Annotated in this window: 96 protein-coding genes, 1 tRNA gene and 1 riboswitch (1 of these 98 running past the window's edge); of the genes, 49 read left to right on the top strand and 48 right to left on the bottom strand. The window is 70.0% G+C overall.

The features are described from left to right. The 12 genes from ACH3VR_RS09610 to ACH3VR_RS09555 form a co-directional block, all read left to right on the top strand. On the top strand, positions 1–2397 hold the 3' portion of the coding sequence (locus ACH3VR_RS09610; protein ID WP_396640565.1) for a S8 family serine peptidase. 1422 nt of this gene lie to the left of the window's left edge; only the last 2397 of its 3819 coding nucleotides appear in the window; its start codon lies beyond the left edge, outside the window; it ends in the stop codon at positions 2395–2397. A 139-nt stretch (positions 2398–2536) separates the two neighbouring features. Continuing rightward, positions 2537–3331 (top strand): transglutaminase-like domain-containing protein, encoded by a 795-nt coding sequence (locus ACH3VR_RS09605; protein ID WP_396640564.1) that lies wholly within the window; start codon positions 2537–2539, stop codon positions 3329–3331. Positions 3332–3386: 55 nt separating this feature from the next. Further along, positions 3387–3833, top strand: coding sequence for a MarR family winged helix-turn-helix transcriptional regulator (locus ACH3VR_RS09600; RefSeq protein WP_396640563.1), 447 nt, complete (start codon positions 3387–3389; stop codon positions 3831–3833). Then, a complete protein-coding gene (locus ACH3VR_RS09595) occupies positions 3830–4471 on the top strand; it encodes an NAD(P)H-dependent oxidoreductase (RefSeq protein WP_396640562.1) in 642 nt (213 codons plus the stop codon). The genes ACH3VR_RS09600 and ACH3VR_RS09595 overlap by 4 nt, the downstream gene beginning before the upstream one ends. 60 nt (positions 4472–4531) lie before the next feature. Then, positions 4532–5077 (top strand): hypothetical protein, encoded by a 546-nt coding sequence (locus ACH3VR_RS09590; RefSeq protein WP_396640561.1) that lies wholly within the window; start codon positions 4532–4534, stop codon positions 5075–5077. Between the two features lie 64 nt (positions 5078–5141). Beyond that, positions 5142–5519 carry a YciI family protein gene (locus tag ACH3VR_RS09585; protein WP_396640560.1) on the top strand — a complete coding sequence of 126 codons (378 nt, stop codon included), beginning with the start codon at positions 5142–5144 and terminating at the stop codon, positions 5517–5519. Continuing rightward, a complete protein-coding gene (locus ACH3VR_RS09580) occupies positions 5501–6556 on the top strand; it encodes an RNA polymerase sigma factor (RefSeq protein WP_396640559.1) in 1056 nt (351 codons plus the stop codon). Before ACH3VR_RS09585 ends, ACH3VR_RS09580 begins: the two co-directional genes overlap by 19 nt. A gap of 321 nt (positions 6557–6877) precedes the next feature. Beyond that, positions 6878–7729, top strand: a complete 852-nt coding sequence (locus ACH3VR_RS09575) for an ABC transporter substrate-binding protein (protein WP_396640558.1) — start codon at positions 6878–6880, stop codon at positions 7727–7729. Positions 7730–7787: 58 nt separating this feature from the next. After that, positions 7788–8663: an amino acid ABC transporter permease gene (locus ACH3VR_RS09570; protein WP_396640557.1), complete on the top strand. Its 876-nt coding sequence runs from the start codon at positions 7788–7790 to the stop codon at positions 8661–8663. Continuing rightward, a complete protein-coding gene (locus ACH3VR_RS09565; RefSeq protein ID WP_396640556.1) occupies positions 8660–9394 on the top strand; it encodes an amino acid ABC transporter ATP-binding protein in 735 nt (244 codons plus the stop codon). Before ACH3VR_RS09570 ends, ACH3VR_RS09565 begins: the two co-directional genes overlap by 4 nt. Before the next feature lie 196 nt (positions 9395–9590). Further along, the gene (locus ACH3VR_RS09560; RefSeq protein WP_396640555.1) at positions 9591–10955 is read left to right on the top strand and encodes a hypothetical protein; all 1365 of its coding nucleotides are present in this window, start codon (positions 9591–9593) and stop codon (positions 10953–10955) included. A 50-nt stretch (positions 10956–11005) separates the two neighbouring features. Continuing rightward, the gene (locus tag ACH3VR_RS09555; protein WP_396640554.1) at positions 11006–13825 is read left to right on the top strand and encodes a hypothetical protein; all 2820 of its coding nucleotides are present in this window, start codon (positions 11006–11008) and stop codon (positions 13823–13825) included. On the opposite strand, the gene ACH3VR_RS09550 is transcribed toward ACH3VR_RS09555, so the two are convergent. Next, the gene (locus ACH3VR_RS09550; protein ID WP_396640553.1) at positions 13815–14141 is read right to left on the bottom strand and encodes an SdpI family protein; all 327 of its coding nucleotides are present in this window, start codon (positions 14139–14141) and stop codon (positions 13815–13817) included. The genes ACH3VR_RS09555 and ACH3VR_RS09550 overlap by 11 nt on opposite strands. 58 nt (positions 14142–14199) lie before the next feature. Between ACH3VR_RS09550 and ACH3VR_RS09545 the strand changes: the two genes are divergently transcribed. Beyond that, positions 14200–14385, top strand: coding sequence for a hypothetical protein (locus ACH3VR_RS09545; RefSeq protein WP_396640552.1), 186 nt, complete (start codon positions 14200–14202; stop codon positions 14383–14385). Between the two features lie 22 nt (positions 14386–14407). On the opposite strand, the gene dinB is transcribed toward ACH3VR_RS09545, so the two are convergent. After that, positions 14408–15604, bottom strand: coding sequence for a DNA polymerase IV (gene dinB / locus ACH3VR_RS09540; protein ID WP_397556496.1), 1197 nt, complete (start codon positions 15602–15604; stop codon positions 14408–14410). Positions 15605–15778: 174 nt separating this feature from the next. Between dinB and ACH3VR_RS09535 the strand changes: the two genes are divergently transcribed. Then, entirely contained in the window at positions 15779–16315 is a 537-nt protein-coding gene (locus tag ACH3VR_RS09535; RefSeq protein ID WP_396640551.1) for an LURP-one-related/scramblase family protein, read from the top strand. Between the two features lie 7 nt (positions 16316–16322). Here ACH3VR_RS09535 and ACH3VR_RS09530 read toward each other — a convergent pair whose 3' ends face one another. Further along, entirely contained in the window at positions 16323–17396 is a 1074-nt protein-coding gene (locus tag ACH3VR_RS09530) for a winged helix DNA-binding domain-containing protein (protein WP_396640550.1), read from the bottom strand. Positions 17397–17491: 95 nt separating this feature from the next. Between ACH3VR_RS09530 and ACH3VR_RS09525 the strand changes: the two genes are divergently transcribed. Further along, a complete protein-coding gene (locus tag ACH3VR_RS09525; RefSeq protein WP_396640549.1) occupies positions 17492–18142 on the top strand; it encodes a dihydrofolate reductase family protein in 651 nt (216 codons plus the stop codon). 65 nt (positions 18143–18207) lie between these two features. Then, the gene (locus ACH3VR_RS09520; RefSeq protein WP_396640548.1) at positions 18208–18507 is read left to right on the top strand and encodes a hypothetical protein; all 300 of its coding nucleotides are present in this window, start codon (positions 18208–18210) and stop codon (positions 18505–18507) included. Between the two features lie 28 nt (positions 18508–18535). Here the strand turns inward: ACH3VR_RS09520 and ACH3VR_RS09515 are convergent, their stop codons facing one another. Both ACH3VR_RS09515 and glyA read right to left on the bottom strand, forming a co-directional pair. Beyond that, positions 18536–19420 carry a bifunctional methylenetetrahydrofolate dehydrogenase/methenyltetrahydrofolate cyclohydrolase gene (locus tag ACH3VR_RS09515; protein ID WP_396640547.1) on the bottom strand — a complete coding sequence of 295 codons (885 nt, stop codon included), beginning with the start codon at positions 19418–19420 and terminating at the stop codon, positions 18536–18538. Positions 19421–19613: 193 nt separating this feature from the next. After that, positions 19614–20888 carry a serine hydroxymethyltransferase gene (gene glyA, locus ACH3VR_RS09510; RefSeq protein WP_396640546.1) on the bottom strand — a complete coding sequence of 425 codons (1275 nt, stop codon included), beginning with the start codon at positions 20886–20888 and terminating at the stop codon, positions 19614–19616. A gap of 36 nt (positions 20889–20924) precedes the next feature. Continuing rightward, a riboswitch (ZMP/ZTP riboswitch) is annotated at positions 20925–21009 on the bottom strand. A gap of 78 nt (positions 21010–21087) precedes the next feature. On the opposite strand from glyA, the gene ACH3VR_RS09505 reads away from it, so the two are divergent. The 5 genes from ACH3VR_RS09505 to ACH3VR_RS09485 all read left to right on the top strand — a co-directional run bounded on the left by ACH3VR_RS09505 (position 21088) and on the right by ACH3VR_RS09485 (position 28526). Continuing rightward, positions 21088–22809, top strand: coding sequence for a family 20 glycosylhydrolase (locus ACH3VR_RS09505; RefSeq protein ID WP_396640545.1), 1722 nt, complete (start codon positions 21088–21090; stop codon positions 22807–22809). Beyond that, complete coding sequence (gene nagA, locus ACH3VR_RS09500; protein WP_396640544.1) at positions 22806–23954, top strand: N-acetylglucosamine-6-phosphate deacetylase; 1149 nt, start codon at positions 22806–22808, stop codon at positions 23952–23954. Before ACH3VR_RS09505 ends, nagA begins: the two co-directional genes overlap by 4 nt. 399 nt (positions 23955–24353) lie before the next feature. Continuing rightward, positions 24354–26726 carry a sigma-70 family RNA polymerase sigma factor gene (locus ACH3VR_RS09495; protein WP_396640543.1) on the top strand — a complete coding sequence of 791 codons (2373 nt, stop codon included), beginning with the start codon at positions 24354–24356 and terminating at the stop codon, positions 26724–26726. Between the two features lie 10 nt (positions 26727–26736). Then, positions 26737–27129, top strand: coding sequence for a YrdB family protein (locus ACH3VR_RS09490; RefSeq protein ID WP_396640542.1), 393 nt, complete (start codon positions 26737–26739; stop codon positions 27127–27129). Beyond that, complete coding sequence (locus tag ACH3VR_RS09485) at positions 27126–28526, top strand: FAD-binding oxidoreductase (protein WP_396640541.1); 1401 nt, start codon at positions 27126–27128, stop codon at positions 28524–28526. Before ACH3VR_RS09490 ends, ACH3VR_RS09485 begins: the two co-directional genes overlap by 4 nt. Positions 28527–28535: 9 nt before the next feature. On the opposite strand, the gene ACH3VR_RS09480 is transcribed toward ACH3VR_RS09485, so the two are convergent. From ACH3VR_RS09480 to ACH3VR_RS09450, 7 genes are all read right to left on the bottom strand, one after another. Then, positions 28536–29240, bottom strand: a complete 705-nt coding sequence (locus ACH3VR_RS09480; protein ID WP_396640540.1) for a hypothetical protein — start codon at positions 29238–29240, stop codon at positions 28536–28538. Between the two features lie 436 nt (positions 29241–29676). After that, complete coding sequence (locus ACH3VR_RS09475) at positions 29677–30456, bottom strand: glucosamine-6-phosphate deaminase (protein WP_396640539.1); 780 nt, start codon at positions 30454–30456, stop codon at positions 29677–29679. Continuing rightward, the gene (locus ACH3VR_RS09470; RefSeq protein WP_396640538.1) at positions 30449–31402 is read right to left on the bottom strand and encodes an ROK family protein; all 954 of its coding nucleotides are present in this window, start codon (positions 31400–31402) and stop codon (positions 30449–30451) included. The genes ACH3VR_RS09475 and ACH3VR_RS09470 overlap by 8 nt, the downstream gene beginning before the upstream one ends. 43 nt (positions 31403–31445) lie before the next feature. Next, a complete protein-coding gene (locus ACH3VR_RS09465) occupies positions 31446–32285 on the bottom strand; it encodes a carbohydrate ABC transporter permease (RefSeq protein WP_396640537.1) in 840 nt (279 codons plus the stop codon). After that, entirely contained in the window at positions 32282–33250 is a 969-nt protein-coding gene (locus ACH3VR_RS09460; protein ID WP_396640536.1) for a carbohydrate ABC transporter permease, read from the bottom strand. Before ACH3VR_RS09460 ends, ACH3VR_RS09465 begins: the two co-directional genes overlap by 4 nt. 95 nt (positions 33251–33345) lie before the next feature. After that, entirely contained in the window at positions 33346–34617 is a 1272-nt protein-coding gene (locus ACH3VR_RS09455; RefSeq protein WP_396640535.1) for an extracellular solute-binding protein, read from the bottom strand. Positions 34618–34696: 79 nt separating this feature from the next. After that, the gene (locus ACH3VR_RS09450; protein WP_396640534.1) at positions 34697–35899 is read right to left on the bottom strand and encodes an ROK family transcriptional regulator; all 1203 of its coding nucleotides are present in this window, start codon (positions 35897–35899) and stop codon (positions 34697–34699) included. Positions 35900–36015: 116 nt separating this feature from the next. Here ACH3VR_RS09450 and ACH3VR_RS09445 point away from each other — a divergent pair, with 116 nt between their 5' ends. From ACH3VR_RS09445 to ACH3VR_RS09435, 3 genes are all read left to right on the top strand, one after another. Further along, positions 36016–36477 carry a hypothetical protein gene (locus ACH3VR_RS09445; RefSeq protein WP_396640533.1) on the top strand — a complete coding sequence of 154 codons (462 nt, stop codon included), beginning with the start codon at positions 36016–36018 and terminating at the stop codon, positions 36475–36477. A gap of 94 nt (positions 36478–36571) precedes the next feature. Then, positions 36572–38056, top strand: a complete 1485-nt coding sequence (locus ACH3VR_RS09440; RefSeq protein WP_396640532.1) for a L,D-transpeptidase family protein — start codon at positions 36572–36574, stop codon at positions 38054–38056. A 50-nt stretch (positions 38057–38106) separates the two neighbouring features. Then, positions 38107–39075 carry an acetylxylan esterase gene (locus tag ACH3VR_RS09435; protein WP_396640531.1) on the top strand — a complete coding sequence of 323 codons (969 nt, stop codon included), beginning with the start codon at positions 38107–38109 and terminating at the stop codon, positions 39073–39075. A gap of 81 nt (positions 39076–39156) precedes the next feature. Here ACH3VR_RS09435 and ACH3VR_RS09430 read toward each other — a convergent pair whose 3' ends face one another. After that, entirely contained in the window at positions 39157–41295 is a 2139-nt protein-coding gene (locus ACH3VR_RS09430) for an alpha-galactosidase (protein WP_396640530.1), read from the bottom strand. Beyond that, positions 41292–42314: a LacI family DNA-binding transcriptional regulator gene (locus ACH3VR_RS09425; protein WP_396640529.1), complete on the bottom strand. Its 1023-nt coding sequence runs from the start codon at positions 42312–42314 to the stop codon at positions 41292–41294. Before ACH3VR_RS09425 ends, ACH3VR_RS09430 begins: the two co-directional genes overlap by 4 nt. Before the next feature lie 294 nt (positions 42315–42608). Here ACH3VR_RS09425 and ACH3VR_RS09420 point away from each other — a divergent pair, with 294 nt between their 5' ends. The 7 genes from ACH3VR_RS09420 to ACH3VR_RS09390 all read left to right on the top strand — a co-directional run bounded on the left by ACH3VR_RS09420 (position 42609) and on the right by ACH3VR_RS09390 (position 52264). After that, on the top strand, positions 42609–43922 hold the full coding sequence (locus ACH3VR_RS09420; protein ID WP_396640528.1) for an ABC transporter substrate-binding protein: 1314 nt from the start codon (positions 42609–42611) through the stop codon (positions 43920–43922). 19 nt (positions 43923–43941) lie between these two features. After that, complete coding sequence (locus ACH3VR_RS09415; protein ID WP_396640527.1) at positions 43942–44937, top strand: carbohydrate ABC transporter permease; 996 nt, start codon at positions 43942–43944, stop codon at positions 44935–44937. Positions 44938–45008: 71 nt separating this feature from the next. Further along, complete coding sequence (locus ACH3VR_RS09410; protein WP_397556495.1) at positions 45009–45833, top strand: carbohydrate ABC transporter permease; 825 nt, start codon at positions 45009–45011, stop codon at positions 45831–45833. Further along, entirely contained in the window at positions 45830–48328 is a 2499-nt protein-coding gene (locus tag ACH3VR_RS09405) for a glycoside hydrolase family 2 protein (RefSeq protein ID WP_396640526.1), read from the top strand. Before ACH3VR_RS09410 ends, ACH3VR_RS09405 begins: the two co-directional genes overlap by 4 nt. Next, positions 48325–49281 (top strand): glycoside hydrolase family 113, encoded by a 957-nt coding sequence (locus ACH3VR_RS09400; RefSeq protein ID WP_396640525.1) that lies wholly within the window; start codon positions 48325–48327, stop codon positions 49279–49281. Before ACH3VR_RS09405 ends, ACH3VR_RS09400 begins: the two co-directional genes overlap by 4 nt. Further along, complete coding sequence (locus ACH3VR_RS09395; RefSeq protein WP_396640524.1) at positions 49278–50192, top strand: N-acetylglucosamine kinase; 915 nt, start codon at positions 49278–49280, stop codon at positions 50190–50192. The genes ACH3VR_RS09400 and ACH3VR_RS09395 overlap by 4 nt, the downstream gene beginning before the upstream one ends. Further along, positions 50189–52264, top strand: coding sequence for a beta-galactosidase (locus ACH3VR_RS09390; protein ID WP_396640523.1), 2076 nt, complete (start codon positions 50189–50191; stop codon positions 52262–52264). The genes ACH3VR_RS09395 and ACH3VR_RS09390 overlap by 4 nt, the downstream gene beginning before the upstream one ends. Positions 52265–52318: 54 nt before the next feature. Here ACH3VR_RS09390 and ACH3VR_RS09385 read toward each other — a convergent pair whose 3' ends face one another. Continuing rightward, entirely contained in the window at positions 52319–54538 is a 2220-nt protein-coding gene (locus ACH3VR_RS09385; protein WP_396640522.1) for an NADP-dependent isocitrate dehydrogenase, read from the bottom strand. A gap of 131 nt (positions 54539–54669) precedes the next feature. Between ACH3VR_RS09385 and ACH3VR_RS09380 the strand changes: the two genes are divergently transcribed. Then, positions 54670–55122, top strand: a complete 453-nt coding sequence (locus ACH3VR_RS09380; protein ID WP_396640521.1) for a GNAT family N-acetyltransferase — start codon at positions 54670–54672, stop codon at positions 55120–55122. A gap of 183 nt (positions 55123–55305) precedes the next feature. Then, entirely contained in the window at positions 55306–56154 is an 849-nt protein-coding gene (locus ACH3VR_RS09375; RefSeq protein WP_396640520.1) for an endonuclease domain-containing protein, read from the top strand. A gap of 140 nt (positions 56155–56294) precedes the next feature. Here the strand turns inward: ACH3VR_RS09375 and ACH3VR_RS09370 are convergent, their stop codons facing one another. The 7 genes from ACH3VR_RS09370 to ACH3VR_RS09340 all read right to left on the bottom strand — a co-directional run bounded on the left by ACH3VR_RS09370 (position 56295) and on the right by ACH3VR_RS09340 (position 66531). Further along, on the bottom strand, positions 56295–58112 hold the full coding sequence (locus tag ACH3VR_RS09370; protein WP_396640519.1) for an ABC transporter ATP-binding protein: 1818 nt from the start codon (positions 58110–58112) through the stop codon (positions 56295–56297). Continuing rightward, the gene (locus tag ACH3VR_RS09365; protein WP_396640518.1) at positions 58109–60013 is read right to left on the bottom strand and encodes an ABC transporter ATP-binding protein; all 1905 of its coding nucleotides are present in this window, start codon (positions 60011–60013) and stop codon (positions 58109–58111) included. Before ACH3VR_RS09365 ends, ACH3VR_RS09370 begins: the two co-directional genes overlap by 4 nt. A 338-nt stretch (positions 60014–60351) precedes the next feature. Beyond that, a complete protein-coding gene (locus tag ACH3VR_RS09360; protein WP_396640517.1) occupies positions 60352–60846 on the bottom strand; it encodes a methylated-DNA--[protein]-cysteine S-methyltransferase in 495 nt (164 codons plus the stop codon). Then, positions 60843–62387, bottom strand: a complete 1545-nt coding sequence (locus ACH3VR_RS09355) for an AlkA N-terminal domain-containing protein (RefSeq protein WP_396640516.1) — start codon at positions 62385–62387, stop codon at positions 60843–60845. Before ACH3VR_RS09355 ends, ACH3VR_RS09360 begins: the two co-directional genes overlap by 4 nt. A gap of 81 nt (positions 62388–62468) precedes the next feature. Then, on the bottom strand, positions 62469–64076 hold the full coding sequence (gene purH, locus ACH3VR_RS09350) for a bifunctional phosphoribosylaminoimidazolecarboxamide formyltransferase/IMP cyclohydrolase (RefSeq protein WP_396640515.1): 1608 nt from the start codon (positions 64074–64076) through the stop codon (positions 62469–62471). A 66-nt stretch (positions 64077–64142) separates the two neighbouring features. Further along, the gene (gene purN / locus ACH3VR_RS09345; protein ID WP_396640514.1) at positions 64143–64751 is read right to left on the bottom strand and encodes a phosphoribosylglycinamide formyltransferase; all 609 of its coding nucleotides are present in this window, start codon (positions 64749–64751) and stop codon (positions 64143–64145) included. A gap of 4 nt (positions 64752–64755) precedes the next feature. Continuing rightward, on the bottom strand, positions 64756–66531 hold the full coding sequence (locus ACH3VR_RS09340) for a cell division protein PerM (RefSeq protein ID WP_396640513.1): 1776 nt from the start codon (positions 66529–66531) through the stop codon (positions 64756–64758). 114 nt (positions 66532–66645) lie between these two features. Between ACH3VR_RS09340 and ACH3VR_RS09335 the strand changes: the two genes are divergently transcribed. After that, the gene (locus ACH3VR_RS09335) at positions 66646–68112 is read left to right on the top strand and encodes an NCS2 family permease (protein WP_396640512.1); all 1467 of its coding nucleotides are present in this window, start codon (positions 66646–66648) and stop codon (positions 68110–68112) included. Between the two features lie 94 nt (positions 68113–68206). Continuing rightward, a complete protein-coding gene (locus ACH3VR_RS09330; RefSeq protein ID WP_396640511.1) occupies positions 68207–70786 on the top strand; it encodes a hypothetical protein in 2580 nt (859 codons plus the stop codon). Between the two features lie 45 nt (positions 70787–70831). Here the strand turns inward: ACH3VR_RS09330 and sucD are convergent, their stop codons facing one another. Together sucD and sucC are read right to left on the bottom strand one after the other, a co-directional pair. Continuing rightward, positions 70832–71734 carry a succinate--CoA ligase subunit alpha gene (sucD, locus tag ACH3VR_RS09325; RefSeq protein ID WP_396640510.1) on the bottom strand — a complete coding sequence of 301 codons (903 nt, stop codon included), beginning with the start codon at positions 71732–71734 and terminating at the stop codon, positions 70832–70834. Between the two features lie 42 nt (positions 71735–71776). Then, positions 71777–72940 carry an ADP-forming succinate--CoA ligase subunit beta gene (gene sucC, locus ACH3VR_RS09320; protein ID WP_396640509.1) on the bottom strand — a complete coding sequence of 388 codons (1164 nt, stop codon included), beginning with the start codon at positions 72938–72940 and terminating at the stop codon, positions 71777–71779. Between the two features lie 183 nt (positions 72941–73123). On the opposite strand from sucC, the gene ACH3VR_RS09315 reads away from it, so the two are divergent. The 5 genes from ACH3VR_RS09315 to ACH3VR_RS09295 all read left to right on the top strand — a co-directional run bounded on the left by ACH3VR_RS09315 (position 73124) and on the right by ACH3VR_RS09295 (position 81696). Beyond that, positions 73124–73795, top strand: coding sequence for a TetR/AcrR family transcriptional regulator (locus ACH3VR_RS09315; protein WP_396640508.1), 672 nt, complete (start codon positions 73124–73126; stop codon positions 73793–73795). Positions 73796–73861: 66 nt separating this feature from the next. Continuing rightward, the gene (locus ACH3VR_RS09310) at positions 73862–76594 is read left to right on the top strand and encodes a cation-translocating P-type ATPase (protein WP_396640507.1); all 2733 of its coding nucleotides are present in this window, start codon (positions 73862–73864) and stop codon (positions 76592–76594) included. 236 nt (positions 76595–76830) lie between these two features. Then, positions 76831–78087, top strand: a complete 1257-nt coding sequence (locus ACH3VR_RS09305; protein WP_396640506.1) for an acyl-CoA dehydrogenase family protein — start codon at positions 76831–76833, stop codon at positions 78085–78087. Positions 78088–78210: 123 nt separating this feature from the next. Then, positions 78211–80121 (top strand): hypothetical protein, encoded by a 1911-nt coding sequence (locus tag ACH3VR_RS09300; protein WP_396640505.1) that lies wholly within the window; start codon positions 78211–78213, stop codon positions 80119–80121. Positions 80122–80238: 117 nt separating this feature from the next. Next, complete coding sequence (locus ACH3VR_RS09295; protein WP_396640504.1) at positions 80239–81696, top strand: hypothetical protein; 1458 nt, start codon at positions 80239–80241, stop codon at positions 81694–81696. Between the two features lie 67 nt (positions 81697–81763). Here ACH3VR_RS09295 and ACH3VR_RS09290 read toward each other — a convergent pair whose 3' ends face one another. The 3 genes from ACH3VR_RS09290 to ACH3VR_RS09280 all read right to left on the bottom strand — a co-directional run bounded on the left by ACH3VR_RS09290 (position 81764) and on the right by ACH3VR_RS09280 (position 84193). Next, positions 81764–81916 carry a hypothetical protein gene (locus ACH3VR_RS09290; protein ID WP_396640503.1) on the bottom strand — a complete coding sequence of 51 codons (153 nt, stop codon included), beginning with the start codon at positions 81914–81916 and terminating at the stop codon, positions 81764–81766. 1 nt (position 81917) lies between these two features. After that, positions 81918–82433, bottom strand: a complete 516-nt coding sequence (locus ACH3VR_RS09285; RefSeq protein WP_396640502.1) for a DUF6325 family protein — start codon at positions 82431–82433, stop codon at positions 81918–81920. A gap of 179 nt (positions 82434–82612) precedes the next feature. Further along, entirely contained in the window at positions 82613–84193 is a 1581-nt protein-coding gene (locus ACH3VR_RS09280) for an aspartate:alanine exchanger family transporter (protein ID WP_396640501.1), read from the bottom strand. A 112-nt stretch (positions 84194–84305) separates the two neighbouring features. On the opposite strand from ACH3VR_RS09280, the gene ACH3VR_RS09275 reads away from it, so the two are divergent. Further along, positions 84306–85352, top strand: a complete 1047-nt coding sequence (locus ACH3VR_RS09275; RefSeq protein ID WP_396640500.1) for an ATP-dependent DNA ligase — start codon at positions 84306–84308, stop codon at positions 85350–85352. Positions 85353–85428: 76 nt separating this feature from the next. Beyond that, positions 85429–86535, top strand: a complete 1107-nt coding sequence (locus ACH3VR_RS09270) for a serine hydrolase domain-containing protein (protein WP_396640499.1) — start codon at positions 85429–85431, stop codon at positions 86533–86535. Between the two features lie 9 nt (positions 86536–86544). Here ACH3VR_RS09270 and ligD read toward each other — a convergent pair whose 3' ends face one another. The 6 genes from ligD to ACH3VR_RS09240 form a co-directional block, all read right to left on the bottom strand. Beyond that, on the bottom strand, positions 86545–87588 hold the full coding sequence (gene ligD, locus ACH3VR_RS09265) for a non-homologous end-joining DNA ligase (RefSeq protein ID WP_396640498.1): 1044 nt from the start codon (positions 87586–87588) through the stop codon (positions 86545–86547). A gap of 146 nt (positions 87589–87734) precedes the next feature. After that, positions 87735–88211: an SRPBCC family protein gene (locus tag ACH3VR_RS09260; protein WP_396640497.1), complete on the bottom strand. Its 477-nt coding sequence runs from the start codon at positions 88209–88211 to the stop codon at positions 87735–87737. Then, positions 88208–88609 carry an ArsR/SmtB family transcription factor gene (locus ACH3VR_RS09255; protein ID WP_396640496.1) on the bottom strand — a complete coding sequence of 134 codons (402 nt, stop codon included), beginning with the start codon at positions 88607–88609 and terminating at the stop codon, positions 88208–88210. The genes ACH3VR_RS09260 and ACH3VR_RS09255 overlap by 4 nt, the downstream gene beginning before the upstream one ends. A 79-nt stretch (positions 88610–88688) precedes the next feature. Further along, positions 88689–89717, bottom strand: a complete 1029-nt coding sequence (locus ACH3VR_RS09250) for an SseB family protein (protein WP_396640495.1) — start codon at positions 89715–89717, stop codon at positions 88689–88691. A gap of 62 nt (positions 89718–89779) precedes the next feature. Next, entirely contained in the window at positions 89780–92233 is a 2454-nt protein-coding gene (locus ACH3VR_RS09245) for an ATP-dependent helicase (protein WP_396640494.1), read from the bottom strand. A gap of 192 nt (positions 92234–92425) precedes the next feature. After that, the gene (locus tag ACH3VR_RS09240; protein WP_396640493.1) at positions 92426–93307 is read right to left on the bottom strand and encodes a CHAD domain-containing protein; all 882 of its coding nucleotides are present in this window, start codon (positions 93305–93307) and stop codon (positions 92426–92428) included. A gap of 55 nt (positions 93308–93362) precedes the next feature. Here ACH3VR_RS09240 and ACH3VR_RS09235 point away from each other — a divergent pair, with 55 nt between their 5' ends. Beyond that, positions 93363–93776 carry a YccF domain-containing protein gene (locus ACH3VR_RS09235; protein WP_396640492.1) on the top strand — a complete coding sequence of 138 codons (414 nt, stop codon included), beginning with the start codon at positions 93363–93365 and terminating at the stop codon, positions 93774–93776. 96 nt (positions 93777–93872) lie between these two features. Here the strand turns inward: ACH3VR_RS09235 and ACH3VR_RS09230 are convergent, their stop codons facing one another. The 5 genes from ACH3VR_RS09230 to ACH3VR_RS09210 form a co-directional block, all read right to left on the bottom strand. Continuing rightward, positions 93873–95024 (bottom strand): NAD(P)/FAD-dependent oxidoreductase, encoded by a 1152-nt coding sequence (locus ACH3VR_RS09230; RefSeq protein ID WP_396640491.1) that lies wholly within the window; start codon positions 95022–95024, stop codon positions 93873–93875. Between the two features lie 11 nt (positions 95025–95035). Then, positions 95036–95833, bottom strand: a complete 798-nt coding sequence (gene ppk2, locus ACH3VR_RS09225) for a polyphosphate kinase 2 (RefSeq protein ID WP_396640490.1) — start codon at positions 95831–95833, stop codon at positions 95036–95038. Between the two features lie 95 nt (positions 95834–95928). After that, positions 95929–98976, bottom strand: a complete 3048-nt coding sequence (locus ACH3VR_RS09220; RefSeq protein ID WP_396640489.1) for a hypothetical protein — start codon at positions 98974–98976, stop codon at positions 95929–95931. Between the two features lie 292 nt (positions 98977–99268). Continuing rightward, positions 99269–100057, bottom strand: coding sequence for an ABC transporter permease (locus tag ACH3VR_RS09215; protein ID WP_396640488.1), 789 nt, complete (start codon positions 100055–100057; stop codon positions 99269–99271). After that, on the bottom strand, positions 100054–101103 hold the full coding sequence (locus ACH3VR_RS09210) for an ATP-binding cassette domain-containing protein (RefSeq protein ID WP_396640487.1): 1050 nt from the start codon (positions 101101–101103) through the stop codon (positions 100054–100056). The genes ACH3VR_RS09215 and ACH3VR_RS09210 overlap by 4 nt, the downstream gene beginning before the upstream one ends. Positions 101104–101164: 61 nt before the next feature. Between ACH3VR_RS09210 and ACH3VR_RS09205 the strand changes: the two genes are divergently transcribed. Together ACH3VR_RS09205 and ACH3VR_RS09200 are read left to right on the top strand one after the other, a co-directional pair. After that, on the top strand, positions 101165–102244 hold the full coding sequence (locus tag ACH3VR_RS09205) for a helix-turn-helix transcriptional regulator (protein ID WP_396640486.1): 1080 nt from the start codon (positions 101165–101167) through the stop codon (positions 102242–102244). A gap of 26 nt (positions 102245–102270) precedes the next feature. After that, complete coding sequence (locus tag ACH3VR_RS09200; RefSeq protein WP_396640485.1) at positions 102271–102753, top strand: heme-degrading domain-containing protein; 483 nt, start codon at positions 102271–102273, stop codon at positions 102751–102753. Between the two features lie 104 nt (positions 102754–102857). On the opposite strand, the gene ACH3VR_RS09195 is transcribed toward ACH3VR_RS09200, so the two are convergent. Beyond that, complete coding sequence (locus tag ACH3VR_RS09195) at positions 102858–103502, bottom strand: DUF2461 domain-containing protein (protein ID WP_396640484.1); 645 nt, start codon at positions 103500–103502, stop codon at positions 102858–102860. Positions 103503–103647: 145 nt separating this feature from the next. Between ACH3VR_RS09195 and ACH3VR_RS09190 the strand changes: the two genes are divergently transcribed. From ACH3VR_RS09190 to ACH3VR_RS09180, 3 genes are all read left to right on the top strand, one after another. Further along, a tRNA-Met gene (locus ACH3VR_RS09190) sits at positions 103648–103720 on the top strand. A gap of 732 nt (positions 103721–104452) precedes the next feature. After that, positions 104453–105004, top strand: a complete 552-nt coding sequence (locus ACH3VR_RS09185) for a HipA domain-containing protein (protein WP_396640483.1) — start codon at positions 104453–104455, stop codon at positions 105002–105004. Further along, a complete protein-coding gene (locus ACH3VR_RS09180; RefSeq protein WP_396640482.1) occupies positions 104982–105788 on the top strand; it encodes a hypothetical protein in 807 nt (268 codons plus the stop codon). The genes ACH3VR_RS09185 and ACH3VR_RS09180 overlap by 23 nt, the downstream gene beginning before the upstream one ends. Here the strand turns inward: ACH3VR_RS09180 and ACH3VR_RS09175 are convergent. The 3 genes from ACH3VR_RS09175 to ACH3VR_RS09165 form a co-directional block, all read right to left on the bottom strand. Next, entirely contained in the window at positions 105785–106408 is a 624-nt protein-coding gene (locus tag ACH3VR_RS09175; RefSeq protein WP_396640481.1) for a 3'-5' exonuclease family protein, read from the bottom strand. The genes ACH3VR_RS09180 and ACH3VR_RS09175 overlap by 4 nt on opposite strands. A gap of 333 nt (positions 106409–106741) precedes the next feature. Further along, complete coding sequence (locus ACH3VR_RS09170; RefSeq protein ID WP_396640480.1) at positions 106742–107890, bottom strand: tyrosine-type recombinase/integrase; 1149 nt, start codon at positions 107888–107890, stop codon at positions 106742–106744. Next, positions 107877–108617 (bottom strand): hypothetical protein, encoded by a 741-nt coding sequence (locus ACH3VR_RS09165; protein WP_396640479.1) that lies wholly within the window; start codon positions 108615–108617, stop codon positions 107877–107879. The genes ACH3VR_RS09170 and ACH3VR_RS09165 overlap by 14 nt, the downstream gene beginning before the upstream one ends. A gap of 68 nt (positions 108618–108685) precedes the next feature. Between ACH3VR_RS09165 and ACH3VR_RS09160 the strand changes: the two genes are divergently transcribed. Next, positions 108686–108943 carry a helix-turn-helix transcriptional regulator gene (locus ACH3VR_RS09160; RefSeq protein WP_396640478.1) on the top strand — a complete coding sequence of 86 codons (258 nt, stop codon included), beginning with the start codon at positions 108686–108688 and terminating at the stop codon, positions 108941–108943. A gap of 70 nt (positions 108944–109013) precedes the next feature. Here the strand turns inward: ACH3VR_RS09160 and ACH3VR_RS09155 are convergent, their stop codons facing one another. From ACH3VR_RS09155 to ACH3VR_RS09130, 6 genes are all read right to left on the bottom strand, one after another. After that, positions 109014–109808 (bottom strand): nucleotidyl transferase AbiEii/AbiGii toxin family protein, encoded by a 795-nt coding sequence (locus ACH3VR_RS09155; RefSeq protein WP_396640477.1) that lies wholly within the window; start codon positions 109806–109808, stop codon positions 109014–109016. Beyond that, a complete protein-coding gene (locus ACH3VR_RS09150) occupies positions 109792–110448 on the bottom strand; it encodes a hypothetical protein (RefSeq protein WP_396640476.1) in 657 nt (218 codons plus the stop codon). Before ACH3VR_RS09150 ends, ACH3VR_RS09155 begins: the two co-directional genes overlap by 17 nt. Positions 110449–110551: 103 nt before the next feature. Continuing rightward, positions 110552–113290 carry an AAA family ATPase gene (locus ACH3VR_RS09145; RefSeq protein WP_396640475.1) on the bottom strand — a complete coding sequence of 913 codons (2739 nt, stop codon included), beginning with the start codon at positions 113288–113290 and terminating at the stop codon, positions 110552–110554. A gap of 384 nt (positions 113291–113674) precedes the next feature. Continuing rightward, positions 113675–114151, bottom strand: a complete 477-nt coding sequence (locus tag ACH3VR_RS09140) for an MFS transporter (protein WP_396640474.1) — start codon at positions 114149–114151, stop codon at positions 113675–113677. Between the two features lie 53 nt (positions 114152–114204). Next, on the bottom strand, positions 114205–114576 hold the full coding sequence (locus ACH3VR_RS09135; protein WP_396640473.1) for an MFS transporter: 372 nt from the start codon (positions 114574–114576) through the stop codon (positions 114205–114207). Between the two features lie 314 nt (positions 114577–114890). Continuing rightward, positions 114891–115343: ROK family protein (locus ACH3VR_RS09130; protein ID WP_396640472.1), on the bottom strand; the 453-nt coding region annotated here is incomplete at its 5' end.

Below are 115343 nucleotides of genomic sequence, written 5' to 3'. Positions count from 1 at the left end.
GTCAGCTCCGCGACCGACCTCGGGCTCACGCCGTACCAGGCGGGCACCGGCGCGGTGAACGTCGCGGCCGCCGTCGACGCGCAGGTCGTGGCATCCGGCTCCGGCGACTTCGGCCTCGTGTCGTGGGGGGCGGACCTCGCATCCATCGCGCGCACCGTCTCCTACACGAACCGGGGCGACGCCGAGGTCACGGTCGACCTCGCGACGACGCTCCACGACACGACGTTCCAGGGCTCCGGCGACGATCAGGCGAGCGCGCTGTCGCTCGACACGCCGTCGCTGACGATCCCGGCGGGCGAGTCGCGCTCCGTGACCGTGACGGCCGACCCGAGCGCCGTCGCCGCGGGCACGCAGAACACCGGCGCCCTGGTCGCGTCGGTGGGCGGCTCGCCCGTCGCCCGCACGGCGCTGGGCCTCATCCGCGAGTCCGAGCGCTACGACCTCACCCTCACGGCGACGGGGTTCCAGGGCGAGCCGATCGACGCGCAGGTCGCGATCTTCAACACCGATGACGGCGGGTTCGACCTGGTCGCGGTCTCCGGCGAGCGCACCCTCCGCCTCCCGAAGGGGCACTGGTCGGTCTCGACGTTCGCGGAGATCCCGCGAACGGCCGATGCCCTCGCCGCCGTCTTCCTCGGCGACCCCGAGGTCGTGCTCGACAAGGCCAGGACGGTCGCCCTCGACGCGCGCACCGCGAAGCAGGTGTCGGTCGATGTCGGCACGAAGAACCTCGAGCAGCTCGTGCGCCGCATGGACATGTCGGTCGCCGGCTTCGAGAACGGGATGCTGGTGCCCACCGTCGTCGACGAGCTGTGGGCGCATCCGCAGAAGGCGTCGAACGCAGCGGAGTTCGACTTCTCAACCCGGTGGCGGCTCGTGCACGAACGACTCTCCGTCGCGGTCGGCACCTCGAAGCTCGACACGATCCCTCAGGCCGGCTCCGCACCGCTCGACGGAAAGCTCAAGGCGCCCGTCGTCGCCGTCGGCGCCGGAAGCGCCCAGGACTTCGCGAACGCGAAGGTGACGGGCAAGATCGCGTTCGCGACGGCGTCGGCCGAGCTCACGCCCATGCAGCTCGCGGCGAACGCCGCGGATGCGGGCGCGGCCATGCTCATCGTCGCGAACAGCGCCGACGGGGAGTTCAGCTCGTGGGTCGGCCGCGACGATTACCTCACGAACGTCCCGATCCCGGTCGCCGGCATCAGCGGCGTCGAGGGTCGGGCGCTCGCGAAGCTTCTTGCGAAGCACCCGGAGAATGCGCAGGCCCACGGTGAGCCCTACTCCAGCGAAGTGTGGGACCTCTCCCGCTATGCGAAGGACTCCATGCCGAGCGACCTCGCCTACCGTCCGGGCAAGCTCGCGCGCGTCGACACGACGTTCTACGGCGACAAGGGCGATGTCGTCGGAGAGCTGCGCTGGGACCTCAAGCCGACCGGAAAGTACGGGTTCGGACTCGCGGTGGGCACGCAGCGCGGCATGCAGCGCACCGACTGGGTCGATCCCTCGGTCGGGTGGTACCAGGAGGCCTTCACCGTCGACGGAAACTGGGAGATCCGCGACATCCCGCGCACCTACACGGCCGGGCAGCGCTCGACGGCGGAGTTCTTCCGGCCGATCGTCCGGCCCTTCGTCGCCGAGGGCTACTACGCCCCCGCGCGCTACAGCTCGAGCCTCGCGATCAACCTCCCGAGCTGGGCGGACGGCGGCGACGTGCACCACACCGGCTCGATGCTCGAGATCTATGAGCCCGAACCGCGCGCGACGGTCACGACCGGCCTGTACCTCGACGGCGTCCTCGTGAAGTCCGTGCCGTTCTCCGACGTCAACTACTGGGAGACGCCGGACGGATCGAGCGACGTGCGGGTCGTGCAGACCGCGACCCACGACGGGACGATCCTGCCGTCGTCGACGAAGACGGTCAGCGAGTGGGCCTTCACGACGACGGGCACGGCCGACGACTGGTCGAACCGGTTCCTGCCGATGCTCCAGGCCTCCTACGACATCGACCTCGACGCATCGGGCCGGGCCGGAGTCGACCGGAAGAAGGGCGCGTCCGTGCCGCTCTCCCTCGAGGTCGGTCACGTCGCAGGCGCCGTGGGCAGCGCGGCCGTCAAGAAGACGACGCTCGAGCTCCGCACGACGGGCGGGCAGTGGGTCGGCGTGCCGCTCACGCTCGAGTCGCGCGACACCTCCGGCCCGGGCGATACCCCCGAGGGCATCTTCGCCCAGGGCCGCGCGTACGTCGCGACCTACTCGGCGCAGCTGAAAGCCCCCGACGCCGGCGCGTGGATCGACCTGCGGGTCACGAGCGCCGACGAAGCCGGCAACACCTTCACGCAGGAGATCGACCGCGCCGTCGAGATCGCACCGGCGCGGGGCGTCAAGCCAGGCCACTGACTCCGGTCGGCCCCGCGCGGCACAGATTCACCCCCCGGAATCGCCGCGCCCCCGCCTCGCGGGGCCGACCGGCTCTCTGTCCGCAGCCGCCCTGTCAAGCACCCCCGTCCGATCGGCGGGCCGTGACATCGTGGACGGCATGAAGAGGGATGTCTCCGCGCGCATCGTCCTGAACGTCACCGAACCCGCCGACCTCGTCTTCGCGATCTCGGCCGCCGCCGAGTACGACGCCGAGCAACGCTTCACCGCCACGCTCGACGGCGCCGCCATAGAGCCGCGCGAGCTCGCCGACGCGCACGGCACCGGGCTCCACCGGATCGAGGCGGGCACAGGGCAGCTCGTCGTCGAGTACGCGGCGTCGATCGCGGGGCAGACGGCTCCGGCCGGTGCGAGCGAGACCGACCTCCTCGTCTACGGCCGGCCGAGCCGCTACGCGGAGTCCGACGCCCTCATGCCCACCGCCGTCGCCGAGTTCGCGGGAATCACACAGCCCGCCGAGCTCCTCGCCGCCGTGTCGTCGTGGGTCGGCACCCGCCTGGCCTACGTCTCAGGCTCGTCACTCCCGACCGACGGCGCCGTGCGTACGCTGCTCGCCCGGCAGGGAGTGTGCCGCGACTACTCGCACCTGTCGGTCGCCCTGCTGCGCGCGCTCGGCATCCCGGCGCGGCTCGTCGCCGTCTATGCCCCCGGCCTCTCGCCGATGGACTTCCACGCCGTCGCCGAGGCGTGGGTCGGCGACGGCTGGCACGCTGTCGACGCGACGACGCTCGCTCCGCGGCAGACCCTCGTGCGCATCGCGACGGGACGGGATGCCGCCGACACGGCGTTCCTCAACGTGCTGTCCGGCCGCACCGATCTCGTCGAGGTCACCGTGACGGCCATCGTCGACGAGCTCCCGGCCGACGACGTCACGCAGCTCGTGTCGATCACCTGAGTGCAATGTTGTAAACCTGTTGACATCATAGGTTGTCAACAGGTTTACTACTCGTGTGGCCGACCGCATCACCGTCACCCTGCACCACCTCGTCTCCCTCATGGACTCCTACGCCGACGAGATGCTGCGGGGCGCCCACGGAGTCAGCTTCAGCCAGTTCCAGTTCCTGTCCGCCGTCGCCGAGCTGCAGCCCGTCGACATCACGACACTCGCCCGCTGCCTCTTCGTCACGAAGGCCGCCGTCAGCAAGCGGGTGCCGTCGCTCGTCGCCGACGGCTGGATCGTCGCAGCCGACGATCCCCACCACGGCCGCCGCGTGCTGCTCACCCTCACGCCCCGCGCGCTGCAGCTCGTCATCACGGCCGGCGGCGGGCTCGACGACCAGTTCACCGAGCTGTTCGCCGATCCGCGACTGGGCGCCGAGGGCATCGACGTCGCACGCCTCAACCACCAGCTCGAAACCCTCATCGAACTCGTCACAGAAAAGGGAATCCCGCAATGACCCCTCGCATCCTCGTCATCGTCGGCACGCCGATCGCCGGCAGCCTCAACCACGCCCTCGCCGCGTCGTACATCGACGCCGCGCGCGACAGAGGCGCCGATGTGCGCGTCGTCGATCTCGCGAACGACCCGATCCCGGGGCATCCCACGAACCGCGATGAGCTGCGCATGCCGCGCACGGACGCCGACGTGCAGCTCGACCCCGACATCGCCGCCTACATCGAGGATGTGCGGTGGGCCGACCACCTCGTCTTCTTCCACCCGCAGTGGTGGGGCACCTACCCCGCGGCGCTCAAGGCGTTCATCGACCGCGTCTTCCTCCTGGGCTTCTCCTACGACCGGCGCCCCAGGACGGCTCTCGCCGAGAAGCTCCTCGCAGGCCGCACGGCGCGCCTGGTCATGACGATGGACACTCCGAACTTCTGGAACCGCCTCGTCTACCGCAACGCGGCCGGGACGAGCCTCAAGCAGGCGATCCTCGCTTACTGCGGCGTGAAGACGACCGGAATGACACGGTTCACCTCGGTGCGCTTCAGCGAGGACGAGCAGCGCGCGGGCTGGATCGCCGACACGGCGAAGCTCGGACGACGGGATGCCGCAGCATCCGTGTCCCGCGACCGCGAAGCCGTCACAGCCTGACGGCACCGCTCTCCGGCCGCGCGTATGGCCGCGCGGCCGGGGACATGCGACGCTGGACGCATGAAGACCTGGATCGTCCGATTCGCGACGCTTTACGTGTTCAACCTCGTCGTGCTGCTCGTGATCGACCTGCTGGTCGCGGGCGTCTCGGTGGGCTGGGGCGTGCTGTGGGCCGGCGTCATCCTGACAGCGGCGACCATCTGGCTCAAACCCCTCATCCAGAAGTGGTTCGCGGGCATGGCGGCGAAGTCGTCGTCGCAGCGCACGAAGGCCGGTGAGACCCTCGTCAAGGTCGGGCTCGTCTTCCTCGTCGAACTCGTCGTCTGGGTGCTCGTCGTCATGCTCTCCGGCGTGCACGTGTACAACTGGTTCCTCGGATACCTGCTGCCGCCTCTGTTCCTCCTCGCCGCCTGGTGGATCTACTCCACGATCGACGACCGGCTCGAGGCGCGGGCCGGGCAGCTGTACGACAGGGCGACAGGCGCGCGAAGCGTGGCAGGTCCTGCCCCGACGTCGACGCCGGAGGCCCGCGCTGCGAAGGAGGAGCTGCAGGACGGTCTCACCCCCGAGCAGCGGCGCATGCTCGACGAGCTCGGCAACGGCTGAGTGTCGATCGGGGCGGGGCTCGATCGTCATCACGGTGTCGCAACCGAATCGGAAGGATGACACCATGCGCTACACGCTCCTGCTCCACTATCCCGAGATGAACTCCGACGAGCTGAGCCCCGAGGCGATCGCCGACGCGATGCGCGAGTTCGACGTCTACGCGAAGGCGCTGCAGGCGGCGGGCGTGCTCGACACCGCCGAAGTGCTCCAGCCGTCGCAGGTGACGACGACCCTCACGGCGCCCGACGGCACACTGCGCGTGCAGGACGGGCCGTTCGCCGACACGAAGGAGCAGCTGGGAGGCACCTTCGTCATCGAGGTCGCCGACCTCGACGAGGCCATCTCATGGGCCGGCAAGGCGCCCTCCCTCGCGTGGGGTGCGATCGAGATCCGGCCGACCGCCGTCCGCTTCGTCGACGGCGAATGGACCGCGTCGGAGTGAGGGATGCCGCGAGCCCGCGGGCGGTCGCCGAGCGCGCCGCCCGCGACTCGTACAGCCGCCTCCTCGCCCTCGTCGCCGCATCGACGCACGACATCGCGCTCGCCGAAGACGCCCTGTCCGACGCGTTCGAGCGTGCCCTGGCGACGTGGCCGGGCGGCGGCATCCCGAGCAATCCCGACGCCTGGCTGCTGACCGTGGCCCGCAATCGACTCCGCGACGAGCTGCGCTCCGCGGCGCACCGCACCCGTGTCCCGCTCGACGACGCGCTCGCGGACCGGCTCTCCGACGAGACGGATGCCGCGACCGCCATGCTGCGGCGCGACGAGATCCCCGACAAGCGCCTCGAGCTGCTGTTCGCCTGCGCTCATCCGGCGATCGATCCCGGCATCCGTCCTCCCCTCATGCTTCAGACCGTTCTCGGCTTCGACGCGGCGCAGGTCGCCCGCGTGTTCGGGGTCGAGCCCGCCACGATGGCGCAGCGGCTCGTGCGGGCCAAGCGCCGCATCCGGGATGCCGGAATCCCCTTCGCGGTGCCCTCGCGGGCCGACCTGCCCGAGCGGCTGCCCGCCGTGCTCGAGGCGATCTACGGCGCGTACGCGATCGACTGGCTCGACCAGGGCGATGCCGTGCGCGAGTCGATCGCCGACGAGGCGCGCTGGCTCGCCGTGCTCGTCGCAAGCCTCCTGCCCGACGAGCCCGAGGCGTGGGGACTCGCCGCCCTGCTGACCTTCGCCCAGTCCCGGGCCGCCGTCCGCGCGACGTCTCCCTGGCCGCCGCTGGACGAGCAGGATCCGCGGGAATGGGATGCCGGTCTCATCGCCGAGGGCCGCGCTCTGCTCGCGCGCGCCTCGGCGCTCGGGCGGCCCCTCGGCCGGTTCCAGATCGAGGCGGCGATCCAGGCCGTGCACTGCGAGCGGGCCCGGACGGGTGCGCTCGACGTCGACGCGCTCGTGACGCTGTACCGCGGGCTCGTCGCGATCGCCCCCACCGACGGCGCCCGCGCCGCCCTCGCCGCCGCCGAGGCCCGCCTCCACTGACGGTCCGGCGTGCAACGCCAGGATGACCTCTGCGGCCATAGCCCGTGCTGTCACCGAGAGCCCGTGTTGCACCCGGGTTGCAACGGGGGCGCTCGGCGAGAGCACGGGATACGAACGCCAGGCGCATGCGCCCGGTCCTCCGACTGCACCTCGGGTCCCCGAGCTTGTCGAGGGGTCGAGCCCGAACCACCTGAGGAACCGAGTGCCGCGGCATCCGGCACCGCGTAACAAACCGACGCGCGGCGGCGAGCCACGGGCCCGTTCGAGAAGATGGGGGCACGCCGCACAGCACGGCGTCGCACCCGACCCCTGGAGGCCCTCATGTCGCGCTCCGTCCTGCGAACCGCCCTCGTCGCCTCGAGCATCGCCGTCGCACTCGTCCTCGCGGGCTGCGCCTCGGGCTCCGGCGACTCGCCGTCCGCATCGTCCGACGACGCGGGTTGGGTCACGCCCGGCAAGATCACGATCGCGACCGGCGAGCCGGCGTACTACCCGTGGGTCATCGACGACAAACCCGAGGGCGGGGAGGGCTTCGAGGCGGCCGTCGCCTACGCCGTCGCCGACCAGCTCGGCTTCGCGAAGGACGACGTCGTGTGGGTGCGTACGACCTTCGACGAGGCGATCGCACCCGGGCCGAAGGACTTCGACTTCAACCTGCAGCAGTTCTCGATCACCGATGAGCGCAAGCAATCGGTCGACTTCAGCTCGCCGTACTACGAGACGACGCAGGTCGTCGTGACGACGGGTTCGTCGCCCGCGGCCGACGCGACATCGATCGCCGATCTCAAGGACCTCCTCATCGGCGCCCAGACCGGCACGACGAGCTTCACCGCGATCGAGGACTCGATCAAGCCGACCCAGGGCGCGCAGGCGTTCAACAGCAACGACGACGCGAAGCTCGCACTCGAGAACGGGCAGATCGATGCACTCGTCGTCGACCTGCCGACGGCGTTCTACATCGCGGGAGCTGAGCTCACCGACGGCAAGCTCGTCGGACAGCTCCCGAACCCCGCGGGTACGACGGGCGACCAGCTCGGCCTCGTGCTCGCGAAGGGCTCGCCTCTCACCGCCAAGGTCACCGCCGCCGTCGACGCCCTGCGCGACGACGGCACGCTCGACGAGCTCGCCACGACCTGGCTCGGCGGCGACGACACCGCCCCGCTCCTCAAGTGAGATCGGCGCCTCTCGACGCAGAAGAGAGGCGCCGATCGCCCTCGGCTAGCCTGGCCCGATGACACTCGCCCCGCCCACGGACCCGGCGGTGCGCCCGGTCAGCGCGATCGAGCTCGAGCGGCGCGCGTTCCGCAAGCGCCAGGGTGCGAAGTCGGTCGTCATCAGCGTCGTCTCGACCCTCGTGCTGGCCGCCGTCGTGTGGCTCACGATCGTCAACACCCCCGGGTGGGCGGCCGTCAAGGAGATGTTCTTCGACTGGGACGTCGCCGTCGCGTCGTTCCCGCGCATCTGGCAGGGGTTCCTGCTCAACCTCCAGGTGCTCGCGATCTCGGCCGTGTTCGTCCTGATCTTCGGCCTCCTGATCGCGACGCTCCGCACGCTCCGCGGCCCGGTCTGGCTTCCGCTGCGCGCTCTCGCGGCGGGCTACACCGACCTGTTCCGCGGGCTGCCGCTCATCATCGTGCTCTACCTCGTTGGATTCGGCATCCCCGGACTCGGCCTCATCCCCGTGCGGCTTCCGTACGCGTTCTGGGGCGTCGTGGCGCTCACCCTGACGTACTCGGCCTACGTCGCCGAGGTCTTCCGCGCGGGGATCGAGGCGGTGCATCCGTCTCAGCGGCAGGCGGCGCGGTCGCTCGGACTCAGCCACGCCAAGACGATGCGCCTCGTCGTCGTGCCGCAGGCGATCCGCAAGGTGACGCCGGCCCTCATGAACGACTTCGTCTCGCTGCAGAAGGACGTCGGGCTGATCTCGATCCTGGGAGCGGTGGATGCCGTGCGTGCGGCGCAGATCGAGACGGCGAAGTTCTTCGACTTCACGCCGTACGTCGTGGCGGGACTGCTGTTCGTGCTGCTGGCGATCCCGACGATCCGGCTCACCGATTGGTATACGGCACGCGTGCGCGCCCGCGAGCAGATCGGCGGCATCGTATGAGCGCCGTGCTGCGCCTCGAAGAGGTGTGGAAGTCGTTCGACGACCACGAGGTGCTGCGCGGCATCGACCTCGGGGTCGACGAGGGCCAGGTCGTGGCGCTCATCGGCGCGAGCGGATCGGGCAAGTCGACGCTCCTGCGCACGGTCAACCTGCTCGAGCCGATCGACGACGGCCGCATCCTGCTGCGCGACGAGGACATCAGCGATCCCCGCGTCGACCCCGACGCCGTCCGCGCCCGCATCGGCGTCGTGTTCCAGCAGTACAACCTCTTCCCGCACCTGACGGTGCTCGGCAACATCACTCTCGCGCTGCGCCACGTGCACCGGATGTCGAAGAGGGAATCGGATGCCGCGGCCGTCGCCCTGCTCGAACGCGTGGCGCTCGCCGACAAGGCGAAGGCGCATCCCGACCGCCTGTCGGGCGGTCAGCAGCAGCGCGTCGCGATCGCCCGCGCCATCGCGACCTCGCCCGATCTGCTGCTCCTCGACGAGATCACCTCGGCTCTCGACCCCGAGCTCGTCGGCGAGGTGCTCGACCTCGTGCGCTCGCTCGCCGACGACGGGATGACGATCGTCATGGCGACGCACGAGATGGCCTTCGCACGCGACGTCGCCGATCGTGTGGTGTTCCTCGACGCGGGACGCATCCTCGAGCAGGGTGCGCCAGCCGAGGTCTTCGGCGCCCCGCGCGAGGAGCGCACGCGTGCGTTCCTGGCGCGCTTCACGGCGTGACCTCGCACGCGGGCGCGGGCGCTGTTCGACCGAAATCCTGAGTGTTTGTCGTGGATAGCATCCGCGGCACTTCCGACGTCTTGCGTGCGGTGCAGGCGAGGTTCACAGTTGGCGCTGGGGGTTCTGGGCCCCGTCAGCCGTGCGGTGGTCCATGTTCCGGGGGATACATCTATCCGCGCTCTGAAAAGGACATGCCATGGTCCACTCGCCTGATGACCTGAACCCGGAATCGGCAGACGAACGAGCCGCCGACGCGAATGAAGAGCCTGAGATCGGGCCGGAAATCGGGCCCGAGATAGGCCCAGAAGTCGGCCCGGAAATCGGCCCCGAAGTGGGCCCGGAGATCGGACCAGAAATCGGACCCGAAGTGGGACCCGAGATCGGACCGGAAGTCGGACCCGAGATAGGCCCCGAAGTCGGACCCGAGATCGGACCGGAAATCGGCCCCGAAGTGGGACCCGAGATCGGACCCGAGGTCGGCCCCGAAATCGGACCCGAGATCGGACCAGAAATCGGACCCGAAATCGGACCCGAGGTCGGCCCCGAAGTGGGCCCGGAGATCGGACCGGAAATCGGCCCCGAGGTCGGCCCGGAAGTCGGACCCGAGATCGGACCAGAGGTCGGCCCAGAAATCGGACCCGAGGTCGGCCCCGAAGTAGGCCCGGAGGTCGGACCCGAGATCGGACCAGAGGTCGGCCCAGAAATCGGACCCGAGGTCGGCCCCGAAGTAGGCCCGGAGGTCGGACCCGAGATCGGACCAGAGGTCGGCCCAGAAATCGGACCCGAGGTCGGCCCCGAAGTAGGCCCGGAGGTCGGACCCGAGATCGGACCAGAGGTCGGCCCAGAGATCGGACCCGAGGTCGGCCCCGAGGTCGGCCCCGAAGTCGGACCAGAGGTCGGCCCCGAAGTGGGCCCGGAAATCGGCCCCGAGATTGGTCCGGAGGTCGGACCCGAGATCGGACCGGAAATCGGACCCGAGATCGGCCCCGAAGTGGGCCCGGAGATCGGACCGGAAATCGGACCCGAGATCGGACCCGAAGTGGGCCCGGAGATCGGACCGGAAATCGGACCCGAGGTCGGACCCGAAGTGGGCCCGGAGATCGGACCGGAAATCGGACCCGAGATCGGACCCGAAGTGGGCCCGGAGATCGGACCGGAAATCGGACCCGAGATCGGACCGGAAACCGGACCCGAGACCGGCCCCGAGACCGGACCGGAAACGGGCCCAGAAACCGGACCCGAGACCGGCCCCGAGACCGGCCCAGAAACCGGACCGGAAACGGGCCCAGAAACCGGACCAGAAACCGGCCCCGAGACCGGCCCGGAAACGGGACCAGAGACCGGCCCCGAGACAGGATTCGAGATCAGCGGCGAGATCCAGTTCGAGATCCTCCACGAGATCCAGGAGGAGGTCGAGGTCGAGATCCTCCACGAGATCCAGACCGAGATCCAAGAGGAGATCTTCCGTGAAGGCGGACCTGGTGGACTCCGTGTCGATAATCCCGAACTGCCCGGCCGCATCGCCGAGCCGCGGGAACCGGAAGAACCCGGCGGACTCTAGGCCGGGAGCATGGACCTCCGGAACATCGCCGACGGCGTCGGGCGGTGACAGTGAGCGACGCCGCCGGCAGGCGCGCCGACCTGCTGTCAGCCCTTCGTCGTGACGGCATCCTGTACGCGGACGAGAGCACTCGGATCGTCGGCCGTGCTGGTGAGCGGGCATCGTGGATGCTCTACTGCTGGCCGCTCACCACGACGGCCGACGGGGCCGCGCTCATCGGCGACGTGCTCGTCGACGCCCTCGCGGGGTTCGAGGCGACCCAGATCGCCGCCTACGGCTTCGGTGCGATGCCGCTCATGTCGGCGTGCGTGCTGCGAGGCGGCGGTCGCTACACGGGCCTCGCCGTGCGCCCCGAGGCCAAGAAGCACGGCACCGGGCGGCGCATCGACGGCGCCGGCGACAAGGGCCGCAAGGTCGTGCTCGTCGACGACTCGATCAGCTCGGGGATCTCGTTCACGAAGGGGGCCGCGGCCCTCGAGAGCCAGGGGTACGAGGTCGAAGGGGCGGTGTGCCTCGTCGACTTCTCGCGGCGGGGCGGTGCCGAGCGCGCGAGGGCCCGCGGCTATCGTCTGAAGACGGTGTTCGACATCTGGGATGACCTCGAGATGCCGCGCACGGATCGCCCGCCGTTGTACCTCCGCTGCCTCCCCGACCGATGGTCCGACCAAGCGGTCCCGGACGGCCTGCATCCCGCTGACGTCGCGCGGCTCGTCGCCGAGCACCTCGTCGACACGGGCGAGGTGCTCCGACCACCTCGCGACTTCGCCGAGCCGGAGCAGGGGCCCGGCGGGGTCTGGGTCAGCTTTCGCAGGATCGCCGACGACAAGCGCCTCGGGCGCGAAGGGTTCTGGCATTTCGATGCGCGGGATGCCGACCCGCAGCGCGACGTCGTCATCGCCACCGCTCGCACCGTGAAGGTGCTCGGGCCGACGCTCACGCGCGAGGGTCTCGCGCAGCTCAAGCTGTGCGTCACATTCTTCTCCGAGCTCGAGCAGATCGAACCCCGCGACCTGGACTTCTCGCGCTACGGCATCGTCGCGCGCAGCGCGCTCATTCCGGCGAAGATGGGCGGCGCGCTGCCGAACACGCAGCTCTACACGAGCTCCGTGGAACAGTACCGGCACGCGCGGGTGCGCAACGCGAAGATCGGCAGCTACGAGCCGCACACACTGTTCCGCCACGAAGTCTTCAAGCGCCCCGAGCCCGGGCAGACATGGCCGGCCTACGGCGAGGACCAGCGGCTGACGGATGCCTGGACCCACGTTCCAGGTCTCGGCGAGCAGCTCACCCGCCGTGTTCGGGACGTGATCGCCGCCCACGAAGCGGGGTCCGAGCCGGCCGGCACCGCGCTCCCCGACGACCTGGTGGACCCGTCGGTGACCAGCGTCGCGGTGTCGCTCTACTCACGCGGACTCATCGGCTGCTCCGTGAGCGGCCGAGGCACTCTCGACGAGCTCGTCGTCGGCGCAGCGCGCTGGGCCCTGGCAGACCGGCGGTTCGCCGACCGGCGGGCGCAGTCTCACGGAGTCGACACCGTCGTCGTCACATTGCTGCACGACCGCGAGTTGCACGGTCACGTGAGCATCGACCACATCGCGTGGAAGATGCGCGCGGGCAGGGACGCCCTCATGGTGCGCGAGGGCCCGCGATGGGCCGTGTTCCTCGAGTCCGTACTGAGCCACTTCGACATCGGCAAGACGCAGGTGGCCACCGATCTTCTCGCCAAGGCAGGGATCACCGGCGGGAGCCCGGCGTGGTCGACGTACAAGGCGACGTCGTGGGCGACGACAGCTGAACGGACGTATCCCCTGGAGTTCGGTGGCCGCCGCCGAGACGGCTCGGGTCGGGTGAGCGGCGACGACCTCGAGGCGATCGTGACCCACCTGCTCGGGCGGCTCGACGGCGCGGGGTGGCCCGCGTACGAGATCTCCGCCAAGAACGCGACGTTCCTGCGCACGGGCACGGCCGCCCGATGCCTGCACGCCTTGGCGGCGCTCGCCACGGCGGGCACGTACGCGGGCCGCGAGGAGTGGAGCGACGCCGCCCGTCCCGGGGTGCGCTTCGCCCTCGACCACCTGGACGACGATCACGTGCTGATGCTTCCGGGCCACGCGGGTGGTCCGACCGCCGACGCGATGCTGCTCTCCGCGGCCGCCGCTGCGCTCCCCCTCGATGAAGTCGTCGAGCGAGCGGCGCCGATCGCCGATCGGCTCGCAAGCTGGATCGAACCGGACGGAATGCTCCTCGGCCCCGGCACAGTCCGGGCCACGGCCGAGCAGGACTATCTGCCCGGCATCGCGCTGCTGGCTCTGGCCGAGTACGCCCTGGCGACGAGACGGGACGTGCCCGTCGACTGGGGCGCCGCGCTGAGGTTCTACCGGCGCCGCTTCGCGGAGGTGCACCCGTGGGGTCTCGCGGGCTGGCACGGCCAGCTCTGGCCCGTCGTCGCGACGCTGACCGGCGACGACACGTATGCCGCGTTCGCCGCGACGCTCGGTGACTGGATGTGCGAGCGCCAGCTGCGCGTCGACGGCAGCTTCCTCACCGACGTCGAGCCGGCGGGACCAGGGCTCTACACCGGGTTCCTCGCCGAAGGCCTCGCGGGAGCCTGGCGGTCCGCCGCGGAGGGCGGCGACGCGCTGCGGTTCGCCGAGGGATGGCGCGCCGCGATGGGGTTCCTCGACCGCTTGATCGTGCGGCCGGATGACGCCTACTGGGCGCCACGTCCCGACTTCATCGTCGGTGGTATCCGGAATCAGCCGGCTCGTTATGGGATGCGGGTCGACGCGACCAGCCATGCCCTGAAGGCCCTGGTCGGCGGGCTCGTCGCAGAGCAGGCGACGCAACCCGCCGATGCTGTCACGGCGTGACGCGGTCGGCGGCTCGGGTGGCGCGGACGAAGACCCAGATCACGCCGCCCACCGCGGCGACGATCGTCACCCAGTAGATCGCAGGGGCGAACAGGCCGAGGATGCTGGCGATGAGGGCGACGACGAAAGCCACCGCCGCGGGCACGACCGACACGGCGTGACCGGCGCGCCACGCGGCATCGCTGCGCTCCAGCGCCGGGAGCTTGACGCCGAACCAGCGGTTGCGGCGAAGGCTCCCACGCGCGGCCGCGACGCATGTCAGCAGGAGCACGAGCAGGAGTCCGGTGAAGACCCACGCGAGGATCGGGAGGACCATTCGATTGCACCTCCTGCGCCGCCGAGACGTGACGCTACTGTGGCCGACAGGAGGCATCATGCCCAAAGACGAGCAGGAAATCGAGACCGGGTCGGAACTCGACCTCGCCATCGAGCGCGCACTCGCGGCGGCGAACTTTCGGGCCGGCGCCGCGACGGACGCGGCGACATCGTTCGTGGTCGAAGTGTCGGAGCCATCCGCCGCCGAGGCCGGCGACATCGACGGGCCGGACGGCGACCTCTGAGCCCTCGGCACTGACCTCCGGGTCATTCGTGCTCGGGCAGGACCGGCGTCGACCACCCCGGATCGCGACCGAGCTGCGCGGCCCGGGCGACCGAGGTCGCGCCGAAGCGATCGCGCAGCGCGTCCAGCACGGTGTCGAGGCGCGCCCCGTCGTCCCAGTCGATCGGCAGCTCCGGCTGCACGTCGGCCGCACTCCCCAGCTGTGACAGCGAGATGCCGATGAGGGTGATGCCGCGCTCCTCGATCTCGGGCATCGCGGAGGCGAGCAGACCCTGCGCGACATCGAGCAGCACCGCCGTGCGCTCGGTCGGAGAGCGCAGAGTGCGCGACCTCGTGGCTTTCGCGAAGTCGCCGAAGCGCAGACGCAGCACGACCGTGCGGCACACGCGATCGCGGTCGCGCAGCCGGCGGGCGAGGCGATCGACGATCTGGGTGAGGAAGAGCTCCAGCTCCTCGGGTGAGCGCGGCCGGGTGCCGAGGGCGCGCTGCGAGCCGATCGAGCCCCGCCGGTGCGTCGTGTCGACGGGTCGCGGGTCGCGCAGCCGGGCGAGTGCGTGCAGATGCGCGCCGGCAGCCCTGCCCAGCAGCCGCTCGGCGGTCGCGGCTTCCAGCTCGGCCAGTTCGCCGACGGTGTGGATGCCGAGCCCGTGCAGCTTCTCGGCGGTCACGCGTCCGACACCCCAGAGTCGTTCGACGGGAAGCGGAAGCAGGAACGCCTCCTCGCGCTCGGGCTCGACGAGCAGCAGTCCGTCGGGCTTGCTGACGGCGCTGGCGACCTTGGCGAGGAACTTGGTGCGGGCGATCCCCACCGAGATGGGAAGACCGACCTCGGCGCGAACCCGCTCCCGGAGGCGCACCGCGATCTGCTCGGGCGTGCCGGCGATGCGGCGCAGCCCGCCGACCTCGAGGAACGCCTCGTCGATCGACAGGCCCTCCACGAGCGGCGTCGTGTCGCGGAAGATCGCGAAGACATCCTTGCTCGCAGCGGAATACACCTCCATCCGCGGTGGGACGACGATCGCATGCGGGCACAGATCGCGCGCCTGCCGTCCGCCCATCGCGGTGCGCACCCCGAAGGCCTTCGCCTCGTAGCTCGCGGCGAGCACGACACCGCCGCCGACGATGACGGGCCGGCCGCGCAACTCCGGTGCGTCACGCTGCTCGACCGACGCGTAGAACGAGTCGAGGTCGGCGTGCAGCACGGTCGCCTCGCCCCGCATCCCGCCCTCCCGTCGATCGCTCGTTCCGCGAATCGTCGCACGCACCACCGACATGGCCGGCTTCTCGTCGGGGGCCGCCCTCCGACACGACCGCCGTCACTCGGAGGACGTGAGTCGGGCGTATCATCGCGGCCAAGGTCTGCACGTCTCGCTCGCTCGAGGAAAGGTGAACCCATGGCACTGCTGGGTCGAAGAGATGATCGTCAGGAGCGGCGCGAGGAGCGTCGCGGCGGGGGCGACAAAGAGGTCTTCCAGATGCGGGAGAAGCTCGTATCGATCGGGGACGACTTCTGGATCGAGACGACGGGAGGGCGGCGCGCCTTCAAGGTGGACGGGAAGGCCCTTCGCATCCGCGACACGCTCGTGATCCGCGACCTCTCGGGCAACGAGGTCGCCAGGATCCAGGAGCGCAAGATCGCGATCAGGGACACGATGTCGATCGAGCGCCCTGGACGGCCCGACGCGACGATCAAGAAGGCCCTCATCAACCCGCTGCGCGAGCGCTTCACGCTGACCGCCGACGACATCGGCGAGATCAGCATCCAGGGCAACATCGTCGACCACGAGTACGAGTTCGAGAGCGGCGGCTCGAAGATCGCCGAGGTCTCCAAGCGGTGGCTGCGGGTTCGCGACACGTACGGTGTCGAGATCTCGCCCGGTCAGGACATCGCGCTGATCCTCGCCGCCACCGTGGCGCTCGATCAGCTCTGACGGCGGCTCAGCTCGAAGGCTCGTGCCACGTGAGGCGTGGCTCGAGTCCGAGGTAGCGGCCGTAACGGGCTGCGGCATCCTGGATCGCGTCTTCTTCGACGGCTTCGAGCTGCCGCAGCCTGCGGATCTCGAACGTCACGGCCCGCGCGGTGACCGCGCGCTTCATGCCCGCGACCACCTGGGCGTCGACGAGGGCCATGCCGATCGCGGTCTCACGGCCCCGTGACAGCAGGGCGTCGGCATCCAGTGCCCAGCGCGAGTCCTGGTAGCCGCGGTACATCTCGTCCAGCACCTGCAGCAGATGACCGGGGGGCGAGGCGGATGCCGGGGGGCGGCCCGGTGCGTGCCAGTAAGTGCGTTCGTCGTGCTCGAAGGATTCGAGGCGATCCGCCGCGCCGGCCAGGCCCCGGCGCACGTCCGTGAGGGTGAGCGTCGCCCAGTAGGCGAGGTCGCGCGCGGTGGCCGGCCCGTGCGCGGTGAAGTAGCGCAGAGCGAGCTCGACGAGCGCCTCCTCCCGCTCCCGCCGACGAGGGGCGGGCACGCGTTCGGAGAAGAGCGCATACGTGTGCTCGCCGTCCCGCGGCGCTCCGCTGCAGATCAGTCCGTGCAGTTCGAGGTGAGCTGCCAGGAGCATGAGCTGCATCCCGGTCAGCTCGTGACCGCGTTGCGCGAGCGCGTCCCCGAGCTCGGAGCGGGTGCGGTCCGGCGACTCCGCGAGCAGCTCCATCACCGTGTCGGCCAGGGCGGGCAGGATGTCGCCCAGCGGAGCGAGCTGCTGGTCCACGGTCGGCAGCACGCGGGCCCGTGTGAGCTCGATCAGCCACAGCGCGTCGTCGGCATGCACATAGTGCCAGGTCGGACGCAGGACGTGCGTCCTGAGCACCCGTCCGCTCGAGAGGAGTCCGGCCAGGTCGTCCTGGCTCGGATCCCTTGTGCGGGTGGCCACCGCCCAGGCCGACTGCGACGGGTTCTCAGCCTGGACGGCCAGGAGAGAACGCACGACCTCCTCTGCCGAGTCGGCGGGGGCCGCGAGCTGTTGCGCATGCAGTCGCCAGCGGGCGATCTCGCGATCGGTGAGCACACGACGAGCGTAGGGCGCGACGCCGGTTGACGCGCGCGGCGGACCGCGCGATAGTCGCGCTTGACGTCTTCATTCGCGACCTGAGGAGATCTGGCATGACCCGCGTTCGCATCGACCTGTTCTCGTCGCTCGACGGATACACCACCTCCCCCGAGGACGCCTCGCCCGAGAATCCGATGGGCGAGGATTGGGGCCCCTTGACGGCGGCGTACGCCGCGACCCGCACCTTCCGGAAGATGGTGTTCGGCGATACAAGCGGTGAGGGGACGACGGAGGTCGATGAGTCGTACGCTGCCGCGTTCTTCACGGGTGTGGGCGCCGAGATCATGGGCGCCGCCATGTTCGGCCTGCACACGTACCCCGACGACCCTGACTGGAAGGGCTGGTGGGGCGACCGCCCGCCGTTCGGCTACCCGGTCTACGTCCTCACGTCCTCGGCGCCGCGGCCGTCGATCCCGATGGACGGGGGGACCGTCTTCGAGTTCCGCAGCGGCTCGATCGATGACGTGCTCGCGGAGGCGACCGAGGCCGCCGGCGGCCTGGACGTGCGCATCGGGGGCGGCGTGCGCACGGCGCAGGAGTTCCTCCGCGCCGGTCTCGTCGACGACCTTCACGTCGCCATCGCACCGATGGTGCTCGACCGGGGCAGTCGCGTGTGGCAGGACCTGCGGGGCCTCGAACGCACGCACACGATGACGACGGAGGTCGCGGAGAGCGGCACGATCCATGTGACGTTCCGCCGCTAGCCCGAGCGGCGCCGATCACGACGATCGCACGTATCACGCGAGGCGACCCGGGACTCCTTCACATCATGAACAGCAAGCTCAAAGTCGCCCTGTCGGTCGCCGGCTACGTGCTGGGCACTGCGGCAGGCATCACCGCGATCGTCGTGGGCGCGATCCAGTCGCAGCCGGGATTCATCGTGATCGGCGTGGCCTTCCTGGGCGCGGTCGTCGTCGCGTTCATCGCGGGTGCGGTGGCATCTCCTCGCGGATCGATCTCCGGACCCAAGTACGGCGCCAAGTTCACTCCACCCGACTGGGCGTGGTGGGTGGCCGCGGGCATCCTCGTCGTCGGCTTCGTGATCGGCGGCATCCTGCTCGCCGCCTGATCGAGCGGTCGAACGCGTGCCGCCGGAATCAGATCCCCGTGGCGCGTTCCGCGGCCTCGACGACGTTCGTCATGAGGAGCGCGACCGTCATCGGGCCGACTCCCCCGGGGTTGGGCGAGAGCCAGCCGGCGACCTCGGCGACGTCGGGGGCGACGTCCCCGAACACGATGTGCTTGCCGGACGACGGGTCGGTCTCGCGCGTCACGCCGACATCGAGCACGGCAGCGCCGGGCTTCACGTCGGCGGCCTGGACGATGTGCTTGACGCCGGCCGCGGCGACGATCACGTCGGCCTCGCGCAGGTGCGCGCCGAGGTCGACGGTGCCCGTGTGGGTCAGCGTCACCGTCGCGTTGTACTCGCGGCGCGTCAGGAGCAGTCCGATCGAGCGGCCGATCGTGACGCCGCGGCCCACGACCACGACATGCTTGCCCTTGAGGTCGTAGTCGTTGCGCACGAGCAGCTCGATGACGCCGCGCGGAGTGCAGGGCAGCGGCGTCGAGATGGGCGAGTTGACGTTGAGCACGAGCCGGCCGAGGTTCGTCGGGTGCAGGCCGTCGGCATCCTTCGCGGGGTCGATGCGCTCGAGGATCGCATCGGTGTCGAGGTGCTTCGGCAGAGGCAGCTGCACGATGTAGCCGTGGCACGACGGGTCGGCGTTCAGCTCGTCGATGAGCGCCTCGACGTCTTCCTGTGTCGCGTCGGCGGGTAGCTCGCGCTGGATCGAGTTCATGCCGATCGCCTCGGACTCGCGGTGCTTCATCCCGACGTACAGCTGCGAGGCCGGATCGGCGCCGACGAGCACCGTCGCGATGCCCGGGGTGATGCCGCGCTCCTTGAGCGCCGCGACGCGCTCCTTCAGCTCCGCCTTGATCTCGGCTGCCGCCGCACGCCCGTCGAGCCTCTGTGCCGTCATGTTCGTCTCCCTAGATGTCCGCCCGGACGGCGAGACCGCTGCGGGTGGACGAGAGTGCGGTTGGTTCCCGCAGTCTCGTCCACCAGGTGCAGTTTCGCGGGCCGTCGTGTCGGATGCCTCAGCCGAGGCATCCCGAATCCCTATGTCCATAGTGATATCAGAAAGGACCACCGCAGCGCGAGGGTCCTTCCGTTCAGTGGCGGAGGTCGGGGTACAGCGGGAACGCCGCCGTGAGAGCCGCGACGCGGGTGCGGAGGGCGGGCACGTCGGCGCCGGGCTGGAGCGCGAGCGCGATGATGTCGGCGACCTCGGTGAACTCGGCGTCGCCGAAGCCGCGCGTCGCGAGCGCCGGCGTGCCGATGCGCAGACCCGACGTGACCATCGGCGGACGCGGGTCGTTCGGCACGGCGTTGCGGTTGACCGTGATGTGGATCTCGTGGAGGAGGTCTTCGGCCTGCTTGCCGTCGATCTCGGCGTTGCGCAGGTCGACGAGCACGAGGTGCACGTCGGTGCCGCCCGAGCGCACCGTGATGCCCGCGCCCGCGACGTCGGCCTGCGAGAGCCGCTCGGCGATGATGTGGGCGCCGCGCAGCACTCGCTCCTGGCGCTCCTTGAACTCCGGGGTGGCGGCGAGCTTGAACGCCGTCGCCTTGGCCGCGATCACGTGCATGAGCGGGCCGCCCTGCTGACCGGGGAACACCGCCGTGTTGATCTTCTTGGCGAGGTCCTCGTCGTTGGTGAGGATGAAGCCCGAGCGGGGGCCGCCGATCGTCTTGTGCACCGTCGACGACACGACGTGCGCGTGGGGCACGGGCGAGGGGTGCACACCCGCGGCGACGAGGCCGGCGAAGTGCGCCATGTCGACCCACAGCAGCGCGCCGACCTCGTCGGCGATCGCGCGGAAGCGCGCGAAGTCGAGCTGGCGCGGGTAGGCGGACCAGCCCGCGATGATGACCTTCGGCTTGTGCTCGACGGCGAGGCGGTGCACCTCGTCCATGTCGATGACCGAGGTCTCGGGGTCGACGCCGTACGCGACGATGTTGTACAGGCGGCCGGAGAAGTTGATCTTCATGCCGTGGGTCAGGTGGCCGCCCTGGTCGAGCGAGAGACCGAGGAGCGTGTCGCCGGGGCGTGCGATCGCGTGCAGCACGGCGGCGTTGGCGGTCGCACCGGAGTGCGGCTGCACGTTCGCGAACTTCGCGCCGAACAGCGCCTTGGCGCGCTCGATTGCGAGCTCCTCGGCGACGTCGACCTCCTCGCACCCGCCGTAGTAGCGGCGGCCCGGGTAACCCTCGGCGTACTTGTTCGTGAGCACCGAGCCCTGCGACTGCAGGACCGAGACGGGCACGAAGTTCTCGGACGCGATCATCTCGAGGAAGCCGCGCTGGCGGTCGAGCTCACGGTCGAGCACCTGCGCGATCTCGGGGTCGATCTCGGCGAGAGGGGCGTTGAAGAACTGATCGGTCATGACGATCTCCTGACGAACGGCTTTCGGGTGAGTGTCCACATCGGCCCAGGCGTGCGGTCGAATGCCGTTGTCGGTCGCTCCCCGGTGGTTCCCCACCTCAACGCCAGTCGCGACCCTCCGAGCATAACGGATGCCTTCCCCACGACGTGTCCGCGTTTCCGATAGGCTGAGTCCGATCTGTTTTGTTAGGGATCCTTACATGCTCGGTCGACGACGACTCGCGGTCACCTCCGCGGCGACGCTGCTGCTCGTCGTCGCCCTGGCCGGCTGCGCACCCGCCGACAAGAATGGAGAGACCGTGTCGCTTCCCGCCGTCGTCCCCGCCCCCGCTTCGCTCGAGGCGACCGACTCCGCGCCGTTCGCGCTGCGCGAAGGGCTTCGCATCGCGGGAGACCGGGATGCCGCGACTGCCCTCGCAGCGCTCATCGGCGCCCGTTCGGGGCTCACCGCGACGCCCGGCGAGGACGGCGCCATCGAGCTGCGCATCGACCCCTCGGCAGGCTCGGGGGCCGGAGGCGAAGGCTCGGGGGCCGGAGGCGAAGGCTCGGGGGCCGGAAGCGAAGGCTCGGGGGCCGGAAGCGCAGGCTCGGGCGCCGAAGGGGGAGGCGCAGCGCCCGAGTCGTACCGGCTGACGGTGGATGAGGCATCCGTCGTCGTCACGGGGGCCGATGCCGCGGGCCTCTTCTACGGGGTGCAGACGCTGGGTCAGCTGATCGCGCGGGAAGGCGACGGCTGGGTCGTCCCCGCGGTGAAGATCGCCGACGCGCCGCGCTTCGCCTACCGCGGCGTCATGCTCGACGTCGCCCGCCACTTCCAGCCGGTCGAGACGGTCAAGGCCTACATCGACCGCGCCGCGGGCCTCAAGTTCAACGCGCTGCACCTGCATCTGTCCGACGACCAGGGCTGGCGCATCGAGCTGACGTCACGGCCGAAGCTCACCGAGCTCGCGTCGGGCTCGTCGGTGGGCGGCGACCCCGGCGGGTACTACACAAAGGCCGACTATCGCGAGATCGTGGAGTATGCGGCATCCCGTCACCTCATCGTCGTTCCGGAGCTCGACATGCCGGGGCACACGCAGGCCGTGAGCGCCGCGTATCCCGAGCTCGTCGAGGATCCCGTCATCGCGCCGGGCATGCTCGAAGCCGTCGCCGAGTACGGCGGCGGAACACCGACCCCCGGCGAGGTGTACCAGGGCGTCGCCGTGGGGTTCTCGTCGCTGAAGATCCACGACGAGGCGACCTACGACTTCGTCGCCGACGTGTTCGGCGAGCTCGCCGCGATGACGCCGGGACCGTACTTGCACCTCGGCGGCGACGAGTCGCTCGGCACCGATCCCGACGACTTCGCGGAATTCATCGACCGCGCGACCGACATCGTCGCCGACCTCGGCAAGACCCCGATCGCCTGGCACGAGGCGGGCGCGGCCGAGGGTCTCAACCCCGACACGATCGGGCAGTACTGGGGCTACACGACGCCGACGGACGGGATGGACGACAAAGCCCGCGCCTTCGTCGCGAAGGGCTCGCGGCTCATCCTGTCGCCGGCCGACGCGATCTACCTCGACATGAAGTACGACGCCGGGGCACGCATCGGGCTGACGTGGGCGAACGGCCCGACGAGCGTCGAGCGCGCGTACTCGTGGGAGCCCGCCGACATCATCTCGGGCATCTCCGAGTCCGACATCCTGGGCGTCGAAGCGCCGCTGTGGACCGAGACGGTGCGCGACCTGTCCGACATCGACGAACTGGCATTCCCGCGCATCGCCGCCGCCGCCGAGGCGGCCTGGTCGCCCGCGACCGGGACCATCCCGCACCGCACATGGGAGTCCTTCCGCGAACGGGTCGGCGCCCTCGGCCCCCTCTGGACGAGCCTCGGCATCGGCTTCCACGCCTCCGACGAGATCCCCTGGGTGACGCGATGACGACGCTCGTGCATTCGGTGCGGCTCGTCGACGACGGCCGCATCGTCGATGACGCGTGGGTGCTCTTCGACGACGGACGCGTGTCCGCCCTCGGCGCGGGAGCCGAGCGACCCGATGCCGCGACCGTCGTCGACGGCCACGCGGCGGCGGGGGCCGGAGCGCTGCTGACGCCGGGATTCATCGACCTGCACGGGCACGGCGGCGGCGGATTCGCGTACGACGACGGCCCCGAGGCCGTTCGCGGCGCCCGCGCGCTGCACCGCGCCCACGGCACGACGCGCGCCGTCGTCTCGCTCGTGACCGCTCCTCTCGAGACGCTCGAACGCCGTGCGGCGATGGTCGCGGACCTCACGGAATCGGATGCAGACATCCTCGGCTCGCACCTCGAGGGGCCGTTCCTCGACCCGGGCCACAAGGGCGCGCATGATCCGTCGCTGCTGCGGGCGCCGGACCCCGCCGCCGTCGAGCGTCTCCTCGCGGCCGGTCGCGGCACGGTGCGCCAGGTGACGATCGCCCCCGAGCTCGAGGGCGGGCTCCCCGCGGTCCGGGCCATCGTCGCCTCCGGCGGCGCGGCGGCCGTCGGACACACCGACGCCGACGCCGACATGGCGAGGGCGGCATTCGACGCGGGCGCCACGATCCTGACCCACGCCTTCAACGCGATGCCGGGTCTGCACCACCGGAATCCCGGACCGGTCGGTGCCGCGGCATCCGATCCCCGTGTGACGCTCGAGGTGATCGCCGACGGCGTGCATCTCGCACCGGAGATCGTGCGCCTCGCCTTCGCGGCGGCACCCGGCCGCATCGCACTCGTCACCGACGCGATGGCCGCGGCGGGCGCCGCCGATGGGGATTACGACCTCGGATCGCTCTCGGTCGAGGTCCGAGGCGGCATCGCGCGGCTCGCCGGCGGCGGGGCGATCGCGGGGTCGACGCTGACGCAGGATGCTGCTCTCCGTGTCGCGGTGTCGGCCGGCGTTCCGCTTCCCGAAGCCGTCGCGGCGCTCACGCGCGTTCCCGCGCGCGCCCTCGGGCGGGCGGATGACCTCGGAGGCCTCGCCCCCGGAATGATCGCCGATGCCGTGCTGCTGTCGAGCGATCTCGACGTGCGGGGCGTGTGGGTCGACGGCGCCGCCGTCGCATAGTCGCGTCCCCGGCTCCGGCGGCGCCGCTGAGGGGGGCTCGCGGCGCCCACCGGAGACGGGTGCGGCCGCTGCATCCCCAAGGTGCAGCGGCCGCCGTTCCCGGAAGAGCTCGGGATCAGGAGAAGTCCTCCCCCGAGTGCTCTTCTGGTCCCGCGGCGGCTCGAGGCGTTCCGTTCCTCGAACCGTCGTGCCCGCGGGCTGTTCCCGGGAAGGGAGCGGGCAAATATCTCCTAATCATGAGATGCAGGATGCCGCGAACTATGACGCGGTTTCCGAAAAATGCCTCTGCGATTCCCGATCGCGTAGCGCCGGGAGGAGGAACGTCGGAGAATGGGGGCGGCGCGGGGGGATCGTCGGCAGTGACGCGGACAGCTCCGGACGCCGACGACCGGAGAACTCGTGACCAGCATCGACAGCCACGGCGACGCCGCCGTAAGGCTCGGGGACTCGGCAGACGCCGACCTCGTCCTGCGCACGCGATCGGGCGACAGCAGCGCGTTCGGCGAGCTGTGGTTCCGGCACTACCGCTCCGGCATCACTGTCGCCCGCGCCGTGACCTCGACGCATGACGCCGACGACCTCGTGCAGGAGGCGTACGCCCGCATCTACCAGTCGATCCTCAGGGGCGGCGGACCGACCGGCTCGTTCCGCGCGTACCTGTTCACGAGCATCCGCAACACCGCCGCGGCCTGGGGACGTGCGGGCCGCGAGACGCCGATCGACATCCTCGACACCGTCGAGGACCCCACGACGACCGAGGCGGCGACCGAGGCGGCCCTCGACCACAGCCTGACGCATCGCGCGTTCCGCAGTCTCCCCAGCCGCTGGCAAGAGGTGCTCTGGTACACCGAGATCGAGCAGATGAAGCCTGCCGAGGTCGCACCCCTCCTCGGGATGAAGCCGACCGCCGTCGCGCAGCTGGCCTTCCGCGCCCGCGAGGGCCTGCGCGAAGCCTGGATCCAGGCGCACCTCCAGTCCGTCGCCGACGGCTCGGACTGCCAGTGGACGATCGAGCGTCTGGGCGCGCACGCGCGCGAGAACCTCTCGCGCCGCGACCAGCGCAAGGTCGACGCCCACCTCGAGGAATGCACGCGCTGCACGATCGTGGCCGCTGAGGCCAAGGAGGTCTCGAGCCGGCTCGCTCTCGTCCTGCTTCCCCTCACCCTCGGCATCACTGGATCGGCCGCGTATCTCGCGACGCTGCAGACCGGCGGCGCTCCGACCGTCGCCCTCGCGGCCGGCCAGGGCGCCGTCGTACCGTCGAGCGTGCCTGCGCTTTCCACCGTGGGCTCGGCGCCGACGGTCACCGGAGGCGCAACCGTCGGCGGCTCAGCCGCTGTCGGCACGACAGCTGCCGGCGGCGCGACGGTCGCGGGCGGCGCGGCCGTCGGAGGCACCTCGGTGGTCGGAACCTCGGCCGCATTCGTCGGAGTCGCGGGCTCGGCGACGCTCGGCGCGGCGGCCGTCGGCACGGCGGCCGTCGGCACGGCGGCTGCCGCAGGTGCAGGCGGCCTGCTCTCGAGCGTCGGGGCGATCATCGGCGTGACGACGGCGGCGGCCGTGCTCGTCGGCTCAGCCATCGCTGCCTCGATCGCGGGACCCGCTCTCATGGCCTCCGCCTTCCCGGTCGTCACGGCAGCCGCCGGCGTGCTCGCCGACGACCCGGCGGCGACTGCGGGAGACGACCCGTTGGCCGCTGCGGACGATGAGACGGCGTCGGCGGCGGACGGCGATTCCCCCGCCACCGCCGAAGACGCCACGACGGCAGCCGGTGACGGCGACTCGAACTCCGGTGACAGCACGACGACGTCGGGCGCGGCATCCCGTGGATCCTCCGCGCGCGACGACGAGGACGTCGCCGGCGCCGCAGGCGGCCGGACGGCGCCCGGACTGCCCGCGGGAGTCCCCGCCTTCGGTGCTGCGAGCGTCTCGTATGCGGGCACGCAGCCCGTCTTCACGATCGTCGCGACCGGCGAGCCCGGCGCGACCGTGGAGCTCCTCCTGAACGGCTCGGTCGCCTCGAGCGGCCAGGTGGATGCCGGAGGCACGGTGGCGCTCTCGTTCGAGCCCACCTTCGGCCAGGTCAACAGCAACGCCCGCGTGCAGCTCCGCTACCGCGCCGGCGAAGCGACGGGCACGCCCGTCGTGATGCGATTGAGCGACTTCGCCGATCTCGCCCCGATCCTCGCGACGATGTCGGGCCAGCCCGGACAGGGTGGCGGAGCGAGCCAGGGCAACGGCGCGACGGACGGCAGCAACGCGTCTGATGGCAGCACCGGCAACACCGGCGGGGCGAACGGGCACGGCAAGGGCGGCTCGGGCAACGGCGCCGCGCAGGGGAATGCCAACGGCGCGGGCACCGGCACCACGACCGGCGACGGGACGGCTGCGACCGACGGCGGATCCCAGAACGGCAAGTCGGGCGAGAAGGGCAACGGCGGCAACGGCTCGGCAGGAACGCCGAGCGGCAACGGCACCCCCGGCACACCGAACGGCAACGGCCCAGCGACGAACAACGGCGGCACCGGCAACGGCGGGACGAACGGCAACGGCGGCACCACGGGCAATGGCGGCACCCCGGCTGGCGGCGCCGGCACCAACAACGGCGGTACCAACAACGGCGGCACGAACAACGGCAACGGCAACGGACCGACCGGCAACAACGGCAAGGGCAAGGGTGCGAATGCCGAGGCACCGTCGGCCCTGATCCTGACCGGTCTCCCCGTCGCCCTCCGGGCGACCGCGGCAGGGGCGGAGATGCCCGCGGCTTAGACTTGAAGGCATGTCAGACACCCCCAACGTCCGCCCCGCGAAGCCGGCCGAGCCCGAGCCCGGAACGCGTGCGCCGCTGTCGGGGCTCGACATCCTCGCCTTCATCTGCGAGCTCTTCGCCTTCGTCTCGCTCGCGATCTGGGGCTTCCTGTTCTGGTCGTTCCCGTGGAACATCGTCGTCGGCATCGCCGCACCCGTCTTCGCGATCCTCGTGTGGGCGCTCTTCGTCTCTCCGCGTGCCGTCTTCGCCGTGCACCCGTTCGTCCGCGCGATCGTCGAGCTGCTCGTGTACGCGTCGGCGACGATGGCGTGGTGGAGCATGGGCCAGCCGTGGATCGGCCTCGGCTTCGGCGTGATCGCCGTGACGGTCGGCGTGCTCGCGGGTCGGCGCCGGTTCGCGTGACCGACGCCGCCGACGCCGCCGACGTCGTCGCGCGTCTGCGCGCGGAACTCGGCGACCGCGTCGACACGTCGGAGTCGGCGCGGCTCGAAGCGCGCGCCGACAAGTCGGGGCACGCGGCATCCGGTCTCCCCTTGGCGGTCGTGCACGCGACGTCGGTCGCGGACGTGCAGGCGACGCTGCGCATCGCGACTGCGACGCGCACGCCCGTCGTGACCCGCGGCGCGGGTACGGGCCTCGCGGGGGGCGCGAACGCGGGCGAGGGTGAGATCGCCCTCTCGATGCGGCGCATGGACCGCATCGTCGAGGTGCGGCCGGACGACCTCCTCGCCGTCGTCGAGCCCGGCATCCTCAACGCCGATCTCAACGCCGCTCTCGCCGAGCACGGCGTCTGGTGGGCGCCCGATCCCGCGAGCCGCGCGATCTCGACGGTCGGCGGCAACATCGCGACGGGGGCGGGCGGCCTCCTGTGCGCCAAATACGGAGTCGTGCGCGACGCCGTCCTGGGCCTCGACCTCGTGCTCGCCGACGGGCGCCTGCTCCGACTCGGCCATCGCACCGTCAAGGGTGTGACCGGCCTCGATCTGACCTCGCTCGTCATCGGGTCGGAAGGCACGCTCGGCGTCGTGGTCGGCGCGACCCTCAAGCTCCGCCGGCTCGTGCCCGGCACGGTCTGCACCATCGCCGCGACGTTCGCCGACGTGCGCAGCGCCGCCGAGGCATCCGCCGCCGTCACCGCCTCGGGCGCGCAGCCGGCGATCATGGAGCTGATGGATGCCGCGTCCCTCCGCGCCGTCCACGCCCTGCTGCACCTCGACCCGCCGACGCCCGGTGCGGCGCAGCTGACGATCCAGACCGACGGCGCCGCCGCCGACGCCGAGGCCGACGCGATCGCCGCCGTGCTGCGCGCCACGGGCGGCACCGTCGCGCTCACGCACGACCCCGACGAGGGCGAGCGGCTGCTCACGATCCGCCGCTCGATGCACCCCGCGATGGAGACGCTCGGCACGACCCTCATCGAGGACGTCTCGGTGCCGCGCAGCGCGCTGCCCGCGATGTTCGACGAGATCGCGCGGGTCGAGCGGGAGCACGGGATGCCGATCCCGACCGTCGCTCACGCCGGCGACGGCAACCTGCACCCGAACTTCGTGTTCGACGGCGAGGTCGGCGCCGACGGGACCATCGAGGTGCCCGATGCCGTGTGGGCCGCCGCCGACGACCTCTTCCGCTCCGCGCTCCGGCTCGGCGGCACGCTCACGGGCGAGCACGGCGTCGGCGTGCTCAAGCGCCGCTGGCTCGCCGACGAGCTCGGCGACGATCAGTGGGTGCTGCAGCGCCAGATCACGCGCGTCTTCGACCCGCTCGGCATCCTCAACCCCGGCAAGGTCTTCGCCGCGTAGCGCGCGACCCTAGACGACCGGCTCCGACGGCTGGGGCGGCACGAGGTACGTCTGCGCGGTGGGCTCCTCGGGTCCCCGGCCCGCCGCGAGGCCGAGTCCGATGGCCAGGATTCCGAGAATCGCGGGCGTTGCGGCATCCGCCCAGGCGAGGATGCCGAAGGGGAGGTCGGGGAAGGCGAAGACGCCGAACAGCCCCGTGCTGTTGAGAAGCCCCGATGCGACGCCGAGCAGAATCGCGGCGAGGGGCACCCAGCGCCAGCCGCGCGGCACGACCCGCGCACGCACGATCACGACTCCCGCGACGACTGCGAGCACCGCGACGACCAGCTGAGCGAGGAACCAGGCGAAGAGCAGCAGGTAGGCCGCTGCCGTCTCCCCGCCCGCCCCGGCGAAGAGCGGAGGGAACAGGAGCATTCCGACCACGCCCCACAGACCGAGCACCATGAGGGAGACGACGCCGGCGGCTCGGCGCGCGACGACGCTGCCTTCCCGACGGATGCCCCAGGCGAAGATGATGAGGGCAGCTGCGAACAGGCCGGCGGAGACCAGCGCAAGGGGGTAGTAGGTGGCACCGAGGGCTCGGACGTTCGGGATCGCTGCGAACGGGATCAGCGCCTGCACGATGTCGATGACCCCCGACGCCGCGAGGAGGCTTCCTCCCAGGACGAAGGCGAGCCGTGCGTCGCGCGTTGCCTGCGCCGAACCCGTTGACATGCGCGGAGCATACTGCGCGGCGAGCCGTGGATCCCGCTCCGTCAGGGAGAAACGCCGCGACACGCGCACTGGATCACGGCAGGGGATGCGGCATCCCTCCCGCTCGCTCCCCTGAGCCGCGACCTGCTCCTCCCGCTCGTCTGGTGCGGCTGAGGGCGGGCGGACTCCGCGTCTCGTCGAGTTCGTACGTACTCGCCGACCCCATACGACATTCGCGCCGGCGACATGTGTGCTCGACGAGTGCATACGATCCCGGCACGAACCCAGCCGCCGGGTCGCGAAGTCCTCTCCGTCCATAGCCCGTGCTCTCGCCGAAAGCCCGTGCTGTGCACCGTTCGTTGCGGGGGCGCTCGGTGACAGCACGGGCTATGGGCGTGAAGGGAACCGGCCGAGGGCACGACGCTGGGCACCTCGGCGCGGTGGCGCAGGCGCGGTATCAGATGCCCTGCCAGGCGGGCTTGTTGGCGAAGGCGTAGCGGTAGTAGTCGGCGTGGCGCAGGCGGGAGGCGGCGGCCTCGTCGACGACGACGGTCGCGTGCGGATGAAGCTGGATCGCCGAGCCCGGAAGGGATGCCGTCACCGGGCCTTCGACCGCTCCCGCGACCGCGTCGGCCTTGCGCTCGCCGAAGGCGAGGAGCACGAGGTGCCCCGCGCGCAGGATCGTCCCGAGTCCCTGCGTGATGCAGTGCATCGGCACCTCGTCGACCGCGTCGAAGAAGCGTGCGTTGTCGATGCGGGTCTGCTGCGTGAGCGTCTTGACACGCGTGAGCGACGCGAACGACGAGCCGGGCTCGTTGAACCCGATGTGCCCGTCGGTGCCGATGCCGAGGATCTGCAGGTCGATGCCGCCCGCCGCGAGGATGGCGGCCTCGTAGTCATCGCCCGCGTGCTGGATGCCGAGGGCCGCGCCGTTCGGCACGTTCACGCGAGACGGGTCGAGTCCGAGCGGCTCCACGACCTCGCGGTGGATCACCGAGCGGTACGACTCGGGGTGCGAGACGTCGAGCCCGACGTACTCGTCGAGCGCGAAGCCCCGCACCTGGGAGACGTCCACGCCGACAAGACGCGGCGGCAGCGCCTCGTACACGGGCAGCGGGGTCGATCCCGTCGCGAGCCCGAGCACAGTCGCGGGGTTCGCGCGGATGAGACGCACGATCTCGTCGGCGACGACGGCGCCGCCGGCGGCGGCATCGGGGACGATGACGACTTCAGCCATGAGCGAGGGCCTCCTCCGATTCGGGGTCGCGCGCCGCGCCGATGAGTGCGGCGCCGAGGGCGGCGGCCGGCGAGCCGGCCGGGAGCACCTCGACGCGGTCTTCCAGCTGCAGCGAGCGCATGAACGGGGATGCCTCGGCGCTGGCCGCGAGCTCGGCGGCGACGTCGGCGGTCAACGCCGAGCCGAGGCCCGTGAGACCGCCGCCCAGCACGACGAGTTCGACGTCCGCCGTGAGCACCAGCACGCGGACGGCCGCTGCGACGCCGCGGGCGATGCCGGACCGCAGCTCCCGGGCGTAGGCGTCGCCGGCGTCGGCCGCCGCGAAGACGTCGGCGACGGGAAGCGGAACGGGACGACCCCAGCGCTGGGCGATGGCACCGCCGCCCGCGAACGCCTCGATGCAGCCGCGCTGGCCGCATCTGCAGTCCGGACCGTTCGGGTCGACCGAGATGTGCCCGACCTCCCCGGCGGTGCCACGGGCTCCGCGCCACAGCTCGCCGTCGACGACGATGCCGGCTGCGATGCCCGTGCCGAGGTTGAGGTACGCCATCGAGCCGTGACGCGGATCGAGCCCGTGGGCGCTGCCGCGCAAGGCGTACGCGCCGAGCGCGGCCGCCTTCACGTCGTTCTCGACGCGCACGGGCGTCGCGATCATGGGCGCAACCGCCGCGGCGAGGTCGAGCTCGTCGACCCCGAGGTTGACGGCGTGCGTGACGCGTCCGGTACCCGGCTCGACCTGGCCCGGGATGCCGATCCCGACCGAGACGATGTCGGCGAGGCCGATGCCGGCATCCGTTGCGACGGCGTGTACGGCGGCGACCGCGGTGCGGATGATCTCGTCGCCGCCCCAGCCCGTCGCGAGGCGCGTGCGTCCGACGATCGCACCGGCGGAGTCGACGACGACCGCGTCGGTCTTCGTGCCGCCCATGTCGAGTCCGACTCTCATCGGCCGTCCTCCACACGGGAGGCGGCTGCATCCAGCGCGCGCATCAGCCCTTGACCGCCCCGGCGACGAGACCGCTCGACATGCGGTGCTGGACGAAGAGGAAGAAGACGATCACCGGCACCGCCATGATCGTCGACGCGGCCATGACGAGAGCCCAGTCGGTCGCCTTCGTGGCCTGCACGAACGCGCGCAGCCAGATCGGCAGCGTCATCGACTCGGGCCGGGTCATGATGACGAGGGCGAAGACGAACTCGTTCCAGGCCTGGATGAAGGCGAAGACACCCGTCGCGATGAGCCCCGGTGCGAGCAGCGGGAACGTGATGCGCCAGAAGGCGCCCGCGCGGCTGCATCCATCGATCATCGCGGCCTCTTCGAGGTCGGCGGGGACTCCGGCGACGAATCCGCGCAGCGTCCAGATCGTGAACGGCAGCACCATCGCGATGTACACGAAGCTCAGACCGATGATCGTGTTGATCAGGTACCAACCGTCGAGCACGCGGAAAACCGACACGATCATGGCCTCGGCCGGGATCATCTGGATCACGAGGATCACGATGATGAAGAGCGACCGGCTGCGGAAGCGGTAGCGCGAGACGGCGATCGCCGCGAGGAACGCGAAGATGAGCGCCGCGACGACCGTGATGCTCGTCACCGCCATCGAGTTCAGGAGCGCCGTGATGAGGCCCTGATCGGTGAGCGCCTCCTGGTAGTTCTTCAGCGTGAACAGGTCGGGCCACCAGTGCGGCGGGGTCGAGCGGACGGCGGATGCCGGCAGCAGCGACGTGTTCACCATCCAGTAGACGGGGAAGAGCGAGCAGACGATGACGACGATCGCCGCGATGTTGAGGAAGATGCGGGAGACGAGACGCCGAGGACGGTTCATGACTCCTCCTTGTCCTGCTTGAGCATCGTGCGGATCCAGTAGCCCGAGATGGCGAGCAGGATGACGACGAGGATGACCGAGATCGCGCCGCCGGCGCCGAGATCACCCGAGGCCATCGAGACGCTGTAGATGTAGACGCCGATCGTGTTGGTCTTCTCGCGGACGCCGCCGATCGACTGCAGGGCGTAGATCTGCGCGAAGACCCGGAGGTCCCAGATCACCTGCAGGACGAGCAGCACCATCAGGATCGAGCGGATGTAGGGGAAGACGATGAGACGGAAGCGGGCGAACCCGCCGGCGCCGTCGAGCTCCGATGCCTCGAGCACCTCGCCGGGAACCTGCGTGAGGCCGGCGTACGTGCTGAACACGACGAAGGGGATCGCGCCCCACGTGATGATGATGGCCGCGACGGCGTAGAAGCTCGTGGGGTCGATGAGCCAGCTGTGGCCCATCCAGTTCTCGCCGGTGACCTGCGTGAGCACCCAGTTGACGAGGCCGTACTGCGTGTCGAAGATCCAGCCCCACACGATCGTGGCGGTGAGGGCGGGCATCGCCCACGCGAGCAGCAGGGACACCGAGACGGCGGTGCGCATGACGACCCCGAGCTTGGACACCATGACCGCGATCAGGATGCCGAGCACCATCGTGGCGACGACGCTCACGATGCACAGGGCGATGCTGCGGCCGAGGACGGCCCAGAACTCGGGGTCGGTGAGGACCTTGGTGTAGTTGTCGAGGCCCACGAACTCGGGAGGCGCGCCGAAGATCTGCGCGCGGCCGAACTTCTGGAACGACATGATCACGAGCTGGACGAGCGGCCAGCCGATGAACACGACGAGCATGGCGAGGGCGGGGGTCAGCAGGGCGAGCGGCCCCCAGGGGAACCGGCGCGGCTTCTTCGCGGGGCCGGGATCGGATGGCGCCGCCGCACTCGAGGTGCGTTCCGGCACTGAGATGGTCGACATGACTCGCCTCCTCTCAAGGAAGATTGTGTCGGACTTGTCGTCCGGCGGACATGGGACGGGGCGCCCCGCACGCAGGGCGCCCCGTCATAACGGCATCAGCCGTTGAGGATGGACTCGATCTGCTTGTCGGCGTCCGCGGCGAGCGACTTGACGTCGCCGCCGTTCGCGATGTTGACGAACAGGTCCTGCATGATGCCCTTCGCCTCGACATCGGCCCAGTTCGGCGATGCGGGGGTGAGCTTGGCGTTGGCGGCGGCCGCGGCGATGACCTTGGCGAGCTCGGGCGTCGCGGCGGCGACCTGGTCGCCGAGCGAGGTGAGGGCGGGCACGAGGCCGGCCTTCGCGAGGATCGTCTGGTAGTCGTCGCTCAGCATGATCTCAAGGGCCTTCTTGGCGAGGTCCTGGTTCTTCGACTTCGCCGAGATGCCGACGTTCGAGCCGCCGGCGAACACCTGCGCGGTGCTGCCTTCCTTCATGCCGGGGAGGGCGAAGTACCCCGTCGTGTCGGCGACGGCGGTGGGCTGCTTGTCCTCGTCGGCCACGATCGACCAGTACGCCCAGCTCGGTGCCGAGTAGGTCGCGGCCTGCTCGGTGCGGAAGGGCACCCAGCCGTTGGCCTCGTCGCCGTCCTTCGGCGCGAGCGACGCCTTCGTCATGAGCGTCTGAACCTGCTCGAGGCCCTTGACCGACTTGTCGCTGGACAGCTGCGCGTCCCACTTGTCGCCGTCCTTGACGGCGATCTCGCCGCCGTTCTCCCAGATGAAGGGAAGGGCGTTGTACCAGTCCTTGCCCGGGAAGTAGACACCCGAGACACCCGGCAGCGCGGTTGCGAGCGTGGTGCCGTTCGAGACGTACTGGTCGAGCGTCGTGGGAACCGTGACGCCGGCCTGGTCGTACATCTTCGTGTTGTAGAACACGACGCGCGCGCCCGAGTAGTAGGGGGCCGCGTACATCTTGCCGTCCCACGAGCCCGCCTCGACGAAGCCCGGGAGCAGGTCGCTGCCGCCGAGCTCCTTCTTGATGTCCTCGAGGCTGATCAGGGCGCCGCTCGACGTGAACGCGGGAGCCTGCGTGTTGCCCATCTCGACGATGTCGGGGCTGTCGTTCGACGACAGGCTCGTCGTGAGCTTGTCGACGAGGCCCGTCCACTGCTGCTCTTCGATGACCAGCGTGGAGCCCGGGTTCTCGTCCTCGAACGTCTTCTTGAGGTAGTCACGAGCGTCCTGAGGCGTGTCGGTGCCGACGAGCCAGACTCGGATCTCCGCGCCCGCGCTGTCCGTGGAGCCTGCGTTGCCTCCGGTCGAGCAGCCGGCGAGGACGAACGCCGTGGCGCTGAGGAGCGCCACCGCTCCGAGCGTCTTCTTCATGGTGTCTTCCTTTTTCGTTTTCTCTTGGTGTGGAGGGGTCGGGTGACCCATCCGGGGGTGTGGGATGCCGGGGCCGGTGCTACGAGACCCCGAGCTGTCCCGACAGGACCATGACGGCCGCGCCGCGCAGGACGATGTCCTGGCCTTGCTCCGTCATCCGCACGCGGACGCCGTCGTGGAACTCGGCGAGCGTCCGTGCGCGGAGGGTCTCGACGGTCGCTTCCGCGAGAGGTCCGTCGAGAAGTTCCGTGGGGCCGGAGAGCACGATCTCCGACACGTCCAGCACGCCCACGACGGGCGCGAGCGCGATGCCCAGGCGAGTGCCGGCATCGCGGAGGATCCCTTCGCGGGAGGATCCGGATGCCGCGGCCAGCCGCGACGAGAGTGCGGGCACGGCGAGCCAGGCCTCGAGGCATCCGACCTTGCCGCACACGCAGACGGGCCCACCGTCGGTGCCGACGGTCACGTGGCCGATCTCGCCCGCGGCGAAGTGGGCGCCGCGCATCGGCTGACCCGAGGCGAGGAGGCCCGAGCCGACTCCTCGGCCGACCTTGACGAGCAGCACGTCGTCGCCGGCCCCGCCGAAGGTGTACTCGGCGAGCACCGCCGCGTTCGCGTCGTTCGCGACGAGGACGGGAAGGTTCAGTGCGTCGCGCAGCGCGCTCTCGAGGTCGAAGCCGGCCCAGCCGAAGTTGGGGGCCGTGAGGATGACGCCGTGGTCGTCGACGACACCCGGGGTTCCGACGCCGATGCCGAGGACCGGGGCGTGCGAGTCTGCGACGAGTTCGGCGGCGAGCGCGACGACCGCGGGCACGACGTCGTCGGCACCGGCGGGGACGGGCACGTTGCGGCGCGCGACGATGTCGCCGTCGAGCGTCAGGACCGCGCCCATGAACTCGTCGCTCTCCGACAGGTCGATGCCGATGATGCGGTGGCCCGCGCGGTCGAGGTCGACGAGCATGGCGGGCTTGCCGGGGCCGGACGCCTCGCGCACACCCATCTCCGCGACGAAGCCGTCGGAGATCAGCTCGCCGACGAGGTCAGAGATCGTGACGCGGGTCAGGCCCGTCTCGCGGGAGAGGTCGGCACGGCTCATGGCCCCCTGGTGGAACAGGGTCTGCAGCACGAGCGAGCGGTTGTGTCCTCGCGCGTGCTCGGGCAGCACCTTGCCGCCGTGGCGCAGCGCGCGGCCGGGGGCGAAGGCGCGGCCGTTCGCGACCGCTGAGGGGGCGTGCGACGACTCGACGGTGCTGGAGCCGCGCTGCGCTTCCGATGAGGACATGTTTGTTAGTAGACCTTACGAACTAACCTCTCCGCAAGCCCTCGCCGCAATTTGGATGGATCATTTACAAACTTGTTACAAACGGCGCGTCGCCTAGGCTGGTGCGCGGAGGAGACATGAACCGCCGCATCGCCGCTCTCACGCTCGCCGCCGTCGCCCTACTGGGCCTCACCGCGTGCACCGCCACGCCCGACTCGTCCGCGAGCAGCTCCCCGACGTCGTCCGACGCGCCCGGCGACGAGGGGCAGTCGGTCGCCGACGCCTGCTCGCTCATCCAGGACACGATCACGCAGGCGACGCGGGAATTCTCGGATGCCGCCACTGAAGACCCGGCTGCCGTCGTGGCCGCCATGCGCTCTGCCGCCGACAAGATCTCCGCCGCAGCGTCGCAGATCACCAACGACGACGTCGCCGCCATCCTCCCCGATCTCCAGGCCATGTTCGCCAAGACGGCCGAGGTCATGCAGGGCATCGTCCAGGGAGACGTCTCGAAGCTCGACGAGCTCACGGCGCTCGGCGACTCCTTCAAGGAGACGAGTCAGCGGTTCGAGGACCTCTGCAGCCAGCAGCCCGGCTGAGAAGCCCCTGATCGGACCTGATCAGTCCGTTACCCCGTCGATATATGCCATCCCTTACCATGGAATGGCATGTTCGGAAGCCGGGGGGTTTGGCATGACCGATCTGGCCACGAGGCCTGACGCGGGGGGATCGTCTGACGACGACGGGATCGGCGCGCCCGCCGACGACTCCGTCGACGCTCCGCCGCCCTCTTACGAGTGGGCGCCGACCGAGCCCGCACCCAAGAAGCGCCGCCTGTGGCTGTGGATCGGCATCCCGGTCGCAGCCGTCGCCGTCGGCCTGGCCGCGGCATCCGCGGTGCTGATCGCGCCGGGGACCGCCGTCGCCGGCGTGTCCGTCGGCGGCCTCACGCCGGGCGCCGCCGCCGACGCGATCGACCAGCGCCTCGCCGAGACGACGATCGTCCTGACCGGAGAGGGTGGGGACGTCGCTGTGACCGGCGCCGACCTCGGTGCCACCGTCGACGCACGCGCGCTCGCCGATGCGGCATTCGCGTCGCATCCCGCGTGGAACCCCACCTCCTGGTTCGCCTCCCCCGCCGACGTCGACATCACGCTCGACACGGCCACCGCCGTCGCGGCGCTGCGCGCCGCCGTGCCGTCGCTGTACGTCGACCCGACGAACGCGTCGATCTCGTTCGACCCGGCGAGCGCCAGCTACGTCGTGACGCCCGCGGTCGAGGGCAAGGGCGTCGACGTGCAGGCCGTGCAGACGGCGCTCACCGACGCGTTCGCGAAGGGCGACACCAAGGTCGACCTGGCGGCCACGACGGCGCCGGTCGAACCCGAAGGGCCGACCCACGTCGCCGAAGGCACTGCGGCGATCCTCAACAACATGCTCGACAGCGCCGGCTTCTACGTGGGCGACGAGCGCACCGTCCCGATCGACCGCACGACCGTCGCCTCGTGGCTGACGGTCACTCCTGCCGAGCGCGGCACCTTCACCATCAGCGCGAACGCCGGCGCCATCCAGCCGGCCGTCGACGGACTCCCCGCGGCGATCGACCGCGCACCGGTCAACTCCACGACGATCGTCAACGCCTCGGGCACCGTCCTGAGCACGCCCACCGCCGGCGTCGTCGGGCGCGCGCTCGGCTCGACGGACGGCATCGCGAACGCCTACGCCGCCCAGCTCGCCGACGGCAACGCCGTCTACAAGCTGGCGGTCACCGAGGTGCCGTTCGCCACGACGAGCCTCGCTCGCATGCTCGAGGTCGACCTCAGCGAGCAGCGGCTGTACGTCAAGGAGAACGGCAACGTCGTCGACTCGTGGCTCATCTCGAGCGGCGCGGGCAACACGCCGACCTACACGGGCCACTACACGATCGGCTACAAGACGAACGTGCAGACGATGAACGGCTTCAACCGCGATGCGGCCGGCAACATCACCGGCACGTACTCGACGCCCAACGTCAAGTGGCCGATGTACTTCAACGGCGGCCAGGCCTTCCATGGCGTCTATTGGCACAACAACTTCGGCCACACGATGAGCCACGGATGCGTCGGCATGCCCGAGTGGCGTGCCCAGTGGATCTACAACTGGGCCCCGAAGGGCACCGACGTCTGGATCCACAGCTGACCTCGAGAGCCGGTTTGCGCGGATAGTCGCGCAATCCCTATCGTGGCGCCGTGCCCCGCTTCGATCTGCCGCTCGCCGAGCTCGAGACCTACAGCCCCACGATCGCCGCACCCGACGACTTCGACGACTTCTGGGCGGCGACCCTCGCCGAGTCGCGCGCCGCCGGCGGAGCGCCCGTCGTGGTGCCCGTCGAGACGCCGCTCACGACGATCGAGGCGTACGACGTGACGTTCCCGGGATTCGGCGGGGACCCGGTCAAGGCCTGGCTGCTGGTTCCGGCCGGGGCGCGGCATCCCCTCCCCGCCGTCGTCGAGTTCAACGGCTACGGCGGCGGCCGCGGACTGCCGTTCGAGCGGCTCGGCTGGGCCTCGGCGGGGTACGCGCACCTGTTCATGGACACGCGCGGCCAGGGATCGATGTGGGGCGCGGGCGGCGAGACCCCCGACCCGCACGGCACCGGACCGTCGTCGAGCGGATTCATGACCCGCGGCATCGAAGACCCCGCCGACTACTACTACCGCCGCGTCTTCACGGACGCCGTGCGCGCTGTCGACGCCGTGCGCACGCTCCCCCAGGTCGACCCCGCGCGCGTCGCCGTCGCCGGCGGCAGCCAGGGCGGCGGCATCGCGCTCGCGGCCGCGGGCCTGTGCGACGACCTCGTCGCGGTGCTGCCCGACGTGCCTTTCCTCTGCCACTTCGAGCGTGCCGTCGGCCTCACCGACCGCGACCCGTACCAGGAGGTCGTGCGCTACCTGTCGGTGCACCGCGGCGCCGACGAGCGCGTGTTCCGCACGCTCTCGTACTTCGACGGCGCGAACCTCGCGACGCGCGCCACGGCCCCCGCGCTGTTCTCCGTCGCGCTCATGGACTTCACCTGCCCGCCCTCGACGGTGTTCGCGGCGTTCAACCGCTACGGCGCGACGGACAAGGCCATCGAGGTCTACACGCACAACGACCACGAGGGCGGCCAGGCCTACCAGTGGCAGGCTCAGGCGCGCTTCCTCCGCGACCGGGTGTGACGCCCGTCGGACGATTCCACCGTTGTCGGAGAATCCTGGCCGATCCGTCCGAAAACGGTCGAATCCTCCGACCGAGCGCCGTCAGTCGAGCGCCGTGACGTGCAGCACGAAGGCCTGCACGGGCCACAGCGTCGGCAGCTGGAGGCCCACCTCGGCGAGCACGCGGCCCGGCAGCTCGACGCCGCCCGACGTGAACCACTCCGGGGCGATCCACCCGTACTCCGCGGCCCCGATCTCGGTGCGGACCCGCGCGGAGTAGCGGCGCTCGGGGTCGAGCCATGACAGGCGCAGCCGCTCGGCCCGCGCGTCTTCGAGGCTCGCCACCGTCGCGACGACCACGACCGAGGCATCCGGTGTCGCGTATCCGGTGACCCGCCAGGCGGGGTCGCGGAGGTCGGCGTGCACGACGCGCCCGGTGTGCACCACGGGGCGCAGCTCCTTGTAGAGGTCACCGAATCGCCGGAGGGCCGCAGTCTCGCTCTCGTCGCACTCGAGGATGTCCCATTCGAACCCCGCCGATCCCATGAGGCTCGTCGCCATGCGGTACGACAGGGCCGTCGTGCGCCCCGAGCTGTGCGAGGTCGTCGGCCCGACGTGCGCGCCGACGAGCTCGGGCGGCAGCAGCAGGCCGGTCCAGCGCTGGATGTCCTGCCGCTCGACGGGGTCGTTGGAGTCGCTCGCCCATACTCGGTCGCACACGTCGAGGATGCCGAGGTCGGTGCGCGCGCCGCCGCTCGAGCACGACTCGATCTCGAGGGCGGGATGCCGCTCCTTGAGCGCCGCGATGAGATGGTAGACCGCGCGCATCTGAAGATGCCCGCCGGGGCGCCCCTCGTGCGTGGATTCGACGAGGTCGCGGTTGTGGTCCCACTTGATGAAGTCGACGCCGACCTCGCGGACGACGGCGTCGATCTGCCCCAGCACATGGGCGTAGGCATCGGGGTTCGCCAGGTCGAGCACGTATTGCGTGCGCCACGACAGCTCGCGCTCGTGGTCGAGGTGACCGGGATCGTGGAGGAGCCACTCGGGGTGGGCGCGCGCGACGTCCGAGTCGAGCGACACCATCTCGGGCTCGAACCACAGCCCGAACTGCATGCCGAGGTCGTGCACGCGGTCGGCGAGCGGCACGAGACCGTCGGGCCACACGTCGGCGTCGACGACCCAGTCGCCGAGGCTCGTCGTGTCGTCTCGGCGCCCCCGGAACCACCCGTCGTCGAGCACGAACCGCTCGATGCCCACCTCGGCCGCGCGCTCGGCGAGCGCGAGCAGCCGCTCCTGGTCGTGATCGAAGTACACCGCTTCCCACGTGTTGAGCACGAGGGGGCGAGGGGACGACGGATGCTGCGCCCGCGCCCGCAGCCACGTGTGGGTGCGCGCGGCGAGGCCGTCGAGGCCGGCAGAGGTCCACGAGAACGCGACGCGCGGCGCGACGTACTCGTCGCCCGGCGCGAGCACGACCTCGCCGGGACGAAGCAGCTCGCCGGCGCCGAGAAGCGTCACGGCGTCGGTCACCCGGTCGACGCGGTACGTGACGTCTGACGACCACGCCGCGTGCGCGGCCCACGCCCGGCCCGCCTGCCACAGCGGGGCGTGCTCCGACGCGATCAGCATCGTCGGGGCGTCGTGGCCCGGGCGGCCGCGGCGCGACTGCCGCACCGTCGACCCCGCCGGCATGGCCGTCGTCACGGGACGCTTCTCCCGAGTCCAGCGACCGTCGAACGTCGTCAGGGTGTCGGTCGTCGTCGGCACGGGGAGGCACGCTTCGAGCCACTCGACCTCGACGGGCTCGGCATCCCGCTCACCCTCATGGCGCAGCGCGTGCTCGACCCAGACGACTCCCCCGGCCTCGATCGACAGCCGGATCGAGAGCACGAGACCGGATGCCGCATCCCTCGCCGTGACGGTCAGGTCGGCGTCGGTCGCGGTGCGGCCCGTCTCGGTCCACCTCGCGTGGTGCAGGACGCCGGCTCGGCGCAGCTGCGCACCGGGTCGCCCGGTCCAGCCGTCGCCCTCGGCGGGCGAGACGGTCACCTGCCACGCGGCGTCGAGAGTGCCCGGAGGCGACTGGCGGCTCACGCCCCGCGCGAGCGCGGCGGCGTCGTCGCCTCGCAGCGCGCCGAGCGCCGCACCCCAGTGCAGCACGCGGGGCAGCCCGCGCGGCCGGTGCTCGACGAGCACCGAGACGTCGTGCGACTGGAGGTGGGTGAAGCAGGCGGTCATGCACTCTCCTCCGGCGGCGGGCGCTCGCCCGTGCCGCGTTCGACGATCCAGGTGGGCAGCTCGATCTGGCGGGTGAAGCCCGACGGGTCGCCGATGCGCTCCAGGGCGAGCATCGCGGCCCGCCGGCCGAGCTCGATCGGGTCGTACGAGACGACCGTGACGCCGAGCACGTCGGCGGTGTCGAAGTCGTCGAAGCCGACGAGCGCCGTGGTGCCGTCGTCGTGGCGGTCGCGGAGCACGCGGAGTGCCCCCACGGTGACGCGGTTGTTGCCCGTGATGAGCGCCGTCGGCGCGTTCTGGCCCGAAAGAAGCTCGTCGACGATGCCGTCGGGCTGGATGCTCATGTCGTCGACGAGCCGCTCCCATTGCGCGCCGTCGGTGATGCCGTGGGCGGCGAGCGCGTCGCGATAGCCCCGGAGGCGCTCGGACTGCGTGTAGACCGACGCCGGGTTGCAGATGTAGCCGATGCGGCGATGACCGCGGGCGAGCAGGCGCATCGTCGCGTCGTACACACCGCGCCTGTTCTCGAGCACGATCGAGTCGGCGACGAGATTGCGCGCGGGACGGTCGATCGCGATGACGGGCGTGCCGAGCTGCCGTTCGCCCTCGAGATACGACTGATCGTCGGCGACGGGGATGAGCAGGAGCGCGGCGATGCGCTGCGCGAGGAGGGCGTCCGCGACCCGCTCTTCGCCCTCGGCGGTGTCGTCGGTCGTGGCGACCACGAGCGCGAAGCCGTTCGCCGCGAGCTCCTTCTCGATGCCGGCGGCGACCTTGTAGTAGAAGGGGTTGTTCAGCTCGCCCATGATGAAGCCGAAGGTGTTCGTCGCGCCTCCCCTGCGCAGGCTGCGGGCGAGGGTGTTGGGGCGGAATCGCAGGCGCTTGGCGGCCGCGAGCACCCGCTCGACCGTCTCGGGAGCGACGAGTTCGCGGCTCGAGAAGACCCGCGACACCGTCTTCGAGCTGACGCCCGCGAGACGCGCGACGTCGTCGAGTGTGGCCCTGTTCTGCACCGTCATCGGTCGCCCTCCTTCCTCGGAGTGCGCTCAGCCTAGCATCGAAACGCTTGGATGACGACGTAGGACATTATGCAGACATCTGGCGCAGCATCCTGGAACAGTCTCACATCAAATCCCTGATGAACACCATTTTTCATAGAGCAAAATGCGATCGGACAAGACAAGACAGCGCTGTCATTTCCTGCTTGCAAACCGCGCCGAGGCGTGCGTAGCCTGCTCCTGCGACAACCCGCGCGACGATGCGGCGGTCCCCCGCGCATCCGGAGTTCAAGGGTGAACCTGACAGGAGACAACATGGCAAGGAAGGCAATCGCCGCCCTCGCGCTCACGGCCGTGGCGGGCCTCGCGCTCAGTGGCTGCGCCGGTGGGAGCGCCGGCTCCGCCGACGACACGATCGACGGCGACGTGAAGGGCGACATCAAGGTCGTCACGTGGCGCACCGACCTGATCCAGGACGGCACGTTCGACGAATACAAGAAGGAGTTCCAGAAGAAGTACCCCGACGTCGACGTGACGTTCGAGGGCATCACGGACTACTCCAACGAGATGCTCACGCGCATGAGCACGAACAACTTCGGCGACGTCGTCGGCATCCCCGCGATCCAGCCGGACCAGTTCTCGCAGTTCCTCGAGCCGCTCGGCAAGACCGCAGACTTCGAGGACACGTACCGGTTCCTCCCGGCCGCGAGCTACGACGGCACGCAGTACGGCATCGCCTGGGGCGGCAACGCCAACGGCATCGTCTACAACAAGAAGGTCTGGGAGAAGGCAGGCCTTTCGACCCTCCCGACGACCGAGGCCGAGTGGCTCGACGACCTCCAGCAGATCAAGTCGAAGACCGACGCCATCCCGATGTACACGAACTACAAGGATGGCTGGCCGCTCACGCAGAGCTTCGGCAACCTCGGCGCCATCACGAACGACGACGACGCCAACATGACCCTCGCGCACGACAAGGCGCCGTGGACCGAGGGAACCGACATCTACGCGATCGACTCGCTCACCTACGACACGGTCGCTGCCGGCCTCACCGAGGAGGACCCGCTGACGACCAACTGGGAGCAGTCGAAGGTCGACCTCGGCACGGGCAAGATCGCGACGATGCCGCTCGGCTCGTGGGCCATCTCGCAGATGCAGGCCGCGGCCACCGACAACGGCGGCTCGGCCGACGACATCGGCTACATGGCGTTCCCCGCAAACGTCGAGGGCACGCAGTCCGCCGTCATCGGCGGCGACTACAACCTCGCCGTGAGCAAGTTCTCCAAGGCGAAGGCCGCCGCGTGGGCGTGGATCCAGTGGGTGGTCAACGAGTCGGGCTACACCGACACGCAGGGCATGATCTCGTCGGTCAAGGATGCTCCGCTGCCCAAGAACCTCCAGGACTTCTCCGACGCCGGAGTACAGCTCCTCGAGATCAAGGCCGCACCCGCCGGCTCGGAGAGCCTCCTGGCCGACACGGCGAACGAGTCGAAGGTCGACCTCTACGGCCCGCTGTACCGCCAGAAGCTCATCGACATCGCCCGCGGCGCCGCCGATGGCGACAAGGACAGCTACTTCGCCGAGCTCAACGACCAGTGGGGCGCGGCCGTGCAGAAGCTCGCAGGCTGACGGAAAGGACGGCAGGACTATGTCGATCACCTCACCCGGCGGGGCTCCGGCCGGAGCGCCTGCCGTCCTCTCACCGGCTGTCGAGTCCCGCCGGTTCCGCGGAGCGATCCAAGGAACCGGCGGGGCCCGCCCGCTCGTCTCGGGCCGGCGCGCCTTCGTCAAGGGGCTGACGCCGTGGCTGTTCCTCGCGGCGGCGCTCGGACTGCTGCTGCTGTTCACCTACTGGCCGGCGGTCAACCTCTTCTACTACAGCGTCACCGACTGGGACGGCATCGACCGCACGAAGAACTTCGTCGGGCTCGACAACTACATCGAGGTCTTCACCGATCCGAAGATCTTCAGCGTCTTCTTCGTGAGCCTGTACTACTTCTTCGCGTCGTTCGCGCAGATGGCGATCGCGCTGTACTTCGCGACGATCCTCAGCTTCTCGACGCGATTCTCGAGCCTCTTCCGCGGCATCCTGTTCTTCCCGTACCTCATCAACGGGGTCGCGATCGGATTCGTCTTCCTCTACCTGTTCCAGCCGGGTGGGACGCTCGACACGGTGCTGTCGTGGTTCGGCGTGGCCGACCCGCCGCACTGGCTGGGCGACCCGGACATCGTCAACTGGTCGCTCGCAGGCACCTCGGTCTGGCGGTACACGGGCATGAACTTCGTGCTGTTCCTCGGCGCGATCCAGTCGATCCCGCACGACCTCTACGAGGCTGCGGAACTCGACGGCGCGAGCCGCTGGCAGCAGTTCTGGGCGATCATCTTCCCCGGCATCCGCCGCGTCATCGGGCTGTCGTTCATCCTCGCGATCGCCGGCAGCCTGTCGGTCTTCGAGATCCCGTTCATCATGACGGGCGGCGCCAACGGGTCGTCGACCTTCGTCATCCAGACCCTGCAGACGGCGTTCAGCTTCAGGCAGGTGGGGCTCGCCTCGGCGATGGCGGTCGTGCTGCTGGCAATCGTGCTGGTCGTCACCTTCGTCCAGCGAAAACTGTTCCCCGACGAGAAGGTGGACCTGACATGACCCTCACGGAGACCATCACGACGGGTAAGCCGCCCGCTCCTCGCGGCCCGGTCGGCGGTCTGACGCTCGGCATGCGCGTGCGCTCGATGAGCGCCCAGACCGCGAAGTACACGAGCCTCGTCGTCGCGGCGATCGTCACGCTTCTCCCGCTCACGGTGCTGCTGTTCGCGAGCTTCAAGACCAAGCAGGAGTACGGCACCACCGGACCGTTCGCCCCGCCGTCGAGCTGGCTCAACTTCGACAACTTCGTCACGGCGTTCACGAGCGGCAAGATGCTCGAGGGCTTCGTCAACACGACGATCGTGCTCGTCGTCTCGCTCGCCGGCACGGTGTTCATCGGCACGATGGCGGCCTACGCCCTCGACCGGTTCGCCTTCCGCGGCAAGAAGCTCGTCATGGGCCTCTTCCTCGTCGCGACGCTCATCCCGAGCGTCACGAGCCAGGTCGCGACCTTCCAGCTCGTCAACGGACTCGGGCTCTACGACACGAAGGCCGCCCTGATCCTGCTGTTCATGGGCACCGACGTCATCGCGCTCTACCTGTTCATCCAGTTCATGCAGTCGATCCCGATCTCGCTCGACGAGGCCGCCATGATCGACGGCGCCAACCGGTGGACGATCTACTGGCGCATCGTGCTTCCGCTCCTGCGACCCGCGATCGCGACCGTCGTGATCATCAAGGGCATCGCGGTGTACAACGAGTTCTACGCGCCGTTCCTCTACCTGCCCAGCGAGGGCCTCATCTCGACGTCGCTGTTCCGGTTCAAGGGACCGTTCGGCGCGCAGTGGGAGGTCATCGCCGCCGGCACGATCCTCGTCATCATCCCGACGCTCATCGCGTTCCTCCTCCTGCAGCGGTGGATCTACCGCGGCCTGACCTCCGGAGCAGTCAAGTGACCCTCACCCGCCGCCCGCTTCACGACGGCTGGACCCTGCACGCGGCCTCGGGGCCCGTGCGCGACGACCTCGTCGGCGTCACGCTCGACGCTGCCGTGCCCGGATGCGTGCACACCGATCTTCTCGCCACAGGCCGCATCCCCGACCCGTTCCTCGACGACAACGAGTCGGCGCTCGCGTGGATCGGGCTCGTCGACTGGACCTACGCGACGAGGTTCGACTGGGCGCCCGACGACGCCGACCGCACCGACCTCGTGTTCGAAGGCCTCGACACCGTCACGGCGATCAGCCTCAACGGCCGCGGGATCGGATCGACGGCGAACCAGCACCGGTCGTACCGGTTCGACGTGCGCGACGCGCTCGTCGAGGGCCCCAACGACCTCGTCGTGCGGTTCCGGTCGCCGATCCGCTACGCCAACGAGCAGAGCGTCGCGCTCGGCGTGCGCCAGCGCCCCTATCCCCTCCCCTACGACGCCCTCCGCAAGTCGGCGTGCAGCTTCGGGTGGGACTGGGGCATCGCGACCTACACGAGCGGCATCGTGAAGCCGGTCGGGCTCGAGTCGTGGTCTCTGGCGCGCCTCGCGCAGACGCGCGTCGTCGCGACACCGGCCGGTGAGGGCGGCACGATCGAGGTCGACGTGACGATCGAACGGGCGGGGGATGCCGCATCCGCTCCCCTCTTCGTCAGCGTCGCCGTGAACGGCCCCGGGCTGGGCGACGGCATCCTGCCTTCCGCCACGGCCGAACTGGACGGCGACCGGGCGCGGGTGCGGCTCCAGCTGTCCGCCGCCGAGCGCTGGTGGCCCGCGGGCTACGGCGAGCAGCCGCTGTACGTGGTCGACGTGCGGCTGCACGGCGACGGCCCGGAGCCGCTGGATGCGACGCACCGAGTGGTGGGCTTCCGCGACGTGCGGTGGGACACGACGCCCGACGAGTCGGGCACGCCGTTCACGCTCGTCGTGAACGACCAGCCGGTGTTCGTGAAGGGCGCCAACTGGATCCCCGACGACGCCCTCACGGTGCGGATCACGCGCGACCGCCTGCGGCGTCGCTTCGACCAGGCGCTCGACGCGAACCTCAACCTCATCCGGGTCTGGGGCGGCGGGCTGTACGAGTCCGACGACTTCTACGAGCTCGCCGACGAGCTGGGTCTGCTCGTCTGGCAGGACTTCCTGTTCGCGTGCGCCGCATACGCCGAGGAGGAGCCGCTCCGCTCCGAGGTCGAGGCGGAGGCCCGCGAGAACATCGTGCGGCTGGGGCACCACGCCGCTCTGGTGCTACTCACGGGCAACAACGAGAACCTCTGGGGCTACGAGGACTGGGGCTGGAAGCTCCGCCTCGACGGCAAGACGTGGGGCGCCCACTACTACTACGAGCTCTTCCCGGCCCTCGTCGGCGAGCTCGCCCCGCACGTGCCCTACGCGCCGGGCAGCCCCTTCAGCCCCGGCATGGGCTGGGACGGTGCGGCGCAGACCGGGCCTCACCCCAACGACGAGCTGCACGGCTCGATGCACCTGTGGGAGCAGTGGAACCGCCGGGACTGGCACACCTACCGCGACCACCGGCCGCGGTTCGTGGCCGAGTTCGGCTGGCAGGGACCGCCGGCGTGGACCACGCTCGTCCGCTCCGTCTCGGACGCGCCGCTGACCCCCGAGTCGCCGGGCATGATCGTGCACCAGAAGGCCATGGAGGGGAACACCAAGCTCACGAACGGGCTGCTCCCGCACTTCCGCCTGCCGGAGGACATGGAGACCTGGCACTGGGCGATGCAGCTCAACCAGGCGATCGCCGTGCGCACGGCGCTCGAGCACTTCCGCTCGTGGGCACCGCACACGCAGGGCGCCATCGTGTGGCAGCTCAACGACTGCTGGCCCGTCACGTCGTGGGCCGCGATCGACGGCGACGAGCGGCCGAAGCCCCTCTTCTACGGCCTGAGGAAGGCCTTTGCGCCGCGGCTCGTCACGATCCAGCCGCGCGACGGCGGCCTCGCCGCGATCGTCTCCAACGACACCGGCGAGGCCTGGACGGGCACGCTCCGGGTGCGCCGTCTCGCGTTCGACGGCGCGGTGATCGCGGGGATGGATGCCTCGCTCGAGGTCGCCGCGCGCGGCACGACCGCCGTCGTGCTCGACGCCACCTCGGCCACGGCCGGCGAGGCCGCGGCCGAGCTCGTCGTCGCCGAGATCGACGGCGTGCGCGGCGAGTGGTTCTTCGCCGAGCCGCGCGACTCGGCACTCGGCGCCGCCGACCTCGCGGTCGCGACGTCGGCCGTCGACGGCGGCACGCTCGTCACGGTGACGGCCCGCGGCCTCGTGCGCGACCTGACGATCCTCGCCGACAAGCTCGACCCGGCCGCCGTCGCGTCCGACGGGCTCGTCACGCTGCTGCCCGGTGAGAGCACCGGCATCCTGATCCGACACTCGGGAGATCTGGACCTGGACCGCGTCTCGGCGCCCGAGGTGCTGCGCAGTGCGAACCAGCTGGTGGTGCGATGAGCCTTCCGGGGGGACCCGTCTGCGGCATGACATGGGGGTGGGTCGGCACACGCGGCACCTGGGCGACGCCCGAGGCGGAGGCATCCCTCGCCGCGATGACCGAGCACGGCGTCACCTGGACAGCACTCGCCTACGCGGCGGTGCAGGCGACGCCGTTCAGCACCGCGATCCCGTTCGACGAGCCGCCGACCGTGACCGACGACGAGATCGTGTGGGCGATCCGCGAGGCCAAGCGCCTCGGGCTCAAAGTGTGCCTCAAGCCCGTCGTCAACTGCGGGGACGGCACGTGGCGGGCGCACATCGGCTTCTTCGACCAGGACGTGCCGGGCGAGCCGACGTGGGGCGAATGGTTCGCGTCGTACCGCCTGTTCCTCCTGCACGCCGCCGAGCTCGCCGAAGCCGAGGGCTGCGAGATGCTCTGCATCGGCTGCGAGATGGTGCGCGCCGACGCCCGCGAGGCGGAGTGGCGTGCCCTCATCGCCGAGCTGCGCGGCGTGTACTCGGGCCTCGTCACCTACAACTGCGACAAGTACCAGGAGGACCGCCTCACCTGGTGGGACGCCGTCGACGTCGTCTCGTCGAGCGGCTACTACCCCTCAGACGCGTGGGAGCGCGAGCTCGATCGCATCGAGGCCGTCGTCGAGGCATCCGGGAAGCCCTTCATCTTCATGGAGGCGGGCTGCCCCAGTCGCGTCGGCTCGGCGCAGCGCCCCAACGACTGGACCCTCGCGGGCGAGCCCTCCGGCGACGAGCAGCTGCGCTGGTATCGGGCCATGTTCGAGGCGTGTGCGCGTCGGCCGTGGGTCGAAGGATTCATGCTGTGGGACTGGCCCGCGGCGCTCCACCCCCTGGGCGAAGCGGCGTCGAACGACGACTATTGCCCTTACGGGAAACCCGCGGGGGCCTACCTCCGCGAGGTCTATTCAGTCATGAGCGGTGGGGAGCTGCGATGACCGGCATGCAGGTGCTCGCGATCGACGCGGGCCAGACGGGCATGAAGGTGCGGGTGGAGGGCGCCGACGTCGTCTTCCGGGGAATCGACACGCATGAGCCGCTGCTGCCGCAGCTCGCCGACGTCGTACACGGTGCGATCGCGCGCACGGGGTCGACGCCCGACATCGTCACGGCGGGCATCTCGGGCCTCACGGATCGCGACGCCGACGCCGCACTGCTGCTCTCGCTCGTGCGCGACACGGGCGTGCGCGCCGCGTCGCTCGCGCACGACTCGACGACGTCGTTCCTCGGCGCGCTCGGCGACGCGCGCGGCGCGGTCGTGGCCGCCGGGACGGGTGTCGTGACTCTCGCTGTGGGACAGGATGCCGTCTCCCGCGTCGACGGGTGGGGCTACATCATGGGCGACGCCGGCAGCGGATACTGGATCGGGCGCGAGGCGCTCGACGCCGTTATGCGCGCCTACGACGGACGGGGTCCGCGGACGGCCCTCACCGATCCCGTGCGCGCCCTGTGGCCCGACCTGCCGTTCGCCTACATCGACCTCCAGGCCGCGGAGGACCGCGTGCGCATCGTCGCGTCGTTCGCCGCCGAGGTGGCGCGGCTCGCGGCGGAGGGTGACCCCGTGGCGCAGTCGATCAGCGATCGTGCGGCGCGCGAGCTCGCGCACAGCGTGTCGGCTTCGCTGAACAACGTGCGCCGCCACGACGACGAGCGCTTCACCGTCTGCGCGATCGGAGGCGTCTTCCGCTCGCCGCGCCTGCACGACGCGTTCGCCGCCGAGCTGACGCGCGACCGGTACGACGTCACCCTCGTCGCGCCGCTCGGCGAGGGCATCGACGGCGCCCTCGCGCTGGCCGACCTGTCGCCGCAGCATCCGCTCTCCTCGGCGGTGCACCGGGCCGTCGCGTGACCGGGCTTCTGGCCGGCGGCGGGAAGCCGCTCTTCGGTGACGACCGGCTGCTGTTCGACGGCGGGCTTCCGCTCGGCGGCGGGAAGCCGCTGTTCGGCGGCCGGCTGCTGTTCGGCGGCGACTACAACCCCGAGCAGTGGGACCCGCCCGTCTGGCGGGAGGATGTCGCGCTCATGCGCGAAGCGCGCGTCAACACCGTGACGCTCGGCGTCTTCGCGTGGGCGTTCCTCGAGGTCGACGACGACGTGTGGGAGTGGGACTGGTTCGACGAGGTGATCGGCCTCCTCCACGAGGGCGGCATCGGCATCGACCTCGCGACTCCGACCGCGGCTCCCCCGACGTGGCTGCACCGCGCGCACCCCGAGATCATCCCGGTGGATCGCCACGGCATCCGGTATCACCCGGGCGGCCGGCTGGGCTGGTGCGCGAGCAACCCGACCTGGCACGAGTATTCGACGCGCATCGCGCGCCGCCTCGGCGAGCGCTACGGCGCGCATCCCGCCGTGCGCATGTGGCACGTGAGCAACGAGCTGGGCGGCGGAAACCGGCTCTGCTACTGCGACGCATCGTCCGACGCGTTCCGCGTCTGGACGCGCGAGCGCTACGGCACGATCGACGCCCTCAACCGTGCGTGGGGCACCGCCGTGTGGGGCCTGCGGTATCGCACGTTCGACGACGTCGTCGCACCGCTCGCGAGCGAGTCGGGCCACAACCCGTCGATGCTGCTCGCGTTCGATCGGTTCGCCTCCGACGCGCATCTCGGCCAGTTCCGCCGCGAGCGCGACGCCCTGCGGGCCGCGGGTGTCGAGACGCCGATCACGACGAACCTCATGCTCGACGTCGGAGGCAGCGTCGCCGACTACGCCCAGTGGACCGACGACCTCGACGTCGTGGCGATCGACCACTACACGAAGGCGGCCGATCCTCACCGTGAACGCGAGCTGGCGTTCGTCGCGTCGCGCGCCCGCGGGCTCGACCGCACGAAGCCATGGCTCGTGATGGAGCAGTCGATCAGCGCGGTCAACTGGCAGCGCCGGAACGCGCCGAAGGTTCCGGGCGAGGCGATCCGCGATGCCGTGCAGCACCTCGCGCACGGCTCGGACAGTGCCCTGTTCTTCCAGTGGCGCGCCTCGGCGTCGGGCGTCGAGCAATACCACTCCGCGCTCGTGCCGCACGCGGGCACCGACACGGCGCAGTGGCGCGAGGTCGTGCGGCTCGGCGGCATCCTGGATCGCCTCGGCGAAGTCGCGGGCAGCCTCGTCGAGCCGTCACGTGTCGCGATCCTCGCCGACATCCCCGCGAAGTGGGCGTGGGAAGAGGGCGAGAAGCCGCACAACGGCTACCCCATCGAGCTGTCCGGCCGGCGCTGGCACGAAGCGTTCTCGGCCCGCGGGCTCGTGCCCGACGTCGTCGCGCCGTCTGCTTCCGTGACGGCTTACGACCTCCTCGTCGTGCCCGGCCTGTACGCCGTCGACGACGCCCTCGCGGAGCGGATCGGGGATGCCGCCGCTGCCGGCACCACGGTGGTGATCGGGCACCTGTCGGGCATCGTCGACGAGGAGAACCGCGTGCGCACGGGCGGCTACCCGGGCGCGTTCCGCGAACTCGTCGGCGTGTTCGGCGAGGAACTCGCGCCGCTGCTCGAGGGAGAAGAGGTCGTGCTCGCCTCCGGCGCGGTCGCGGTCGACTGGACCGAGCGCCTGCGCGCCGTCGACGCCGAGATCGTCGACGCCTACGCCACGGGTCCGCTCGCGGGGCTTCCCGCCGTCACGCGGCGGCGGGTCGGCGCGGGCGAGGCCTGGTACGTCTCGGCCGACCTCCGCGACGGCTTCGAGGACCTCGTCGAGGGCGTCGTTGCGGCATCCGGAGTCCGCGCGAACGTGCCCGTCGTGGCGGGCGTCGAGGCCCTGCGACGGGTCGGCCGCGAGGCATCCTGGCTGTTCCTCATCAACCACGGCGACACGGATGCCGTCCTCCCGGCGAGCGGGTACGAACTCGTGGGATCGACCCCCGTGACCGGCAGCCTGGCCCTGCCCGCCGGAGCCGTCGCGGTCGTGCGGGAGGCGGAATGAGAAGAGCGGATGCCCCGGGTCGGGGCATCCGCTCTTCTCTCCCGTCTCGGAGACTCAGCGCAGCGCGTCGATGACCCCGTTGAACGTCGCCGACGGGCGCATGACGGTGCTCACGAGCTCCGTGTCGGGGTGGTAATAGCCGCCGATCTCGACGGGCGAGCCCTGCACCGCGAGGAGCTCGTCGACGATCGTCTGCTCCTGCGCCGCGAGGGCCTCGGCGACGGGCGCGAACACGGCGGCGAGCTCGGGATCGGCATCCTGCTTCGCGAGCTCCTGCACCCAGTACAGCGCGAGGTAGAAGTGGCTGCCGCGGTTGTCGATCGTGCCGAGGGCGCGGCCCGGCGACTTGTCGTTCTCGAGGAACGTGCCCGTCGCGGCGTCCAGCGTGTCGGCGAGGACCTGCGCCTTGGCGTTGCCGGTGAAGCCCGCGAGGTGCTCGAGCGACGCTGCGAGCGCGAAGAACTCGCCCAGCGAGTCCCAGCGCAGGTAGTCCTCCTCGAGGAGCTGCTGCACGTGCTTCGGTGCCGAGCCCCCCGCGCCGGTCTCGAAGAGGCCGCCGCCGGCGAGGAGCGGCACGATGCTGAGCATCTTGGCCGACGTGCCGACCTCGAGGATCGGGAAGAGGTCGGTGAGGTAGTCGCGCAGCACGTTGCCGGTGACCGAGATCGTGTCGAGACCGTGGCGGAGGCGCGCGAGCGTGTAGCGCGCCGCCTCTGCCGGCGCGAGGATCGTGATCTGCACGCCGTGGGTGTCGAGCGTCGCGAGCGCCTGGTAGACCTTCGCGATGATCTGCGCGTCGTGGGACCGGTTGACGTCGAGCCAGAACACCGCCGGCGCACCCGTGGCGCGCGCGCGGCTGACGGCGAGGCGCACCCAGTCGACGACGGGCAGGTACTTCGTCTGGGTCGCGCGCCAGATGTCGCCCTGCTGCACCTCGTGCTCGATGACGACCTCGCCCTCGGAGTCCACGATCTGCACCGTGCCGGCCGCGGCGATCTCGAACGTCTTGTCGTGGCTGCCGTACTCCTCGGCCGCCTGCGCCATGAGACCCACGTTGGGGACCGTGCCGATCGTCGTCGGGTCGAGGGGGCCGTTGGCGATCACGTCGTCGATGACGGCCTGGTAGACGCCGGCGTACGACGAGTCCGGGATGACGGCGAGCGTGTCGTCCTCGCCGCCGTCGACGCCCCACAGCTTGCCGCCGTTGCGGATCAGCGCAGGCATCGAGGCATCCACGATGACATCCGAAGGGACGTGCAGGTTCGTGATGCCCTTGTCGGAGTTGACGTACGACAGGCGCGGGCCGCGCTTCAGGTCGGCCTCGATCGCGGACGCGATCTGGTCGCCGCCCTCGACACCGCCGAGGCCGGCGAGGATCGAGCCCAGCCCGTTGTTGGGGGTGAGGCCGGCCTCGGCGATCTGCTCGCCGTAGCGGTCGAAGACGTCGCCGAAGAACGCCTTGACGACGTGGCCGAAGATGATCGGGTCGCTGACCTTCATCATCGTGGCCTTGAGGTGCACGGAGTAGAGGAGGTTCTCGGCCTTGGCCGTCTCGAGCGTCTCGGCGAGGAACGCGTCGAGTGCCGAGGCCGACAGGAATGTCGCGTCGATGATCTCGCGCGGCAGCACCTTGAGGCCGTCCTTGAGCACCGTCACGGTGCCGTCGGCGGCGACGTGGCGGATGGTCAGGACGTCGTCGTGCGCAGCGACCCACGACTTCTCGTTGCTCTTGAAGTCGTCGTGGCCCATCGTCGCGACGCGCGTCTTCGACCCCTCGGGGAACGCCTTGTTGCGGTGGGGATGCTTGCGGGCGTAGTTCTTCACCGACAGCGGTGCGCGGCGATCGCTGTTGCCCTCGCGGAGGACGGGGTTGACCGCCGAGCCCTTGATCCGGTCGTAGCGGGCGCGGACGTCCTTCTGCTCGATCGAGTCCGCCTCGTCCGGGTAGTCCGGGATGTCGTAGCCCTGGCTCTGCAGCTCGGCGATCGCGGCCTTGAGCTGCGGGATCGAGGCCGAGATGTTGGGGAGCTTGATGATGTTGGCCTCGGGCAGGGTCGCGAGGCCGCCGAGCTCGGCGAGCGCGTCGCCCACCTGCTGCTCGGGGGTGAGGTTCTGCGGGAAGGCCGCGAGGATGCGCCCCGCGAGCGAGATGTCACGCGTCTCGACGGTGACGTCGGCCGGGCGCGTGACCGCCTGGATGATCGGCAGGAACGACGCAGTCGCGAGAGCGGGCGCCTCGTCGGTGTGCGTGTAGATGATGGTCGATTCGGTCACCAGGAAGTCTCCGTTCGGGTCGCCGGCCCAGCCTATCGCAAGCGCCAAATTGTCTTGACATCGAGATACTTCTCCGTAGCACCAGGACTCGAGCGTGCCGGATGCCGCTGATCCCCGCTAACCTGTGCGCTATGGGTGACCTGCGACTTGTGGAACTGTCGGCGAGCACGATCGTGGCCGTCAACAACCTCTCTCTCAAGCCGGGCCAGGAACAGTTCCTCGCGCCCATCTCCTACGCCGTCGCCGGCGCCGTCGCGAACCCCGCGACCGCCTGGCAGCGTGTCGTGCTCGACGGAGACGAGGTCGTCGGCTTCGTCAGCGCGAACTTCGACGACGACGCTCCGGAGGAGCACTTCCGCTCCGTGCTGTGGCGCATCAACGTCGACGCCGACGACCAGGGCCGCGGCGTCGGCCGGTTCGCCGTGGAGAAGCTCCTCGAAGAGGCGCGCAAGCGCGGCAAGGACCACGTCGACGTCATCTACGAGGCCGGCGAGGGCGGCCCCGAGGCGTTCTTCCAGCGCGTCGGGTTCACGCCCGTCGGCGAGACGGAGTACGGCGAGGTCATCGCCGAGATCCGGCTCTAGCCCGGCCCGGGCCGGGGCCCAGTCGGAGAATTCGGCCATCGTCGGAGGAATCCGATCGATCGCTCCGACGTCGGCTGATTCCTCCGACGTGCCTTCTCCTCCCGAAGGCACGGGACCGCCCGCGCATCCACAACCTCCAGGGTTCTGCCACGCGCGCCTCGATAGCCGTCGCACCGTGGGCGGATGGACATCTCCGAATGGCTCGGCACCCGGGACGGCATCGCCCACCGCGAAACGGCGACATCCGCCGGATTCGGCGCCTCTGCGCAGCGCCAGGCGATCGCAGCGGGCGCGGTCAGCGTCGTCCGTCGTCAGTGGCTCGCGACCGACAGCGCGGACTCCCTGCTCGTCAAGGCCGCGAGCACGGGCGCGCGTGTCAGTTGCATCTCACTCGCCCGCCGAAACGGATGGTGGATTCCGGAGGAGGTGGACGAGAAGCCCCATCTCTGGGTCAATCCCCACGCACGCGCACCGCAGCTCGCCGAAGACGACGACACAGTGGTGCACTGGCGCCGCTCGATCGCACCGGCTCCCGCGCGACAGCTGGTCGACTCTCCCGAGAACGCACTCGCCCACATCTCCGGATGCGTGACGCGGGAGTCCGCCCTTGTGATCTGGGAGTCGGCCGTTCGCCGAGAGCGTCTCTCCGTCGACGCCCTCCGGCGCGTCAGATGGACGTCGGTCGCAGCAAGGGAGTGCGCGCAGAGCATCAACGGATTGTCGGATTCAGGCCTCGAGACGCTCGTCCTGGTTCGACTGACACCGTGGGGCATCCCGATCCGTCAGCAGATCGTGCTCGCCGGACACCGGGTCGATCTGCTCATCGGGGAGCGGCTCGTGGTCCAGATCGACGGCTTCGCGAACCACTCCACGTCGGCGCAGCGGACCCAGGATGTCGCGAACGACGCCGAGCTCATCCTGCGCGGCTATACCGTCCTGCGCTTCACCTACGCGCAAGTCATCCACGATTGGCCGAGTGTGGAGCGCACGATCGCTCGGGCGATCGCCGCCGGCGCGCACCGAGCGGCGTGACGTCGGAGGAATGGTCGCTCGTCGGAGCATTCCGCCTCAATCCTCCGACGAAGGCCTGATTCTCCGACCGAGGTCACGCAGAGGGATGCCGCGGCCCGGCGCCGAAGCGCGGGCCGCGACATCCATCCGCGAGAACCGGGTCAGACCAACGACTCGCGCCAGGCGGCGTGCAGCCGGGCGAACTTGCCCGTGCCGCCGATGAGGTGCGCGGGGCTGTCGTCCTCGACGATGCGGCCGTACTCCATGACGAGCACGCGATCGGCGATCGCGACCGTCGAGAGGCGGTGCGCGATGATGATCGCCGTGCGGTCGGCCAGGAGCGTCTGCAGCGCGTCCTGGATGAGGCGCTCGCTCGGGATATCGAGCGACGCCGTCGCCTCGTCGAGGATGAGCACCGCGGGGTCGGCCAGGAACGCGCGCGCGAACGAGATCAGCTGGCGCTGACCCGCCGACACGCGACCGCCGCGCTTGTTGACGTCGGTGCCGTAGCCGTCCGGGAGCTGCTCGATGAAGGAGTCCGCGCCGACGGCGCGCGCCGCCGCCTTGATCTCCTCAAGCGTCGCATCCGGCTTGCCGAGCGCGATGTTGTCGGCGACCGACCCGCTGAACAGGTAGGCCTCCTGCGTCACCATGACGATGGCGCGGCGAAGGTCCTTCGGGTGCAGCGACCGCAGGTCGACGCCGTCGAGCGTCACCCGGCCGACGGTCGGATCGTAGAACCGCGACACGAGCTTGGCGAGTGTCGACTTGCCGGCTCCCGTCGTGCCGACGAGGGCGATGGTCTGGCCTGCCGGGATGTCGAGGGTGAAGTCGGGCAGCACTGTGCGCTCGCCGTTGTACCCGAACGTCACGCCGTCGAAGTGCACGTGGCCGCGCGCGGTCCACAGGTCGACCGGGTTCACGGGGTCGGGAACCGTCGGCTCCTCCTCGAGCACCCCCGACACCTTCTCGAGCGCCGCCGTCGCGGACTGGTACGAGTTCAGGAAGAACGCGACCTCCCCGATCGGCGAGAAGAAGTTGCGGACGTACAGGACCGCGGCCAACAGCACGCCGACCTCGAGCGCCCCCGTCGCGACCCGGAATCCGCCCCACAGCAGCACGAGCGCGAGCGAGAACGCCGACACCGCCATGAGGCCGGGCTCGAAGGTGCCGAACAGGCGGATCGAGCGCAGGTTGACGTCGCGGTACTGGCCCGACAGCTCGCCGAACTCGTCGTCGTTGCGGGGCTCCTTGCGGAACGCCTTCACGGCGCGGATGCCCGTCATCGTCTCGACGAAGTGCACGATGACCTTCGCGCTGACGACGCGCGACTGGCGGTACGCCAGCTGCGATCGCAGGTAGAACCACCGCATGAGCAGCAGCAGCGGGATGCCCATGACGACGAGGATGACACCCGACTGCCAGTCGAGGAGCAGCAGCGCGACGAGCGTGAACCCGCCGTACAGCAGACCCGACACGAGCTCGTTGAGCCCGCCGTCCAGGAGCTCGCGGATCGAGTCGAGGTCGCTCGTCTGCCGCGAGATGATGCGGCCCGACGTGTACGACTCGTGGAACTCGAGGCTCAGCCGCTGCGTGTGCAGGAAGATCCGCTTGCGCAGAGCCAGCATGACCGCCTGCGTGAGGCGCGCCGCGACCAGGACGTACCACCCGATGAGGGCGGCGCCGCCGAACGCGGAGACCAGGTAGACCGCGACGACCATGATCGTCGGCATCCAGTCGGCCTCTTCGACGACGGCCGGGAGCGCCGTGTCGATGCCGTACGCGATGAGCGCGGGGCCGATGACGCGGAGGATCGTCGAGACGACGAGCACGGCCGCCGCGAGGACGAGCTGCCAGCGCAGCGGGCTCACGAGCGAGCCGAGCAGACGCAGCGAGCGGCGCCGGATCTGCCGGCTCTCCTCGCGTGTGTAGTCGGAGCGGTCCTCGCCGCTCGTGCCGGTGACGGTCGCGGTGGTCACAGTGCCACCTCCTTCGCTTCGTCCTGTCTCAGTTCGTCGATGTCGAGCGGTTCGCGCTCCTGCCGGTCCGCCTGTTCGCGCATCTCGCGGTCCGCCGCGGGTGCCTTCGCCTGTCGGTCGGCGTCCTCGAGGCTCGAGATCACGTGCCGGTAGTGCTCGCTCGTGCGCAGCAGTTCGGAATGCTCGCCGACGGCCGTCACGCGACCGCCTTCGAGCAGCGCGACGCGGTCGGCGAGTGCGACGGTCGAGGGCCGGTGAGCCACGATGAGCGCGGTCGTGTCGGCCAGCACCTGGCGCAGCGCCTCCTCGACGAGCGCCTCGGTCTCGACGTCGAGCGCCGACAGCGGGTCGTCGAGCACGAGCACGGCAGGCTTGGCCGCGACGGCACGCGCGAGCGCGAGCCGCTGGCGCTGCCCACCCGAGAGCGAGAGCCCCTCCTCGCCGATGACGGTGTCGACGCCGTCGGGGAGCTCGTACACGAAGCCCGCCTGCGCGACGGCGAGCGCCTCGCGGAGCGCCTCGTCGGCCTCGGGCGTGCCCGGCTGCAGGTCGTCGCGACCGAGCAGCACGTTCTCGCGCACCGACGACGAGAAGAGGGTCGCGTCCTCGAACGCCATCGAGATGTGCGTGCGCAGCTCGACGAGCGTCAGGTCCCGCACGTCGACGCCGTCGAGCGTCACGCGCCCGGCCGTCACGTCGTACAGGCGCGTCGGCAGTGTCGTGAGCGTCGTCTTGCCCGAGCCCGTGAGCCCGACGAGCGCCATGGTCTCCCCCGGGTGCAGGACGAGGTCGACTCCGTCGAGCAGATCGCGCTGCGAGGCGGGAGCATCCTGATACCGGAAGTGGGCGCCCTCGAACGCGAGCTCTCCGCGCGGCGCGCGGATCGACACGGGCTCGGCCGGATCGGTGATCGTGTTCTGCTCGTCGAGCACCTCGAACACCCGGTCGGTCGCGGTGCGCGCGTCGAGGAGGAACGAGAACAGGAAGCCGATGGACTCCATCGGCCAGCGCAGCACTGTCGCCATCGCGAAGAACGCGAACAGCTCGGCGACGGTGAGCTGACCGAGCGCGCTCAGCGCGATGCCCGCCGCGAGGCACAGCGCGAACGCGATATCGGGGAGCAGCACGAGCCAGAACCAGATGAGGCCGACCGCGCGGGCCTTGTCGAGCTCGGTCTCGCGGAGGGTCTCGGCCTGACGCGCGAACTTCGTGAGCGCGTGCTTGCCGCGCCCGAAGGCCTTGAGCACGCGGATGCCGTGAACGCTCTCCTCGACGGCCGTGGCGAGGTCGCCCGCCTGATCCTGGCTCTGCCGTGTGAGGGCGCCGTACCGCTTCTCGAACCGATAGCCGGCGTACCACAGCGGCAGCGAGCAGAGGAGGAAGATCGTGCCGAGCGCCCAGTGCCAGCGGAACAGGATGAGCGATCCGACGAAGATCGTGATGACGTTGACGACGAGCAGGATGACGCCGAACGCGAGCCAGCGCCGGATGAGGCTGATGTCCTGCATCATCCGGCTGAGGAGCTGCCCCGACTGCCAGCGGTCGTGGAAGGCGACGGGCAGGCGCTGCAGGCGCTCGTACAGGCCCGTGCGCAGCTCGTACTCGATGCGCGTCGAGGGCGTCAGCACGAACCAGCGGCGCACCCACACGAACGCCGCCTCGGCGAGACCGAGCGCGAGCACGGCGGCGACGCCCCAGAGGATCTGAGTCATGTCGCCGGAGGCGATGGGGCCGCCGACGACCGCCTCGAGCACGAGCGGGATGGTGAGCGCGACGAGGCTCGCCGCGAGCGCGCTGAGGGCACCGAGGATGAGCCTCGGCAGCACGGGCCGCGCGAACGGCAGAAGCCTCGCCAATGCGCGAGGAGTGGAAAGGTGGGAGGGCGAAGCGGTGGTGGTCATGATCCTTGCGGGGTGACGGATGTCGCGGCGTCGCGACGGAACAGCGAGGAGCGCCGAGGCGCAGAGGAGGGCCGGAGAACCGGTCTGTCGAGAAGAACGCTGGCGGGTCGGGCGCTATGCCGGACCCGCGGCACTGATCAGTGCTGCGTGCCTTCGACGCCGATGCGGCGCGTGCCGGCCGGAACGCGCGCCGCGAGGAAGGAAGCGACCGGCTTGATGGCGATGGCGGCCTGGTACATGACTTCCTCCTCGGATCGTGGGATGCCGCGCGAACGCGCGACAGCCCTCCAGCCTAAGCCTGGGAGTCCGCTGAGTGCAAGGTCGGATTCAGCGCGAGCTCACGCGGCCTCGCGGGAGAGGAGCGAGCGCTTGACGTCGAGGCCCCATGCGAAGCCGCCGAGCGTGCCGTCGCTGCGCAGCACGCGGTGGCAGGGCACGAACAGCGCGGGGGCGTTGCGCGCGCAGATGGATGCCGCGGCGCGCACGGCGCTCGGCTGGCCGAGAGCCGCCGCGAACTCGGTGTAGGTCAGCGGCGCACCGGGCGTGATCGACCGGAGTGCGCTCCAGCCGGCGAGCTGGAGTCCGGTGCCGGTCTGGGCGACCTCGACGGAGTCGATGGCCTCGAGGTCGCCCTCGTAGTAGGCGCGGGCCGCGGCCGCGGCATCCGTCTCGCCCTCGACGACGTCTGCCGGACGCAGCCTCGGGCTGATGCGCGCAAGCGCCGAGTCGGGGTCGGCCGTCCAGCCCGAGGCGAGCACGCGTCCGCGGTCGTCGGCCACGATCGTGAAGGCTCCGTCGGGGGTGTCGATCGTCTGGATCGTCGCAGTGGTCATGGCTTCTCCTTGCCGAGGATCGGGGTGCGCACGTTCGGGGCGCGTCGGGTGCGGGTGGTGGGGGCGGCGCGCCAGAGGTGCGCCGTGAGGTAGCTGCGCCACGGGGCGGTGCGCGCGGCCCATGCCACCAGTCCCGTCGGATCGGACGGGATTCCGGATGCCGCTGCACCGGCTCTCGCGGCGACGTCTCCCGGCAAGAGCACATCGGGGTCGCCGAGCACGCGCATGCGCACGTAATCGGCGGTCCACGGGCCGATGCCGGGCATCGCCAGGAGCGCGGCGCGCTGCTCGGCGCCGTCGTCGCCCGCCGTCAGGGTGAGGCTGCCGTCCGCGAGCGCCGCGGCCGCCCCGACGAGCGCGTTCGTGCGGGCGGCCGGGCCGCGGAGGACCTCGCGCCCACGCTCGGCAATCGCGGCCATCGTGGGGAAGAGCAGATGCGTACCCTCGAACCCGTCGATCCGCTCGCCGAGCGCCTCGGTCAGGGCCGTCAGGGCCGTGCGGGCGGCCGACACCGTGATCTGCTGACCGACCATCGCGCGGACGAGCATCTCGTGCGGGTCGGCGGCTCCGGGCACCCGGATGCCCGGCACGCCCGCGACGAGCGGCGCGAGCTCGGGCTGCCGAGCCAGTGCGTCGTCGACGGCGATCGGGTCGGCGTCGAGGTCGAACAGCCGGCGCACGCGGGCGACCAGCACGGGGAGGTCGCGCAGCGCCGAGAGCCGCGTGCGCAGCCGCAGATGCGCCTGGTCATCGAGGCGCAGCTCGAACCAGGCCGGCCCTCCGCCGAGCATGAGCGTGCGGGCGTACGACGTGGGCGTCGCGACCTCGACCCCGGGTACGGCGCGCGCGATCATCCACGCGAACAGGCCGTCAGCGTCGAAGGGGCCGCGGTGCGGCAGCACGAGGTCGATCGACCCGGGAGCGACGCTCTCGACCGCCGATCGCGGGCCGGGGTGCCGACGGCGAGCGCGGAGCTCGAGCGGAGCCATGCCGAACACCTCGCGGACGGTGTCGTTGAACTGCCGCACGCTCGCGAACCCCGCCGAGAACGCGACGTCGGATGCGGGCAGGTCGGTGCCGACCAGCAGCATGCGCGCCGTGTGGGCGCGATGCGCGCGACTGAGCGCGAGCGGCCCCGCGCCGAGCTCGGCGGTGAGGAGGCGCGTCAGGTGACGCGGCGAATAGCCGAGGCGGTGCGCGAGCCCGGGCACGCCCTCTCGCTCGACGACGCCGTCGGCGATGAGCCGCATGGCGCGGGCCGTCGTGTCGCCGCGGAGGTTCCATGCCGGCGACCCGGGTGCCGCTTCGGGCAGACAGCGCTTGCAGGCGCGGTAGCCGGCCTCGTGCGCGGCCGCGCTCGTCGCGTAGAACGTGACGTTCGATTCCTTGGGCGTGCGCGCGGGACAGCTCGGACGGCAGTAGATGCCGGTCGAGCGCACGGCCGTCACGAACTGCCCGTCGAAGCGGGGATCGCGCGACTGGATGACGCGATACCGCTCGTCGAACGACATCGACGCGATGGTCGGCGCGGAGCTGCTCATGCCCCTAGCCTGACACGCCCCACCGACACCGGCTGGCGGAAAACGGACACGGTGGTTTCCGCAACCGTCGCCCGTTCAGGCTCAGTGGAAGAAGTGGCGCTCCCCGGTGAAGAACATCGTCACCCCGGCATCCTGTGCCGCCTCGACGACCTCGGCGTCGCGCACCGAGCCGCCCGGCTGGATGATCGCGCGGATGCCCGCCTCGAGGAGGATCTGCGGGCCGTCGGCGAAGGGGAAGAAGGCATCGGATGCCGCGACCGAGCCGGCGGCGCGGTCTCCGGCCCGCTCGACCGCGAGCCGGCACGAGTCGACGCGGTTGACCTGGCCCATTCCGATGCCGACGGTCGCCGAGTTCTTGGCGAGCACGATGGCGTTCGACTTGACGGCGCGGCAGGCCTTCCACGCGAAGATGAGGTCGGTCATCTCCTCCTCGGCGGGGCGCTCGCCCGACACGAGCTGCCAGTCCTTCGCGACCGAGTCGATGTCGTCGGGGAACCGATCGGCGTCCTGAAGCAGGAGTCCGCCCGACACGAGCCGGACGTCCATCCGCTCCTCGCGCCAGTCGGCGGGGAGCTGAAGCACGCGGAGGTTCTTCTTGAGCTTGAACACCTCGAGCGCCTCGCGCTCGAAGTCCGGCGCGATGATGACCTCGGTGAAGATGTCGCGCAGGTTCTCGGCCATCTTCAGCGTGATGGTGCGGTTCGCCGCGATGACGCCGCCGAACGCCGAGACGGGGTCGCACTCGTGCGCGCGCAGGTGGGCGCTGGCGATGGGGTCGAGGGCGTTGGGGGCCGCGACCGCGATGCCGCAGGGATTGGCGTGCTTGATGATCGCGACGGCGGGCTTGACCATGTCGAAGGCCGCCCGCAGCGCGGCGTCGGCATCGACGTAGTTGTTGTACGACATCTCTTTGCCCTGCAGCTGGGTGGCCTGGGCGATGCCGTGTCCGCCGGCGCGCGTGTAGATCGCGGCGCGCTGGTGGGAGTTCTCGCCGTAGCGCAGCGTCGCGAGGCGCTCGGCCTTGATCGTGAGGTGCTGCGGGAGGTCGTCGCTCTCGGTCAGCGTGCCCTCGGCGAACCACGTCGCGACGGCGCGGTCGTACTGCGCCGTGTGCGTGAACGCCCGCGCCGCGAGCTCGCGGCGCTGCGAGAGCGTCGTGCCGCCCGTGCCGAGCGCGTCGATGACGGCGGGGTAGGACTCCGGCGAGACCACGATCGCGACGTTCGCGAAGTTCTTCGCCGACGCGCGCACCATGGCGGGCCCGCCGATGTCGATCTGCTCGACGACGTCGTTGCCCTGGGCGCCCGAGGCGACGGTCTCGACGAACGGATACAGGTTGACCACGACGAGCTCGAAGGGCTCGATGCCGAGCTCGGCGAGCTGCTGCACGTGGTCCTCGAGCCGGAGGTCGGCGAGCAGGCCCGCGTGCACGCCCGGGTGCAGCGTCTTCACGCGCCCGTCGAGCGACTCGGGGAAGCCCGTGACGCTCGCGACGTCGACGACGGGGAGGCCGGCATCGCGCAGGAGCGCGGCCGAGCCGCCGGTCGACACGATCTCGACGCCCGCGGCGTGCAGCGCCTGGCCGAGCGTCAGCAGGTCGGTCTTGTCGCTCACCGACACGAGTGCGCGGCGGATCGCGACGACATCGCGGTCGCGATAGAGGGACGGGTCGTGGCTGGGGCCGGCCATGCGAAGGCTCCTCGGTTCGGGGTGGTGCGGGAGGTTTTCTTCAGCAGGCGCGAGGTGCCTGCCGCGTCAGGAGGGGGTGGAGGCGGATGCCGCGGCGGCGGCCAGGTCGAGTTCGCCGGTCGCGATGCGCCGGACGACGTCGATGAGCAGCCGTCGCTCGACGGGCTTGATGCGGTCGTGGAGGGTGTGCTCGTCGTCGCCGGGGAGCACGGGCACGCGCTCCTGCGCCACGACGGGACCCGTGTCGACGCCGTCGTCGACGACGATGACGCTCGCGCCGGTCTGCACGACGCCCGCCGCCAACGCGTCGCGCACGGCGTGGGCGCCGGGGAATTCGGGGAGGTAGGCCGGGTGCGTGTTGATGATCTGCGGCGCCCGCGCCTCCACGACCGCGGGCGGCAGCAGCCGCATGAGGCCGCTCAGCACGACGAGGTCGGGTCGCCAGACGTCGAGCTGCGTCGCGAGCTCGGCACCCCACTCGTCGCGCGTGTCGAAGTCGCGCCAGGGCACGAGGAAGGTGGGGATGCCGAAGTCCTCGGCGTGCCGAAAGCCCTCGGCCTCGCGGTCGGCTCCGACGACCACGATCCGTGCGGGGTAGTCGGGCTCGGCCGCCGCGTCGAGCAGAGCACGCAGATTGGACCCCGTTCCCGAGATGAGGACGGCGACCGTGAGCACGGGCCTAGTCTACCGGCGGGCGTCGCGCCGACGTGTCCGGTCGATCGAGGGGCGCGATCGGCAGCGTCGGCAGCTCGATCGGCGCCGTGTCGGCGTCCGGGTCGTGGGGCGGCTCGGAGACAGCCGGGGCCGGGACGGCGCTCGGCGCTTCGGGGTCGGGCGCTGCGGCGGGTTCGGATGCGTCGGGCGCTGCGGCGGGTTCGGGGGTGAGCAGCTCCGCCGGGGTGACGATCGGCGGCGAGACCTCGGCATCCACCGGCGCCACGGCGGGAACGCCGACCAGCGTCGCGGCCGCGGCTGGGGTGTCGACCACGCCCGCGTCCTGGGCGCGCGCGCCGTGGTCGCCGTCGCGGCGGCCGGCGAGGAGCAGGATGCTCGCCCCGACCAGCACCTCGAGACCGACGGCGAGGGCGACGGGGCCGGGCTCGGGCCCGACCTGCGCGAGGCGTCCGGGGCCGAGCGAGCCGGACGCGAACTGCGCGAGCAGCGCAGCCGCCGCGGCGCTGACCACCGCGATCGCCGCGGTCACGACGAGGCGCGGCAGGAAGGGCTCGACGATGTGCGGCACCACGTCGCGCGAAGGCTCGTCCCTCGGCTCGGCGAGAGCGGTTCCCGTCGTCCCGTTCGCCGGCGCGGGGGCGGCCTCCGAGCCCGATCCCGTCGAGAGGAGCGCCTCCAGTGCGGCCCGTCGCGACTCGTCGGCGACGTCGTCGAGCGACACGCTCGGCGTCGTGGGTGCGGCATCCCCGCCAGCGGGAGCAGTGAACCGGCCGCGAGGGCGCGGCGCGAAGCCGGCGGCGGCGAGCAGGTGCGAGCGGGCGACCCACCCGGCGAAGGCGCCGACGGCGATCGGCAGCAGGACGATGACAAGGAGCCACGTCGAGGTCGACTCGGGGATCATCCCGAGCGCGGGCACGCCCGGCACGACACCGAGCTGCGTGCCCGACGGCGACACCGCGGTGCCCGCGCCGAGGCTGAATCCGGGACCTGCGACGAAGGAGATCCCCCACACGACCAGGGTCGGCAGGTAGGCCAGCTGCGCGAGCGTCATGACGATGACGCCGAGCAGGTCGAGGTTGCCCGCCTGGTACAGGGCGACGATCTGTCCGGCGCGCAGCGTCACTGCGACCGCGACTGCGAGCGCTCCGACGCCGACGAGCCCCACGACCGCGGCGGCCGACGACCGCACCGCGATGCCCGGCACGGCACCCCAGCCGCCGCGCGCGGCCTCGGCGCGGTCGCGCGCGCGTGCCACGAGGCCCTCCGACGCCTCGCGCCACTCCGTCGCGACGGCTCCCCCGAACGCCGGCACGACGAAGATCAGCGTCGGGAAGAGGACCGCCTGCCAGAGGTGGGTCAGCGAGACGGGGTTCTGCGACGTCAGCGCGATGAGCGCCGCGAGCGCCGCCACGACGACGGCGCCCGTGAGCACGCCGGTGATCCAGGCATCCGCCCGCGACGCCCGCGCCCCGGACCGGGCGGCGAAGACGGCCGTGAAGGTCGCGAACGCGAGCGGCGCCAGCGAGAGGGTGAAGGATGCGGCGGACTCGGCCATGCCGGTCGCGGCGAGGTACTCGCCGGGCAGCGTCAGATCGACGGGCACGAGATGGCCGAACTGCCAGACGACGGCGCTCGCGGGCCAGAGCGCTCCCCAGTCGGCACCGTCGCCCAGCCCGAAGACCCACACGAGCGTCAGCGGCGCGAGGGTCGCCGCGACTCCCGCGGCTACCGCGATGGCGGCGTCGAAGGCTGCGAGGAAGGCGACGATGAGGCGATGCATCCGGCTATCGACCCTACCCAGCGCCTCCCACGCGGCCCGACGGGCACGCCCGCGTGCGGTCCTTCGACCCTGCGCGGGCGCGCGGCCGCTAACGTCGAGGCCGGAGGTCACCCCGTGAGCACAGCACCATCGCCCGAAACCCAGGTCGCCGAGGAGCGCGGAGCGTCAGGCCGCTTCTTCGAGATCACGAGGCGCGGATCGACACCCTTGACGGAGGTGCGCGGCGGTGTCGTCACGTTCGTGACGATGGCCTACATCGTCATCCTGAATCCGATCATCCTGTCGAGCGCGACGGACGTCGCGGGAGACAGCCTCGGCTTCGGACAGGTTGCGGCGGTCACGGCGCTCACCGCCGGTGTCATGACCATCCTCTTCGGTCTCATCTCGCGGCTGCCGTTCGCCTTCGCGGCGGGGCTCGGCATCAACTCGTTCCTCGCCGTCAGCGTCGTGGGGCAGGTCACGTGGCCCGAGGCGATGGGCCTCGTGATGATCAACGGCATCATCATCGTTATCCTCGCGGCGACGGGACTGCGGCGGCTCATCTTCGACGCCGTGCCGGTCGCCCTCAAGACGGCGATCACCGTCGGCATCGGCCTGTTCATCGCTTTCATCGGCTTCGTCGACGCGGGCTTCGTGAGCTCGACCGGCGCATCCTCGCCGCCCGTCGGCCTCGGTGTGGACGGCTCGATCGCGACGATCCCGACGCTCCTGTTCGTCCTGACCCTGCTGCTGTGCGCCGTGCTCATGGTGCTGCGGGTCAAGGGCGCGCTGCTCATCGGCCTCGTCGTCGGCACGATCGCCGCCGTCGTGATCGAGTCGATCTGGCACCTCGGCCCGAAGGTCGGCACGGACGGCGAAATCAACGTCGGCGGCTGGTCGCTCACGGTGCCCGCGCTGCCGTCGAGCTGGGTGAGCGTTCCCGACCTGAGCCTCGTCGGTCAGGTCGATCTGTTCGGCGCCTTCGGGCGCATCGGCGGCGTCGCGGCCACGATGCTCGTCTTCACGCTCGTCTTCACGAACTTCTTCGACGCCATGGGCACGATGACGGGCCTTTCCCGCGAAGCCGGTCTCGCGAACGAGAAGGGCGACTTCCCGCGGCTGCGCTCGGCGCTCATCGTGGAGGGCGTCGGCGCGATCGCCGGCGGATTCACCTCGTCGTCGTCGAACACGGTGTTCGTCGAGTCGGCGTCGGGCATCGGGGAAGGCGCCCGCACGGGCCTGTCGAACCTCGTGACGGGCCTGCTCTTCCTGGTTGCGATGTTCCTCACACCCCTCACGACGATCGTGCCGTCGGAGGTGGCATCCGCTGCCCTCGTCATCGTGGGGGCGCTGATGATGTCGCAGATCCGCCACGTCGATCTGAGCGACCTGTCGGTGCTCATCCCCGTCTTCCTCACGGTGACGGTCATGCCGTTCACGTACTCGATCGCGAACGGCATCGGCGCCGGCTTCATCTCGTGGGTCGTCGTCCGATCCCTCTCCGGCAAGGCGAAGGAGATCAGCCCGCTGCTGTGGGTCGTCGCGGCAGGGTTCGTCGTCTACTTCGCGCGCGGTCCGATCGAGGCCGCGTTCGCCGGCTGACGCGACGACCGGGGCGCCCGCGCGCCGACCGCCACCCGCTGCATGGCGTCATTAGCATGTGGCCATCTGCAACGGCGCGGACTGGGGGCCGGCAATGGCACGCATCAGAATCTCGGCAGACTTCGATCTGCGCGCGCGGAAGGACAAGGCGACGTCGTCCGAGCCCAAGGTCCTCGAACTGCGCGTGCACGGTGTCAACAACACCACGGCTGCTGCGCTCCTCGACGTGAAGCCCGAGGAGGTCGAGGAGGTCATCGGCGACAAACTCGGCAGCTTCTGGCGGCCGACGGAGGAGGCCGTCAAGGCACGCACGCCCGGGGAACGCGGCTACGTTCCTCCGTACGTCGTTCGCGAGGCGTATTCCTGGGGCGGCATGGTGCGCACGACCCCCGATCTGGGCAGCGGCGGCGCAGCGGGGACGATTCCCGCGGCCATCGCGCGCGTGCTGTACGCCCTGCTCCTGCCGTTCAGCATCGCGAACGCCGCGCAGTGGACGCGGATGCTCGACGTCGGACAGGCACCCGTGCCGAAGCGCATCTGGATCGCCCTGACGGCGGGGGCCGCGCGACTGTTCAGTCTCGTGCTGACGCTCATGTACACCGTCACAGCGGCGACGCTCGCCTTCGACCTGGGTGCGGCGCAATGCGCCGTGGCCCCGGATCGCTGCGGCCCGATCCAAGGCGTCATGACGGCGTTCGTCGGATGGACCGCCGGCCAGCGCATCGCGCTCTTCGCGCTCGCGCCGGTGCTCGCCGTCTTCGTGCTGTGGGTCGTCTCCGGGATCTCGAGGCTGCGCTACGACGTGCTGTCGGGGGTGAAGGGCACGGCGCAGACGATGGGTCCGCGCCCGACGCCCGCGCTCGCGCAGGCGGGCTTCTGGTCCAACCGGATCACGGGAGCCCTCGCGCGCTCGCACGTCGCCGCAGCAATGGCGCTCACCGTCCTGCTCGCCCTGCACGCCGCGGACGGCCTGTGGACCGCTGGCAGCGGTGCCGCGGCCTGGGCGGACGGAGTGAGGATCGCAGCCCTCATCCTGTTCGTCTGCGACGTCGCCCTCACCGCTGTGCTTCCCACGGGATCTCTGACGGCCGAAGAGGACTGGCGCCAGAAGCTGACCCGGTTCCTCTCCGGGCTGCTCCTCGTGCTCACGGCGATCGCGACGGCGGCGGGGCTGGTGCTGGTCGCTTTCGCACCGGCGGGTGATGTTCCCGAAGACACCGGCACAGGGGCGGTGTTCTTCCAGCTCGTCGCCTGGGGCGGGCTCCTCGCCCTGACCGGCATCGTCTGGCGGCTGTTCGGCGGGATGCTGCGCACGGCCTGGCTTTCAGCGGGTCCCTTCGTCATCATGACGCTCGCGCTGGGGCTCGCCGCCGCGATCAGCTCGATCGTCGTCGTCGGGGTGAGCCAGGTCGTCCAGACCAAGCCGGAGACGCCCGCCGCCGGGGAACCGCCCGCGGCTCCCGTGACGCCCCTGGTCATCCCCGACGTCTACTCGGCCATCGGCGCCACGATCCTCCTCGCCGCCCTCGTGACCGCCGTCATCGTCGGCGTCCTCCTCATCTGGCCGCGGAATCTCACCAAGCGCGCCTCGGCATGGGGCCAGGCCGCGAAACCCGACGATCTCCAGATCCCGGACGGGGGCGTGCTGCCGCCGTCGGCAGCCGCGATGTTCGCGCGCATCCGCGCCAAGCGCACGAGCGCGGCGCGACGGCATCTCGCGGAGCCGATCGTGGGCATCCTCTCGGTCCTGCTCGCACTCGCACTCGCCGCCGGGCTCCAGTGGACGCGGATGACCGACGGCAACGAGCTGTGGGAGGTCACGAAGGTGCCGTGGCTCGACACGGACGCCTCGAGCCAGGCGATCCAGACGTTCGTGGGCATCGCCGCCCCCGTTCTCGGGTGGATCGGCGTCGGCCTCGTCGCGCTCCTCGTGAGCGGCGCCGCGACGGGTGGGCAGCGACCGCTCGGCACCGTGTGGGACATCGCCTGCTACCTGCCGCGCACGGGGCACCCGTTCGGCCCGCCCTGCTATGCCGAGCGGGCCGTGCCCGAGATCGCGGGGCGCCTCTTCGACTGGCTGGAGGGAGACACCACCCGGCGTGCCGTGCTGTCCGCGCACAGCATGGGAGCCGTGCTCGCCGTCTCTTCGCTGGGTCTGCTCGCGAGCCAGTCCACCACCGACGGTTTGCTGTCTCGCATCTCGCTGCTCACGTTCGGCGTCCAGCTGCGGGCGTACTTCGGACGCATGCTGCCCGATCTGCTCGGACCCGAAGTGCTCGGCACGACGCCTTCGCGTCCACCGGGCTTCGGGTCCGACCCGTGGAAGGGCGACTTCACGGCGCAGGACCGCCCCGCGCCCAGCCCCGCCCGCGTGATCGACTCGTTGCAGGGAGCCATCCTCATCGGCACGGGCGTCCGATGGATCAACCTGTGGCGGCTCACGGACTTCCTAGGCTTCCCGGCGATGAGCACGGCGCGCACGGCCGTCTTCCGAGGCGCGAAGGGGGCCGAGAGCGTATGGGTGAACAAGGTCGACCGGTTCGCGGAGGAGCTGGATCTGAGCGGCTACATGGTCGAGGTGGGCACGCACGGCGAGTACTACCGCGTGCCCGCGTATGCGAAAGCCCTCGAGGAGCTCGTGCTCTCGAGCTCGGCGGTCGGCGCCAAGAAATGACGAGGGGGTGGATGCCGCGGCATCCACCCCCTCGTCGTCGAGTGCTTAGAGCGACTCCACGATCTCGCGCATGAGAGCGGCGGTCTCGGACGGCGTCTTGCCGACCTTGACGCCGGCGGCCTCGAGGGCCTCCTTCTTCGCCTGAGCCGTACCCGCAGAGCCGGAGACGATCGCGCCGGCGTGGCCCATCGTCTTGCCCTCCGGGGCGGTGAAGCCCGCCACGTAGCCCACGACGGGCTTGGTGACGTTGGCCTTGATGAAGTCGGCCGCGCGCTCCTCGGCGTCGCCGCCGATCTCGCCGATCATGACGATCGCCTTCGTCTCGGGGTCGGCCTCGAACGCGGCGAGCGCGTCGATGTGCGTCGTGCCGATGATGGGGTCGCCGCCGATGCCGATGGCGGTCGAGAAGCCCAGGTCGCGCAGCTCGTACATCATCTGGTACGTCAGGGTGCCCGACTTCGAGACGAGGCCGATGGGGCCCTTGCCCGTGATGTTGGCCGGCGTGATGCCGACGAGCGCCTCATCGGGCGTGATGATGCCGGGGCAGTTGGGGCCGATGATGCGGGTCTTGTTGCCCTTCGACTTCGCGTAGGCCCACGCCTCGGCCGAGTCGCCGACCGGGACGCCCTCGGTGATGACGACGAGCAGCGGGATCTCGGCGTCGATGGCCTCGATCATGGCGGCCTTCGTGAAGGCGGCGGGGACGAACGCGATCGACACGTCGGCGCCCGTCTTCTCGATCGCCTCGGCGACCGAGCCGAACACGGGAAGCTCGACGTCGCCGCCGTTCTTGTCGTGGTGCAGCACGGTCGTGCCGGCCTTGCGCGCGTTGACGCCGCCGACGACCTGCGTGCCGGCCTTCAGCATGAGCGCGGTGTGCTTGGTGCCTTCGCCGCCGGTGATGCCCTGGACGATGACCTTGGAGTTCTTGTCAAGGAAGATCGACATTTTTCTGATTCCTCTAAATCGGTTCCTGAGCCTGTCGAAGGATCAGGCGTTCGCGAGCTCGGCGGCCTTGTCGGCGCCCTCGTCCATCGTGGCGGCGAGCGTCACGAGCGGGTGGTTGGCCTCTTGGAGGATGCGGCGACCCTCTTCGACGCGGTTGCCGTCGATGCGGACGACGAGCGGCTTCGTGGCCGACGAGCCGAGCTCGGCGAGCGCGCCCACGATGCCCTTCGCGACGGCGTCGCACGCTGTGATGCCGCCGAAGACGTTGACGAAGACCGACTTGACCTGCGGGTCGCCCAGGATGACGTCCAGGCCCGCGGCCATGACCTCGGCGGAGGCGCCGCCGCCGATGTCGAGGAAGTTGGCGGGCTTGACGCCGCCGTGCTTCTCGCCCGCGTAGGCGACGACATCGAGGGTCGACATGACCAGGCCCGCGCCGTTGCCGATGATGCCGACCTGACCGTCGAGCTTGACGTAGTTGAGGTCGTTCTCCTTGGCCTTCGCCTCGAGCGGATCGGCCGCGGCCTTGTCCTCGAGGAGCGCGTGGCCGGCGTGACGGAACTCGGCGTTCTCGTCGAGCGAGACCTTGCCGTCGAGGGCGATGATCTCGCCGTCTTCGGACTGGATGAGCGGGTTGACCTCGACGAGCGTCGCGTCCTCGCCCTTGTAGACCTGGAAGAGCTTGACAAAGACGTCGGCGACCTTGGGGGCGAGCTCCTCGTCGAAGCCCGCGGCCTTCGCGATCTCGAGCGCCTTGGCCTCGTCGATGCCCGCGAGCGGGTCGACCTCGATGCGGGCGAGCGCCTCGGGCTTCTCGACGGCGAGCTGCTCGATCTCCATGCCACCCTCGACCGACGCGAGCGACAGGTACGAGCGGTTGGCGCGGTCGAGCAGCACCGAGAAGTAGAACTCCTTCGCGATGCGGGCGCCGCCGGCGATCATGACGCGCTTGACGACGTGGCCCTTGATGTCGAGGCCGAGGATGGCCTTCGCGGCCTCGTAAGCCTCGTCGGGCGTCTTGGCGACCTTGACGCCGCCGGCCTTTCCGCGGCCACCGGTCTTCACCTGGGCCTTGACGACGACGACGCCGCCGAGCTTCTCAGCCGCCGCCTTCGCCTCCTCGGGGGTGTCGGCGATGATGCCCGGGAGTACCGGCACCTCGTACTTCTCGAACAGATCGCGTGCCTGGTACTCGTACAGATCCACAGTGCATTCCTCCGCTGGGGCGAATGTGGGGGTGAGGCGGCCGAGAGATCTCTCGATGTCAAGAGATCGACCAATCCCCCAGCCTACTACCGCGCGGAGAGCGGTCCGTGCCGCGTGTCCGGTCGCCGATCGGTGCCGCGGTTCGCCTGAGATTGCCAGGACCGCCGCATTATGCTCTGGCGCATGAGCGACACCGCCTCGGCACCCGCCGCGCGCCACGCCGTCGTGGCCGCCGCCCTCGACCTGTTCGCCGCGCAGGGTTTCGAAGCGACCTCGGTGGAGCAGATCGCCCAGGCCGCCGGTATCTCGCGGTCGACCTTCTTCCGCCAGTTCGGCGGCAAGGACGACGTCGTCTTCGCCGACCACGAGCTCCTGCTCGACGAGCTGCGGTCCTACCTGTCCCAGCCGCACGACAACCCGTGGGCCGCCGTGTGCGAGGCATCCATGTGGGTCTTCAAGCAGTTCACGGCGGACCCCGAGCTCGCCCGTCGCCGGTATTCCGTCGTCCGCGGCGTCCCCGCGCTGCGCGAACGCGAGATCGTGACGGTGTTCCGGTACGAGCGGCTCTTCGACGAGTATCTGCGCGAGTCGCTGCCGGGGCTCGATCCGATCGACGCCGTCGGCTTCGCGGCCCTCGTCACGGCCGTGCACAACCACGTGCTCCGCCAGCTGCTGCGCGGTACGAAGCGCGTGCCGGCCTCGGTGTTGCGCCGAGCCCTCGACGACGTCATGCGCCGGTACGGCGTGCATCCGCACGGGACGGATGCCGCCCCCGACGACGTCGTCGTGGCGGTGTTCCCGCGGCGGATGCCGTCGGCGGAGGTCGCACGCCGGCTCAGCGAGCACCTCGGCTGACCCGAGGATCGCCCAGAACGGCTGAGTGCCCGCCGTCGTCGCGTGCGGCGGAGGTACTTTCATGCCATGACCGCTATCGATACCTCGCCGAGCTCATCCACGCCATCGGCATCCCCCTGGTTCACACAGGACCCCGACGCCGTCGTCGGCGCCCTCACGAGCGACCGCGACCGCGGCCTCACGCAGGCCGAGGCCGCGCGCCGGCTCGCCGAGCACGGCCCCAACGCGATCGCTGCCGAGCCGGCCCCGTCCACGTGGCAGGTCGCCCTCCGGCAGCTCGCCGACCCGATGAACGTCATGCTCGTCGCGGTCGCGATCATCAGCCTCTTCATCAACCAGGTGAGCGTCGGCATCCTCGTGGGCATCCTCGTGGTGCTCAACGTCGTGCTCGGCACGAAGCAGGAGCTCAAGGCCAAGGCATCCGTCGACGCCCTCGCCAAGATGCAGATCCCGCAGGCGCGCGTCCTGCGCGACGGCACGCTCGTGCAGGTCGACGCGACGACGCTCGTGCCCGGCGACATCATGCAGCTCGAGGCGGGCGACATCGTCCCGGCCGACGGGCGGATCCTCCGCTCCGCGACGCTCGAGACGCAGGAGGCGGCGCTCACGGGTGAGAGCGCGCCGATCGCGAAGGATGCCGCGACCCTCCACGACGCCGGAACGACCCTCGGCGATCGCGCGAACATGGTGTTCCAGAACACACAGGTCACGCGCGGGACGGCGACGGCGATCGTCACCGACACGGGCATGGGCACGCAGATGGGCCAGATCGCCTCGATGCTGTCGGCCGTCAAGCCCTCGAAGTCGCCCCTCCAGCGCGAACTCGACTCGCTGACCGGCGTCCTCGGCTGGATCGCGTGGGGTGCCGTCGCCATCATCGTCATCGCGGGTCTCCTCCGCCAGCAGCCGGCGGCATCCGTGATCCTCCTCGGCATCTCGATGGCGATCTCCGCCATCCCGACCGGCATGCCGACCTTCGTGCAGGCGATGCTCTCGTTCGGCTCGCGCCAGCTCGCCGAGCACAAGGCGGTCGTCAAGAACCTCACCGACGTCGAGACGCTGGGCGCGACGAGCGCCATCAACTCCGACAAGACCGGCACGCTCACGATGAACGAGATGACCGTCGAGTCGCTCTACCTCGCGGGCAACTGGTACACGGTCGGCGGCAGCGGCTACGAGAAGTCGGGCGAGATCCGCGGCGTCGCGGGCGAGCCCACCCCCGACTTCACGCAGCTCGCGCTCGGGCTGACCCTCTGCAGCGACGCGACGGTCTCGGACGACGGCGACGTCATCGGCGACCCGACCGAGGCCGCCCTCGTGGTGCTCGCCGCCAAGATGGGCGCAGACGCCGAGATCACGCGCGCGCAGTACCCGCGCGCCGCCGAGGTGCCATTCGACTCGGCGTACAAGTTCATGGCGACGTTCCACGAGCTCACCCGTGACGGCTCCGAGCAGCTCATCGCGCTCGTCAAGGGCGGTCCGGATGTCGTGCTCGACCGCTGCTCGAACGCGCTCACGCCCGCGGGACCCGTGCCGATCGCCGAGCGGCGCGACGCGATCCTCGAGGCGAACCGGTCGCTGTCGGAGCAGGGGCTGCGCGTGCTCGCGTTCGCGGTGCGCCCGTTCGCGCCGGGCACCGCCGTGCCCGCCGACCCGATGTCGGCCATCGAGCAGCTCACGTTCGTGGGTCTCGTCGGCATCATCGACCCGCTGCGTCCGTCGTCGAAGGAGGCCGTGCGCATCGCCCGCGAGGCGGGCATCGAAGTGCGCATGATCACCGGCGACCACGCCATCACGGCCGCCGCGATCGGCGCGAAGCTCGGCCTGGGCACGGGCGCCGCGAGCGGCGCCGAGATCCAGGCGATGAGCGACGACGAGCTCAAGAAGGCGCTGCCGAACCTCCACGTCTTCGGTCGCGTGACGCCCGAGGACAAGCTGCGGCTGGCCCGCCTCATGCAGGAGGAGGGCGCCGTCGTCGCGATGACCGGCGACGCCGTCAACGACGCTGCGGCGCTCAAGCAGGCCGACATCGGCGTCGCGATGGGCTCGGGCAGCGAGGTCACGAAGCAGGCCGGCAAGATGATCCTCGTCGACGACAACTTCGGCACGCTCGTCACCGCCGTGCGGCTCGGACGGTCGATCTACGAGAAGATCGTCAGCTACGTCCGGTACCAGATGTCGCAGCTGTTCTCGCTCGTGCTGCTGTTCCTCGTGGCGAGCATCTTCAACATCAACCACGGGGTGCCGCTCACGCCGATCATGGTGCTGTTCCTCAACTTCTTCATCACGATCTTCCCGGTCATCGTGATCATGCTCGATCCGGCCGAGGACGGCATCATGCAGAAGCCGCCGCGCGACCCGAAGAAGACGATCGCGAACCGCGGCGCGGTCGTCATGTGGTTCTTCTACGGCGGACTCATCTTCATCACGTCGCTGCTACCGCTCCTCCTGTACCCCGACCAGCTCAGCTCGACGGTGGCGAACGCGCCCGTCACGATGACCTTCGTCATCGCGGCGCTGGGATCGATCTTCGGCGGCCTCGTGCTGCGGCGCGACCCCGACTCCGGCCTCGGAGCGCCCATCGTCACGGCCGTGAAGTGGCTGTCGATCCCGCTCGTGCTCACGATCGCGGCGGTCGAGGTGGGCTTCCTGCAGAACCTCGTGGGCACCGTCGCGCTCGACGGCTCGCAGTGGCTGCAGTGCCTCGGCCTCGCGCTCATCGTGCCCGTCGCGATCGAGCTGGAGAAGTGGATCCGGCGCGCGCGCATCCGGCGGAGGGAGCGGGCGCTGCAGGCCTGATCCGCCCCGCCTCGCGGGCGACGGCAGGCAGGATGTGCGTCGCCCAGAGGCGCGCACCTTCCTCGAACCCCATTGAACTTGGGGCTCACACAGCCACCCAACGGCTGTGTGAGCCTGAAGTTCAATGGGGTTTCGGACGCCATCACACACGTCACCTGAGACTGAGTGTCGAGAATGATGAGACTCAGTTCCGGTATGATCGCAGGCATCCGCCCCGCGACCCCAGGAGCACGACAGTGTCCGACTTCCCGACCCGCCCGGGCCAGAGCGTCGACGGCTACGACGTCACGCGGCGACTCGGCACCGACTACTACGCCGTGTTCGCCGACATCCCCGGCGACGATCGCGCCGTCTGGGAGCGCGCGCAGGGCTTCGTCGACGAGGTGGGCGACCGCATGCAGGACGCGTGGGATCGCGCCGAGTACCCGCTCGACCTCGCGCAGCGGCTCGGCGAGCTCGACCTCCTCAACGACGGCATCGAGCATCCCGACCTCACTCGCTTCTCCCCCCTCGCGGCCGGCCTCGTGAACATGGAGGTCTCGCGCGGCGACGGCTCGCTCGGCACCGTGATCGCGGTACAGGGCGGTCTCGCGCTGCGCACCCTCGCGCTCTTCGGCAGCCCCGAGCAGCAGGCCCGCTGGCTCGGCCCGATCGCGCGCCTCGAGGTGCCGGCCGCTTTCGCCCTCACCGAACCCGACCACGGATCCGACTCCGTCTCGCTCGAGACGGTGGCGCGCCGTGTCGGCGCCCCTTCGACAGGCTCAGGGCAGGCGGGCTGGGTGCTCGACGGCGCGAAGAAGTGGATCGGCAACGGCGCGTCGGGCGGAGTGACGTTCGTGTGGGCCCGTGTCGACGCTCCGACCGACGACGACCACGGCGCCGTCCGCTGCTTCCTCGTCGAGCAGAGCACGCCGGGCTACACGGGCACCGTCATCACGGGCAAGGCGTCGCTGCGCGGCATCCATCAGGCGCATATCGTCCTCGACGGCGTGCGGGTGCCGGGCGACGCGGTGCTGCCGGGAGCCAGGAGCTTCAAGGATGCCTCGACCGTCCTGTACTCCACCCGTTCGGGGGTCGCATGGTCGGCGCTCGGTCACGCGACCGCCTGCTACGAGGCGGCTCTGAGCTACGCGCAGCAGCGGGTGCAGTTCGGGAAGCCCCTCGCGAAGTTCCAGATGGTGCAAGAGCGGCTCGCGCAGATGCTCGAGGAGCTCACCGGCATGCAGCTGTACTGCCGGCACCTGGCCGATCTCGAGCTGTCCGGCGGCCTCCGCCCGACGCAGGCGTCGCTCGCCAAGTACCACAACACCCGCGCCGCACGCCGCATCGCCGCGACGGCGCGCGACCTGCTCGGCGGCAACGGCATCCTGATCGAGAACCGCGTCATGCAGCACATGGCCGACATCGAGGCGATCCACACCTACGAAGGCACCGAGTCGATTCAGGCCCTCCTCATCGGCCGCGACATCACGGGCATGAGCGCCTTCGCGTAACCGCCGCACACGCGGCCTTGCGCCCGGCCCGCAACCGGGTCCATCCTGCTCGTAACGTCACCGACGTGGTCCTCCGATGATGGGGGTGCTCGTGATGTGGGGATCGAGCAGGGACCGACGGCGATGAGCGCGGACTCCGCCGCCGCTGTGCCGCCGCGCCCTCCGGAGTGGGTTCCGCCGGCGCCGCCAGTGGTGCCCCCGACCCCGCCCGCGCCGGGAAAGCGACGCCGAAACCTTCTCCGTTTTCTCGTCGCGCTGACCGCGAAGGATGCCGTCGTCGTCCTTCTCATCGCGGTGGCGATGTCGCTGAGCGCCTACGCCGTGTATCAGGCGACCCGCGCCGCCGACGACGCGCGCAGCCTCTTCAACGACGCACGGACGGGCGACGCCGCCGCGAACCGGCAGAGTGCGCAGCTGCAGAGCCTCATCGACAATGACCTCCGTGTCCTCGCGCTCTACTGCGAGGCGAAGGTGCGCGAGGACGCGGCGTGGGTGGGCGTGCTGGCGTATGACTCCGACATCGAGAGCCTCGTGACCTCGAACCTCCTCGGTTCGAGGTTCGTGTCGCTGCTGCAGGGCGACTACTCCGGTGACTGCGAAGAGACCCCGGAGTACTCCGTCGCGAACGCGGTCGCGAGCATGCGGGACTCGACGTCGAGTCGCGCCGCAGCCCCCGCCGCGCCGGGAGCGCTCGTCACGCAGGCGGGCATCCTCGGCGGGGCCGAGGTGCGTCTCATGGTCTCGGGGGCGCTTTTCGCGTTCGCGGTGGCGGTGCTCATCGCCATCGAGGTGCTGCGCTCGCGACGGCATCGGGCGATCCGAGATGACGGACGCGTCGGCGCGACCGCCGGGACCCTCGCGATCCTGTGGCCTGCCGCGCTCCTCGGTGGCGGTGCACTCCTGGCCACGGCATCCGTCGACACGGAGCTCACACTCACCGTGCTCGCCGTCGCCGCCCTGCTGCTCGTGGTCGGACTCTGGCGGGCGATGCGCCGCGAGCCTCGCCCACCACAGCCCGTCTCTCCCCGCATCGGTCGCATCGCCCAGCTCGCAGGCGCAGGCGTGCTCGTTCTGTTCACTATCGCCGCACTGGGCTTCTCCTACCTCGGCGTCCAGGAGCGAGAGGCGAACGCCCGCGCCGACGCCGCCGCCACGGCGGCGGATCTGCTGCAGTCATCGGCTCGGCAGGAGGCGATGCGCGACCTCGCGGACGTCGCCACGATGGCGCGGCTGGACGGCGAGGGCATCGCGCAGCTTCGGGCGACCGAGGGGCAGGACGGGGCGGAGACGGCCGAGCAGATCGACGCCCGGATCTCCGATGTCAGCTCACGGATCCAGCAGCTCGAGGACGGCGTGCGCGTCGAGACGCGAGCCCTGCTGCGCGAGCGCACCGAGGACGTCTGCGCAGCGCGGACAGAGGAACAGGCGCCGTCCTCGTGGGATCTGTACCATCAGGTCGTCGACGACCCCTCGGCGCTGTCCGACTTCGTGTGGGCCGGGCAGCAGCCCTCGCGCATCTGCGACGTCGACGCGATGATGACCAGAGACGAAGCTCGCGCCTGGGCCGCGGACGGCTCCGTCTTCACGGTGTGCCTCGTGCTGCTGGGGCTGTCTGCCTTCATCGTCGCACTCGCGGGGGAAGGCGACCGGTCTCGCAGCAGTGCGTGGGTGCTCCTCGGAGTCGGCGGCGCGAGCGCCCTCGTCGCCGTGACCATGATGCTGTTCACGGTGCCGGACATCGTGCGCCAGGGCCGCGGCGCCTCACCGGACGACGTCAAGGACTTCGCCACCGCGTTCGCGGACGGCTGGGATCGGCCGTGCGGGTCGGCGGACGGCATACGGCACGCGCTGGAGATCATTCCTTCGTACGGACCGGCCTATGAGGCTCTCGCGTATTCGCGGGACTGCCGCGACGATCCGTTCGGTCTGACCGCCACTCCGGCCGACGTCGACCTCGACGCCGTCATCGGCGACCTCGAGCACGCGGTCGCACTCGGTCCGGGGTCGCCGACGCTGACAGGCAATCTCGGGTAGTATCGCATCCTCGCCGGCATCCGTGAGGACGATGCCCAGAGGATCGAAGCGGGCCTCCACGACACGGAGGCCGCGATCGCCCAGTTCGAGCGTCTCAGCGAGGACGCGTCGCGCACGGTGCACTATCTCCGGTTCAACCGCGCCCTCGCGCAACTGGCGCTCGCCGAGCTCGACTCCGCACATCCCACGGCGGGATGGGATGCCGCTCGCCAGTCGTACGAGGAGGCCGTGCGCTGCCTGGAGCCTGACGCCGCGTGCCCGGGCGGCGGCATCCCGGAGCCCTCGGACATCGATTCCCTGCGCATGGCGGCGTTGACCGACCTCGAGCTGTTCGACGACAGCGACAGCGTCGACACGCTGAGGGCGATCGTGCTCGGCGCCGCAGACGACGAGGAGACGGCAGACGAACCCGGACGACTCACGCTCGACGTGTTCCCGCTGGAGCTTCAGCTCGGTGACGAGGAACTGTCGTCGACCCCCGTGCGCATCATCTGGTACGCGCGGCACGCCGACGACGAGCAGTGGGCGGTGCTTCCCGGCCCGACGTGGTCGACGATCGAGGTGGGCGATCACCTCAATCAGCCCTTCGGGACATGGGGCCCGACTTCCGGATACGAGTTGCGCGCCGACGTCTACATCGGCGGTTCGCGGCAGTCGTTCGTCGCGGCCGACGACGACGTCGGGCCGCTCAGCCGCGTGGTGTCCGCTCTCGTCGGGGTCAGCGCCGCGGTTCCGGATGGATGGCGGACATGGCCGACGCCGTCCGAGATGCAGTGGCACGTCGGGCCGGACGAGACGTCAGGACTCTGGCTGCGGCGAGTGGAAGGTGCGGTCCCCGACGACCTGGTGGAGCCCTACCTCACGGCCGCGATGCGGGAATGGGCCGCCGGCACGCTCGGCGCGTTCCCCGACCCCGTCGCCGGCGAGAGTCCCTGGCTGTTCGGCGGCGACGACGTCGTGGAGGAATGGAGCGGGGATGCGATCGCCGGAGCGACCCTGCACCCGTTCGGCATCGACGCTTTCTGCGGCGGCACCGTCTTCGAGGCGATCGTGGGCGGCGAGGGCGTCGACGCCGACACCGCGGCCCAGGTCTACAGTTCGCTCGTCCTCGATCGTGCCGCGGTCGCCATGCCGTACGTCGACAGGCATGCCACCGTCGACGGGCTCGCAATCGACCTCCCCGACGACTGGGACGCGGCCGTGGGGATGGATGCCGTGCCGGGCCCCGAGCTCACGGCCGGCAGCTGCACCGACGGGGCCTACATCGACGCCCATCGCTACTCCGCGATCTCGCCCTTCCCCGAAGCGCTCGAGGCGGAACTGGCCTACCTCCGCGACAGCGACTACGTGGTGGAATCCGTCGACGACCACGACGTTCCGGGAGCGACCGATGCGGCCGTCATCCATTACACGTGGACGTCGGACTCAGGCACGGTCTATCCGCGGTTCGAGCTGTTCGCGCACGCGGGTGATGACGACGAGTGGATCCTGAACTTCGACGACTACGGGAGCGAGAGCACGCAAGCCCTCCTCGATGCGCTCTCATCGGTCGAGTTCACCGCTGCGACCGGATAGCGAGCCCTGAAACGGCAGCGGCCGTCTGCGCGGGTGCACGCGCAGACGGCCGCTGTTCGCAGTGGGCTCAGAAGCGACGGTCGCGACGGTCCTCGCGGCGGTCCTGGCGACGGTCGACGCCGTTCGAGACGACCTTGGCGGTGCCGACGACGGCCGCCGTGCGCGCGACGGGGCGTCCGATCATTCCGACGCGTCCGACGCGTCCGACTCCGATGGGCATGTCACTCTCCTTCTGATGTCATCGAGGCGATGAGCGCCTGGGTGGGGATGCGGTCGCTCGCGATGAGCTGACCGCCGTTGCGGCGGACCGCGACGGCGAAGGGAGCGGCCCAGGTGTTCTCCCACACGAGGATGCCGGCGGTGCTGCCGGGCTCCATCGCGGCGGAGATGTGGACGAGGTCGTCCTCGGCGAGCACCTCGGCGAGCGATGCCGCGATGGTGCCGAGGGGCCCGAGGTCGTCGAGGTCCTCGATCTCCACGACGTCGATCGACTCGTCCTCGTTCTTGTGCACGAGCACGAAGTCGAGCACGCGGATCGTGCCCGCTTCGACGAGTGCCGCGAGCTCGGCGAGCGCCTCGCCGTTCAGGTTGCTCTCGCCCGCCGGGAACTCGACGACGATGTAGTCGATCGGGCCCAGCTCGTCGTCTTCGAGCGCGCCGATGAGCGCCTCGGCGTCGATGATCGCCTCGTCCTGCGCGAGCTCCTTGTCGGTGACGATGTCTTCTTGGTCGGGCACGTTCGTCCCCCTCCTGTCCGCGACCCGAGCGGTCGCCCCACCGAGTCTTCTGCGCTCGTGGGCGTACCCGACCGCGTCTCGCCCACAACGGATGAGCCACGGCTGCGGGTGAGGCGTCCCGGTCCGCACGCGGTCCGGGCGGGGCATCCCATCCGCCTGCCGCACCGCCGCGTGCCGACTCAGACGACGACGATGAGCTGCGCCAGCAGGATCTTGACGACCATGGCCGCGGGGTAGACGAGGCTGTAGCCGAGCGCGACGCGAACGTCGTATCCCGTGCGCAGGTTCGCGAAGCCGAGGATGGCGGGGTTCGTCTGCGCTCCCCCGACGACTCCCGAAAGGCGCGTCGCGCCCGATCGCAGGATGAACTTGACGGCGAGGAAGGTGCCGAACGTCGCGACGAGCGTGACGACGACGCCGATGCCGGCGAGCGTGAAGACTTCGCCAGAGGCGATCGCGGGGACGATCAGCGAACCCGCGTTGGCGCCCGCGTACGCGAGGAACACGAGCAGCCCGAACTCGGCAAGCACGGTCGCCGCGGTGTTCGGAAGCGCCGTTACGACGGGGCCGATGCGCCCGACCCTGCCCATCACGAGCCCGATGATGAGGGCGCCCGCCGCGAACCCGAGGCTGAAGTGCGCGCCGCCGGGCAGCGGGATCTGGATCGCGCCGAGCAGGAGCCCGACCGTGATCCCGATGCCGAAAGCGGCCGGGTTGAGGTCGGCCATCCCGCGCTCGGAGTCGCCGAGGAACTCCGTCACCTGAGGCATCGTGTCCGTCGGTCCGACGACTCGGAGGCGGTCGCCGAGCTGCACGACGAACTGCGGGCTCGCGACGAACTCCACGTCGCCCCGCCGGACCCGCACGATGTTGGCGCCGAACCGCGATTGCAGCTTCAGACTTCCGACCGTGCGCCCCGCGAGCTTCGACTCGGACAGGATGATGCGCCGGAAGTCCAGACGGCTCCGATCACGCGTGATGTCGAGCGACGACGTGTGTCCCAGCTCGACGGCGATCGCGTCGACCTCGTCGCTCGGGCCGACGACGTTGACGACGTCTCCCGCGGAGATGGTCGTATCGGGGCCGATCGCCTCCATCGGGCCGCCCTCGCCGGGGCGACGGCGCGAGAAGGTCACGCGGTTGCCGTGCTGCTCGGCGATGTCGGTCACCTTTCGCACCGAGGTCGTGTCGACCCTGATCGGCTTGTCGACGATCGGCGCAGGCGCATCGGTGTCTTTCGCGCGGCTGCGCAGCGCGAGCGCGACCGCCGTCATCGCGGCGACGATCGCGAACGGATAGGTGCTCGCATAGCCGACCGTCGCCTCCGCGCTGCCGCCGGTCGCGGCGAGCGCAGGCGTGTTGGTCACCGCGCCGGCGAACAGGCCCGCGATCGTGACGGGTGTCAGGTTCACCCACTTGCCCAGTCCGAGAGCGGTGAATGCCGCGAGCGCGAGCATGACCGTGACCGCGATCATGAGGGGATACGCCGTCTTGATGGCGTTGAAGAAGCCAGGCCCCGCGATGATGCCTGTGCAGAAAGCGAACACCACCAGCCCGACGTCGCCGATGTAGGGCGGGATCGCGATGGGCTCGCCCACCGCGACGCTCCAGGCCGTGAGCGCCATGGCGGTGAACAGCACGGCGACCGCGCCTAGCGACACCCCGGCGATCCGGATGCGGCCGAGTGCCGCACCGAGCCCGACGAGGAGGAAGACGACGATCACGGGCTGTGCGGAGAGGAAGCCGAAGACGATGTCCATGCGCTGCTCCTTTCGGTGCGCCACGCCGGTTCCGAGTCTGCCGTCGTCGACGCCTGCGCGCCACGGCCACGTGCGTCTGTCCCGTGTCCGACGCGCGCGGCAGGATGGAGCCATGCCGCACGAGATCCCCGCGCCGATGCTCGCCAAGTCCGTTCCGGCGGTTCCGGAACAGGATGCCGTCGCCGGCGGTCTCAGCTACGAGCCCAAGTGGGACGGGTTCCGCGCCCTCGTGTCGTGGGACGGCGAGTCGGTCGAGATCGGGTCGCGCGGGGCGAAGCCGCTCACGCGCTATTTCCCCGAGCTCGTCGAAGCGTTCGCCCGGCTGCTTCCCGAGCCCTGCCTCATCGACGGCGAGGTCGTCGTGCCGAAGGGTGACCCCGGCGCCCAGCGGCTCGACTGGGAGTCGCTTTCGCAGCGCATCCACCCCGCGGCATCCCGTGTCGGCATGCTCGCCGAGAAGACGCCGGCCATGTTCATCGCCTTCGACCTGCTCGCGCGCAGCGACCGCGATCTGCAGGATGAGCCGTTCGCCACTCGCCGCGCCGAGCTCGTCGACCTCCTCCGCTCGGTGCCCGATCCCGTGCACGTGACGCGCACGACGCTCGACCCCGAGCTCGCCCGCCGGTGGCTGGCGGAGTTCGAGGGAGCGGGGCTCGACGGCGTCGTCGCGAAACCGCTCGCCCAGCCGTACGCCCCGAACAAGCGCACGATGTTCAAGATCAAGCACGCGCGCACGGCTGACGTCGTGGCGCTGGGGTACCGCGTCCACAAGTCGCGTCGCGGCGTCGGCTCGCTGCTGGTCGGGCTGTATTCGAGCGACGGCACGCTCTATCCCGTAGGCGGGGTCGCCGCGTGGAGCGACAAGCGCCGCCTCGAGCTGATCGACGAGCTCGACCCGCTCATCGAGCGCGACGCCGAGGGCAACGCCGTCAAGGGCGAGGGCGAGAAGTCCCGATTCTCCGCCGCCGGGCGCGACTCCTCGTTCGTGCACCTGCGTCCCGAGCGTGTGCTCGAGGTCCGCTACGACCAACTGGAGGGCTGGCGCTTCCGCCACACCGTGCAGTTCGAGCGCTGGCGCCCCGACCGCGACCCGCGCTCGTGCACCTACGAGCAGCTCGAGACGATCTCGGCCTACGACCTCGGCGACGTCCTGGACTGACGGTCGCCTCACCCCTGGCCGACGGGACGGCACGGGTGTACATTGCGCGCACGGCCATACCCGACGGAGGCATCCGATGGCCCGCCTTACTCGTCATGCTGTGCCGCGCCTCGTCGACGCGTGTGTGGCCGTCGTGTGCGTCTGCGCGGTGGTGGGCTGCACCGCTCCGCCCTCCGCGCGGCCCTCGCCGGCCGAACTCGTCCAGGCCGATCTCGACGGCAGGCTGAGCGCCGTCGAGGTGCCGGAGTCGCTGCGTGCCGTGCTCATCGACCAACACGGAACCCCTGTGCTCGCGCAGTACTTCTCCTCGACGCCGGAAGACGCCTGGGACGTGCAGTCGGTCACGAAGAGCGTCACTTCGACTCTCGTCGGCATCGCGATCGACCGCGGATTGGTCCCGGGCGTCGACGCGACGCTCGGTGAGCTGCTGCCCGATTACTCCGCGTACCTCAATGCGGACACCGCACGCATCCGGCTCAGCGCCGTCTTGACCGACACGGCGAACTTCGTGGACGATCCGGCAGTGATCGCTCGCGGCGTCACGACGGACTGGGTCGCGGCGATCCTCGAGGCGCGCGCGGCGGAGGGGCGGGGAATGGGTTCATTCCGGCCGAGTAGTCACGGCGCGCACATCCTCGCCGCTGTCGTGGCCGAGGCGACGGGGATGTCGCCTCTGGCCTTCGCCCGCGAGACGCTGTTCGAGCCGCTCGAGATCGATTCCGTCCCGGCGCCCACCGAGCGCCTCGGCGTGGACGCCGCCACGATCTCGCGCCGGGACCAGGCCGCGGAGGCCCCCGCATGGCCTGCCGATCCCCAGGGGATCAATGTCGGGAACGATCAGCTCCGATTGCGCCCGGCCGAGCTCATGCACCTCGGTCAGCTGTTCCTCGACGACGGCGACTGGCGGGGTCTGGACGTCGTCTCCACATCCTGGGTGGAAGCGGCCACCTCGTCTCAGGCGAGGACGACGATGTACGGCTCGATGTCGTTCGGCTACCAGTGGTGGGTCGATGCGGCGAGAGGCCAGTTCGCCGCGCTCGACGACGGCGGCACCGTGATCCTGGTCGACCGCCGGAAAGACGCCGTCGCGGTGATCGCGACCGAGGCGCTCGGTTCGTCGGGCCTGCCGAGCGCCCAGGCGCTGGCGCTCGCGCAGACGCTCCTGGAAGACCTGCCAGGCTGACCCGCGCGATCAGCCCTCGTCCTTCGGCCAGTTGGCCTCGTTCTTGCGGCTCGGCTGCACACGGGGCGGCTCGCCCGGCATCTTCGGAAAGTCGGGCGGGAACGGCAGCTCGCCGAGGCCGTTGTCGAGGTCGCGCTGCCACCATTCGAGCAGCGTCTCGATGCGGCCGGGGCTGTCCAGCAGCGTCGCCCACGGATCGCCCCGCTCGCTGAGCCGCTGCGGAATCGAGCGCACCGTGAACGCGCCGGGATCGACCCCCGCCTCGAGCTCGTCCCACGCGAGTGGCGTCGACACCGTCGCAGCGGGAAGGGCCCGCGGACTGTAGGCGCCGGCCATCGTGCGGTCGCGGTTGGCCTGGTTGAAGTCGACGAAGATGCGCTCGCCCCGCTCCTCCTTCCACCAGTTCATCGTGACCTTCTCGGGCAGGCGGCGCTCGAGCTCGCGCCCCGCCGCGATCACGGCATGCCGCACGTCGAGGAACTCCCACTCCGGCTCGATGGGGCAGAACACGTGGAGGCCGCGATTGCCGCTCGTCTTGATGAAGGCCGTGAGACCGGCCTCCGCGAGCACCTCGCGCAGGGCAGGGGCGACGGCCGCGGCATCCTGGAAATCGGTCCCCGGCTGCGGATCGAGGTCGATGCGCAGCTCGACGGGGTTGTCGGTGTTCGAGGTGAGCGACGCCCACGGGTGGAACACGACGGTGTTCATCTGCGCCGCCCACACCGCCGCCGCGATCTCCGTGAAGACGATCTGCGGATGCCGCCGCCCGCTGTTGTACGTGACGGTCTGCGCCTCGACGAACGAGGGAGCGCCCTTGGGCGGATTCTTCGAGTAGAAGCGCTCGCCGTCGATGCCTTCGGGGAAGCGCTCGAGCGAGACCGGCCGATGGCCGTTCGCCGCGAGGAAGGGCTCGGCCACGGTGACGAGGTACTCGGCGAGCTCCTGCTTCGTGATTCCGAGCTCCGGCCAGAGCACGCGGTCGGGGTTGGAGATGCCGACCTCGCGGTCGCCGTCCGGCCCGGGCACGGTCAGGGTGATGCGTGGGGACGCCATGGTTCCGACCCTAGGGGCTGGCCCCGATGTCCGTCACGGGCGTGCGCGTGTGCCGGATCTCGGCTGGCTCCGGCTCGGGTCGCCTCAGGGGTGACTTCGAGGCTGCTCCCGCCCCACGCAGCCGAGATGCGGCCCGGGCCTGGCGGTCAGCCGCGACCGAGGAGCTCGTCGAGCTTCTCGTAGCCCTCGCGCACGCCGTACTCCATACCCTCCGCCATCATGCCCTCGAGCGCCTCGACGGTCGTGAAGACGGTGTGCCCGACGAGACGGGAGCGGCCGTCGCCGAGGTCTTCGAAGCGGACGCTGTCGAGGCTCACCTCGTCGGGCGCGCCGAGATACTCGAAGGTCTGGATGATGAGCTCGTTGTCGCGGATCGTGTGGAACGTGCCGCGGAACTCGTAGGCGGTCCCCTCGGGATCGGTCTGCACGTAGGCGTAGCCGCCGCCGGTGCGGAAGTCCCAGTGGAGGATCTTCGTGTCGAGGGCTCGCGGCCCGATCCACCGCGCGAAGAGGTCGCGGTCGGCGTGAGCGCGGAACACCGCCTCGGCCGGCGCCTCGAACTCGCGCGTGAGGTCGGCGTACGGCTGGCCGGGGACGGCGTCGATGACGACGGGATTGCTCATGATTCCTTCTCCTTCTGGGTGTCGGCGCCGGTCCGGCCGGCGCGGGGTGACGTGCGAGGGGTGGATGCCGCGAGCACGGCGTCGAGCCGCCGGTACTGCGCCTCGGCGACGAGACGGTAGCGGTCGATCCAGGCGGTGAGGCGCTCGAGCGCTGCCGCGTCGAGGTGCACGGGCCGGCGCTGCGCCTCGCGACTGCGGGTCACGAGCCGCGCGTGCTCGAGCACCTGGATGTGCCGGGAGACGGCCTGCTTCGTGATCGCGAACGGCTCGGCGAGCTCGTTGACGGTCGCGGGGCCACGGCTCAGGCGGGCGATCATGGCCCGGCGCACCGGATCGGCGAGCGCGAGGAAGGCCCGATCGAGAGTCTCGTCGGATTCGACCCCGGGCTCGGCATCCATAATCAATTGATTCCTTTATCAACGTGTACGTTGATTAAAGGCTAGGACGAAGCGCTCGGAGTGTCAACGCCCGGAAGAGTCAGCCGTCGATCAGGGCACCGAGGTCGGGGCGGCGGAGCTGGATCCACGGCCCGCCCGGGTCGATGATGACCCCCGTGAGCTCGAGGTCGCCGCGCAGCGCCATGCGCAGCTGGTCAGCGGCCATCGGCGCGGGCCGTTCGCCGCGCCCGAGTGCCACGATCTCGAGCGGATGCGAGAAGAGCTGGAGGAACCTCTCCCCCTCGGGGGTGCGGACCTCGGCGACGCCCATCCGCCCCTCGTCATCGGTGCTCACCGCGACCCACAACGGTGCGTGCGCCATCGCGTCGACGACCGCGGCGGCCGTAGCGGCCGTGCGCTCGCCGCTCAGGAGCGACTTCACCGTCAGGTTGGGATCGGCCGCCTCGACGCTCTTCTCGAGCATGTCGCGGCGCAGCACAGCGGTCGCGGGGCTCGACGCGGGGTCGATGACGAGCCCCGCATACGGACCGTCGAGCACATAGCGGATCACGGTCAGCACCGGCTGGGCCATCGCCGACGTGTCGGTGTCACCGTCGGCGCGCACGCTCGCTCCGAGCGCCGCGCCGCCGCTGTAGGCGACGACGTAGTTCTCGTCACCGAGCGTCGCGATGGCGAGGGGCAGCTGCTTGCCCTCCGAGAGCAGACTGCGCGCATCGCCCTTCACCCGCAGGAAGAGGTGGCCCTGCATGGCCTGCCGTGCGACGTCGATGATCTGCGGAGGCGTGGGCGGGTCGGTGAGGTTCGCGAGCGCCGCCACGAGCAGGGTGTTGTCCCGAAGGCCGGTCGCGGCATCGCCGGCCGGGGCGGTCGCCTGTGGGGCGGGCGGTGCGACGGGCGCGGCCGGGGCCGCGGGCGGGGCGCCCACCCCGCGGAACGACGACACGGAGATTCCGACGGATGCCGCGGCAGCCGCATCCTCGGAGGCGTCCGCCACCGGCTCGGGAGCCGGTGCCGCCGGCTCGACGGCGTCGGGCTCGGTCACCTCGGGCGTCGGCTCTGACGTCGATTCGGTGTCGCGGTCACGCTTGCCGCGGGAGAAGAGGGCCATCGTTCGAGCCTAACCCGCGGCTCCGGCCGCCGCCTGGACGTCCTGTGAACGGGAGAGCCGGGTCAGCCGATCTTCTCGATCGGGGCGATCTTGACGAGCAGCTTCTTCGCCCCGACCTTGTCGAAGCGCACGTGCGCGACGCGCTTCGCGCCTTCGCCGGTGATGGCATCCACTCGTCCCTCGCCGAAGTCGTCGTGACGGATGCGGTCACCGGGCTTGAGCGCGAGATCGCCGTTGTCGCGCACCTTCGCGGGGATGCGGTTGGCGAACCGCTCGATCGATGTCGACTTGGGCACGAGGTCTTCGCCGTAGCGCCTCGAGGTGCCGAATCCCGACCCGCCGAACCCTCCGCCGGGCCGCCGCGCGTTAAGGGCGCGCGACTGCGTGCCGCCGCGCGAGTTGACATCGCCCGGTGACTGCCGCCAGTCGATGAGGTCGGCCGGGATCTCCTGCAGGAAGCGGCTCGGCATCGCGACGGTGACCTCGCCGAACTGCGCGCGGGTCATCGCGAGCGTGAAGAACAGGCGCTGGCGGGCCCGCGTGACGCCTACGTAGAAGAGGCGGCGCTCCTCCTGCGGGCCCCCGGGCTCGCCGGCCGAGATGCGGTGAGGGATGAGGTCTTCCTCCACGCCCGTGATGAACACGGCGTCGTACTCGAGGCCCTTCGCCGTGTGCAGCGTCATGAGCGACACGGAGCCTGAGGCGTCTTCCAGGTCATCGGCGTCGGAGACGAGCGCGACCTCCGTGAGGAAGTCGATGATCGTGCCCTCGGGGTTGTTGCGCGCGAACTCGCGGGCGACCGCCACGAGCTCGTCGAGGTTCTCGAGCCGTGCTTCGTCCTGCGGGTCTTTGCTCGCGCGCAGCGCGTCGAGGTATCCGCTCTTCTGCAGCAGGATCTGGAGCCCCTCGGCGACGGCCGTCGGCGGCGCGAGCTCGCCCGAGGCGGGCAGCATGTGCTCGGATGCCTCGGCCAGCACAGCGTCGAGCTGCGCGATCCCGGCCTGGATCTTGGGCCCGACCCCGAGCACCGAGGAGTTGGCCAGAGCGTCGCGGAATGTGATGCCCTCGTCGGCGGCGTAGCGCGCGATCGCCGTCTCGGTGACGTCGCCGATGCCGCGGCGCGGCCTGTTGAGGATGCGGCGCACAGCCATCTCATCGGCGGGATTGGCGACAGCGACGAGGTAGGCGAGCGCGTCTTTGATCTCGGCGCGCTCGTAGAACTTCGTGCCGCCCATGATCTTGTAGGGCAGCGCGGAGCGGATGAAGATCTCCTCCAGCGCACGGGACTGCGAGTTCGTGCGGTAGAAGACGGCCATCTGCGAGTAGTCGACGCCCGCACGGCGCAGCGAGTCGATCTCGTCCGCGACGAACTGCGCTTCGTCGTGCTGGGAGTAGCCGGTGAAGCCGACGATCCGCTCGCCCGCGCCGACGTCGGTCCACAGCTTCTTGTCCTTGCGGTCGAAATTGTTGCTGATGACGGCGTTCGCGGCGCTCAGGATGTTCTGCGTCGACCGGTAGTTCTGCTCGAGGAGCACGACCTTCGCACCCGGGTAGTCGCGCTCGAACTCCGTGATGTTGCGGATGTCGGCGCCGCGGAACGCGTAGATCGACTGGTCCGAGTCGCCGACGACGGTGAGGGATGCCGCGGGCAGCGTGTCGGCTGCAGGGGCATCGAAGATCATCATGCCGCTGTCGCCATACGACTCGCCCTCGGGCTCGGACAGCGGCTGCGTCAGCTCGTGGATGAGCGCGTACTGGGCATGGTTGGTGTCCTGGTACTCGTCGACGAGGATGTGCCGGAAGCGCCGACGGTAGACGTCGGCGACGTGCGGGAAGGCGCGGAAGAGGTAGACCGTCTGCGCGATCAGGTCGTCGAAGTCGAAGGCGTTGGCCCGCTGCAGCGCACGCTGGTAGTCGGCGAAGATGTCGACGAAGATGCGCTCGGCGGGGTCGCTCATGTTGGCCGAGCGCGCGTACGACTCGGCGTCGGCGAGCTCGTTCTTGAGCTTGGAGATCTTGCCCTGCACCGCGGCGGGGGTCAGCCCGAACGCATCCGCCTCGTGCTCTTTGACGAGCCGCTTGATGAGCGCGCGCGAGTCGCCCGAGTCGTAGATCGTGAAGGCCTTCGTGAAGCCGAACTGCTGCGCCTCGCGGCGCAGGATGCGCACGCACGCCGAGTGGAACGTCGAGATCCACATGCCCTGCGCGGCGTTGTCGCCGACGAGGTGCTGCACGCGCTCGCGCATCTCGCCCGCGGCCTTGTTGGTGAAGGTGATCGCGAGGATCTGGCTCGGCCACGCTTCGCGGTTCCACAGCAGCGACGCGATGCGCCGCGTCAGCACGCTCGTCTTGCCCGACCCGGCGCCGGCGACGATGAGCAGCGCGGGGCCGCGGTACGTGACGGCCTCGCGCTGAGGCGGGTTGAGGCCCTCGAGGAGCTCGTTGTCGGGGCGGTCGCCGGCGCCGCGCGGTCCGCGGTCGCTCCCGACGATGATGGGCGTGCTGGCGTCGGTCATGGCGCGTCAAGTCTAGGCGCGGCTCCCGACAGCGGCGCCCGGCACCCCCTGGCCTCGACCTCCACACCCGCGAACCCACACTCGCGCACCCAGCCCACACTCGGCGGACGTCCGCCGGGTGTGGACTCGGCGACGGGATGTGGGTTCGCGAAGCGAAGGGGCCACGGGGTGTGGGTCCGGAAGGAGGCCGCGTCAGCGGAGGGCGGATGCCGCGCGCCGCAGCTTCCCCAGCGCGTGCGGCAGTTCGCGCAGATACCCGGCCGCCTCGCGACGCGCCTGCGCCTCGATCCGGCCGTAGGCCTCCGCGGGCTCGCCGGCTCGGGCGGCGTGGATGGCCGCGCGTGCGACGCTCTCGGCGAAGAGCACGGCGTCGCGGTGTCCGCCGAGCGCGTCGTGCAGCGCATCGCCGGCGTCAGCGAGGTCGGCGACCTGTGTCGCATACATCTCGGGTGCGGCGCGCGCGATCGCCTCGGCGACGTAGCGCATGCGCCGGGCGGCCTTGCGCACGTCGTGGTACGACTCCTCCGACGCGTCGAGCCGGCCGATCGCCTTCCGCACGCGGCGCGCCTGCGCGCGGAGCACGACGGCGACCATCGCCGTCGCCTCCGCGTCCTCGGCCATGATGGCGGGCGCCGCCACGAACTCGCGCAATTGTCGGGTGCGCTCGGCGGCGCGCGCAGAACGCGCGATCTCGACGAGCCGTGCGTGCGCGCCGGCGTAGGCGCGCCGCTCCGAGTCGACGAGGCGCTCCGAGACGCGCTCGTCGTCGACGCCGGCGCGCTCGATCGCGTCCTCCGCGACGGCGACGCGCACCTCGATGTCGCGGACGACACCCAGATCGCCGCCCCACTCGTGGAAGCGCACGCGCAGGCGCTCGACCTCCTCGTCGTCGAGCAGCGGACCGAACCCCGCCAGCACGCTCCGCAGCCGCCGCACGCGTACGCGCTGCTGGTGCACGCCGTCGGGCTCGTCGGCCAGCGCGGCGGGCTCGGTCGCCTCCACCTCCGCCGCCGCGGTGCGCAGCGCATCGGTGATCAGCTCTGCGACCGTCGGTGTCGCCGTCGAAACCCGCACACTCCGAGCCTACGTCGCGCCGCGCGCACGGGGCATCCGTTGCCAGAATGGTCCCGTGCGGACCCTTCTCAACATCATCTGGCTCGTCCTCGCGGGCTTCTGGCTGTTCCTCAGCTACACCCTCGTCGGGATCGTGCTGTGCATCCTCATCATCACGATCCCGTGGGGCATCGCGTCGTTCCGCGTCGGGATGTACTCGCTCTGGCCTTTCGGACGCACGGTCGTCGCCAAGCCGACGGCGGGCGTGTGGTCGTTCCTGGGCAACGTGGTCTGGGTCATCCTCGCCGGCTGGTGGCTCGCGCTCGAGCACATCATCACCGGGCTGCTGCTGTGCGTCACGATCATCGGCATCCCGCTCGGCATCGCGAACTTCAAGCTGATCCCCGTCTCGCTCATGCCGCTCGGCAAGGACATCGTCTCGACGCGCGACGGCGCCTTCGATCAGGCGATGTCCCAGCGCGGCGCCTGAGCCCCTGATCGCGAGCCGATACATGCTCGACGAGCCGATACGCCTCCCACCGCGCGAAACGTATCGGCTCGCGCAGAACGTATCGGCTCGCTGCGCTCAGGAAGGCAGCGGGGTCCAGTCCCGGCCGAACCAGCGCTTGATCCGGGATGCCCCGAACTCACGCTTGTCGGCCGCGAGGGCGAGCGACGGCCCCTCCAAAGAGCCGCTCGGGCGGCCGTCGAAGAACGAGACCTCGACGATCCCGACCTCGCCGCCGCCGAACTCGATGTAGCACGTGCCGCGACCGTCGTACGAGGCGTCCGTGATCCCCTGCCGGATGCGGGCGGCGATGCGCCGGGCCGCCGTCGCGCCCTGCCGCTCGGCGAACACTCCCGCCCGCGGTGTGCCGACGGCCGCGCAGTCGCCGATCGCGAACACACCAGGCCACGGCGTCTCGAGCGTCGCGGAGTCCACGGGAACCCAGCCCTCGACGGTGAGCCCCGACTCGACGAGCACGCTCGGCGCCCGGTGCACGGGCACGCCGAGATAGAGGTCGAACGGGAGGGTCGACCCGTCGCCGAGCCGCGCCCGCCGCAGCTGCGGGTCGAGGGCCCGCACGCCCGTCTCGGGATACCAGGCGATGCCGCGCTCGGCGAACGTCTCGAGCAGGGCGGCGGAGGCATCCGGCGACGGCGGGATGGGCCGCGGGAACGGCATGACGAGCGAGATCGTCGAATCGTCCCGGATGCCGCGTTCCCGCAACAGCTCGTCTACGAGGAGCGCCGTCTCGCTCGGCGCCGGCGGGCACTTGAACGGCCCGGCCGTCACGCCGATCACGACGTCGCCGCCGCGGAAGGCCGCGAGCTCGTCGTGAAGCGCGAATGCGCCGGCCTCGCTGTAGAACTCGTGCCCGACCTCGGCCAGGCCGTGCGTGCGCGACACGTCGTAGTCGGCGCCCAGCGCGAGGACGAGATAGTCGGCTTCGATCTGGCCCGAGGTGGTCGAGACCCGCCGTGCGACAGCGTCGATCTCGGTCACGTCGGCCTGTACGAACGAGACGCCGGCCCGCACGATGTCGTCGTAGCGATGGAAGACGTGCTCGGGCGTCGCCTTCCCGAACATCACGTCGAGCTTCGAGAAGCCGAACACGAACCCGTCGGTCCTGTCGATCAGGGTGACCGCGACGTCGGAGCCGAGCTCATCGACGAGCGTGCTCGTCACCTCGAGCCCGCCGAAGCCGGCTCCCAGCACGACGACGTGCGCAGGCATCCCCGTGTCTCTCAGAACTTCTCGGGGACGAAGTTGTAGTCGTAGTCGGGCTCGACGTAGTCGCCCGGCTCCTGACGCGCGGGGAGCACGGGCTCCTCACGCGGGATCTCGACGTACGGGATCTTGGAGAGGAGGTGCGTGATGATGTTGAGCCGCGCCTTCTCCTTGTCGTCGGAGATCGCGACGTTCCACGGCGCGAAGTCGGTGTCGGTCGCGGCGAACATCTTGTCGCGAGCGCGCGAGTAGTCGTACCAGCGGTTGTACGACTTCAGATCCATCGGCGAGAGCTTCCAGGTCTTGCGCCCGTCGGTGATGCGGTCTTCGAGCCGGCGGGTCTGCTCCTCGGGGCTCACTTCGAGCCAGAACTTGAAGAGGATGATGCCCGAGTCGATCATCGCCTTCTCGACGAGCGGCACCTGCTGCAGGAACTTGTCGGCCGTCGCGTCGTCGGTGAAGCCCATGACCCGCTCGACGCCGGCACGGTTGTACCAGCTGCGGTCGAAGATGACGACCTCGCCCGCCGCAGGGAAATGCGGCACGTAGCGTTGGATGTACATCTGGCTCAGCTCGCGCTCGGTCGGCGCGGGGAGGGCGACGACGCGGAAGACGCGAGGGCTCACGCGCTCCGTGATGGCCTTGATGACACCGCCCTTGCCGGCCCCGTCACGGCCCTCGAACACGATGCAGATCTTGATCCCCTCGGCCTTGACCCACTCCTGCAGCTTGACCAGCTCGACGTGCAGCTTCTTGAGCTCCTTCGCGTACTCCTTGCCGCTCAGGCCGTCGTCGTGCTTGTGCTTCTTCGACATCCGCGTCTCCTGGTGCTCGGGCGCCTTCCCGGGCGCACGCATGGCGCGCGGCGAGGGCGCGCGTCGCGCGCGGCGAGGGCGCGCGTGGCGCCAGCCTAGACCTCAGCGGGTTCGGGATGCCGCGACCCCGCGCCGATCGTCGTCGAGGTCTTGCGACGACCCCACTTCAGTGCGAGCAGGAGGCCGATCACGAACACGACGGCGCCGAACGCCGCCGCCCACCACGCCGTGTCGGCGGGGATCTCGAGGTACGTCGTCAGCCCGAGGATGCGCGCGAGGCCCCACGGCAGGAGGCCCATCTGATCGTTCCACGCCGAGAGCACCGTCTCGAGGCCGATGATCGCCACGACCGTCGCCGGGATCGCAAGGCCTGCGCCCGCGGCGGCGAGCACGACACCCGTCGCGCGCCGACGACCGAGCTGCGTCGACAGCGCCCAGCCGGCGGCGACGAAGACCCAGAGGAACAGGGCGAACGCGACGCCGATGTAGATCGTGCGGCGCACGGGGTCGGTCCAGAAGGCGAACCAGTAGCCGCCCGGACCGCTGAACGACAGGGCGACGAGCGTCGCGATGCAGCGGAGCACGACGACGCCCCCGACGGCCGCGATGACCGGCCACGGCGAGCGCTTGCGGCCGAGCAGCAGATCGACCACCACGAGGAACACGATCCACGCGCCCAGCACGACAGCGAGGTGGGTCCAGGAGAGGAACGAGGTCTGCACCGCGCGGGTGCCGACCAGGAGCGCGCCGGGCACGACGAGCAGCAGCCAGCGGTCGAGCGTCAGCAGGCCGAGGGTGCCCTCCTGGGCGCGCCACGGACGGGTCGACGCGAGCCAGGTGACCCGCGCGGCGGCGGCACCGGGACGACGGACGAGCCGCGTGCGCGCCGCGATCATGCCGATGATGAGCCACGCGAGGGCGAGGGCGAGCATGATGCGCGCGATCCACGCCATCGCGTCATCGCGGTCGGCGCGCTGCACGGAGAGGTCGGCGGCCGCGAGATTCCATGCGGGGTGGTTGACGTCGCCGGAGTAGGTCGAGATGTGCTCGTCGGCGAGCGCCACGTACTCGTCGCGCGCCTGCTCCCACGCGGCGTGGGCGGCGGGGTCGAGCGTGTCGTGCCAGCGCATCTGCTCGAGGAACATCTCGCGGTAGGCCGCGAGCAGACGCAGCACGTCGGCCTCATAGTCCAGGGTGCCGAGGAACGCGTCGCGCATCGCGGGATCGCGCCAGGTCGAGGCATCCGTCGCCGCCACGTCATCGCGCATCTGCTCGGCTTTCGCCACCGCGTCGTGGCCTGCGGCGATGGTCTCGTCGATGCGATCCTTCGAGATCTCGTAGATGACGCCGAGGCTCGCCGAGTCGCCGGTCAGGATGTCCCACTCGAAGATCCACATCTGCGGCGGCGGCTCGAGACCCAGGGCGAAGGTCCGCTGCTCGGCGAACGGCTGGATGTACAGCCCCTGCGTGATCGCGTCGCGCGAGAGCGCCATCGCGTTCGCGATCGCCGTGACGGTCTCGGGGTCCTCTGAGAACCACTCCTTGGCCCAGTCGACGGTGACCTGGCCGACGTCTGCGTTGGGGTCGCGGGCGAGGGCGGCGGCGGTCTGCGTGTTGAGCTCGTACAGCTGCCAGAAGCCGCTCTTGAGGTAGAGCGACATGGGGCCGGCGCGCCACGGGCCGCCGTCCTGCGTCCAGGTCCAGATGCCTTCGATGTTCGGGTTCTTCTCCAGCAGCGTCTGCAGCGCCCACTGGTACTGCGGGCCGAGATCGTTCGGGAACGAGCCGAACGCCTCGAACTCGCGACGGCTCTGGAACTCGACGATGCGTCGCTGGTCGCCCGTCTCGAGCGTGTCGTTGAGCGGCAGCCACGAATAGAAGTCGCCGAGCGTGTACTTGGTCGACACGATGAGCGCCGGCGAGTCGATGCCGTCGAGGATCGCGTGGTACGCGCTCTGATCGGTGTGCATGTCGCCGACGTCGCCGATGCCGACGCTCCACGTGCGGAAGACCACCTCGCGACCTTCTGCCTCGGCCTGCGCCGAGTACGTCTCGAGCATCGTGCGCACGGCGTCCACGGAGCGCACCGCGATCTCGGAGTAGTAGTCCCAGCCCGGCTCCTGGTAGACGTGGCCGCCCTCGCCGATGCGGATCAGGATGCCGGACAGGGCCGGCTCCGCCGCGTAGAGCTCGTCGAGCGCCGTGGTGTACGTCTTCCACAGCTCGGGATTCTCGGTGTCGAGGCCGCCGAACTCCCGGTCGAAGTAGTCGGCGAGCTGCGGCGTGAGCGTCGGCATGTCGGTGCGCAGGAAGATCTTGACGCCGAGCTCGGCGGCTCGGTCCCAGAACGGCCCGAACGCCTCGCGCAGCGCGAGCGCCCGTGCGACGTGCGGGTCGCCCTCGGGGTAGACGCCGGGCACGTCCTCGAAGGTCGCGAACTCGATGAAGCCGGGCCACGAGACGGCGTTGTACCCGTTGGCGACGGAGTGCCGCAAGAACTCGTCCCAATCGTCGTACGCGGTGGCCAAGGCATCCTGATCGATGTACGGAGGATCGGCGAGATAGACGTCTTCGAAGGCGCGCGACACGTGCGAGTAGTCGGTGCCGTCCACCCACTGCGACGGGTCGGGGTCGACGCCGACGGCGCCGAGGTCGACCATGCGGAACGGCAGCTTCGAGGCGGGGTGATCACCGATGAGCGCCTCGACGGGGGATCCGATGCGCACGGAGTTCGCGATGTCGTACACGCCGCGGGCGGCGCCGTTCTCGCTCGCCGCCTCGATGTGCAGCGCCGTCGGGTTGCCGCTGAGCGTGTAGGAGTCGTCCGATGCGTCGCCGTCGCCCGCGGTGACGGTCAGCGAGGCCTCACCGCTCGTGCCGGTGGCGTCGGCGGAGGCATCCGCCAGCTCATCGAGAGCCGCCGAGATGCGCGCGGAATCGGGCGCGTCGATCGCGGTGAACTCGGGCGGCAGGACGGGTCCGGAGACGGCCGGCACGACGGGGTCGGCCGGCGTCATCTGGGTGGAGGGTTCGGTCCGGATGCCGAGCGCGTCACCGACGACGACGCCCACTCCGAGCCCCAGGGCGAGCAGGACGATGCCGGTGACGGCAGCGAGGATTCCCCGTCGTCGCGCCGTTGACATGGGGAGAAGCCTAGGCGCGCACAACCTGGGCGAGTGCCCCGCTCCCCAGCCGTCCGCCCGCGGGACGCGGAATCGTTACGCATCCGATGCCGTGGCGCGGGCGCGCTGCCGTCCCGCCGCGGTCGCCCGCCGCCCTCGACGTCGAGACCGGGGATGTCGCCGAGGCAGGGGATCTCACCACCCTGTCTCGACGAAAGCCCCTGTCTCGACGAGGCAAGGGATTCCCGTCGAACCCGAGCGCGGTGCCCGGTGGCTCGACGAGAATCCCCTGTCTCGACGACGCGGGCGGGGCTCAGCTCGAGGTGCGGATCGCCCGCACCCCCGCCCACAGGCCGAGCGCCGCGAGGATGAGCGCGGCGAGCCACCCCCACAGCACCGTGACGGCGCCGAGGTCGCCGGCGAAGAGCGCGCGCTCGGCCTGCACGACCCAGTTCACCGGGTTGACGGTGGAGACGGCCTTCATCCAGGCCGGGCCCTCGTCCAGCGGCAGGAGCATGCCCGAGAGGATCAGCAGCGGGAAGATGAGCGTCTGCTGCACACCCCAGAAGAGCCACTCGCGGTCCTTCGTCTTGAGCGCGAGCGTGTACGAGAGCGAGCCGAGCCCCACGCCGAACACAGCGAGCAGCGCAAGTCCGATGACGAGCCCGGCCGCGTTGATCGAGAACCCGAACGGCCACGCGATCAGCACGATGATGAGCGACTGCACGACGATCGGTGCGATCTCCTTGAGCGCGCGGCCGACGAGCAGCGACGACCGGGCGAGCGGGGCGACGAGCGTGCGCTCGTGCGAGCCCGTCATCATCTCGTACTGCAGGTTCGAGCCCGTCGCGCCGGTGCCGAACAGCACGATCATGACGAGCACACCCGGCACGAACCACTGCAGCGTCTCGGCAGGCGGCTGCCCCGACGAGCCGATGAGCAGCGGCGCGAAGAGCCCGAGGAACACGAGCGGCTGCACGAGGCTGAAGATGAGCGTGAACGGGTCGCGCACGACGGGCTTGAGCTCACGCGTCATGACGTTCCACGTATCGCGTGCGGGGTTCTGCCGCACGACGGTGTCGGGTCGGGTCGCGGTGGTCATCGGGTCGCTCCTGCCTTCTCGTGCGCCTCGGCATCTGCCGAGGCATCCGTCTCGTCGTTCTCTTCAGGGGACTCCCCCTCGCCGGCCTCCCGCAGGGTGCGGCCCGTGAGCGCGAGGAAGACGTCGTCGAGCGTCGGCGGCACGCCGGTCGCGGTGCGCACGCGGATGCCCGCGGCGTCGAGCTCTCGCACTGCGGTGGGCAGCAGCGCGTCTCCCTCCGGGGCGGTCAGGGCGACGGATGCTTCGCCCTCGCGCCGCACGTCGCGATCGGTCAGCCGCTGCACGACGGCGAGCGCCCGATCGGCCTCGTCCGCCGTGGCGAAGCCGAACGTCAGCACGTCGCCCGCGAGCGTCGCCTTGAGTGCCGTCGCGGTGTCGTCGGCGATGACCCGCCCCTTGTCCATGACCATCACGCGCTCGGCGTAGCGGTCGGCCTCCTCGAGGTAATGCGTCGTGAGGAACACCGTCGTGCCGTGCTCGGCGCGCAGGTCGAGGATGTGCTGCCACAGGTTCGCGCGGCTCTGCGGATCGAGGCCTGTCGACGGCTCGTCGAGGAAGAGGAGCGGCGGCGCATGCATGAGTCCGAGGGCGATGTCGAGCCGGCGCTTCTGCCCGCCGCTCAGCTGCTGCACGGAGCGGGTCGCGAACGAGCCGAGGTCGAGCGACGCGATGAGCTCGTCGGCCCGGTTCACGGCGGCCTGCTTCGGGATGCCGTAGAACGCGCCCTGGCTGAGCAGCTCGTCGCGCACGCGCTGCGGGAAGCTGCCACTCGTGAGCTGCCCGACGTATCCGATGCGCGCGCGCACGTCGCCGGGACGCTTCAAGATGTCGTGACCCACGACGCGCGCGGTGCCCGAGGTGGGCGGGATGAGGGTCGTGAGCATGCGCAGGCTTGTCGACTTGCCCGCGCCGTTCGGCCCGAGGAAGGCGACGAGCTCGCCGCGCCCGACGCGGAACGTGAGGTCGGTGACGGCCTCCACGACCTTCTTCTTGACGGTGAATCTCTTGGTGAGGCCTTGCGCCTCGATGATCGGTTCGTTCGCCATCCCTCGAGAGTAGAAACGGATGCGGACACATCCTGTCCGCGATGAATGTCAATCTTGAGGCATGTCCGATACGACCTCGCGGGCCCTCTCGCTCCTCAACCTGCTCCAGACGCACCGCCACTGGCCCGGGTCCGAGCTCGCTGACCGCCTCGGTGTGACGGAGCGCACGGTGCGGCGCGACGTCGAGCGGCTGCGTGAACTCGGGTATCGCATCGAGTCGACGCCCGGATCGGCCGGCGGCTACCGCCTGGAGGCGGGAAGCGCCGTGCCTCCGCTCCTGCTCACCGACGAAGAGGCCGTCGCGATGGCGATCGGGCTGCGGGTCGCGGCATCCCAGCGCCTCATCGACGGCCCCGAGACGACGCTGACGGCGCTCGCGAAGCTCGAGCAGGTCCTGCCCGCGCCTCTGCGCCGGCGCGTCAACGCCCTGGCCGACAGCGTGCAGCCGGCGGGGATCCGCTCGGGAGCCGCGGTCTCGAGCGACGTGCTCGGCGAGCTCGCACTCGCCTGCCGCGACCACGAGCGCGTGCGATTCACGTACTCCGCGGCATCCGGCGAGGTGACCCGTCGGCGCGTCGAGCCGCACGCGCTCGCGCCCGCCGACCGGCACTGGTACCTGCTGTGCTGGGACCTCGAGAAGGCCGACTGGCGCACCTTCCGCGTCGACCGGCTCACCGAGGTCGAGCACACTCGCGTCCTGTTCGAGCCGCACGACCTCACACCAGAGCAGATCGAGGAGTTCATCCTCGTCGCGCGCTCGTGGGTGCGGCAGCCGGTCGAGACCGACATCGTGATGGACCTCCCCTACGACACGATGCGCGAGTGGTTCGGGCAGTGGGGCCAGGGCGCCGCACCAGAGGATGCCGCGCACACGCGCTGGCCCGTCGGCGGCGCGGACTTCCGCGAGACGATGTATGGCCTGTCGTGGGTTCCGGCCGGCGTCGAGTACGCGACCGACCTGCCCGAGCCCGCGCGCGGAGAGCTGCGCGAGACGCTCGAGCGGATGCTGCGTGCCCTCGACGCCCCCGTTCCTCCGCCGCGGGATGTGGTCCCCACGACTCCTTCACGCGACGGTGACCCGCCGCGGGGAGCCTCCGATCGCGTGGGCCCGACCGCGTCCCGCACGCGGGTGCGCCGCTGAAGCTTCGCCGCGCTACTCTCGGGGATATGACAGAACAAAGCGTCGCCGAGACCCTCGCCCGTGTCGAGTCGGAGGAGCGCGAGCTCGTGCTGCCGCGCTTCGACCTCGACGACGCGTGGCGTCTCGGATCGGCCTTGCGCGCGACTGCCGTCGAGCGCAAGCTCCCGGTCGTCATCGGGATCTCCCTCGGCGAGGCGCGCGTCTTCCACACGGCGCTGCCGGGGTCGAGCGCCGACAACGACGGCTGGCTCGAACGCAAGTCGCGCGTCGCCCGCCGCTACGGCCGCTCGTCGTACGGGGTGGGCCTGACGTTCAAGGCCCGCGGCAGCGACTTCGACCTGCATGGGCGCTTGGACACCTCTCTGTATGCGGCCCACGGAGGCGTCTTCCCCATCACGATCGCGGGCGTCGGCGTCGTCGGCACGGTCGGGGTGTCGGGCCTGCCGCAGGAAGACGACCACGCGCTCGTCGTCGAGCACCTCCGGGCGCTGCGGGCCGAGATGGGCTGAGCCTCGCCGCGGGGCACAGCTGCGGGGATTCTGCGCGGCGCGCCCGGCCTGCTTGGCGTGTCAGCGGAAATCCCCGCCGTTGTGCACGGGTCGGTGGCGTCTCCTCAGGTCAGGTGGCGGGACAGCCACGCCCGCAGCGGCGCCGCCCGCTCGATCGCCTCGACGATGCGGTCCTTCGCCTCTGCCGTGGCAACCCACGGCTCGTCGGCGGGCCAGGTTCGTGTGGCCGCGATGCCCTTCAACCGCAGGAGCTCCGCTCGCGGGTGCGCACGGTCGAACCCCCGCGGCACGGTGGCGACAGCGTCGTGCCCCCCGATCCGGAAACCGTCTGCACGCAGCTCGTCGGCGATCCCCTGCAGTTCCTCGCCGGATGCCGGCGCGTCGACGGCGCCACGATATGCCGTGAGCTCCGCCGGGCTCATGTCGTACCGACCGGTCCCGACCATGAGCCGATCGGCGTCGAGATGGACGAAGCCGCTCGACCCGATCATCACGCCGAGCGAGGTCTTGTAGGGAGACTTGTCGGCACTGAACCTGACATCGCGGTGGGGCCGGAAGATCTTGCCCTCGCCATACTCGGGTGCAAGCTCGTCGAGCAGCGCGAGGGCGGGACCGGCCACCGCGTCGTCGTAGACCGCGCGGTGGGCCGTGAAGTAGGCCTTCGAGTTGTCCGCCTCGAGTCCCCGATAGAACTCGAGGGCCGCCGGCGGCCATCCCTCGAAGCCCGATGAAACGTGACTCTGGGTCATGTGCACATCATGCCCCCGTCCATGGTCTCGGGCGAGGCCTCGGGCCGACGCTGATGACCCCTCCGCACGCCACACTCCGACTCACAGTGAAACCTCAGTTAACGCTGGTTCGCTCCTCGCCCGGTGCGCGTTAGCGTGGGGTCATCGCGGCGATCCGGGCGGTCCCGGTCACCGGCTCATATCCGGCTGAGTTGCGGGTTCGACTCCCGCCGTCGCGTCTAATCTTGAGGGGCCGCGATCCCAATGTTTTCAAGGGATCGCGGGGTTCATTGCCTAGCTGTGACATGGTTTTGCCCACACTTTGCCCACACTTTGGCGTTGCGATGGCACGCGCGGGCGGCTTCTCAATCGAGTCAAGAACAGGACTGCTCGGTTGGACCGGGGCACTGAAGGGCGAGTCCCGTTTCGGCACCGCGGTCTGGCGAAGCGAGCATTCGACAGGCCCCGCCGTCATTGGTCGGAATCGCGCCGCTCGTAGTTAGTACGCTTCGGGAGTGGGCGAGCGCGAAACTGGGGGCGCTGAGCGACAGTCGGGGCTTGATGACCCCTACTTGCGAATCGACGTCTCCGAATGGACCAAGGTCGGTATCGAACAGAGCGGATCATCCCCTGGCCGATGGCTCCAGGACCCCGCGGACGCAGCCGTTCGATGGTTTCACAAAGACACGGTCATCCCTGAGCACGGCGTTGAACAGGGAGAGGACTGGGCTGAGGTCATCAGCACCCAGATCGGCGCATCCTTCGGGGTTCCCTGTGCTCCGACGCGGTTATGTCTCCGCAATGGTCGGCGTGGATCTTTGTCGCGGAACATTCGACGCGAGGGAATCGATCTGAACGAGGGGGGTGTCGTTCTCGAGCGCTCTCCAGATGTCCGTGGTTATGCTCCACACCGCAATGGGGTTGCGGGCGTGGACCCGACCCGACCAGGAGTGAGGCGGCCAGGACACACCGTGGAGAACATCCAGGTCGCATTACGGGACGTCGCAGCCCCTATCGAGTTCACCGGGCCGAGTGCACTCGACGGCTTCGACGTCTTCGTCGGGTACCTTCTGTTCGACGCGTTGATCGCGAACCAAGATCGTCACGAACAGAACTGGGCGGTCCTGACTCCGCAACTTACGGATCAGCCGGAGCGACTTGCCCCCTCATACGACCACGCAAGCAGCTTGGGATTCAATCTGCTTGACGGCAAGCGTGAAGAATGTCTCAACACGCCCGCAGGCGTCGCGGGCTGGGCACGCAATGGCCGTGCTGGGCGATTCGAGAACGAGGGCAAGCCGCTATCCCTCGTCGACTTCGCCATCGGCGCGCTCGCACGCTGCAGGCCCGCCGCTCGGCGATACTGGACTGACCAGGTCGCCGGTCTCGATCTCAGCGCTGTACGCCGGTCGCTGGTGGCTAATGCTCTTCCAGAGATGTCGGACGCCGCGAGTAGATTCGCGGATGCACTGCTTACCTGCAACGAGGAGAGGATTCGAGATGCCATCGCACACGCTGCTTGAGGCGTCGGCATCGTCCGTGGACCCACCCGCCCAGGAGTTGCTTGTTCTCTGGCAGCATCCGCTTTCTCGCGAGATCTTGCCCGTCGGTCGCCTCTCCTTCAACGGGACGACTTACGGATTTGATTACACAGTGGCAGCGTCCAGGATTGAAGGCTTCCGCGCCCTCTCCGGCTTGGGCATGCTCGGACAGCACACAGATAGCGCCCTGCTCCCCGCAATCTTCCGTCAACGGGTAATGGAGCCCACCAGGCCAGACTTCGCTGCTTACGTCGGGACCCTCGGCCTTAGCGCGGCAGATGCGACCCCCTGGGAGCAGATCCTCGAATCTGGTGGTGGGCGCGCCGGCGATACCTTGCAGTTCATGGAAATGCCGGTCGTTCGAGGCGGATACGCGCGTGCTCGATTCTTCGCCAACGGTGTTCGTCATATTCCCGGGCACGTCGCGGTGATCGCTGGCCACACCTTGGTTACCAGCGAGGAAAACCATGAGCACGCGCTCCAATCCCTGGCCCCGGGCGACATCGTCAGCGTCGTCGCGGAGGAGGCAAATAAAGTCGACTCACAGGCGGCACTGGTCACCGCCTCCGGGACGCCGATCGGCTGGGTACCGCGGCTCCTAGCTCCTGCATTCCGACGTCTGCTCTCATCACGCCCCGTTGAGCTGTCCGTCGTTCGGAGGAACGGCCCAGAATCTCCATCACATTTGCGGCTCGTACTCGAACTCAATGCGGCGGCTCCCTCGGGTTTCACATTCGACCCGGCCGGAGATTGGAACGCGATCTAGTAGACGAGTGGATCGGGAACACCATCAACGGCGAGTCGTGCGGCGATGGGCATGTAGTCGCACACGGCGCGCCAAGTCCCGTACTTCCCGGCAGAACGGAGCCGTGACTCGACCTGCTGCAAAAGCGCAGGAAGATGCTCCACATCCGCGACCGCGTAAGACAGCTGTTCTGCGGTCAACTCCGCAGCTCCCCAATCGCTCGTCCGCACAGAGCCCTTGGACAAACTGACCTGCAAGTAGCGGTTGCTGATGCTTTCGAGGGTGTGCGCGTCGGCGGGAAGCTCTGGATCGAGTAGCTTCGAAGCCGCCTTTGTACAGGCCAGACGCACCACATCGATCCCCCACTTAGAAGCAATGAACCGTAGATCGAATGGCGCAAAGTGGAAGGCTTTCAGCACTTCTTCCGAGCGGAGGACTCGGGCTAGCTGTCGGGGGTAGGAACGCACATCTCTGACCAGAACCGCGCCAGTCGGCTCCGAGTAGAGCTGGCAGAGCTGGAGCTCGGCAGTTCGCCAGTCCAGGCCGCTCGTTTCCGTATCAATGGCCACGATGCCGTCACGGACGAAGGCATCAGCAGCAGCCTGCGGCAAGTCGCCGCTTACAACGGTTACTAGCGTCACGGGAGTCAGACTACGGCCAACGCGAACTCCAAACTCCCGCTTGGACGAGGTGCGTGCGGAAGACTGGCCAGAGTTCGCCCACCTCTGTCGCGGCTCGGTCAGGTGGGGAGCTGCTGATCTGTCAAGCAGTTCGACGAGCTTTGGGTGGTGCGGCTTGAGAACGCGACGGTCATCGCTCCCGCGTGAGGAGGAGGGTCACACTCATCAATCAGTTCGTGGAGTGAATCTTTGTTCGGCACGCACTCTTCGCCGTATTCGCCGACGTCCTCGTCCGATTTGTACGAAATCGCGTGCCCAGCACGAGACGGACCTACCGCTGACCAGTTCTCGGCATCACCGCGCGATCGCCACGGTCCGCGCCTCGTTCAGCGAGGCAGACACAGTGTCGAGATCGTCGTCGAACAGGTCGGCGTAGACGTCGAGGGTCATCGCGGCGGACGCGTGGCCCAGCATCCGCTGCACTGCCTTTACGTTCGCGCCGGAGCTGATCGCGAGCGAGGCTGCGGTGTGTCGCAGGTCGTGCACGGTCATGCGGTCGAGGCCCGCGGCATCCAGTGCTGTCATAAACCAGGACCGCGACGCTCCGGAAGAACGCGGGCGACCGAGGTACTCCTGGCCGTCGCCGAATAGCAGACCGTCGCGCGCCTTCCCCTCGCAGAGCTTCGCGATCGGCAGCTCGAGAAACTCCGGGTAGGGCACCGACCGCACTTCGTGCGTCTTGGGCGAGCCGACGTGGATCTCGGAGCCGACCCGCACAGCGTTCTCGTTCACCGCGAGACGTCGGCGCAACGCATCCACGTCACGCACCCGGAGCGCGGTGAGCTCTCCCCACCGCAGACCGGTGTAGGCGGCGAGGTACACGAGCGTCGAGAATTCGCCCGCGGCGACGGCGAGCCGCTCGACCTCCTCATGACTGAGGTACTGATGCGCCTTGCGGTGCTTGCGCGGCAGGTTGTCGACACCGCGCGCCGGGTTGTATGAGATGCGACGGTCCTTGACAGCGATGTCGAGGACGGATGCCAGCACCCCGTGCGCCCGGATCACGACGGTCGCACTCTTCTTACGATCGGCCTGGCCGCGGGTGCGGACGCTGTCGCGTCGGTTCGTCTTGGCGGTGCCGGCGGCGAGTTGCGAAACCCACGTGCGGACGTCGCTGTGCGTGATCGCCGAGACGGGCGTCGCGCCCCACCGGGGCATGACGTAGACGCGCCACGCGTCCTCGATCGCTCGGTAGCTCGAGGGCTTCAGCCGTGAGCGCTTCGATTCGAGCCAGCCGGGCCCGAGCTCGGCGATCGTCGTGCGCGCTCGAGACGGCTCGATGTACTCTCCGGTCGCCTTCGACACCTCGATCGTCGCGAGGAAGAGATCCGCCTCGCGCTTGGTCCGGAAGCCCCGCTTGTCGGTCTGCCGATGGTCGGGCGTGCGGTAGCGCACGCGGTATCGCTTGCCGCGCGCGGTCTCGTATGCCTCAACCGTACCCATCTGCCCCTCCTCCGTCCGCCTCCTGTGCCATCCGGGCGATCTCCCGCTCGACGATCGCTCGAACGTCGTCTTGAGTTATGCCCGCGGCAGCCAAACTCGCTTCCCATTCCTCGCGACCATGCTGACTCCAGAACGGGTAGATGACCTTTGCGAGCCGTCGTGCCGCCGCCCCATGCTCGGTGCTCGTCATGTACCCCGCGACGCGGGCTCGCTGGATCCAGTTCGTCGCCGTTCGCTGCTTCAGCCCGATGGCATCGGCGACGGCGAGCGCGGGGTTGTCTCCCGAGATCTCCGCGATCCGGTAGATGAGACCGGTGAGGAGAAGAGCCTCATCGTCCGTCGGGCGGAAGTCGGGAAAGCTGCGAAGCCCGCCGCGGAATCGGAGATGGCGGAGTTGCGCGAGCTCAAACGCCCAGGCAGGCAGGGCCGCAAGGATGCCGGCATTGGCGATCGCGTGAACGCGAACCGTGCGGAAGAAGGCACCTGAGATCTCGAGGGCGTTGTCCAGACGATCGACACCGAACGCCGCCACCTCGAAGGCGCCCGTCGACTCGACGTACTCGATCCGAAACGTGACGAGGACCTCTTGCTCGCCCTCCAACGCTCCGGCGCCCTCATTGCCGACAAGGATCTGTCCGCGCACGGTGGGCTTCAGTTTGATCCCCGGCGGCACGATGATGCTTGCGCCCGATGCGGAGATCTGGGCTTTCTGGATTCGCCTGTCCACGCGTCGATGATGGCACAGAATGCGCGCCATTGACATGGGTACGCAATGGATCTATCGTGTGCGTATCAATGACACTGCGACGCAAGAAGGTCGAGATGGATGCCGATGACGAATGGCTTGATCTCGACCAGGCCGCCTCATTAATGCACATGACCAAGGCCAACCTCGCCCAGCTGAGGTACAAGGGCGGCGGTCCGGTCTACTACCGCCTGTCTGCGAAGACCATCCTCTACCGGCGGTCGGTCATCCTCGCGTGGATGGAAAGCTGCGCCCACGACCGCACCGACCACCCGCTGAGCGAGTCGCGCTTCCCCGTGCACCGCTGACGGCTTCGAGCGCGCTACTCAAGACCTCTCGAGCTGCCGCCGAGCCATTGCCACCAACCGTGGAGCGGATTCAGCGCGCGAGCGAGGCCTCCAGCGCCGCACGGACCGCCTCCGCAGCATCCTGCGGACCAACCCGGATGATCCCCTGATGTCCGAGGGCAGTTCGCCACTCTGAATCGGACGGGATGCGCTCGAACGGCACCTTCGCTGCACTGGTGTGCGTTCCCAGTCGGCCGAAGAGCGCGACGGCGTCGCCATTGATCATCCCCGCCTCCCCCATTGCCCAGAGGTCGTAAAGGTCGCGCGGTGCGCGGCGATCGCTCCACGCCGACAGCTTCGACGCGACGAATGCTGCGCCCGTAAGCACTCTCAGTTCTGCCGACGGCGCGTCACTGTATCTTTGCTCGATCTCGACTACCTCGGTCGGCCACGCGGGATATCCCTCGGTCGAGAGCAGCTGGATCTGCACTCGTACGTCGCCGACCTGCAGGACGGACGGTTCGGGATGCCGTGCCTGGCGAAGTCGCGGCGTGAAGGTCACCGCCCCCAATGTCCGCTGGAGCTGCCTCCCGAGCTCAGACTCGATCCGATCACCGATCGCGCGGCGCTCGCCCAGCGCGATGAGGTCGATGTCTTCCGACAGGCGGAGGTCGGTGAGGTGAGTCCTCGACAGTGCCGTCCCACCGAAGAAGACGACGTCGTCGGTCCCGACGCGCGCGATGGCGGCCAGTGCATGCGAAATGACGTGGTCACGGATGACCTGATCGGAGTCGACTCCGAACTTGGCCTCGGTGTCCAATCGTTCGGCCGCGTCGAGCACTCCTGAAACACGGGTTTCGTTCTTCGCATCATCCCGCTGCGACATGGCGCTCCTCGAGCTGATCGATCATCTGCCGCACGGCGAGATTCGCGCGTCCAGCAGCCTTTGCGATGCGCGCGAGTTCGTCGGAGGCAACTCGCGCCGCCAGATTCTCGGCGGCCGCGGCCGCTTCAGCGGGGAGCCCTCCCTGGGCCGGCCGCGTCAACAAGTCGTAGAGCGTCTGCGGCGGGGTCGTGACCAGTCCAGGCCCCAGCGCAGTCCGCTCGAGCACGAGGTCGAGGCGCTCGAGGTCTCGCCCCACGAGGTGGATGATGCCGCCGGCATCGAGTGTCACCGGGACGTAGTTGCGCCCCTGGACCGCGACGGTCGTGACGCCGATCGCGCGCGGGATCGCCGCCCAATGTCTGGCAGCGCCGATCCCTGTGAGCGCGACGTTGCGGTGGCCGAACCGCGCCGCGGCGACGGCCAGACCTGCCGGCTCAAGGGGCGGCTTCCACCTACGGCCGTCAGCGCCGTCGGGCGGCGCCGTGTAGATGCCGTGGGTCAGGCGAATGAGCGCGCCACGCTCGACAAGCTGGTTCACGACACGCCACGGGAGCGCCGTGTAGCCCTCGAGATCCTTCAGGCGCACGGTGCGGAGGGGCGCTCGTTCGACCGCGCGAAGCAGATCGATGTCCCCGGCCATCGCGCTCACCTCCCAACACATAGAAATATACACTCTGGGTGTATTTCTGTGTTGTTTATTCCGAACCGACAGACCCGGCGCGCCCTACTACGAGCGCGCCCAGCTACAGCCCCAACCCTCCCCGACCAACGCTCGGCCGCACCGCAGGCCCCGTCCACTCCGGCGCGACGGCCCGTCGCGCGGCCCGACTGAGGTCGATCTGGGCGGCTCGCCGGGAGTCCTCGATCGTCGGCTCCGGGATGCCGCGCCGCATCGCATCCGCCAGCTCGACACGCGCAGCATCGGCCGATCCAGCAACCACGATCGCCTCGTTCCATCGGCGACCCCGCGTGAGCCCGACATAGAGGCCCGCCGCGTCGACGCCCGGACCGACGATAGAGGCGTCGACCGTCTCCCCTTGGATGCCGTGCACGGTCGAGGCGTAAGCGAGATGCGCATCCTCAGCCGCATAGTCGGTGCGGATCGTTCGCCGCTCCGTGGAGTCGGAGAGGTTCGTCAGCGCGATCCGATCATCGTCGATGCCGGTGATGACCCACATTGCACGGTTCTGCACATCGGCCGCGCGGTCATTGCGCCGCGTCTGAATGATGTCGCCGACGAGCATGCGCTGTCCGCGGCGACCGAGCGCGACGGCATCCGCCCCCAGTTCGCGGACCTCGAGGCGGCGTTGCTGGATCGCCTCGCTGATCGCATCGGCATCATCGTTCGTTGCGACGACGAGGGCGACATGTTCCCCACGACGAGTCCGCTCGAACCACGCGTCGACCATCGCATCGTGCGCGGCATCCGCACTCGCGACTTGTGCAACGTGACCACCGACCTCGAGCTCCTCGGCAACCGCCAGAGCGTCGGCCGATGTCGACACGCGTCGCAGCCGCAGCGTGAGCTCGCCGTAGGTCGGATCGGCGAAGCGATGCACGGAACGGAGCTCGACGACGTGGTCCGCGTGGCGGGTGAGCAGGGCCATCGCGCCGGCATGACCGACCGGCGCGGCTTGCCGCGGATCGCCGATCATCGCAATCCCCGCGCCCGTCTCATCGAGCACAGCTCCGAGGGCGTCCGCGGTCTGCAAGTCGACCATGCCGGCCTCGTCGACGACGATCCGATCTCCGCGACTCAGTGAGAACCGCTGTGGCCCGACATATCGACGGCCTGTCGATTCGTCGATCTCGCCATAGCTCAGGCGCGACCAGCGTTGGGCGCCAGCCGCATCCTCGCCCCACCGCCAGCCGTAGTCCGCGAGCAGCGCATGCAGACTCGAGGCGGCGGCACCCACTTCGCGCTCGGCGACGACGGCTGCCTTCTTGGTGGGTGCGACGAAGACGACCGATCGACGTTGCGCTGCGAGTGCATCGCGCGCGACGCGGAGCAGCGTCGTCTTGCCCGATCCGGCGGGGCCGGTGATCGAGACGAGTCGACTGGTGCCGGCGATGGCGGATGCCGCGGCCAGCTGCGCGTCGTCCAGCATGTCTTCGTGTCGACGCGCGAGCTCGTGCATCTGCTCGTGTTGCGGCAGCGCGCCGGGCGCTGCGAGGCGCGCGAACCGGTTATCGACGCGGAGTTTGAGCAACACCGTCTGCGATGCCATGAGCGCCTTGATGTGCGGCGGCTTGCTCGCGTCGTCTGGCACGAGGTCGATCGTGTCCGCGAGTGCCCGCTCGATCACATCGTCGATCAGTTCATCGAGCAGCGCTCGATCGATGCTCAGACCAGTTCGGGACACAGCGCGGATGGCACCTGCGCGAACGTCCCACGCGGAGAAGCGGCCGCTGCTCGCGATCGACCGAGCATCGGCATCCACGACCGCGATCTGTGCGAGAAGCTCGCGGTCGAGTTCGGCGAGCGATGCCGGCTCGAGGCGGGCCGGGCTGCGATGTCCGAGCAGGAGCGGGTCGATTTCGGCGAGCTCGGCGCGCACCCGGTTCTCCCACTCGATCTCATCGACGTGCGCCGGCTTGCCGGGGCGCCCCTGCGCCCACGCGAGCGCGTCGATGTGGCGCAGGTCGTCGGCGCCCGGCTCGCGGCCGGGGTGCTCGCCACGCCATAGGGCTATCAGGCGCATCCGGTTGGCCTCGATCTTGTTCGAGCGCCGCGAGAGCGGGCGCACGACGTGCGTGAGCTGCTCGATCTCGCCGTCCTCATCGAGCGTGTATCCGTGCGCGGCCAGAGCAGCGATCCACTGCGGATCGGTGCGCGCAGCGAGCTCGCCTTCGGCATTGACGACGGTGTGGAATTTCATGGCCACGCGCGAGTCGAGGCTCGACCACTTGCCGTCAGCGCCCTGCACCTTCATGTTCAGCCACAGGTGGCGGTGGATGTGCGGATCGAGCGACCGCGACCGACGATGCTGCAGTACGACGACCTCGAGCCTTGCGATGTCTTCACGGATGCTGCCGCCGTGACCTCGACGCGCGTTGAGCTCACGCTGCCAGAGCGCGATCGTCCGATCCCGCATGCGGTCTTGGAGTGCTTCGAACTCGCCAGCGATATCCGGGTCGAGCAGTGCCGCGATGCTGTACGACTTCGGGAAGTTGACCGTGCCGTCGAGAAGCGGGTCGGAGTTGTCGGTGCAGTGCGGCCTGCCGCGCTGCGTCCCCGTATGCGGGTTGGCTCCTTCGATCCACAGACGAAGTTGGCCGGAGTCGAGCGTGTCACGCGCGATCAGACCGCCAACGACTGTGAACCGCGCGACTGCCGCGTCGCCGCTATAGCTCAGAACCGCTGCTGCACCGGTTGACGGCGCCCGCTGAGCGTCGCATGTTCCGTCGAACGCGTAGGACATGGCATTCCGGATGCCGCGTCCGCCGACGCCCCGTTTCCAGCTGCGCAGTCCACCACGCATGCCGACAGGATACATGCCTAGTCGTGTCACCACCAGGCATGGTGCCTACGTGCATTGCTCTTTGGGTTGGGGTGATCTCGGCGAGGAACATCGTGGGCGGCCTCGCCAGGGAGTGGGTCGGGAGGCGATCGGCACGTGCGTTCAAGACGCGCTCATCGGGCATGACGTCGAGTCCTTCTTTGCACGCCAGTGGATCCCTGGGCGGAGCGCCATCCGGCTGCGGGGCAAGCGCGCGGCTGCCATTGTGCGGGCCGGTGGCGCACGCCGCCGACGAGCCTTCGTCCTGACGCTTGACGCGCTTGTCACCGTGCGAACGCGCTAGAGTCCGCACGCGACCTGCCCGCGCGTCGCGCACTCGCAGCGAGGACAGCTCCTCGATCCTGATCATCTTGCGCGTCGCCGTCTGGCGGCGAGGATGATCACGAGCGCGGTCGCGCTCAGGACCGCGCACACGACGAAGATCCCGCGCTCTTTGAGGATGGTCGCAGCTCCGAGCACGATGACAGGACCCGCCAGCACTGATCCGACCCGCTGAGAATTTAGAAATAGGCCCGTGGAGAGCCCGGGCTGACGGATCATCTGCTGGAAGAGCGCGATCCCCATTCCCGCGATCGCGGCGACGCGCCAGGCGTTCAGGGGCTGGAGCGCGAGCAGCAGAACAGGCTCGGTCACGAATCTCACAGCGATGAAATACACGACGCCCGCGATACATCCGGTCGCGACGAGGGCAAGGCTCGAGAATCTCGCACCGAGTCGCCCCATCATCATCAGAGCCGGCACCTCGAGCACCGCTGCGAGTCCGAGGGCGATGCCCGCCCAGACACCAGGGAGTCCGACTGCTCCGGTGATGAAGAGTGTCATCACAGAGACTGCCGAATTGCTTCCTGCGAAGAGGAGGACGAAGGCGATCATGATCAAGGCGATGAGCCCCGGGAGAGCGGCAGGTGGTCCTTCGGCTCGGCCCTGACCGGATGACTCGCGCTGCGCGTCAGCGCCGGGCCACGAAGCATGAGGACAACCGTCGCGATGCTCGAGACGGCAATTCCTTCGATGACCCCGAGCACCGACTTCGGGCCGACGAATCCGATGAGGGCCGTGCCCAGCGGCGGACCGGCCGCCCACGAGAGCGAGACCATCGCCCGCGTATTCACGATCTCCCGGGAAGTCGCCCCTGAGCTGCGCAGGTGAGCAAACAGCAGGGCTATCCGCGAACTGGCCGGTCCGCCGAGCACGAAGAGGAACACCAGTGCGATCGGCAGGGACTGCGTGAACGTCAGGCAGATCACGAGGCACAGCGTGGAGATCCCGCACGCGAGCATCGGTCGGAGGTAGTCCTTGAGTCTGTCGGCGAGGACAGGAACAACGAGGGCTGCGAGGAGCCCCCTGCGTTGTACAACGCCAATGACCAACCGACCTGAGCCGTCGACGCGTCGAAGAGCTTGACGAGGATGAGCGCGAGTGTCGGATTGAGCAATCCGAATTGCAGTCCCCAGAGCAGCGCATTGACCCGGACAACGAGGTGCAACTGTCCTCCGTTCCATGCCGTTGCTGCCCCAGACGAATCGAGGATGAGTGGCCCTTCAGGTCAAAAGGTCTGCGGCTACTCCCCGCCCGCGAGGTCAGCGGCTCCGATGATGCCCGCGTCGTTTCCGAGGCGGGCGATCGCGAATTCCGCGACGGGCCGGTCGCCGTAGCCGGGCAGCGCGGTCTCGTACGCGAGGCGCACGGGCTCGAGCAGCACCTCGCCGAGCTCGGCGACACCGCCGCCGATGACGAACAGCGACGGGTCGAGCACGGCCTGGAAGCCGCCGCAGGCCTCGCCGAGTGCGGTCGCCACGCGGCGCAGCGCCTCCAGCGCGCCCGGGTCGCCCGCCAGCACGAGGCGAGACACGGCGGGCCCGGAGATGCTGCCCTTCTCGGCGCGCACCTGGGCGAGGGCGTCGCCGAGGCCGGGCGTGTTCGCGATGTCGTCGGCCTCGCGCTGCAGAGCGCGGCCGGACGCATACTGCTCGAGGCATCCGTTCTGCCCGCAGCCGCACGGGCGGCCGTCGCG

It is taken from the genome of Microbacterium alkaliflavum (assembly GCF_044325405.1).
Classification (GTDB): domain Bacteria; phylum Actinomycetota; class Actinomycetes; order Actinomycetales; family Microbacteriaceae; genus Microbacterium; species Microbacterium alkaliflavum.
Note: the sequence above shows the minus strand (reverse complement) of the source record. Positions and strands in the feature narration are given on the sequence as shown.

Bases quoted from the DNA above. Each gene is read 5' to 3' on its own strand.
- ACH3VR_RS09605 (WP_396640564.1), top strand. From the start codon at position 2,537: ATGAAGAGGGATGTCTCCGCGCGCATCGTCCTGAACGTCACCGAACCC.
- ACH3VR_RS09595 (WP_396640562.1), top strand. From the start codon at position 3,830: ATGACCCCTCGCATCCTCGTCATCGTCGGCACGCCGATCGCCGGCAGC.
- ACH3VR_RS09590 (WP_396640561.1), top strand. From the start codon at position 4,532: ATGAAGACCTGGATCGTCCGATTCGCGACGCTTTACGTGTTCAACCTC.
- ACH3VR_RS09585 (WP_396640560.1), top strand. From the start codon at position 5,142: ATGCGCTACACGCTCCTGCTCCACTATCCCGAGATGAACTCCGACGAG.
- ACH3VR_RS09580 (WP_396640559.1), top strand. From the start codon at position 5,501: ATGGACCGCGTCGGAGTGAGGGATGCCGCGAGCCCGCGGGCGGTCGCC.
- ACH3VR_RS09575 (WP_396640558.1), top strand. From the start codon at position 6,878: ATGTCGCGCTCCGTCCTGCGAACCGCCCTCGTCGCCTCGAGCATCGCC.
- ACH3VR_RS09570 (WP_396640557.1), top strand. From the start codon at position 7,788: ATGACACTCGCCCCGCCCACGGACCCGGCGGTGCGCCCGGTCAGCGCG.
- ACH3VR_RS09565 (WP_396640556.1), top strand. From the start codon at position 8,660: ATGAGCGCCGTGCTGCGCCTCGAAGAGGTGTGGAAGTCGTTCGACGAC.
- ACH3VR_RS09560 (WP_396640555.1), top strand. From the start codon at position 9,591: ATGGTCCACTCGCCTGATGACCTGAACCCGGAATCGGCAGACGAACGA.
- ACH3VR_RS09550 (WP_396640553.1), bottom strand. From the start codon at position 14,141: ATGGTCCTCCCGATCCTCGCGTGGGTCTTCACCGGACTCCTGCTCGTG.
- ACH3VR_RS09545 (WP_396640552.1), top strand. From the start codon at position 14,200: ATGCCCAAAGACGAGCAGGAAATCGAGACCGGGTCGGAACTCGACCTC.
- dinB (WP_397556496.1), bottom strand. From the start codon at position 15,604: ATGCGGGGCGAGGCGACCGTGCTGCACGCCGACCTCGACTCGTTCTAC.
- ACH3VR_RS09535 (WP_396640551.1), top strand. From the start codon at position 15,779: ATGGCACTGCTGGGTCGAAGAGATGATCGTCAGGAGCGGCGCGAGGAG.
- ACH3VR_RS09525 (WP_396640549.1), top strand. From the start codon at position 17,492: ATGACCCGCGTTCGCATCGACCTGTTCTCGTCGCTCGACGGATACACC.
- ACH3VR_RS09520 (WP_396640548.1), top strand. From the start codon at position 18,208: ATGAACAGCAAGCTCAAAGTCGCCCTGTCGGTCGCCGGCTACGTGCTG.
- ACH3VR_RS09515 (WP_396640547.1), bottom strand. From the start codon at position 19,420: ATGACGGCACAGAGGCTCGACGGGCGTGCGGCGGCAGCCGAGATCAAG.
- glyA (WP_396640546.1), bottom strand. From the start codon at position 20,888: ATGACCGATCAGTTCTTCAACGCCCCTCTCGCCGAGATCGACCCCGAG.
- ACH3VR_RS09505 (WP_396640545.1), top strand. From the start codon at position 21,088: ATGCTCGGTCGACGACGACTCGCGGTCACCTCCGCGGCGACGCTGCTG.
- nagA (WP_396640544.1), top strand. From the start codon at position 22,806: ATGACGACGCTCGTGCATTCGGTGCGGCTCGTCGACGACGGCCGCATC.
- ACH3VR_RS09490 (WP_396640542.1), top strand. From the start codon at position 26,737: ATGTCAGACACCCCCAACGTCCGCCCCGCGAAGCCGGCCGAGCCCGAG.
- ACH3VR_RS09480 (WP_396640540.1), bottom strand. From the start codon at position 29,240: ATGTCAACGGGTTCGGCGCAGGCAACGCGCGACGCACGGCTCGCCTTC.
- ACH3VR_RS09475 (WP_396640539.1), bottom strand. From the start codon at position 30,456: ATGGCTGAAGTCGTCATCGTCCCCGATGCCGCCGCCGGCGGCGCCGTC.
- ACH3VR_RS09470 (WP_396640538.1), bottom strand. From the start codon at position 31,402: ATGAGAGTCGGACTCGACATGGGCGGCACGAAGACCGACGCGGTCGTC.
- ACH3VR_RS09465 (WP_396640537.1), bottom strand. From the start codon at position 32,285: ATGAACCGTCCTCGGCGTCTCGTCTCCCGCATCTTCCTCAACATCGCG.
- ACH3VR_RS09460 (WP_396640536.1), bottom strand. From the start codon at position 33,250: ATGTCGACCATCTCAGTGCCGGAACGCACCTCGAGTGCGGCGGCGCCA.
- ACH3VR_RS09455 (WP_396640535.1), bottom strand. From the start codon at position 34,617: ATGAAGAAGACGCTCGGAGCGGTGGCGCTCCTCAGCGCCACGGCGTTC.
- ACH3VR_RS09450 (WP_396640534.1), bottom strand. From the start codon at position 35,899: ATGTCCTCATCGGAAGCGCAGCGCGGCTCCAGCACCGTCGAGTCGTCG.
- ACH3VR_RS09445 (WP_396640533.1), top strand. From the start codon at position 36,016: ATGAACCGCCGCATCGCCGCTCTCACGCTCGCCGCCGTCGCCCTACTG.
- ACH3VR_RS09440 (WP_396640532.1), top strand. From the start codon at position 36,572: ATGACCGATCTGGCCACGAGGCCTGACGCGGGGGGATCGTCTGACGAC.
- ACH3VR_RS09430 (WP_396640530.1), bottom strand. From the start codon at position 41,295: ATGACCGCCTGCTTCACCCACCTCCAGTCGCACGACGTCTCGGTGCTC.
- ACH3VR_RS09425 (WP_396640529.1), bottom strand. From the start codon at position 42,314: ATGACGGTGCAGAACAGGGCCACACTCGACGACGTCGCGCGTCTCGCG.
- ACH3VR_RS09420 (WP_396640528.1), top strand. From the start codon at position 42,609: ATGGCAAGGAAGGCAATCGCCGCCCTCGCGCTCACGGCCGTGGCGGGC.
- ACH3VR_RS09415 (WP_396640527.1), top strand. From the start codon at position 43,942: ATGTCGATCACCTCACCCGGCGGGGCTCCGGCCGGAGCGCCTGCCGTC.
- ACH3VR_RS09410 (WP_397556495.1), top strand. From the start codon at position 45,009: ATGCGCGTGCGCTCGATGAGCGCCCAGACCGCGAAGTACACGAGCCTC.
- ACH3VR_RS09400 (WP_396640525.1), top strand. From the start codon at position 48,325: ATGAGCCTTCCGGGGGGACCCGTCTGCGGCATGACATGGGGGTGGGTC.
- ACH3VR_RS09395 (WP_396640524.1), top strand. From the start codon at position 49,278: ATGACCGGCATGCAGGTGCTCGCGATCGACGCGGGCCAGACGGGCATG.
- ACH3VR_RS09380 (WP_396640521.1), top strand. From the start codon at position 54,670: ATGGGTGACCTGCGACTTGTGGAACTGTCGGCGAGCACGATCGTGGCC.
- ACH3VR_RS09375 (WP_396640520.1), top strand. From the start codon at position 55,306: ATGGACATCTCCGAATGGCTCGGCACCCGGGACGGCATCGCCCACCGC.
- ACH3VR_RS09365 (WP_396640518.1), bottom strand. From the start codon at position 60,013: ATGACCACCACCGCTTCGCCCTCCCACCTTTCCACTCCTCGCGCATTG.
- ACH3VR_RS09360 (WP_396640517.1), bottom strand. From the start codon at position 60,846: ATGACCACTGCGACGATCCAGACGATCGACACCCCCGACGGAGCCTTC.
- ACH3VR_RS09355 (WP_396640516.1), bottom strand. From the start codon at position 62,387: ATGAGCAGCTCCGCGCCGACCATCGCGTCGATGTCGTTCGACGAGCGG.
- purH (WP_396640515.1), bottom strand. From the start codon at position 64,076: ATGGCCGGCCCCAGCCACGACCCGTCCCTCTATCGCGACCGCGATGTC.
- ACH3VR_RS09340 (WP_396640513.1), bottom strand. From the start codon at position 66,531: ATGCATCGCCTCATCGTCGCCTTCCTCGCAGCCTTCGACGCCGCCATC.
- ACH3VR_RS09330 (WP_396640511.1), top strand. From the start codon at position 68,207: ATGGCACGCATCAGAATCTCGGCAGACTTCGATCTGCGCGCGCGGAAG.
- sucD (WP_396640510.1), bottom strand. From the start codon at position 71,734: ATGTCGATCTTCCTTGACAAGAACTCCAAGGTCATCGTCCAGGGCATC.
- ACH3VR_RS09315 (WP_396640508.1), top strand. From the start codon at position 73,124: ATGAGCGACACCGCCTCGGCACCCGCCGCGCGCCACGCCGTCGTGGCC.
- ACH3VR_RS09310 (WP_396640507.1), top strand. From the start codon at position 73,862: ATGACCGCTATCGATACCTCGCCGAGCTCATCCACGCCATCGGCATCC.
- ACH3VR_RS09300 (WP_396640505.1), top strand. From the start codon at position 78,211: ATGAGCGCGGACTCCGCCGCCGCTGTGCCGCCGCGCCCTCCGGAGTGG.
- ACH3VR_RS09290 (WP_396640503.1), bottom strand. From the start codon at position 81,916: ATGCCCATCGGAGTCGGACGCGTCGGACGCGTCGGAATGATCGGACGC.
- ACH3VR_RS09280 (WP_396640501.1), bottom strand. From the start codon at position 84,193: ATGGACATCGTCTTCGGCTTCCTCTCCGCACAGCCCGTGATCGTCGTC.
- ACH3VR_RS09275 (WP_396640500.1), top strand. From the start codon at position 84,306: ATGCCGCACGAGATCCCCGCGCCGATGCTCGCCAAGTCCGTTCCGGCG.
- ACH3VR_RS09270 (WP_396640499.1), top strand. From the start codon at position 85,429: ATGGCCCGCCTTACTCGTCATGCTGTGCCGCGCCTCGTCGACGCGTGT.
- ligD (WP_396640498.1), bottom strand. From the start codon at position 87,588: ATGGCGTCCCCACGCATCACCCTGACCGTGCCCGGGCCGGACGGCGAC.
- ACH3VR_RS09260 (WP_396640497.1), bottom strand. From the start codon at position 88,211: ATGAGCAATCCCGTCGTCATCGACGCCGTCCCCGGCCAGCCGTACGCC.
- ACH3VR_RS09255 (WP_396640496.1), bottom strand. From the start codon at position 88,609: ATGGATGCCGAGCCCGGGGTCGAATCCGACGAGACTCTCGATCGGGCC.
- ACH3VR_RS09250 (WP_396640495.1), bottom strand. From the start codon at position 89,717: ATGGCCCTCTTCTCCCGCGGCAAGCGTGACCGCGACACCGAATCGACG.
- ACH3VR_RS09245 (WP_396640494.1), bottom strand. From the start codon at position 92,233: ATGACCGACGCCAGCACGCCCATCATCGTCGGGAGCGACCGCGGACCG.
- ACH3VR_RS09230 (WP_396640491.1), bottom strand. From the start codon at position 95,024: ATGCCTGCGCACGTCGTCGTGCTGGGAGCCGGCTTCGGCGGGCTCGAG.
- ppk2 (WP_396640490.1), bottom strand. From the start codon at position 95,833: ATGTCGAAGAAGCACAAGCACGACGACGGCCTGAGCGGCAAGGAGTAC.
- ACH3VR_RS09220 (WP_396640489.1), bottom strand. From the start codon at position 98,976: ATGTCAACGGCGCGACGACGGGGAATCCTCGCTGCCGTCACCGGCATC.
- ACH3VR_RS09215 (WP_396640488.1), bottom strand. From the start codon at position 100,057: ATGACCACCGCGACCCGACCCGACACCGTCGTGCGGCAGAACCCCGCA.
- ACH3VR_RS09210 (WP_396640487.1), bottom strand. From the start codon at position 101,103: ATGGCGAACGAACCGATCATCGAGGCGCAAGGCCTCACCAAGAGATTC.
- ACH3VR_RS09205 (WP_396640486.1), top strand. From the start codon at position 101,165: ATGTCCGATACGACCTCGCGGGCCCTCTCGCTCCTCAACCTGCTCCAG.
- ACH3VR_RS09200 (WP_396640485.1), top strand. From the start codon at position 102,271: ATGACAGAACAAAGCGTCGCCGAGACCCTCGCCCGTGTCGAGTCGGAG.
- ACH3VR_RS09195 (WP_396640484.1), bottom strand. From the start codon at position 103,502: ATGACCCAGAGTCACGTTTCATCGGGCTTCGAGGGATGGCCGCCGGCG.
- ACH3VR_RS09180 (WP_396640482.1), top strand. From the start codon at position 104,982: ATGCCATCGCACACGCTGCTTGAGGCGTCGGCATCGTCCGTGGACCCA.
- ACH3VR_RS09170 (WP_396640480.1), bottom strand. From the start codon at position 107,890: ATGGGTACGGTTGAGGCATACGAGACCGCGCGCGGCAAGCGATACCGC.
- ACH3VR_RS09160 (WP_396640478.1), top strand. From the start codon at position 108,686: ATGACACTGCGACGCAAGAAGGTCGAGATGGATGCCGATGACGAATGG.
- ACH3VR_RS09155 (WP_396640477.1), bottom strand. From the start codon at position 109,808: ATGTCGCAGCGGGATGATGCGAAGAACGAAACCCGTGTTTCAGGAGTG.
- ACH3VR_RS09150 (WP_396640476.1), bottom strand. From the start codon at position 110,448: ATGGCCGGGGACATCGATCTGCTTCGCGCGGTCGAACGAGCGCCCCTC.
- ACH3VR_RS09145 (WP_396640475.1), bottom strand. From the start codon at position 113,290: ATGCGTGGTGGACTGCGCAGCTGGAAACGGGGCGTCGGCGGACGCGGC.
- ACH3VR_RS09140 (WP_396640474.1), bottom strand. From the start codon at position 114,151: ATGACACTCTTCATCACCGGAGCAGTCGGACTCCCTGGTGTCTGGGCG.